Origin of the sequence: Marinobacter sp. CH_CUG1437-1, assembly GCF_037029655.1 — a bacterium.
Taxonomy (GTDB): Bacteria; Pseudomonadota; Gammaproteobacteria; order Pseudomonadales; family Oleiphilaceae; genus Marinobacter; species Marinobacter salsuginis.
This window is the reverse complement of the sequence record NZ_JAYMEW010000003.1, coordinates 397,647-512,989: the sequence shown is the minus strand read 5'-3', so window position 1 is coordinate 512,989 and position 115,343 is coordinate 397,647. Positions and strand designations below refer to the sequence as shown.

Here is a 115,343-nt window from a genome sequence, read left to right as displayed (position 1 = left end):
TTGGATATGGCAATCCTTACGAAGCAGAGGAAACGGAACAAGACTCATGAGCGACGATCAGTCGAGTCGCAGCCAGGGCGGAAAGTCCTGGCTGGAACGTATATCACAGGCCTTCTCCAGCGGGCCTGAGTCCGTTGAGGACGTGCTGGAAATCCTGCGGGACGCCGAGTCCCAGAACATCATCGATGTCGATGCCATGAGCATCATCGAAGGTGCCATGCAGGTGATCGACATGCGAGTGGATGAGATCATGATTCCCCGCTCGCAGATGGTCACCGTCAAGGCATCCCAGGAGCCCAAGGAGTTTCTGGGCGAAATCATGGATTCTGCACACAGCCGTTTTCCGGTTATTGGCGACAGCCAGGACGATGTCATCGGCGTGCTACTGGCCAAAGATCTGCTTCCTCTGGCCCTGAACAACGACCTGAACTGGAATCGTATCCGCGAAATTCTGCGGCCACCCAATTTTGTCCCCGAGAGCAAGCGCCTCAACCAGTTGCTCAAGGAGTTCAAGGAAAACCGCAACCACATGGCCATCGTGGTGGATGAATACGGCGGCACCGCCGGCCTCATCACCATCGAAGACGTTCTCGAGCAGATCGTTGGCGAGATCGAGGACGAACACGACTTCGATGAAGAGACGAACATCAAGGCCCGGGGCGATGGCAGCTACGCCGTAAAAGCAGTAACGCCCATTGATGATTTCAATGAGTTCTTCGAAACCGAAATGGACGAAGAAGAATTCGATACCATTGGTGGCGTGGTTCTCAAGGAATTCGGACACCTGCCCAGACGGGGCGAATCGGTTGAATTCGGCGGCTTGCGCTTTACCATTGCCAACGCCGATAACCGTGTAATCCGTCTGCTGCAGGTAACCCGAAGTGACCAGTGACGCCACAAACACCAGAGCGTTGAACACCCCCTTCTCTTCTAACGCCTGGCTGGGCGCCGCCGCCCTTGTGGTGGCCGGCGCTTTGCAAACCCTGACTTTTTCTCCATTCAACCTCTGGTGGCTGGGCCCGGTCTCGGTCCTGTTGATCCTTCTGGTTACCGTACCCCTGGCCCCGGAAAAGCTTTTCCGGGCCGGATGGCTGACTGGCCTGGGGCTGTTCGGCAGCGGGGCCAGCTGGGTGTACATCAGCATCAGCGAACACGGCAACACAGCGATTCCCATAGCCGTCCTGCTCACTATTCTGTTCGTAGCGGGTCTGGCACTGTTCCACGCCCTCGCTTTCTGGTTCTGGGGTAAGCTTGCCAAGGACAGCCCGGTCCGACGCCTGATCCTCTTCCCCGCGATCTGGATTCTTGGCGACTGGCTCCGTGGCTGGCTGCTTACCGGCTTTCCATGGCTGTATCTGGGCACGGCGCATACAGACGGCCCCCTGGCCGGGCTGGCGCCCTTGACCGGCGTTCATGGCATCACCCTCTGGATTGCTGCTACCGGAGCCGCACTTTACGGCAGCTGGTGGCTCGTGAACCATCTGCGACCAGTTGCTGCTGGGATCACACTCGTTGTTGCCCTGATTCCCTGGTTGGTTGCTCCGGCCATGAATCGCCTCGATTGGACGGATCTGAGCGAGAACCCTACTTCCTTTGCTGCCATGCAGGGCAATATCCCCCAGCAGATAAAATGGGACCCGGAGTTTTTGAAGGACCAGATCGTCACCTATCTGGGAATGACGGAAGACCACTGGGACACAGACCTGATTCTATGGCCGGAAACGGCCATCCCCATCCCTCAGGATCAGGCTGGCAAGATCATTGATCACATCAGTGCAGAATTGGGGGAGAACAGCACCCTGATTACCGGTATACCCTGGTATGGATTCAGTGATCGTATTGAAGACTTTACCTTCCACAACAGCATCATGGCCATCGGCAACGGCGAAGGCATGTACCACAAGCAGAAGCTGGTGCCGTTCGGGGAGTATGTGCCTCTACAAAGTGTGTTGCGGGGTCTGATCGGTTTCTTCGATTTGCCCATGAGCGATTTCAGCCGGGGACCTGAGTGGCAGGATCCGCTCGAGGCCAATGGCATCAACGTGATGCCCTTTATCTGCTATGAGGTCGCCTATCCCGATTTTGTGGCCTTTAACGCCCGGGGCGCAGGCCTTCTGCTCACCATCAGCAACGACGGCTGGTTCGGTGACTCTATCGGCCCGTTGCAGCATTTACAAATCGCCAGAATGCGGGCCTTGGAAACTGGCCGCTACATGCTTCGAGGCACCAACAATGGCGTAACGGCAATCATCAATAACCGTGGTGAACTGACCGAAACCATTCCCCAGTTCGAGCGCGCCACCCTCACCGGCGAGGTGTTCACTGCCACGGGTAGCACGCCCTATATGCAAACCGGCTCCTGGCCAGTGCTGACCCTTGCGGTCATTCTGATCGTTTTTGTCCGGGAGCGGATTATTCCTCCTGTTTCGGCCAGCGGCTCGTGACCCGCTCGTAGTAGTGGGAGCCGCAGGCTTCACAGGGTTCCAGGTGACTGGTGGCAGTCAGACACCTCATATGCCCGCAGTTCAGGCACTGGAACATACCGGCGGTAGCCACTTCCCCTGAGATGTACTGGCCCACTTCCTTATTTTCCAGCTTCTGTTTCAGCTCCAGGAAGTCCACAACCGTTTTGTCAGCGACCGACAGCAGGCTGTCCGCCAACTGGTGTTCCAGCAATGCCATATCAAGCTGCAACCATTCACTCAGGCCTTCTCCAGTTTCCTCCACGAAGTGCAGAAGGTGCTCGAGATCCCTCTGGAGGTATTCGCCAAGCAGGGCCGCTTCATCCCTGGTCATCTCCTCGAGCTCGTACTCAAATTCCACCGCTTTCTGGACCTCTTCTTCGAGGTTCTGGAGCGATGTTTCTTCCAGGTCATGGAGACGCGCTTTTACCCGCTCCAGCATACGGTCGTAAACTTCCAGTGCCTTGCCTGAGAGATGACTTCTTTCTGGTTGTGTCATTTTGACTCCTCGATACCGCGTTCAGGTGCAGGAGCCGCTGCACAGCCTTCTTTTCCGGGACACGCTGTGAATACATCCATGTACGCTTGGCTGCAGCATCCATGCTGCAGACAGTCCCGGAAAAGAAGGCTGTACACCGTCTCCCGAGCTTGGGAAGTGCACCTTGGACTCCACTTCCGATGTAACGGGCGCTGGCGGCGATGACTCCCTGGGACTGTGAGCAGCATGGATGCTGCGATCAAGCCTACACGGACGTATTCACGGCGTGTCCCGGGGAGTCATCGCCGCCAGCGCTTCCCCCATATCTGCAAGTCTGGCACAAGAACAGAAAATTGGCAGACTACCTGTAAAGGCTAGTGTGCGTTAGAATGTCCGGCCCGCTCCGGACGTGATTTTGATACAGGCTTTTATTTTTCCACACAAGGTAATTTCGGTAATGGCAGGAATGGACGAGCAATACAATCCCCGTGACGTAGAACAGAATGCCCGTAATTTCTGGGAAGAGAACAAGACCTTCACGGTGAAGGAAGAACCGGGCAAACCCAAGTACTACTGCCTGTCCATGTTCCCCTACCCCAGTGGCAAGCTGCACATGGGGCACGTCCGCAATTACACCATCGGCGATGTAATTTCCCGCTACCAGCGCATGCAGGGCAAGAACGTGATGCAGCCCATGGGCTGGGATGCATTTGGCCTGCCTGCCGAGAACGCCGCCATTGCCAACAAGACTGCACCGGCCAAGTGGACCTACGCCAACATCGAGTACATGAAGAACCAGCTCAAGCAGCTGGGGTTCGGGTACGACTGGGATCGGGAACTGGCTACCTGCAAGCCGGATTACTATCGCTGGGAACAGTGGTTCTTCGCGCGTTTGTATGAGAAGGGCCTGGTGTACAAGAAGATGTCCACGGTTAACTGGGACCCGGTGGACCAGACGGTTCTGGCCAACGAGCAGGTCGTGGACGGCCGGGGCTGGCGTTCCGGTGCACTGGTGGAACAGAAAAAGATCCCGCAGTGGTTTATCCGCATTACCGATTACGCCGAAGAACTGCTGAACGATCTGGACGAGCTGGAAGACTGGCCCGAGCAGGTCAAGACCATGCAGCGCAACTGGATCGGCAAGTCTGAAGGCACCGAGCTGACCTTCCCGCTTAAAGACCGTGATAGCGGTCTGACCGTTTATACCACCCGCCCCGACACCCTGATGGGCGTGAGCTACATGGCCGTGGCCGCAGAGCATCCCCTGGCCAAAGAGGCGGCAGAGCGCCATCGCGACGTGGCTGAGTTTGTCGAGGAGTGCCGCAACAGCAAGACCGCGGAGGCCGAACTGGCCACCATGGAGAAGCGCGGCATCGATACTGGCTTCAAGGCGGTGCACCCGCTTACACAAGAAGAGATTCCGGTCTGGGTCGCCAACTTTGTGCTGATGGATTACGGCACTGGTGCGCTGATGGCGGTGCCCGGTCACGACGAGCGCGACCATGAGTTTGCCCGCAAGTATAAACTGCCCATCAAACAGGTGATTGCCGCCAGTGACGGCCGGGAGATCGATGTCCAGGAGCAGGCCTTCACCGAGAAGGGCATCCTCGTTTCCTCCGGCAAGTACAGCGGTCTGAGCAGCGACGAAGCCTTCGATGAGATTGCAACATTCCTGGAAGAACACAGCATTGGCAAGCGCACCGTGAATTACCGCCTGCGCGACTGGGGTGTATCCCGCCAGCGTTACTGGGGCGCGCCGATTCCGATGATGACACTGGAAGACGGCACCGAGATGCCGGTGCCCGATGACAAGCTGCCGGTACGCCTGCCCGAAGACGTGGAAATGGACGGTGTCCAGTCTCCCATCAAGGCCGATCCTGAGTGGTGCAAGACCGAGTTCAACGGCCAGCCGGCGACCCTGGAAACCGACACTTTCGACACCTTCATGGAGTCTTCCTGGTACTACGCCCGGTTCTGCAGCCCCAATTACGATCAGGGCATGCTGGACCCGTCTGCCGCCAACTATTGGCTGCCGGTAGATCAGTACATCGGTGGCATTGAGCACGCTATCCTGCACCTGCTGTATGCCCGCTTCTTCCACAAGCTGCTGCGCGACGTGGGCCTGGTGACCAGTTCCGAGCCCTTCAACCGACTGCTTTGCCAGGGCATGGTCCTGGCGGAGACCTATTACCGGGAAGATGGCAAGGGTGGCAAGGTATGGATTTCGCCCGCCGATGTGACCGTCGAGCGAGACGAGAAAGGCCAGCCTGTTCGGGCCGTGCACAAGGAAGATGGCGAGCCGGTGGTATCCGGCGGCGTCACCAAGATGTCCAAGTCCAAGAACAACGGCATTGATCCCCAGGCCATCATCGACGAGCACGGTGCCGATACCGTTCGCCTGTTCATGATGTTTGCGGCACCCCCGGAACAGTCCCTGGAGTGGTCGGACAGTGGTGTTGAGGGTGCACACCGTTTCCTCAAGCGCATCTGGCGCCTGGTGAACGAGCATGCAGCAGGCGGCCCTGCGCCGGCTGTGGACGCGGCCGAACTGAACGATGGCCAGAAAAACCTGCGGCGCAAGACTCACGAGACTATTGCCAAGGTCAGTGACGATATCAGCCGGCGGCTGACGTTCAATACGGCCATTGCCGCCGTGATGGAGCTGCTCAACGATGTTGGCAAACTCCAGGGTGACGAGCCCCAGACACGTGCCGTCCGCCAGGAAGCCCTGGACACCGCGGTGCTCGTGCTGTCGCCGATCGTTCCGCACATCTGCCATACCCTTTGGCAGGCGTTAGGTCACGAAGAGCCCGTTGTCAATGCGTCCTGGCCCAAAGCTGATGAGTCCGCCATGGTTCGCAGCCAGATCCAGGTGGTACTGCAGGTCAATGGCAAGGTTCGGGCCAAGGAAGATGTGCCGGCCGATATCAGCAAGGCCGATCTGGAAAAGCTGGCCCTCGAGAACGAGAACGTTATGCGCTTTACGGAGGGCGCGACGGTACGCAAGGTTATCGTGGTGCCGGGCAAACTGGTGAATGTGGTGGCCAACTGATATGTCATGCCACTCCGCTCTGAAATCTTCAGCACGCCTGATGCCGACCGCTGTAATGGCGGCGCTGATTGCTGGTTGTGGATTCCAGTTGCGGGGTGCGCCTCCGGTTTCTTCGGCCCTTGAACCTCTGGCGGTGGATTGCTCATCCCAGGTACCCGACACCCTGTGCCGTTCCTTGCGCGAACAGCTGAATCTGGGCAATGTCCGTCTGGCGCCAGTGGCGGAGGCCGATTACATTCTACGACTGAGGAATTTCGAGCGGGATCGCCGCGCAAGCGCCATCACAGCCCAGGCCGCGGCCGCCGAATACACGCTCCGTCACTCTGTTGATCTTGAAGTGGTCAGCTCTGATCGGGTTCCCATGGTAGGTACGACCCGCCTGACGACCAGCGAGAGTTACCGCTACGACGAGACCAACGTGCTGGCAAGACAGCGTGAAGAAGAGGCCCTCCGCCAGCAAATGGACGATCGCCTTGCACAGCAGGTGATATTCCGGCTGGCTCCTCTGACCCCACAGCGCATCGACGCCATCCGGGCAGAATACCAGCGCAAACAGGAAGATGACGCCCAAGCCACAGGCCAGCCATGAAGACCAACCCGGGCCAGTTATCCCAGCTTCTGAAAAAGGGCCTCTCGCCTGTCTATCTTGTTTCCGGTGATGAACCCCTGCTGGTTCAGGAATGCTGTGATCAGGTTCGAAAGGCCGCAAAAGACGCCGGCTATCATGACCGCCTGACCTTCCACGCCGATCACCAACTGGACTGGAATGCCGTTGGCGAAGAATTCAGTGCCATGTCCCTGTTTGCCGAGAAACGGCGCATCGAGATTCATTTGCCCACGGGCAAGCTTGGTGACGGTCGCGCGGTACTGGAACGGGTACTGGCAGATCCTCCCGAAGATATCATCCTGCTGCTGATCAGCGCCCGCCTGGACGCCGCGGAGACACGGAGGAAATGGTACAAAGAGCTCCAGGGAAAAGGTGTTCACGTGCCGGTGTGGCCGGTAGATGCCGATAAGTTCCAGGGGTGGCTCCAGCAGAGGGCCAGCAACCGGGGCCTGAGCCTGACCCGGGGCGCCCTGGCCATCATGAGCGAACGCCTGGAAGGTAATCTGCTTGCCGCCAGCCAGGAGCTGGACAGGCTGTCTCTGCTGGCAAACGGCAATACCATCGACGAGGAAACTGTTGAACAGGCAGTGCAGGACAGTTCCCGATTCAATGGCTTCGAACTGGTCACGGAATTGATCAGTGGCCGGGCCCCTCACGCGGGTAAGATGATCACTGTGCTTCAGCAAGAGGGAGAAAACCCGCTGGGCCTGCTGTCGGTTCTCAGCCGCGACCTGAATCTCTTGCTGGAGCTGAAGTCCTCAGCCGGTCAGTCGGAGAATCCCGCAGCCTTCCTGAAAAAGCGAGGGGTGTTCCAGCCCCAGCGGGCCCGGGCGCTCGAGCAGGCCGCACGCAGGCTGAACCGCTCCCAACTGAATGAGGCCATCAGCCTTTGCAGTCAGATCGATCGCGCCGCCAAAGGCTTCGATACCCTCACTCCGTGGCACTATTTGCGGGATATGTCCGCCCTGCTTGCCGGTCGTTCCTGACCTGAATCAAACTCTACCTTTCTTGTTATCGTCTGGCCCAGCCAGCCCCTTGACAGATTTTTACAATCGGGCGCATTGTAAGCACACCAACAATCCAAGGAGGTGCTTGATATGAGTCTTCAAGAAGAGCTCAAGAAGCTGTCGGAAAAGGTAAAACAGTACCGGGATGAGGCGCGCGTTCAGATGCATCTGGCCCGGGAAGACGTAAAGGACGAGTGGGAGGACCTCGAACAGGACTGGGATCGATTCAAAAACAAAATCGACCAGGTTCTGCACGATGCAGAAAACGCGTCCCAGGAAGCCCGCCAAACCGCGCAAAAACTGGGCGAAGATCTGAAAAACGGTTATCAGAACATCCGCAACAAACTGAAGTGAAACTGTTAACCCGTTAACATTACGCCACAAATTTCTACCTCAGAGGCTCTGTGCATTAGAGCCTCTGTGTCATACTTCACAGTATCAGTGAACAAAGCGTCATAGTTTTGACCCACCTGATCATTTTATGATCAGGCCTGATCATCAGGGCCCGAATTGCCAGGACGTTTGGGAACACTGCGAGGTATAAAAGGCGTATGAAACAACTCTTACTGATACCCACAGCGCTCTGCCTGTTGCTCACCACTACCCTCGTTATTGGCCAGAATACCCGGTTCAGTGACCCTAAAACCGTTGTTTCCGATCACTTCTGGGGTGACCTCTACGCCAACGGCGGCAACTCCTTCTTTTGCAACACGGCTTTTACCAGCAAAGGTTTCGTGCTGACAGACGGCTATGTGTATCCATTGGCGGATGTCCGAAGCGCACTTGATTGCGGCACATCCCGTGAATGTGAACAGGACAATCGCTACCGCCAGATCGCGTCTGACATGCACAATATGATACCGGTACGCAGCCGGACCGAGATGGGGCGCCGCAATGCCCGTTACGAAGATCTCGGGGAGTCCGTCAGCGAGGATGAGTGTGGCATTCGCCAAAGCGCCCAGTTCTTCGAGCCACCGGTCCGGGTCAAAGGCGATGTCGCGCGCACCGTTGCCTACATGGTGGATACCTATGACCTGCCGTGGCTGGGCTCCTCCGCGGTCTTCAAGGGATGGAATCGTCTGGACCCGCCGGATGATGGCGAGATCACCCGTCATCGGCGCATCGCTGAAATCCAGGGCAACGACAACCCCTTCGTCACCGATCCGAACCGGATGGAGCGCCTGTAAGCTCTAAAAGGGTCAGGCCAATTGGTCAGCATCCATAAAAAAACAGGCCCGAAGGCCTGTTTTTTTGCGGGTTGCTATTGCTGACGGAATCAGAATTCCTCTGCAGTCAGCGCCATCATGGAATCACTGCCGCTGCGAATACCCTCGGCCAGCGAAACCGTCTTTGGCAACAGACGGTCATAGTAGAATCGCGCCGTCTTCATTTTACCGCTGTAGAAGCCGGAGGTGTCCGCTTCGGCCTGGGGTGCCGCTGCTTTGGCAATCTTCGCCCACATGTAGCCAAGTGCCGTCAGACCAAACAGGTCCAGATAGTCCACGGAAGCCGCGCCAATGGCGTTCGGATTGTCCCCAGCCTGTTTGATCACGTGCTCGGTAACATCATCAAGACGCTCAACCGCCGCCGCTAGCGGCTCAAGGAACGGGCGCAAGTGCTCATCACCGCTATTCTCCTCGAGGAAGTTTGCCACGTCCTGGGCGAACAGCTCATAGAGTTTACCCTGCGTACCAACCACTTTCCGGCCCATCAGATCCAGTGCCTGGATACCGTTGGTGCCTTCGTAGATCTGGGTAATACGGCAGTCACGAACCAGTTGCTCCTGGCCCCACTCGCGGATGAAACCATGGCCACCGAAAACCTGCTGGCCCATGATACAGGCATCCAGGCCACGATCGGTCAGGAATGCCTTGGCTATCGGGGTCAGCAAGGCCACCATGCCCTCGGCATGTTTGCGACGCTCGTCGTCCTCGGCGTACTTGGAGATATCCAGCCACTGGGCAACGTAGGTCGAGAAGGCCCTGCCGCCTTCCACAAAGCCTTTCATGGTCAGCAGCATGCGGCGCACATCCGGATGAACGAGAATCGGATCTGCTGCCTTTTCGGGCTGCTGGGCGCCGGTTGGCGCGCGGCTCTGGATACGGTCAAGGGCGTATTCCCGGGCACTCTGGAGAGAGGCCTCGGCAGCGCCGATTCCCTGGATGCCCACGCCCAGGCGCTCGTAGTTCATCATGGTGAACATGGCCGCCAGGCCTTTGTTCTCTTCACCGACCAACCAGCCTTTGGCGCCATCAAAGTTCATGACACAGGTAGCAGATCCTTTGATGCCCATCTTCTTCTCGATGGAACCGCAACTGAAGCTGTTGCGCTCACCCAGTGAACCGTCGTCATTCACGAGGAACTTGGGCACGAGGAACAGGGAAATGCCCTTGGGACCCTTCGGCGCGTCTGGCAGCTTGGCGAGAACCAGGTGAATGATGTTCTCCGCCATGTCGTGCTCGCCCCAGGTAATGAAGATCTTGGTGCCTGTGACGTTGAAAGAGCCGTCTTCGTTGGGCTCGGCCTTGGTGCGGATAATTCCCAGGTCGGTACCGGCGTGGGGCTCTGTCAGATCCATAGCACCGGACCAGACACCGGAGTACATATTCGGGAGGTATTTTTCTTTAAGCTCATCACTGCCATGGGCATCCAGGGCGAGACAGGCACCTGCCGTCAGCATAGGGGCCAGGCCGAACGCCATGTTGGCACCCTGCATCATTTCCTCGAACTGGGCCACCAGAGTCTTGGGCATGCCCATGCCGCCAAAATCCGGGTTACCGCCGAGGCCGTTCCAACCGCCTTCAACGATGGTCTGGTAGGCTTCCTTGAAACCGTCCGGTGACGTCACCTCGCCGTCGTTCCATTTGCAGCCCTGCTCGTCGCCCTCGCGATTCAGGGGCGCCAGTACACCGCTGCTGATCTTGCCAGCCTCTTCAAGAATCGCGTCCGCCGTTTCCGGGTCCACATGCTCGGCAACCTTGGGCAGCGAGGCCCATAGGGCGGGGGCATCGAAAACCTCATTCAGAACGAAGCGCATGTCACGTAAGGGTGCCTGATAATCAGCCATCTAAAACTCTCCAAAAATTCTGTCAGTCTGTTCAGGTGGCAATAGGGCCTCAGTTCGGGCCGGTCACACCTGCTCGGGCTATGTGTCCGCTGAAGATTATTTTTATGGGCGACTATTATACCCTAAAAGCGGACCGCAACTCATGAAAAAAGCCCGCCTCCGGGGAGTGCGGGCTTCCTTTCCTGTAGAACCGTCCTTCGTTGCCCGCGCCTTAGATGGCGAAGGCTTCCTCCGGCATGTCCATCAGGCTGTCGGCGCCGGCCAGCATGCTTTCTGCGTGGCTCTTTGCCCGGGGCAGCATGCGCTTGAAGTAGAAGCGCGCAGTCTGAACCTTGGCGTTGTAGAACATTTCTTCGGTAGTGCCTTCGACCATCTTGTCCAGCGCAACCTTGGCCATCCGCGCCCACAGGTAGGCGAAGACCGCATAACCGGAGTACATCAGGTAATCCACGGAAGCCGCACCCACTTCTTCGCGGTTCTTCATGGCGGACATACCAATCTTGGTGGTCAGCTCACCCCATTCCTTGTTCATGGCGGCCAGCGGCTCGATGAATTCCTGCAGCTGCTCGTTGTCGGCGTTTTCCTTGCAGAACAGGTGAACCTGCTTGGTGAAGCCTCGCAGGGATTCGCCCTGGGTCATCAGAACCTTGCGGCCCAAAAGATCCAGCGCCTGAATACCAGTAGTGCCCTCGTAGATCATGCCGATTCGGGCGTCACGAACGTTCTGCTCCATACCCCACTCGGAGATAAAGCCGTGGCCACCGAACACCTGCATACCCAGGTTGGCTGCCTCGTAACCAATCTCGGTCAGGAACGCCTTGGCGATTGGTGTCAGGAAGCCCAACGCCTCATCGGCCGCCTTGCGCTCTTCGTCGGTCTTGCCGCTGTGCACGATATCAGCCTGTTGCGCAGTCAGGTAAATCAGGGCGCGAGCGCCTTCTGCGACTGCCTTCTGGGTCAGCAGCATGCGACGTACGTCCGGGTGAACGATGATCGGATCGGCAATGCCTTCCGGATTCTTGGGGCCACTCAGTGAACGCATGGCCAGACGCTCTTTGGCGTACGCCAGTGAACCCTGGAAGCCGAGCTCGGCGGCACCCAGCCCCTGGATGGCGGTACCGATACGAGCAGTGTTCATGAAGGTGAACATGCAGTTCAGGCCCTTGTTCTCAGGCCCGATCAGCCAGCCCTTGGCGCCGTCGAAGTTCATCACACAGGTGGCATTACCGTGGATACCCATCTTGTGCTCGATGGAACCGCAGGATACGGCGTTGCGCTCACCAGCAGAGCCGTCTTCGTTCGGCAGGCACTTGGGCACGATAAACAGGGAGATGCCCTTGGTGCCTTCCGGTGCGCCCGGCAGACGTGCCAGAACGATGTGGACGATATTCTCGGCCATGTCGTGCTCACCGGCAGAGATAAAGATCTTGGTACCGGTAATGGCGTAGGTGCCATCGGCATTCGGCTCTGCCTTGGTGCGCAGGGTGCCGAGATCGGAACCGCAGTGCGGCTCGGTCAGACACATGGTGCCAGTCCACTCACCGCTGATCAGCTTGGTCAGGTAGGTCTGCTTCTGCTCTTCGGTGCCGTGCTCTTCAATGGTGTTGGTGGCACCGTGGCTTAGGCCAGGATACATCCCAAAGGACCAGTTGGCGGTACCTACCATTTCACTCATCACCAGGCCGAGGGAATGCGGAAGCCCCTGGCCGCCGTAGTTGGGATCGGCGGTCATGGAAGGCCAGCCGCCCTCAACGTACTGCTGGTATGCTTCTTTGAAGCCAGTCGGCGTTTTTACACCGTCCTCGCTCCAGGTACAGCCTTCCTTGTCACCCACCTGGTTCAGCGGAGACAGAACCTGCTCACAGAACTTGGCACCTTCCCCGATAATGGCATCGACCATATCCGGAGTAGCGTCTTCAGCACCTTCCAGATTGGCGTAATGCTGCTCGCTGTTCAGCAGCTCGGTCATAACGAATTTGATGTCACGCAGGGGCGCTTTGTAATCAGGCATGGAATCCACCTCAGTTCTCGGTCTCAGCTGAATCGGGTTTAACAGCTTCTGGCCTTGGGTTTGCTCAGACACCGCAACGCAATGCGCTGCAGCCTTAATTAAACACTTGTTTGAAACATACGTTTACAGGCACAGAATTGTCAATAGCCTGATGCAAAATTTGTGTTGCGAACTGTCACCGGATCATGCGCCATGACAGTGCATGCCGGACAGAAGTGACCTTTAACTATGGGATATATTTACAGGAATCAGTGCCTGCAAGGCGGGGGTCAGGCGGACACAGGCTTGAAGGATGACGCGCGGTTTTCGTCGCCTTTTTGTTCACCTTCGCCCATGGCGGAGACTTTGCGATAGGCATCGCTTGCCTCCCTTGGAGAGGATCCGGATTCGGCAGCTAGCTCGGATTGGGCCTGAAGCATAATCTGCATGGCCTGAGCGGCAACGGCCCGATCCTGTCCAGAAGGCTCCGCCGGCGCCATGGCTGCCGCGCGGACGATTCGCATCTTTTCAATGGTTGCCTGGGGATTCCCCTGCACGGGGGAGATATCGATGGAGACTTCGCCACCCACCGCATACTGGGCGCCGTCCGGCCCCCGCTGGTAGGTAAACGACATGGCGCCGGCATACTGGCCGCCAACTGCCTGGTGAGCGGCTTCGTGGGCACGAACTTCACGGTCCCGCGCTTTCAGCTCAGTCAGTTGTTTCAGCTCTTGGTCTGTGAGCCCCTGAGGATTGTCGGCTTCCCCGCTGCGGGGCCCGGGGTCCGGATTTTCCCGCGCGGACTCGGCTTTGCCCGCAGCCTCAACAGATCTGGCTCCAGCGGTCGGCGCCTCCGGCTTTGCCGATACTGGGCCCGTGGCCTGGACTCGCGGAGAAACCGGGCCCTGAAACGAAGCCGCCGGTATAGGCGAAGGAACAGGAGGGAGAGAGGAAAGCACGAACTCTGCGCTCTTTGGTTAATCAGGCCATGATATCCAGAAGCGTTCCCAGCGTTTCGTCTGCTGTTTTAACCACCTGCGCGGACGCTTCAACACTGCGCTCATAAATCTTGAGATCAACAATGGGCTCGACGAGGCTACCCGCACCTTCCGCGGTTCCTTGGGGACCATCAGCACCGGCACGGGCAATCTTACGGGCGGCATTTTCCATGCCGACCATGCCATCCTGAATGCCCTGAATTCCAACTGCGAGAGTGTTATTGATCATGACCAAGCTGCCTGGTGACCATTTATTGACTCAATTAAGCCACACATTTGGTCAATTTTCAAACAATCCATCGATATTCAGATAGCCGGCCAACATTTCCGGCCGCGCCTGCTCCAGCCAAGGAAGGATACCCAGGCAGGGCGCGCCCATGTGGTTCACCAGGTAATTGAGAGTGTCCTGCTCGCAGCTCATTGGCTCGGATTCCGTCCGATTGGCAACCCACCCCGCCAACCGCAGACCATCACTTCTGATGGCTTCCGCCGTCAGCAGAGCATGGTTGATGCAGCCGAGGCGGAGTGAGACCACTAGAATAACCGGCATGGCCAGTTGGCGCGGAAACTCCGAATAGGTTTCCCGATCGTTTAGAGGCACTCGCCAGCCGCCAGCGCCCTCCACCAGCAGCAGGTCTGCCGGACGGATCTGCAAACCACGGCAAAAACCGACAAGCCGATCCGAAGTGATATGACGTCCGGCCTGCTCGGCGGCAACGTGGGGGGCAATCGCCGGTTCCAGCGCCACCGGGTTGATGAGCTCATAAGCCAGCGGCTCTGTAATAGCGTTCTGCAGAATCAGGGCATCTTCGTTGCGGAGTCCTTCGGGCGTCCGATCACAACCAGACGCAATGGGTTTCATCGCCAGGGTGTGTTTGCCCATGGTCCGGGCCGCGTGAAGAATGGCGGCGGAAACCAGGGTTTTCCCAACCCCTGTGTCGGTGCCCGTTACAAAGAAGGAGTGTTTGGCCATTATTGTTTCCCGGTTAACGCTTCCTGTGGTTTCTGCCAGTAAATCCAGGCAGCCTCATAACTTGCCATAATAGTGCCGTCCGGCTCTTTCGGGTAATGCCTGCACATTGCCCGCAACCTCCCGGGCGCCGTGACCACTCGGCGACGACCAGCGCCCCGGAAGCCGGCGCCAAGGTGGCGGAGCTCACCGGCCAGGGCCATCGGCGACTCGTAGGGCAGCCTTATTGTACGGTTCTCGATAACGGCATCCGGCAACTCGGCCCCCACCTTGGCCTGCAAGGCAAGATCGGTCTCAAAGTGATTGACGTGCTGATGATCGGGGTCCACTGCGTGCCAGGCCGCTTTCAGTTCTCGCAGTGTGCCATCCAGGAGCGTCGAGACCATCAGGAATCCACCGGGACGCAGAATACGCTGGCATTCCCGGAGCACTGAACGGGGGTCATCACACCATTGAATCATGAGGTTACTGAAGATCAGGTCCACGCTGTCATCAAGCAAAGGGAGGTGCTCGGCATCGCCCACAATCCAGCCGATTCCCTCAGGCGAGTTCTCACGAGCCTGCGCCAGCATACCCGGTGAGAGATCAAGCCCGGCCAGCACCCCAATGCCCTCAAGCCCAGCGAACTTACGGGTAAACCAACCGGTGCCGCAACCCAGGTCCAGGGTGGTCGAATGAAGTTGCTCGCGCTCGACGGCCTGGAATTTTTGCAGCATGGTGTTGCCCATGAAACGCTGCAGCCGGGAGGCGCTTTCATAGGTGCCACTGGCAATGCCAAAGCCCCGGGCAATATCCGATTTGAGGGTTTCAGAAACACCGGCCGATGCGCCGACCGGCGAGTTCATAACGCCCATGTCAGCGCCTTTTGCGAGGCAAAGAACGACTGAATCGCAGCCCAGCAATCCGAGGCAGAGCATCCACCGGGCCAATGTGCCATGCCAGGGACAACCGCATGGCCACTTGAGGCGGGAAGTGAAAGATCTTGAGCTCTGGATCTGACCACAATATCGTTCTCACCCATCACATGCAGAGCCGGGGTGACGAGTGAACGCCATAGTGCCCGCTGATCCCCGGCTTCCAGCCACGCGAGACTCTTGCTAAGGTGCTCGTGCGAAACCAGGGTGCCTTTTTCGAGCCAGGGCCTGAGACTTTGTCGCTCGTCTTTTTCGTTCGACGCACCGTTGATCATCAACAAAAGAAAATGCAGCCAGTACCGCTGAGGGTCACGGCCAATGCCCAGGGCGAAAGCCCGGAAGTCCGCTGCCGGCATGCCATGGGGCCAGCCGTCATCGGCAACAAACTTCGGAAACCCACCCAGCGTTACGGCGCAGGATACCGAGCCGGTTTGTCGCGCTGCGGCCTCCATCACGACCTGACTACCCAGAGACCACCCCATCCAGACGGACGGCTCCGGGTACAGCGACAAAAGTTCATCCGTGACTTGCGAGAGAGAATCGCAACGGGCGAGTAATTCATCGTCCAGCGACACCGGCACAACTTCCCCGGGCCAGTAGCCGTACAGCTTCGACAGCATCTCTGCGCGGACACCCCACCCGGCAACCACTACCAGGCGCTGACAGACGATGGCGGAACTCATATCGCAACGTCCGTCTTTTGCAGCAGGTTACGGCACTCTGAAAGCCCGCCCAGCAGGCAATCCAGATCCTCCTGAGAATGCGCGGCACTGAACGTAACCCGCAACCGCGCCTCGCCTACCGGAACCGTGGGCGGGCGAATCGCCGAAACCAGCAACCCCCGCTTCTCCAGGGCCCGGCTGAGCGCCAGCGCGCCGTAATTGTCGCCAATCATGATCGGCTGAATCGGCGTGCGCGACGACATCAATTCATACCCCATGGCAGAGGCCTCGCTACGGAACCGGGACACCAGCCCCATTACATGGTCACGACGCCCCTGATCCCGTTCAATAAGATCCAGACTCGAAATCGTTGCCATGGCAATTGCCGGCGGCATCGCCGTCGTATAGATATAGGTTCTGGCCTTCTGAACCAGATAATCCATCAACATCGGCGGACCGGCCACGAATGCGCCACTGGTGCCGACCGCCTTGCCCAGGGTGCCGATCAACACAGGCACGTCTTCCTCCGACAACCCCAACTCCGCAACACTGCCCCGACCCTCGGGCCCCAGAACTCCAATCCCGTGGGCATCATCAACAACCAGTAACGCATCGTGAGCCCGGCAGACCCGGGCCAACTCCGCCAGCGGCGCAACATCACCGTCCATGCTGAATACACCATCGGTAACCACCAGCTTGTGCCCCGACGTCTCCGCCAGCATCGCCTCCAGCGCTGCCGCATCACCATGGGCATAACGCCGAACCCGGGCCCGGCTCAGAATACAGCCATCAATAATGGATGCGTGATTCAGCCGATCCGAAAAAATCGTATCGCCCCGCCCGGCCAGTGCCGAAATAACCCCCATATTGGCCATGTAACCCGTGGAGAAAAACAGTGCTGAACTGCGCCCGGTAAACTTTGCCAGACGAAGCTCCAACCGGTGGTGGGCATCGTGATGACCACAGATCAGATGAGAAGCCGCGCCCCCGAGCCCTGTTTCAGGAAGCGCATTACGAAGGACCTCGATATTGGCGGGGTGATTGGCGAGACCGAGGTAATCATTGCTGCAGAACGACAGCAAAGGTTTGCCGTCCGCAATCAGAGAGGGTCGCTGGGGACCCGTCACATGCCGACGTGTCCGGTACAGACCGGCCTGTTTCCGCTCTTCAAGTTCAAGGGCAAAGTCCCGCACGATAGCACCTGGAGGTTAACTCAACGGCCCGGGCAACGAGTGGGTAAGGCTCCCCGGGATTGTAGAGGGCCAAGGATGGCCCGAAACAAGCGCACATGGATGTGCTCGTAGCGTATCCCGGGGAGCCTTACCCGCTCGTTGCTTCCCCAGTATCAAAGGCTCAGGCAGATTCCCGCGTAGCGTCATAGAACATATGACGCGTCGCCTCATACTCCACGGCTTCGGCAATCGCCTCCTCTTCCTGTTCCTCAGAAGCGCACTGCTCCCGCTGCTCAGGCCGAATACCCAAACGCTTGAACAGCAGCATATCGGCATCCGCCTCCGGATTGGCGGTGGTCAGCAGTTTCTCGCCGTAGAAAATCGAGTTGGCGCCAGCCATGAAACACAGGGCCTGCATCTGCTCGTTCATGTTCTCACGGCCCGCTGACAGACGAACATGAGATGCCGGCATCATGATCCGCGCCACCGCAATAATCCGGACGAACTCGAACGGGTCCAGATCCTCGACGTTCTCCATGGGCGTGCCCTTCACCTTTACCAGCATATTAACCGGCACACTCTCGGGATGATGAGGCAGATTTGCCAACTGGACCAGGAGACCTACCCGGTCATCCTCATCCTCACCCATGCCCATGATGCCACCGCAGCAAACTTTCATGCCGGCCTTGCGAACGTTATCGAGCGTATCCAGGCGGTCCTGATAGGTCCGCGTGGTGATGATGTGGCTATAGTATTTTTCGGACGTGTCCAGGTTGTGGTTGTAGTAATCCAGCCCGGCGTCAGCCAACTCGACCGCCTGCTCTTCTTTCAGCATACCCAGCGTCATACAGGTCTCAAGCCCGAGGGATTTGACCTGCTTCACCATATCCAGCACGTAGGGCATATCTTTTTTGGAGGGACTGCGCCAGGCGGCGCCCATGCAGAACCGGGATGCGCCCTTCTCTTTCGCGGCACGGGCCTCAGCCACCACTTTTTCGATTTCCAGCAGCTTCTCTTTCTCGAGACCGGTGTTGTAATGACCACTCTGGGGACAGTATTTGCAATCCTCCGGGCAGGCGCCGGTCTTGATCGACAGCAGAGTACTGACCTGCACTTCATTCGGGTCAAAATGCTGCCGGTGCACACTCTGGGCGCGAAACAGAAGGTCGTTAAAGGGCAGTTCGAACAGCTCGCGGGCTTCCTGCAGTGTCCAGTCGTGGCGGAGTTCTGTAGCGGTCATGTAAAAGTCCTGTTAACCTTTCCCGGTCTCTGGGTTTACGGATGAATCAGATGATAAAGAGACTGAACTGGCTGTCAACCTTCATGGAGAAAAAGGTTAACAGCATCAGGCACGGTGGGCTCTGTGTCGCGTGCCTCTCCTCCAATGCTTTCAATGGGTTATGCAAACCCTGCCGTGATGAGCTTCCGGTCAACCGCTGGCACTGTCGCTGTTGCGCCCTGCCCCTGGCTTTTCCGTCCTCGGAGCTGCTGTGTGGCGACTGCCTGAAGCACCCGCCACCTTTCGATATGTCTTTTGTTCCCTGGCGCTACCAGTACCCGCTGGACGGCATGATTGGCCACTACAAATACAATGGCCAACGTAAGTTCGGCCGGCCCCTGATGTCCGATTTTGCGGACTCTCTTGAAGAAGCATTACAGGATGGCAGCATGCCGAAGCCGTTGGCGCTGATACCGGCACCCATGGATGCGCGACGACGGCGCCAAAGGGGATTCAATCAGGCCCAGGACATTGCCGAGACCATCGGGAGTCAGTTGAACATTCCTGTAGCTACCGGGCTGGTGCGGCGCGTCCGGCGGGTCCGGGCACAGCGAGAGCTGAACCGGGAGGCGCGGCTGGCGAATCTTCGCGGGGTGTTCGAGGTGACAACGGTGGTGCCTGAGCGGATAGCCATTGTGGATGATGTGGTGACGACGGGGGCGACGGTTCGGGTGTTGGCTTCGGTTCTTCGGGAGGCTGGGGCTCGGGAGATTCAGGTTTGGGCTTTGGCGCGGACACCCGGTTAGTTTAAAAAATCTGCTTTGGAGCATGCGTTGGGCGGCGTAGCCTTCCCGGGATACGCTACGAGCACATCCATGTGCGCTTGTTTCGGGCCATCCTTGGCCCTCTACAATCCCGGGAAGGCTACGCCGCCCAACGCCCACACTTCAGAGTCAGTTGATCAATCCAGCTTTTTCTGAACGAAATCCGCAATCGCCAGACAGGACGTTAGTCCTGGCGACTCGATTCCAAAAAGGTTAACCAACCCCGACAAGCCGTGATCTTCCGGTCCATCGATTCGAAAATCCGCAAAACCGCCATCAGGGCCCGCCAACTTGGGCCGGATGCCAGCATATGAGGGCTGGAGGCGGGTCGGGTCGAGGCCTGGCCACCATTGGCGTATGCCTCTGGCGAAGGTTTCCTGCCGGCTTGTTTTGACGGTGTAGTCTTCGGTTTCGATCCATTCCACGTCCGGACCGAAGCGGGCCTGGCCGGCGAGGTCCAGTGTAAGGTGAACACCGAGGCCGCCGGGTTCGGGGACTGGGTAGATCAGGGTTTTGAAGGGCGTTCTGCCACTGTAACTAAAATAAACACCTCTGGCGAACCATTGCCGTGGCCTGTATTCATCAGGGAGGCCGGCCCAGTTTTTTGCAAGCGGCACCGCGGCGAGTCCGGCGGCGTTGATGACGTTTTTCGCTTTCAGGGTCAGCGGATGGTCGCCTCCCACGTGGAGACGATGCCAGTCGTTATCCGATTCAGCGGCCTCCACCGGTGACCGGAGAACGAGTTGGCCGCCGGCATCCTCAAGCTCGCCGAGCATTGAGAGCATCAGCCCATGACTGTCGATGATACCGGTTTCCGGCGACCAGAGACCGGAGCTGGCGCGGATTTCCGGCATTTCCCGTGTGATCCGGCTTGCGTCATGCAAGGTCAGCTCAACGCCATTGCGGGCTGCGGCCGCCTGAATATCCTTGAGTTTGCCATTCTGCGATTCATCGGCTGCCACGATCCATTTGCCACACTTGCGGTGGTCGACTTTGCGGGTTTGGCAGTACTCGTAAAGCCGCTGTCGGCCTGCAACGCAAAGTTCCGCCTTCAGTGATCCTTCCGGGTAATAGATGCCGGCATGAATGACCTCACTGTTGCGAGAGGATATGCCCTCACCAAACCGGCCAGCGCTTTCCAGCACAATCACGTCATGGCCGGCACTCGCAAGGGCGCGGGCGATAGCAAGGCCAACCACACCGGCACCGATTACCACGGTTTGTGTTTCAAGAATTTCTTTCTGCACCCTCACTCGCCCTCACTCAACTGCCCAGCGAAAGAGCATACCCCATTCTCAGCGCTCTCAGAAAAGTGACTTCATGATGAACCATTACTCGATTGCGGATACCGGTTATACTTGGCTCCAAATTTACGTGGATGTCTTTTTCCGCGAGGCCTTCATGGACTCGGAGCTGGATGAAAACTGGTACCATCTGCAATCCATGAAATCCAAATACGACACAAGGCTCTGAAACATCCCTTTATGACCCATGACTCCTCACTCGCTGCATCCACCCACCCTTACGATTCCCTGACGCCCGATACTATCCTGGATGCCATGGAAGAGGCCGGGTTCGCGGTAAGTGGGCGGCTGTTCGCGCTGAACAGCTACGAAAACCGGGTTTATCAGGTGGGGCTGGACGATAGCGCCCCGGTCATCGCCAAATTTTATCGGCCGGGTCGGTGGAGCGAAAAGGCAATCCAGGAGGAGCATGAGTTCACCCTGGAACTTCTGCAGGCAGACATTCCGGTTGTTGCACCGATGAAGCTGACTTCGGGCGATACGCTCGGCCGCCACGGCGAGTTCCTGTTCGCGGTTTTTCCACAGCGTGGCGGACAGGCGCCCGATACCAGCGTGACAGACACTCTCTACCGCCTGGGCCAGTGGCTGGGTCAGATTCACAACATTGGCGCCAAGAAACCATTTGCCCATCGCCCTGGCATGGATCTGCTTGAGGGCATTGAAGTCAGCAACCGGCTTCTGGTTGAAGGCGACTGGATTCCGGCGGATCTCAGGCCCGCCTGGGACAGTCTGATCCCCGACCTGCAAAGGCTCTGTGCGGCGCGGGTTGATGAAGCCGGCCCGGTAGAAACTCTGCGACTTCATGGAGACTGCCATTCCGGCAACATCCTGTGCCGGGACGAGCAGATGCTGTTCGTAGATCTGGACGACTGCCGCACGGGGCCAGCTATTCAGGACATGTGGCTGCTACTTAACGGCGACGATGTCGAGCGGGGCGCCCAGCTCGGAGAACTCCTCGAAGGTTATGAGATGTTCCGTGATTTCAATCGTCGAGAACGCCACTTGATTGAGCCGCTGCGGTGCTACCGGCAGATCGCGCACTGCGCCTGGCTGGCAAAGCGCTGGGATGATCCTGCGTTTCCGCGCTTCTTTCCGTGGTTTGCCCAGCCACGCTTCTGGTCAGACCAGATTCTCTCGCTGCGGGAGCAACTATCCGCCCTGCAGTCTCCGGCCATCACGGTGCCGGGGCAATACTGAGTAACACTTTAAATTCGTTTGATTCGAGGTAGGCATGAGCCAGAGTGAGGCCCGTTACACCGTCCGCAGCCTGATCGTGACCGCACTGGTTGCGGTAATCGGGACCGTTCTTGCGCTGGAAATGAGCGGCAAGATCAGTCACAGCGACAACAAGGATCACATGCCGGTTGGCGATTTCCAGGCCATACATGTAACCGAGGACGATCCGTTCCGCATGTCACCCAAGGCATCGGAACTGCATGCGGTCTGCGAGAATGGCTATCTGGCAATTGCCGCCGATGTGGACCCCTCGTTCCGGGGCATTCTGGTGGACTACAAGAACCGGGGAGTGCGCTGCTCCCGACCGTCACCGACAGGCCCTGCGGTTCCACCCTCTCCGGAGGCAGCAGACCCCAATGGTTAAGCCCCGCAAGCCTTCGGAGCCACCCGAGCAGGTGACAGACCGATTGTTTGCCACAGAACGCCGACCCGAGGATTTCCGGTTCGACGCGTCGGTGGCAAGGGTTTTCCCGGACATGATTCGCCGGTCCGTGCCGGGCTACACCACTATCATTCCGATGATCGAGGTGATCACCGAACAATACGCCCAGCCAGCCTCCCACTGCTATGACCTGGGCTGCTCCCTGGGCGCCTCGACCCTGGCGATGCGGCACGGCATCTCATATGGGGATTGCACCCTTGTCGGCGTGGATAACTCCAGCGCCATGATCGAACGCTGCGAGCATTACATTGCATTGGACGACAGCGCCCTCCCTGTCACCCTCAGGTGCGAGGATATTCTGGACACCGAACTCAGCAACGCCTCGGTGACCACGCTGAATTTCACCTTGCAGTTTGTGGATCCGGAAAGGCGGTCCAGCCTGCTCAAACGAATTGCGGATGCTACCCTCCCCGGCGGCGTTTTGATTCTGTCAGAAAAAATCCGCTTTGAGTCGGAGGACGAGCAGGCCATTCAGACCCGACTGCACCACGAATTCAAGCGTGCCAACGGCTATTCGGATCTCGAAATCAGCCAGAAGCGAACGGCCATCGAACAGGTCCTGATTCCGGAGACACTGGCGGCCCATAAGGAACGACTTCTGGCAGCGGGCTTCAATGATGTGGTGGTCTGGTACCAGTGCTTCAACTTTGTATCCATGCTCGCCATCAAGGCTGACAAAACCATCGAATGACCATGGCAGATTTTGACTGGAAAGCCCGATTCGGGCCAATCATCAATGAACTTGCACAAGACGGCCTGGAGCATTGGGCCAATTTGCTTCAACAGCAGCTGGTTCACCGTTTCGAGGACCGCCCCCATGGCGATCTGGATCGTTGGCAGGCCGCCCTGAACCGCCTGCCCGACATTGAGCAGGTGGAGGCGCAGCTGAACCGCTCTGCCATTACCCTGAATGCCCCCGAGCCCCTGCCCCAGGCACAGCAGGAACAGCTGGAGCAGGGACTGCGCGGCCTGATGCCCTGGCGCAAGGGCCCCTTCGATTTTTTCGGAACCTACATTGATACCGAGTGGCGCTCCGACTGGAAGTGGGAACGGGTCGCACCCTACCTTTCAGACCTCTCCGGTCGCCGCATACTGGATGTGGGCTGCGGCTCCGGGTACCACTGCTGGCGCATGCTGGGCGAAGGCGCGGGCCGGGTGATCGGCATAGACCCGGGGCTGCTGTTCCTGTTCCAGTTCTTCAGCGTCAAGGACTACCTGGGCGATGTCGCCGTCGATCTGTTGCCGATCCGGATGGAGGATCTGCCAGCCGATCTTGAAACCTTCGACACCACCTTTTCCATGGGCGTCCTTTATCATCGTCGCTCGCCTCTGGATCATCTGCTGGAGCTCAAGGGAACACTGCGCCGGGGTGGCGAGCTGGTTCTGGAAACACTTGTGGTGGAGGGCCCTGAAGGTTTCAGCCTGATGCCCAAGGATCGCTACGGACAGATGCGCAATGTCTGGTTCCTGCCCAGCTGCGAAACACTGCTGCGCTGGCTCGACCGCACCGGCTTCCGCAATGCCCGGGTGGTGGATGTGACCGAGACCACTACCGAGGAACAGCGCAGCACCGACTGGATGCGCTTCAATTCCCTACAGGATTTTCTGGATCCGAACGACCCGTCAAAAACCGTGGAGGGTTACCCGGGACCGCTTCGTGCCACCGTGATTGCCGAGAAGCCCTGAGCACAAAAAAACCGCCGTGCCTTTCGGCAGGGCGGTTTCTTCATCCATCGGCGATTACTCGCCAAATGGATGACGGAGCGTGATGGTTTCAATGCGGTCCGGCCCCGTGGAGATCACGTCGATCGGTGCCTCGATCTGCTCTTCCAGGAACCGAATGTAGGCCTTCGCATTCTCCGGCAACTGATCGACGCTGGTCAGCCCAACGGTACTCTCACTCCAGCCAGGCAGCTCTTCGTAAACCGGCTCAATGTCCTTGTAACTGTCACAGCCGATGGGCGGCCGGAAAATCTCGCCATTCGGAGTCTTGTAACCAACACAGACCTTCACGGTTTCCAGCCCGTCCAGCACGTCGAGCTTGGTCAGGCAGATGCCGGAGACGCTGTTGATCTGGATCGCGTGGCGAATCGCCACCGCATCGAACCAACCGCAGCGACGGGCACGACCGGTTGTGGTGCCCACTTCGTTGCCTTTCACCGCCAGATGTTTGCCCATGTCGTCAAACAGCTCCGTGGGGAACGGGCCGGAACCGACACGGGTGGTATAGGCCTTGGTGATCCCCAGCACATAGTCGAGGAACAGCGGACCGAAACCGGAGCCAGTGGCGGTGCCGCCGGCGGTGGTATTGGACGAGGTCACGTACGGATAGGTACCCAGGTCGATATCAAGCAGCGAGCCCTGGGCCCCCTCGAAGAGGATATTCTCTCCACGCTTGCGGAAATCGTGCAGCATGTCGGTCACGTCCGCCGCCATGGGCAGAATTTCCTCACCCATCTGCTTCAGTTCTTCCAGGGCCGCATCAATATCTTCGGCTTCTTCCTTGAAGTACTCGGTCAGGATGAAGTTGTGGTAAGACATGATCTCGCGCAGCTTCGTTTCGAAGTCGGCGGGATTGCACAGGTCACCCAGGCGCAGGCCGCGGCGGGAGACCTTGTCTTCATAAGCGGGGCCGATACCGCGACCCGTGGTACCGATCTTGTCGACGCCACGAGCCCTTTCCCGGGCCTGATCAATGCGGACATGGGTGCGCAGTATGATCGGGCACGCCAGGCTGATACGCAGGCGATCGCGAACCGCCACATCGTTGGCTTCAAGCTCTCGTACTTCTTTGAGCAGAGCTTCCGGGGAGAGGACAACACCGTTGCCGATAAGACAGTAAACATGCTGCCGCAAAATACCGGAAGGAATCAGGTGAAGCGCTGTTTTCTTGCCGTCTATTACCAGGGTGTGTCCGGCGTTGTGCCCGCCCTGGAAGCGAACAACCGCTGCGACCTTGTCAGTCAGCAGGTCAACAATCTTACCCTTGCCTTCATCACCCCATTGGGTGCCCAGCACAACAACGTTTTTACCCATGATTCTCTCTCAATGCGGCTGCCCCGAAGGACACGCGTTTCGCAAGTTTACCTGTAAATGAATTCACCGAGGCCCCGGGGCCATCAGCCCAGCTTCTGCACGACCCACTGGCCGTTCTGTTTCACCAGCTCCCGATCACAGCCTTTGGTCGTCGGATTAACACCCTCGTCTTCGGGCAGAGCCCGGACAACGGTCTCCGTCATTCTCAGACCGGAAATCACGCCTTCAAGAGCGGGGTCATCGTCCGCCGGCGCCCAGACAGCACCCGCCTTTCGTGCCACCCGCTCTCCGAGGGCGACGAGAGCCCGTATATCGAGACTGAACCCGGTTGCCGGGCGGGCCCGACCAAAATCGCTGCCAATGGCATCGTAGCGACCGCCTTTGGCAACGGAATCACCATGGCCAGGCACATAGGCCGCAAACACCAGCCCTGTGTGGTAGTTGTAGCCACGCAGCTCGCAGAAATCGAATCCGAAGCTGATCTCCGGATAATCCCGACTCAACATATCGGACACTCGCCCGAGCTGATCAAGTGCGGCATCCAGACTGTCGGAGGCGCCCTGCAGGATCCGGCGGGCTTCACTCAACGCCTCTGGGCCGCCACTGACGCGCGCAAGCTCGCGCAGGCGGGCGCCGGCTGAACCTGCGGCACACTGTCCCACCAATTCGTCAAGCTCGGGGACCGATTTGCGGGCCATGGCATCGAAAATGGCGCGCTCGATATCCCTGTCAAAATCCGCTTCGCCGATCAGACTCTCATAAATGGCCACGTGGGCCAGATCCAGGTGAATTCGCGGCAAACCCGCCACCCGGAGGGTCTCCAGCATCAGGCTGATCACTTCCATGTCCGCAGCTTCCGAAGCACTGCCGAATAGCTCGCAACCGGCCTGGATAGGAGTACGACCGGTCAGCATATGCCGGGGACGGGTATGGAGTACGTGCCCGGCATAGCACAGACGGGTGATCCCTTCCTGACCAAGGGTGTGAGCATCAATGCGCGCGGCCTGAGGCGTCATATCGGCGCGAACACCCATCATGCGCCCGGTCAACTGGTCGGTGAGCTTGAACGTCTGAAGCTCCAGGTCGTTTCCGGTTCCGGTAAACAGGGATTCGAGATATTCAATGAGCGGTGGGATTACCAGCTGATAACCCCAGCGCTGGCAGGTATCCATTACATCCCGGCGCAGGGATTCGATCCGTCCGGCCAGTGGGGGCAAAATATCCTCTACCCCGTCTGGCAGTAACCAGCGATCAGATACTGTCATGAGATTCCGTTGTCCGTTATATCCGCTCCGGCGCAGTCGGCGGGGGATCACACAGGATTTAAGGCGGCACTCGTTAAAAAGCCCGACACAAAACCGGCAGAATTTTACACGGTTGGCGGGCACAAAAAAACCGGAATACGGAGGTATTCCGGTTTTTGCTGTCAGGCTCCGGTTTACTGGGCGCCCTGGGGGTCGTTCAGGAACTTCATGAACGCGCTGTTGGAGTCGATCACCATGATGTCATCCTTGCTCATGAAGGTATTGCGATAGGCCTGAAGACTCCGGTAGAAGCTGTAGAAGTCCGCGTTCGAGCCATAGGCATCGGCGTAAATCCTGGCCGCCTCACCGTCGCCTTCACCACGGGTTTCTTCCGACTGGGCAAAGGCCTCCGCCAGAATAACGGTTCTCTGACGATCCGCGTCGGCCCGAATACCCTCGGCCAGCTCGCGACCCCGAGAACGGAATTCCTGGGCCAGCTTTTCGCGTTCGGTCGCCATCCGACGATAGACGTTTTCGCTCACCTGTCCCGGGAATTCGATTGCCTTGACCCGGATGTCCAGGACTTCGATGCCAAATTCGCTCTGCGCGGTCTGGTTTACACGATCCCGGAGGGTATGCATCAGCTCATCGCGCTGGCCGGACACCACTTCCACCATGGTGCGAATACCAAATTCGTCCCGCAGACCATTGTCCACACGGGATGCGAGCAGAGACTGAGCACGGAACTCGTCGCCGCCGGTCGCTCGGTAGAACTGGTCCACATCCCGGATTTTCCAGGCGATGTAGGAATCCACATCCAATGGCTTCTTTTCCACGGTCAGGTACTGCCTGGACGGCAGGTCCATGGTCAAAACCCGGATATCGAATTCACGAACCTGATCGATGACAGGAACCTTGAAATGGATACCTGCCTGAATGTCAGTCTCTACCAGCTCACCGAACCGGAGTAGAACGCCCCGGTGGGTTTCCGGAATAATGTACACACTGGACAAGACCAGCAGGACAACAATAAGGGCGCCTGCAAGGCCCACTACACCTTTAGGTCCCATAATTATCTGCTCCTCCGAACGGTAGTATCCTGCCTGCTTCGCAGTTCCTGCAGAACCTGATCAGTCAGGGTCTGGATATCCACATTGCCTTGATTCCCACCGGAAGAAGATCCACCGGTGCGTGGCAGAGAACCTTGAGTCAGACGATCAATCGGCAGGTACATCATGTTGCCGCTGCTCTCTGTGTCGACCAGGATCTTGCTGCTATTGGCCAACACTTCTTCAACGGTTTGCAGATACAGACGTTCACGAGTCACGGTCGGAGCCATCTCATACACAGCCAGGAGCTCGAGGAAACGGGCGGTTTCACCACGAGCCCGCTCGATCACTTCTTCCTTGTAGGCATTAGCCTCTTCGATCATGCGCTGAGCCTCGCCACGGGCCTCAGGTACGACTCGGTTGCGATAGGTTTCAGCTTCTTCCTTGACCCGCTGCTCGTCTTCCCGGGCGCGCTGAACTTCACGGAACGCATCCTGAACCGGGGCGGGGGGCTGGGTGCTTTCAACGTTCACCCGCACCAACTCCAGACCGGTGCCATATTCTCTCAGAAAGGTCTGAAGCCTTTGCTCTACTCGAACAGCCAATTCGGCACGGCCTTCGGTCAGCACGTCATCCAGGGTGGAGCTGCCCACCTCATGACGGATGGCACTATCGGTCGCGAATGCCAGCGCCTGGTTGGAATCTCGAACGTTCAGGACATAGGCTTCTGCGTCGCCTACGCGATACTGCACCTGCAGATCCACAGTGACCAGGTTTTCGTCCTGAGTGAGCATCTGGCCACTGGACTCGGCAGTTCGAACACTGGTGACACGCACCTTGGTTACACTGTCGATCAATGGAACCTTGAACCTCAGACCAGGGTTAGCGGTCTGATGGTACTCACCGAAACGAAGCACAACCGCCCGTTCCTGTTCGTCCACGGTGTAAAACGACTGGAAAATCACGTAGCCGACTACCAGGATGCCTGCAAGCGCGAGGATGGCCCCGAAGCCGCCGGCACTTCCGCCGCCGCTGCCACCGCTTCCGCCGGACTTGCCACCCTTGCCGCCCAGCATTTTGTTGAGCTTGTCGAGACCTTTTTTCAGCGCCTCATCGAGGTCTGGCGGCCCCTGATCATTGCCGCGTCGACCACCACCGGTACCCCAGGGGTCATTGTCGTTACGGTTTCCACCCGGTTCGTTCCAGGCCATAGTGCTCTCCGTTACTGACTTATAGATAGAATGGCTGCAAATACTAGGGATTTATCTCCGCCCCGGCAATAGCCGGGGCGGTTTCATGCGTGTCCACCGTCCAGTCGGATTGACTTTTCGTTGACGCCGGCCCGGCTCAGCAGTTGTTGCCAGTCCCGATTCTGCAATCGCACCTCAACAACGGTGTCGCCGGAATCACGGTACTCCTCACTCAGCACCGAACCCGCTTCATGCAGGAGTGCGCGCAACTTGCCATCCGCAGGACCAAGCAGGACGAAGTGATGGACCACATCTTCCGCTACCCGCTCAACGATCGCATCGAACAGACCGTCCAGGCCCTCACCGGTTACTGCGGACACCCAGGCCCGGACTGGAATCCCCTCTTCATTTCGCTCGACACGCGGTGTGAAGTTTTCCAGCAGATCAATCTTGTTGAACACCTGCAGCATGGGAATCTCGTCTGCACCAATCTCCGCCAGAACCTCTTCAACCTGCTCAATATTCTCGTCGCGGCGCGGATCGTGGCAGTCGATGATATGTAACAGCAAAGTCGCCTGCGTGGTTTCTTCAAGCGTCGCCCGGAACGCCTCAACCAGCTTGTGCGGCAGATGCCTTATGAAGCCTACGGTGTCCGCCATTACGACCGGCCCGATATCCGGAAGTTCCAGCCGCCGCAACGTCGGATCGAGCGTGGCAAACAGCTGGTCTGCAGCATATACGGACGAAGTGGTAATCCGGTTGAATAGCGTGGATTTGCCGGCGTTGGTATAACCGACCAGAGACACCGTAGGAATGTCAGCCCGCTCACGGGCTCTTCGCCCCTGGTTCCGCTGGCGACGCACCTTTTCCAGACGCTTGTGGATGGACTTGATCCGCTCCCGCAAGAGTCGGCGGTCGGTTTCCAGCTGGGTCTCACCGGGGCCGCGAAGACCAATACCCCCTTTCTGACGCTCAAGGTGGGTCCAGCCCCGAACCAGACGCGTGGACATATGTTCGAGCTGGGCAAGTTCTACCTGGAGCTTGCCCTCGTGTGTCCGCGCCCGCTGGGCAAAGATATCGAGAATCACACCGGTACGGTCCAGCACACGGCACTTGAGCTCATGCTCAATGTTGCGTTCCTGGCGAGGACTCAGGGCATGATTGAACAAGACAACATCAGCCTCATTGGCCGCCACTGCGTCACGAATTTCTTCCAGCTTGCCCTCACCGACGAAAAATCTGGGACTGGGCTGCTTCCGGGACCCCGTGACGGTACAAACAGGCTCAACACCGGCGGAGGTTACAAGCTCCCGAAATTCACCGGGGTCTTCGGTGCCATCGTGGGCAGTAAAATCGATGTGGACGAGTACTGCGCGCTCACCGACATCAGGACGTTCAAACAATTGGCGTCAACTCCGGGCAATCAGACTATGGGTGACATAAAAACAAACACCCGCGGCCACAAGATCCCTTGACTGGCGGGATCTTCTGGAACGCGGGTGACAAGATCGGGAATTGGGCGTATCAGTCTTCAGACTCGCCCTCTCCTCCTGGAGCCTGCTGCGGAATGCGAACATTACGTGCAGGTACCACAGTGGAAATAGCGTGCTTGTAGACCATCTGGCTGACAGTATTTTTCAGCAAAATCACGAACTGGTCGAAAGATTCGATCTGGCCCTGTAGCTTGATACCGTTGACCAGAAAGATGGAAACCGGAATGCGTTCCTTGCGCAGTGCATTAAGGTAAGGGTCTTGTAACGAATGCCCTTTTGACATGTGTTTTCTCCTGTTTTTAGTAAGTGCAGATCGTCATTTATAAAATTTAAATGTGGTGCGAAGTCGGATTTTTTTCAAGGCTGACTCAGCGATAAGTTTGTCGTCGCTATCCAGCCACTCCACATCGGACCACTTGCGCAACCAGGTCAACTGCCTCTTGGCGAGCTGGCGTGTTGCTGCCACTCCCTTGCCGACAAATGTCTCGTAATCGTCTTCTCCGGACAAATAACTCCAGGCCTGACGATATCCGACACAACGCATGGAAGGGAGATCAGGGTGCAAGTCTTCCCTGAGCATCAGTGCCCGCACTTCGTCAAGAAAGCCTGCATCCAGCATTTTCAGGAAACGCAGGCGAATTCGCTCATGAAGCACGCGCCGCTCCGGCGGCATCATGGCAAGCTGAACAACAGTATACGGAAGCAAAGATGTTTCGTCTGCCTGCCAGCGAGTGAAATAGGTGTAATCCTCAATATCACCGCCTTGCGCCGCGGCCGTTGGTTGTTCGCCGGCACCGGTTTCGGCCTTCCAGAATTCGGAAATGGGCTTGCCGGTAAGACGCAGCACCTCCAGGGCCCGCATCAGGCGCTGCCGGTTATTGGGGTGAATGCGCTCAGCTGCGACAGGATCGCTGCGCCGAAGTTCCTCGTGCAAGGCCTCCCAGCCTCGCTCTTCGGCCTCTTGTTCCAGGGCAACTCGAACGGTGGGACTTGCCGATGGCAGGCCCGACATACCGTGGAGAAGCGCCTTGAAATACATCATGGTGCCGCCTACCAGCAGCGGCACCCGTCCCGCTGCTGTAATTTCTGCCATCGCAGCTAGCGCGTCCCGGCGGAAATCTGCAGCTGAGTATGTTTCCGCCGGATCGCAGATATCGATCAGTCTGTGGGGCGCCCGCGCAAGCTCTTCTGCGGTCGGTTTCGCCGTCCCGATATCCATACCCCGATAGATCATCGCAGAGTCCACGCTGATGATTTCACAAGGCAGGTGATCACAAAGCGCCATGGCCAGATCGGTCTTACCCGAGGCCGTGGGGCCCATCAGGAAAATGGCAGGCGGCAGCGACACCTCAGCGGCCCCGGAGAAACAGCTTGTCCAGTTCGGACATGGTCACTAGCGTCCATGTCGGCCGACCGTGATTGCACTGGCCGCTGCGTTCGGTTGCCTCCATATCCCTCAACAGCGAATTCATTTCAGGAATGGTGAGCTGCCGATTGGCACGGACGGACCCATGACACGCCATGGTTCCAAGCAGTTCGTGAGTCACCGCTTCAACCCGGTCACTCTGACCATGCTCGATCAGATCCGCCAGTACATCACGCACCAACTGTTCGGTATCCGCACCACGCAGCAGCGCGGGTACCTGCCTCACCGCCAGAGTCTCCGGGCCAATGCGCTCGATCTGCAAACCAAGCTTCTGCAATTCTTCACCGTGGGTCTCGGTCAGGGCCGCCTCTTTCTGACTGACCGCCAGCGATAGTGGCACCAGCAATGGCTGGCTTTTCAGATCCTGCTCGGCAAGTGCACGTTTCATTCGCTCATAGGTGATTCGCTCGTGAGCGGCGTGCATATCTACCACGATCAGCCCCGCGCGCCCCTGGGCAAGAATGTAGATTCCATGCAACTGTGCAATGGCGTAGCCAAGCGGTGGTTCCTGATCGCTGTCAACAGGCGGTGTGGGCATTGGCGTGGCTACGCTATCACTGGTGGATACAGGCTGCGGCCCTTCGCTGCCCCCGCCGGCATTCAGGGACTGGTAAAAGGCCATCTGATCACTGGCCCGCCACTCCTGCTGCGGCTGAGGCTGCCCGCGAAATCCGGCACCTGAGCCGCCCGGATAACCGTAATTGGGTACCGAGGGCTGGCCGTTCCACCCCCCCTCTACAGGAGCACCGGTTGCCGCAACTCCCTCTTGGGTTTGGGCCGATGCCTCGCGACCAAAGGACTGCGCCACCGCACCGCGAAAATGATCGTCCGGCCGCACATCGGCCAGCGCCTTATGCAGGGTTCTGAAGATGAAATCGTGGACCAGGCGACCATCACGGAACCGGACCTCATGCTTGGTCGGATGGACGTTCACGTCGACAGTGGCGGGATCCACCTCAAGATAGAGCACAAACGCCGGATGCCGGTTATTGTAGAGCACGTCGCGGTAGGCTTGGCGCACGGCATGGGCCACCAGGCGATCGCGGATAACGCGACCGTTAACAAAGAAGTACTGTAGATCGGCCTGACTACGCGAAAAGGTAGGTAGAGCCACCCAACCCCAGAGCCGCAAACCGGTTGCTTCGGCATCAATTACCACGGCATTGTCGATGAATTGCTGGCCGCACAGGGCACCAATACGCCGCTCACGATCCAGAGCCGATTCCGCTGGCCTGAGGCTTTGCACAACCCGCTGATTGTGGCGCAGGGTAAAGCCTGCATCGAAACGGCTCAGCGCCTGGCGGCGCACGCACTCCTCAACGTGGTTGAATTCGGTCTTCTCGGTACGCAGGAATTTTCGACGGGCCGGGGTGTTGAAGAACAGATCCCGCACTTCCACCGTCGTTCCAACGGGATGGGCTGCAGGCGAAATCCTCGCGTCCATTTCCCGGCCTTCGACTTCCACCCGGGAGGCCGCTTCCTGGGACTCGGTTCTTGAAGTCAGGGTAAGCCGAGAGACGGAACTGATACTGGCGAGCGCTTCTCCGCGAAAGCCAAGCGATGCGACTGCCTCCAGATCATCCAGGCTGGCAATCTTACTGGTGGCATGGCGGCTGAGGGCAAGGGGCAGATCATCTTCCTCAATACCGCTGCCGTCATCCCGAACGCGAATCAGCTTGACGCCGCCCTGCTCAACTTCAACGTCGACCCGGTTGGCACCGGCATCCAGGGCATTTTCGACCAGTTCCTTGACGACAGACGCGGGTCGCTCCACCACTTCACCCGCGGCAATCTGGTTCGCGAGCCGTGGTGACAGCAATCGAATGGGGGGCATGTTACGGAAAAACCTCTTGATCAGGACGCGGGAATACGAATGGTTTGCCCTACCATAACACGGTCGTCCCGAAGGTCGTTAAACTGCATCAGCTCGCTGACGGTCGTCTGGTTTTTCCGAGCCACGCCGGAAAGCGTATCGCCGCGCTGTATGCGATAGTGGCTGATGCTGTTCCCGCCCTGGCGATTCTGTTTCTGCCACGCCAGAAGGGTGCCCGGCGGTGGCGTTTTCTGGAAGTAATCATCAATGCCTTTCATGATGGCACCGGCCAGCTTGTTGCGGTACCACTCGGTCGACAGGTTTTTCTCTTCCTGGGGGTTCGAGATGAATCCGGCTTCCACGAGAATGGAGGGGATATCCGGCGATTTCAGCACCGCGAAAGCGGCCTGCTCGACGCCGGGCTTGTGCAATTTCGCTACGCTACCCAATTTGCCAAGAACGGAACTGCCTACGCCAAGACTGGCGTTGATGCTGGCCGTCATCGAGAGGTCCAGCAGAACACCGGCAAGCATGTCGTCCCGACCATCCAGAGACAATCCACCGGCGCCACCGATCAGATCGGAGCGGTTCTCACTGTTAGCCAGCCATCGGGCAGTCTCACTGGTGGCACCACGCTGGGAAAGGGCGAACACAGAGGCTCCCCTTGGCTGAGGCGTTCGGAAAGCATCGGCGTGTACCGATACAAAAAGGTCGGCGTTGTATTTTCTGGCCAGAATCGTGCGATTGCGAAGACCAATATAATAGTCCCCTGTCCTGGTCAGTTTGGCGGTATATCCCGGCCGATCATTGATCAGGCTGGCCAGGGTTTTCGCCATTTTCAGAACCACGTCTTTTTCATGGGTTCCTCTCGGACCAATGGCGCCGGGGTCCTCTCCGCCGTGCCCGGCGTCAATGACCACGATGATGTCACGCTTCCCCGAAGAATCCTGGGTCACGGTCGGCGTAGCTGCCTTTTCCAGCCGGCTGCCACTTTCATCAATCAGATCGACCACCAGCCTGTGGCCATACTGCTGATTCGGTTCCAGCTGAAAGCTCCGCGGCTTGATGTCGGCCTTGAGATCCAGGACTACACGCAAGTCATTCCCGTTCCTTGGCGCGCTCCGGATCCGTTTGATAGGGCTGCCGGAAAGATCCAGGCCGGAGAAGTCGGTTTTCAGATTGGCATTTTTCAGATCGATAACCAGCCGGGCCGGACTGCTGAGGGAGAAGATGTTGTGCTCGACCTGACCGCCGGTATCCAGAACCAGGCGAGTGTGATCGGGCGCGGGCCAGATACGGGCACTCTCGACCTGCGTTGCAGCCGAACCGTGAAACGCCAATGTCGCAAGCAATAGCGCTATTGGCCATATCAGTTGTTTACTCAGCTTTGTACAATTCATACAGCTTACCTGCCAGTCTGTTCCCGGTTTCGGAGTCGCTAATGCGCCGGACCCAACACATCCAATTCGTTCAGCAAATGGCCGCCCAACTCTGAACGGGCCCTGATCACTACAGAACGCCCTTCGCCCCGGGTCTCCAGATGAATCTCCAGATCCGGCTCGGGCAATATACCTTTACCACGCTCCGGCCACTCAATCAGACAAAGATTTTCACCGGAGAAATAATCCCGGATGCCCATATATTCCAGTTCTTCCGCATCGCCCAGGCGATAAAGATCAAAATGGTAAGTTGGTGGCTGCAGGGTTTCATAGGGCTCCACCAGCGTGTAGGTCGGGCTTTTTACAGCCCCCTGGTGGCCAAGCCCGCGCATGACACCCCGGCTGATGGTGGTTTTACCCATACCAAGATCACCATCCAGGTAGATAACCACACCGTGGCCAGATTCAGCGACGGTTCTCGCTAGCTCACGGCCAAGATGCTCGGTTTCCGCCTCACCCTCGAGGAAAAGCCGGCGTTCATTGCCCATTATGCTCATAGATCTCTTGCCCCCGGGTGGGTTTCAGACTCCCGAAAAACCAACGGCAGTGCGTCTATTACATCGTTAGGGATCAAACCCATATACCCATGGGTTTGCGAGGCCCGATCCGCTGCTGCCAGGTGGGCCGATGCTCCGAGCACGGCGGCTTTTTGCCCTTCACCAATCTGGCCCAGAACGGCACCGATAATCCCCGAGAGCACATCCCCCATACCGCCAGTAGCCATGCCGGGGTTGCTGCCACTGACGATGTCAAGGGCGCCGCCTTCAGAAGCGACAACCGTACCTGCGCCTTTCAGGAGAATCGTGCCGCCATACAGTGCCTGCAATTTTCTGGCGGCAGCCATTCTATCCGCTTCTACATCCGGCACCAGACAATTCAGCAGTCTGGCTGCCTCACCCGGGTGCGGCGTCAAAACATGGTTATCCGCCGGTACGGCAACCCGACCGGACAACAGGTTCAGGGCATCTGCGTCAAGCACCCTGGGCTTGCCACTGGCAATGACTTGCTCCAGCATCTGCTGCCCCCATGCGCTTCGCCCGATACCGGGGCCGCAGACGACCACCGAAGCTGCGTCAAGCAGCGACGGAAGCTCAGAACCATGAATCAGTCCATGAACCATCACCGACGGACATCTTGCCAGGGCTGCCGTCACATGCTCAGGGCGCGTTGCCAGCGAGACAAGCCCTGCCCCCGAGCGCGCAGCCGCCTCTGCCGCCAGCAGTCCGGCGCCGCCGAAGCCCCGATCGCCAGCCACCACCAGCACATGCCCAAACCGCCCCTTGTGGGCGTTGGCAGGCCGTGGCGGCAACCAGGACATCACAGAGCCCCAATCACGACGAACAGCCACCGGCTTCTGGCCGCTGCCAGCTACACCATCGGCAGTATCCAGGGATTCAAAGACCACCTCACCGCAGACCGCCGCTCCCTGCCCGGTAAATAGGCCGGCCTTAAGCCCGATAAAGGTGACCGTCATGGCTGCGTTAACAACATCTCCTTCGGCCGCCCCGGTGGTGGCATTCAGCCCGGAGGGCAGATCCACTGCGAGCACAGGCGCGGGCGCCTGGTTACATCGGCCTATCAGCCCTGCAAACGGTTCCCGGGGTGCACCGGAAACGCCAGTACCAAGCATCGCATCGACGATGAGCCCTGCGTCGGAAAACAGATCATCCAGTGAAGAGTCGCTGAGTGCCTCCAGATCGAGCACGTCAACGCCGTCTGCCAGTGCCTTTTGCCAGGCTTTTCGTGCGTCACCGGACAGTTTGCCTGTGGGCGCAACCGCGACACACCGGACATCCAGGCCATGCCTCCTCGTGCTGGCTGCAACCAGGTAGCCGTCACCGCCATTGTTACCCGCACCGCACAGCACCAGAACCGAGCCACACTTGGGCCAGTACCGAACCAGGCAGCGAAAAGCCGCATGGGCGGCAGACTGCATCAGCTCAAAACCATCGACGCCCTGATGATCAATCACATAGCGATCAATCTGCCTCACCGCATCGGCGGAAAACAGTGCGTCTGGTAGACTGTGCCCAACGGACGGCGGCATGAACCTTTGCTCCCGTTACAGAAACCGGTTTAAGAAAATTGGCCAGATACCTGTAAAGCATAGCAAAACAGTGGAAAAGGTCATAACTTAATCAGATTAATTATCCGTACCCCGGTTCGAGAACGAACTCTGGCACCGGCCGTGACTATGAGCGCCACATCATTGAGCACCAGAACATATCCGGAACTCGCTGATCTGCCAGCGCTTATCCGCCAGTGGGCGGCTGAGCTCGGGTTCGCTGATGTGGGTATCACCACCGCGGATACCGGCGAGCACGCAACCCATTTGCAGGACTGGCTGGCAGCGGGTTACCAGGGCGAAATGGACTATATGGCCTATCATGGTGACAAGCGCTATACGCCCACCTCCCTGGTGCCGGGTACTACTCGGGTGATTTCTGTGAGAATGGACTATCTGCCTGCGCCGGACAGCCCGAAAGAAGCGCTTACTAACCGGGAGGGCGCCTATGTTACTCGTTACGCACTGGGGCGCGATTACCACAAACTGATCCGCAAGCGTCTCGCGCAGCTGGCAGCCAGGATTGATGACGCCGTCAGCGGATACGACTACCGGGCGTTCGTGGACAGCGCGCCGGTGCTGGAGCGCGCCCTTGCGCAGAGGGCGGGCCTGGGCTGGATCGGCAAGAACAACATGCTGATCCACCCGAAGGCCGGTTCCTTCTTTTTCCTTGGAGAAATTTTTACCAGCGCGCCCCTACCCGTCGACGAGCCCTTTGAGTCCGATCATTGTGGCAGCTGTTCGGCCTGTCTCGATCTATGCCCGACAGACGCCTTTGTCGGCCCCCACAAGCTCGATGCCCGGCGCTGCATCAGCTATCTGACCATTGAACTCAAGGGGAGCATTCCCGAGGAGCTACGCCCGCTGATGGGTAACCGGGTTTTCGGCTGCGACGATTGCCAGTTGGTCTGCCCCTGGCAGAAGTTCAGCAAGCCAACCGGGGAAAAGGATTTTCAGCCTAGACACGGGTTGGACAACAGTTCTCTGGCAGAGCTGTTTCTCTGGACGGAGGAGCAGTTCCTGAAGCGCACCGAGGGATCGGCGATTCGGCGAACGGGCTACGAGGGCTGGCTGCGTAACCTGGCCGTGGGGCTGGGCAACGCGCCATCCACTATTCCAGTGATTGAAGCCCTGAAAAAGCGCGCGGATCACCCTTCCGAGATGGTCCGCGAGCATGTCCAATGGGCACTGAAACGCCACGGTTTATAGTTTGAAGAACTGTTCCCGGTAATGGCGCAGCTCGTTGATGGAGTCCCGGATGTCATCCAGGGCGAGGTGGCTGCCTTTCTTTTTAACCCCGGCCAGGACATCCGGGCGCCAGCGGCGGGCAAGTTCTTTGACCGTGGATACGTCGAGATTCCGGTAGTGGAAGAAGTCTTCCAGTTCGGGCATGTACTTGACCAGGAATCGACGATCCTGACCAATACTGTTGCCGCACAGGGGCGACTGGCCCTTTTCGACGTGCTTCTTCAGGAATTCGATGGTTTGCCGCTCGGCCTCAGACTCGGAAATATCGCTTTCTTGAACGCGCTTGGTGAGGCCGCTTTCACCGTGGGTTCGGGTGCACCATTCGTCCATGGAGTCCAGCAGGGATTGTGGCTGATGGACGGCGATAACGGGTCCTTCTGCCACAATATTGAGCTCTGAATCGGTGATGATTGTTGCCATTTCGATGATCCGTTCTTTTTCCGGATCCAGGCCTGTCATTTCCAGATCGATCCATACGAGGCGATTGGTTTCTGCCATTTTGTTACTAGCCTTCTAGATTTGAGTTCGCGGACGCGGGGTTGTTGATCCGGGAAACGCTACGAGCACATCCATGTGCGCTTGGCGTCGGCCATCCATGGCCGACGACATTCCCGGATCAACAACCCCACGCCCGCAGCAAAGTTCAGAGATATACAAGAAAAACGTCACTGCAGGTCAATTTTATTGAATTTACACCGGTCTCATTTGTCTTTGTATTGTGGACGATTAACGTATGATGTAACACCTCACGCACACCAAATCTGGCATCAGCTATCTACATGGCAAAACGGCGACTGAACAAACAGCAACAATTCCGCATCAAAAAAGTCCAGGAGGAGCGGGCGGCCCGGGCGGCGCGCAAGGAGAAGAAGGTTCAGGAGCAGGCTGATGCCGGGGAGCTTGGTCCGGAGCAGGAAGGGTTAGTCATTGCTCACTACGGGCAACAGCTGGATGTCGAAGCGCTTGAAGGCGATTTGGCCGGCAACGTGGTGCGGTGTTTTGTTCGGGCCAACATCGATAGTCTGGTGACCGGTGACAAGGTTGTCTGGCGGCCGGGGAAGAACGAGACCGGGGTTATTGTTGCCCGGGGTGAGCGTCGCAATCTGCTGCAGCGGCCGGATAATTTTGGCGCGTTGAAGCCGGTGGCCGCCAATATTGATCACATTATTCTTGTGATCGCTCCGGAGCCGGAACCCCATGATAACCTGATTGACCGGTACCTGGTGGCATCAGAGATCACGGATATTCCGGCCGTGATTCTGTTGAACAAGACTGATCTGATCACCGGCAGTAACCGGGATAGTATCGATGCGCTTTTGGGCCGGTATGAGGCCCTGGGCTATGAGGTGGTGCGAACGTCTGCCGCGGAGTCTGGAGATAAGCCATCGCCGGAGGTTGAGGCGCTGGTGAAGGATCAGACCAGTGTGTTTGTTGGCCAATCCGGCGTGGGCAAGTCCTCGATTATCCAGACCCTGATGCCGGATGAAGCCATTCGCGTTGGGGCTGTATCAGAGAGTACCGGCAAGGGAATCCACACTACGACTACGGCGAAACTGTTCCACCTGCCTCTGGGCGGCGAACTGATTGACTCGCCGGGCATTCGCGAATTCGGGCTCTGGCATATGACGGCGCAGGAGATCGAATATGGTTTCCGGGAAATCCGGGAGGTGATTGGCACCTGCAAGTTCCGCAACTGCCGGCACATGGGTGATCCGGGTTGCGCCATCGACAGGGCCGCAGAGGAAGGGAAAATCAGCCCCGAGCGGCTTAAAAGCTTCCACCGGATTCTTCAGGATATGGCGGAACAACAGGCCCGGGGGCTCAAGCTGGACTGAGGTATCCGGCTTTACCAGTTCAATTCACCCGGTGCAGGCTCTTCCTTCTCCTGCAGCCATTCCCCACTCTCCAGGCGTTCACGGGCAGCCTCCTGCTCTTCTTCAGTTGGCTGGGTGAGATCGATCAGCGGCTCGTCGGACTGGCCGGCGCTGCTCTGGATGTTGTCGACGGTTTTCTTGTTAAGGACGATGATGGAGATGCGGCGATTGACCGGCGCATTCGGATCTTCCTTGTCGAACAGCACGGAATCGCTCAGGCCCACAACGCGGGCAATCTGCTGCTGGCGAACACCGCCGGCCACGAGGGCTCTCCTGGCAGTATTGGCCCGGTCTGCTGACAGCTCCCAGTTGGTGTAGCCTGGCCGGCCATTGAACGGTGTAGAGTCGGTGTGCCCGGTAATGCTGAGCTTGTTGTTCACGGAGCCCAGTGTTTTGGCCAGCTCAAACAGAATATCCTGGGAGTAATACTTCAGCTCTGCCCGGCCGCTGTCGAACATGGGACGCCCCGACCGGTCGACGATCTGGATTCGCAAGCCCTCGTCGGTGATATCGATCAGCAGTTGATCCTTGAACTCCTGCAGGGTTTCGTTCTGTTCGATGCGATCTTTCAATTCCTGAAACAGCTCCTCCATACGCCGCTGCTCGAGGGTTTCGGAGAGCTCATCCACCACCTGGTCTTCGATCTGGATCTGGCTGGACTCGATATCCGGACTTGCCTCGTTGACCACCGATGCACTGCCCTCAAGATCGACGGGGTTCGGCGAGCCCCCTTCTGTGAAACCAACGGGATCCCGGAAATAGCCCTCTACGGCTTTTTTCTGCTCAGGCGATGCTGTAGCCGTTAACCAGAGTACCAGGAAGAACGCCATCATGGCGGTTGCGAAATCAGCAAACGCAACTTTCCAGGAACCACCATGGTGGCCACCGGCAACAACCTTTTTCCGCTTGATGATGATCGGTTGCTCTTCCACGAATCGGCTCCGGGTTCAGATGAGGACGTTTTTACTTGGAGCGAACGTGGTCGTTCAGCTCCTGGAATCCAGGGCGTTTGTCCGTGGGCAATGCCTTCCGGCCAAACTCGATGGCCATCTGGGGTGCCTGTCCGGATACGGTTGCGACAATTGACGATTTTACGCACTCGTAGGCCTTCAGCTCGTATTTTGCCGCGTGTTCCATGGCAATGGACGCAGGACCAACGAAGCCATACCCCATAAAGATGCCCAGGAAGGTACCCACCAGGGCCGCAGCCACACTGAGACCGATTTTTTCCGGCCCCTCGGTGAGGAAGTTCATGGTAATCACGATACCAAGCACAGCGGCGACGATGCCGAGCCCGGGCAGCGCATCGGCAATCTTGTTGACCGCGTGGGCAGGCTCCTCAAGCTCATGCTGGCGACTGTCGATTTCGTTCTCCATCATGCCTTCCAGCTCATGGGTTGCCATGTTGCCGGAGCTGATAATGCGCAGATAATCGGTGATAAAGGCCAGCAATTCCTTGGATTTCATAATGGCCGGGTAGCGACTGAAAATCTGACTGGACTCGGGGTTGTCGATATCTTCCTCGATCGCCATCACACCCTGTTTACGGGACTTATCGAAAATCTCATAAAGCAGGCTCAGGAGGTCCATGTAGAACGCTTTTTTGTAGGGCGAGCCTGTGAGCAGCTGAATACCCCTGCCAAACACCTCTTTCAGGGTGTGCATGGGATTGGCAATAATGAACGACCCCAGAGCCGCCCCGAAAATGATCAACACTTCGGTCGGCTGCCAGAGCACCATCAGATTGCCGCCGTGGAGAACATAGCCAGTCAACACGCTGGCCAGAACAATAATCGAACCGACGATCAGTAACATAGAATCTACGCACGCCCTATTTTCTTGGTTATTGGCCGAAGCCGGAAGCTGTCACGCACAAGTTGACCCGATAATAGCAAGGCCATGCCACAACCGCGAAGCCGTGAAACAATTTCTATACAGGTGGCAGTCTTTGGTAAACTTCGCGCCTTTGAGCGCAAAGGATCACATTTAATGTTCGACAAGCTTTTTGTTCTGAGCCAGTACATCACGCCGCAACTGGGGGTTTCCAACCTTGCCGGTCGTCTGGCCGACAGTGACAGCTCCCCTGCGCTCAAGAACCGGGTCATCAAGTGGTTTATCGGCCGCTACGGCGTTGACATGAGCGAAGCGGCCGAAACGGATCCGGAAGCCTACCCTACCTTCAATGCGTTTTTCACCCGAGCGCTGAAGCCAGGCATCCGCCCTCTGGCGGACGGCGAAAAAACCCTGGTCAGCCCTGTTGACGGTGCCATCAGCCAGTTGGGACAGGTAACCGGAGACCGGGTATTCCAGGCCAAAGGCCAGTCTTTCAGCCTGAGTGAATTGCTGGGCGGCGAAGAAGCAACCACCGCACCGTTTACCAGCGGCGAGTTCTCGACAATCTATCTCTCTCCAAAAGACTATCACCGCATCCATATGCCGATGGCAGGCACACTCAGGCAAATGATCCATGTACCCGGCAAGCTATTCTCGGTGAATCCGGTTACTGCCGAGAACGTTCCGAACCTGTTTGCCCGCAACGAACGGGTTGTCTGTATCTTCGATACCGATTCCGGCCCCATGGCAATGGTACTGGTTGGCGCCATGATCGTCGGCAGCGTGGAAACCCGCTGGGCAGGCGTGGTTGTGCCCGGCAGCAGGCAGGTTACCTCAACGCGGTATGAAGGTGAGCAAGCCATCAGCTTCGAGAAAGGTGAAGAGATGGGCCGGTTCCGCCTTGGTTCAACAGTGATTATGGTTATGCCCAAGGGAGCCGTCACCTGGAACAGCGATCAGGTGGCAGGTAAAACCGTCCGCATGGGTGAGGCCTTTGGAGCCCTGGCCTGATCGGTTCTTTTAGGCTCACGCCCGCTCGAACGGAAAGGCGAGAACCTCACTGATATCCTGAACCCCGAGTTTGAGCATCAACAGGCGATCCAGTCCGAGGGCGACACCAGCGCACTCGGGCAATCCCTGCTCAAGACCGGCAAGAAACGCCTCATCCAGCGCCATTTCGGGCTTTCCGGAGTGCCTTCGTAGCTGATTATCGGCTTCAAATCTCAGCCTCTGTTCCTGCGGATCGGTCAACTCCCAGTAGCCGTTACACAGTTCAAGGCCATCTATGTACAGCTCGAAACGGTGCGCCGTTTCGTAACCCTGCGAAAGTGAGACCCTGGCCAGAGAGGCCTGCGACGCTGGATAGCCGGTTATGAACACGGGTCTGTCCCGGCCAAGATGCGGCTCCACCGCAAAACTCATCAACAGATCCAGGCAGCCATCGCGCCCGAGATCCGCCAACTGTTCCGGCTCCATCCATTGTTCGCAGCGACGCATCAGTTCCCGATCGGTTGCCGCAAAAGGATCAAGGCCCGCCCAGCGCTCCAGTGCGTCCCGATACTGGATAGTGACTGGTCGCTGACATTGCAGCCAGCCGCACACGAGATCCGACACTTCTTCCATAAGCGCCACGTCATCAAAACCCGTCCGATACCATTCCAGCATCGAGAATTCCGGGTTATGGCGACGCCCCTGCTCGCCGTTGCGGAACACCCTGGAGATCTGATAGATCGAACCTGAGCCAGCTGCAAGCAGACGTTTCATGTGGTATTCGGGAGAGGTCTGGAGCCAACCCCCGGTCCTGGAACCGGCGGTGACCTGGGCGTGAATGCCATCGAGGTTGACGTCGGTGACGCCGCACCGCCCCAGAATCGGCGTCTCGACCTCAAGCACCCCTCTTCTCGCAAAAAAGCCGCGCACAAACGCCAGTTGCTGTGCACGGCTTTCGAGGGCAGCCTGCGAGGCAGAAGGCTGCCAGACAGGTTTGCGGGTCATGGCTGGATTAACTGCTCTTCACCCGGCTGACGTATTCGCCGGAGCGGGTATCAACCTTGAGTACTTCACCGATGGTAATGAACAGAGGTACGTTGACCACGGCACCGGTGGAGAGCGTCGCGGGCTTGGAGCCGCCCTGAGCGGTGTCGCCCTTCATGCCCGGATCGGTATCGACCACTTCCAGCTCGACGAAATTGGGGGGCGTTACCGACAGTGGCGAGCCGTTGTAGAGCGTCACGGTGTACACGTCCTGCTCTTTCAGCCACTTCAGGGCATCGCCGACCGCCTTGGCATCAGCCGGGTACTGTTCGAAAGAGCCGTCAGTGAGCATGAAGTGCCAGAACTCACCATCGGTATAGAGGTATTCCATGTCCTGATCAATGACATCTGCGGCTTCCAGAGTTTCGCCGGACTTGAACGTGCGCTCCCAGACCCGGTTGGTCATGAGGTTACGCAGCTTTACGCGGTTGAAGGCCTGCCCCTTACCGGGTTTTACAAACTCGTTCTCGAGAATGATGCAGGGGTCGCCATCCAGCAAAACCTTAAGACCGCCGCGAAATTCATTGGTAGAATATGAAGCCATGAAATGTCCACCTGACAAAATGCTGTTTAGAATTCGAAGGGCGTTATGATACAGCGAACCCCCGCCCGTATAGAAGCCCACCTTTCCGACCACGAACATCGCAGCTGGCAGCAATTGCTGTCGGACTCTGTGACGTCGCCGGAAGAGCTGCTCCGACGACTGGAGTTGCCCGAGGAACCTTGGCTGTCGGCGGCACGGCAAGGCCATCGCCTGTTTTCGGTACGGGTGCCCGAGCCGTTTCTCGCTCGCATGGAAAAGGGCAATCCCGCTGACCCCCTGCTCAGACAGGTGCTTCCTCTTGCTGGAGAAACCGGTCACGCGCCGGGTTTTGTCAGCGACCCACTGGAAGAGTCGGGCGCTATTGCCACCACCGGGCTCATTCGAAAATACCGCAGCCGAGCCCTGTTAATGGTGACCGGACAATGTGCGATCAACTGCCGCTACTGTTTTCGCAGGCACTTTCCCTACGATGAACAGCGACTGAACCCCGATGATAGAAAGCGGGTAATTGACACTCTGGCGGCCAGCCCGGAAATCAATGAAGTCATTTTCAGCGGCGGTGACCCCCTGGCTGTCAACGACCGACTGCTGGCCCAATGGGCGACCGCCATAAGTGGCATCCCGCACATTCGTCGCCTGCGTTTGCATACACGCCTGCCAGTGGTCATCCCGCAAAGGGTCTGTAACGAGCTTTTGAAATGGCTCTCCACAACGCCCCTTCAGATCGTGATCGTGTTGCACGTCAATCATCCGGCGGAGATGGACACCGCCACGCGCCGGGCCCTCTCGTATCTCCGGGCCGCAGGAGCAACACTGCTTAACCAGAGCGTTATCCTGAGGGGCGTGAATGATCAGGCCTCGGTGCTTGAAGAACTGAGCGAGACCCTGTTTGAAGCAGGCGTAATGCCCTATTACCTGCACGCATTTGACCCGGTGGCAGGCGCCCACCATTACGATGTGCCGGATGAAGAAGCGCGACACCTGGTGCGTGAACTGCTGTCGAGATTGCCAGGATTCCTGGTGCCAAAACTGGTAAGAGAGGAGCCAGGCAAGGAAAGCAAGACCCCGATCAACCTGTTCCCGTGACCGGTTTCGCAAAAAAGGGCCTGATTTCACTTGTCAAAGATTGTCAACTCATGATCTTCTCGCTTTTTACGACTGGTTTGCTACTTTAAAGTCCAGTAACGTTGAAGATAAAAACATGTATTTACGGCGTTTTCCTGACAGGCCGGTGGACACTCAATAGCCACCAGTGGCCGGCCAGGGCCAACCCCGGAATACCACCTGTGGTCCAGACATTGGCATGCATTCATGGAAGGTAAGACCCTGAAACCTGATCTCCGCGTTCCCGAACAGAAAACGGCCAGTCTGTCGTTCTGTGACACGACGCCCAAGGCGTTCCGGGTCTGGATCGACCAATTGCCTATGGCCAATATCGGCGAGGTATCACGGCAGCTCTACCATGCCGTTATCGAGCTGAACCACCTGTTTCTGACACCCCAGCAACGCATGCAGTTCCTGGAGCTTATCCGGGAAAAGATTCATTTCGTGTGCAACGAGCTTTCCCGGCACTACCTCGGTCTGGCCGTGGCGCTTCCCGAAAAACAGAGGAAAATCGCCAACCTGTCCCAGGCGCTTCAATTACACCTGGCCGGCGGATACAAGCTGTGCGTCCTGGAGTTCATCGACAACGGAGGCCTGGACAAAAACCGCCGCCAGATTGCCACCGCTGCGCATCGCGCCATTTCCGAGCTTTCCGCAACGATTCTGAGATCCCATCAACTCTATTGCCCCAGCCCTGCCCAGAGCTGGCTTGAGTGTCATCGGCTGTACCGGTTTGCCCATCGCAACAAGCTCTCCGTGGTTCAGGTGGAGGACGACACGCTCCTGCATCGTCGCACCAGCTCAGTAGCCGATGCCTACAAGAGAATTCTCCTTCTTGGCTGTGCTCGTCCCAATCAGCTGCGACAGTCGGAACTTCTGCACGTCTATGAGCTTTGTGAATCATGGACTGACCACACCCGTTGCGGGCCTGATATCGGTGACGACAGTCTCTTCGTAATCAACATGGAGCGGGACAACCCACCGTTTTACCGCAGCCTTCTGGACCAAAAGCCCGGTGATGAGAGCTTTGGCTTCGATACCCGGGATCTCTCGGCGATGCTCTCTGAAACGCTTCACGCCCGGCGTGAGCATAAGGAGACCGATCACGAACTGAGAGTACCGGCAAAGGTCAGCGACACCCTGCTCACCCATCTCAGCCAGGCCCTGGGCATTCTCGCCAAGCGAAATTTCAACCGAATCGCCAGCCAGGGATCTCTCGAAGTGTGCGTGGGTCTGACCGCCGCCCATTACTTCATCGCCGGCGAGAAAACGTTTACCGAATTCGTGAATGGCAATGACAACGGCCATCATGAGGATGAAAACCTGTTCGTACGGTCTTCACGCCAGAAACAGGATGCCTGGTCGGGCGCACACGATGCAGGGCCCAGCGATGAACGACTCCACGCCGCCGATACGCCCATCAATTTCAAAGGTTCCTTCGGCAACTCGCAGGCGCCATCGACGGACAGGAATCGGCCAAGGTCTCACCATTCCCTGTTGATCAATACAAGTCCGGGCGGCTACTGCGTTGCCTGGGAAAGCAATGTGCCACCCTCACTGCAGGCCGGTGAAATTCTGGGAGTTCGAGAGCAAAGCAGCCACCCCTGGAGCGTAGCCGTTGTGCGCTGGATTCGTCAGATCAAGAACCAGGGTACGCAGGTCGGAATTGAGCTCCTGGCCCCCAGCGCCTCACCCTGTGGGGTTCGCCTTGTTCAGAAGGTGGGAAATAGCAGCGAATATCTACGTGGCTTGCTGCTGCCGGAAATCAGCGTGGTCAACCAATCCGCCACACTGATCACACCTCGCCTGCCGTTCCAGTCCGGGAGCCGCATTTCCCTGCTCCACGACGGCCGGGAGGACCAGGGACAACTGTCTCGCAAGGTCTCCTCCACCGGAAGCATCAGCCAGTTCGAACTCAAATTGCAGAATGCCGCAACGTTGAATGCTGGCGCCCCACCAGCATCGTCCGGTGCCAGCGAGGATGAGTTCGACTCGCTCTGGCCATCGCTGTAAGGTCAACAAACTGAGACACCGGCCCCGGCAGAGGGTTGTTATTGAACCACAACCCCTGCATCATTCAGCGTTAGTGAATGAACCGTGTATCACGAGACGCCCTTCGAATGCAGAAAAAGAACGCGACCGTACACCTGCTGATTCTTGATCCATCGCAAAACGATGCCGAATCGCTGGTCAGCCTGCTCCGCAACTCCGGCAAGGCCACCCGAGCCCACAGAATCACCTCGGAAGAAGATCTTGAGGAGACGCTGAAAGCGGGAAACTGGGATCTCCTTCTGGCCCGTGATCTGGACCAGGAATTCTCGGCCGATGATGCCCTTGCCATGATCCGCAGGATGGACAAGGACATTCCGTTTATCCTCCTAACGGAAGAGGAAAGCCGCGAACGCACGGTTGGCATGATGAAGGGAGGCGCCCAGGATACTGTGGCTTTTGAGCATACCGACCTGATTGTTCTGAAGGTAAACCGGGAGCTGGCAGCCCTTGATGAGCGCCGAAGACGTCGTGTTCTGGAATCCCACCTGCGAGAGGCAGAACAGCGCTGTCAGTTGCTCCTCGAGAGCTCCAAGGATGCCATTGCCTACATCAACGACGGCATGCATATCTATGCCAACCAGTCGTACATGGAATTCCTCGGATACGACGATATTGACGACCTTATCTGCGTTCCGGTGCTGGACACCCTTACTCCGGAAAGCCAGGAAAAGTACAAGGAGTTCATGAAGTCGTTTGCCGAAAAGGGCGAAGACGGCATGACCATGAACTGCACGGCACGGCGTAGCGACGATCACGAATTGAACGTCACGATGTCGGTGTCGGCTGCCACCTATGACGGCGAGGCCTGCACACAGATTGTGTTGCAGCCAGAGCACAGCGATGCGGAACTGGAAGAAAAGCTTCGCCAGATCAGCAGTCAGGATCTTTTGACTGGCCTCTACAACCGTCAGTACCTGATGGATGCACTCGCCGAAGCCATTGCCACTGCCGGCAAGAAGAATGAGACAGGTGCGCTGGCTTACATCGCCCTGGACAACTTCATGAGCATGAAGGGGCAGGTAGGCATTTCCGGCGCAGACTTGCTCTTGGGGGATCTGGCCAACCTGCTCAAGGAACAGGCCGGAGAGGAGCTCACCCTGGCACGACTGAGCGACGATGCCTTCAGCCTGCTGTGCCAGCCATGCGACGAAGGCACGATGGTCGAACACGCCGAGCGTATCCGTAAGGCCGTAGAAGACCATCTTTTCGACATCAATGATCGCACGGTACAGCTGACTGTGAGCATAGGTGTTGCGTCAATTACCGAGAACTCTCCGAAGGCCGAGGAGCTCATGGCCCGGGCGCATACGGCGTCTGCGGAAGTGCGCAAGCTTGAGGGTCATGCCGAAGGCAACGGTGTGGTGGTGTACAACCCGGCCGACTTCGAAACACTGGATCAAAGCAATTCGGTGGAAGCGATTCAGAAAGCCCTGGAAGACAACCGATTCCGCCTTCTGTTCCAACCGATCATCAACCTGCGCGGTGAAGGCGAAGAGCATTACGAAGCCTTCGTGCGTATGCTCGACAAGGACGACGAGGAAGTCTCCCCCTATGACTTCCTGCCGCCGACGGGCCCGAGCGACACCGCTATCAAGATCGACCGCTGGGTTATCCTGCAGACCATCAAGCAGCTCTCCAGCCACCGGTCACGGGGTCACGATACCCGCCTGTTCCTCAATGTGACGGCTGAAACCCTGCAGGATAAGACCTTCACTCCATGGCTGAGTGTCGCCCTGAAGGCCGCCCGTCTGCCGGGCGACTCACTGATCTTCCAGATCCGTGAATGCGATGCCAACAACTTCATGAAGCAGGCGAAAGACTTCACCAAGGCAGTTCACGAGCTTCACTGCAAGGTATCCATCGCCCAGTTCGGCTGCGCCCTCAATCCATTCAATACCCTGAAGCACATCGATACCGACTACGTGAAAATCGATGGTTCCTTCACGGAAGAAATCCAAAAGAGCGATGAGGCCAAGGAGCAGGTCAAGGAAATGGTCAAGAGCCTGCAGTCCAGCGGCAAGCTCACCATCATTCCGCTGGTGGAGAACGCCGGCGTTCTCGCCACACTATGGCAGGCCGGCGTGAATTACATTCAGGGCTACTATCTGCAGGCGCCGGTACCGGAAATGAACTACGACTTCGGCGACAACTGAGCCTGATCGGCTCAGAAGTCGGCGTTTTCCAGACTCTGGTTGGTTTCGCTTTCCCGGAAACCAATCAGGTAAAGGATTGCGTCCAGACCCAGCGTGGAAATCGCATGGCGAGCCGACTCCTTGACCAGCGGCTTGGCACGGAACGCCACACCCAGGCCAGCCTGACTGAGCATGGGGAGGTCATTGGCACCATCACCGACGGCAATCACCTGTTCCCGGGAAATATGCTCCTTCTCGGCGATCTCCAGCAGCAACTCTGCCTTCCGCTTGCCGTCCACAATCTGCCCTGACACCCGTCCGGTGACCTTGCCATCCTCGATCTCAAGCTCGTTGGCGTAAATGTAATCGATGCCAAGTTTGCTCTGCAGATGGCGGGCAAAGTAGGTGAATCCACCCGACAGGATGGCCGTGCGATAACCCAGTGCCTTGAGACTCCGAATCAGGTGCTCAGCCCCCTCAGTCATTCGCAGCCGTGAGGCGATGCCCTCAAGCACCGACTCGTCCAGCCCCTTCAAAAGCGCAAGACGCTCGGCGAAACTCTGGCTGAAATCCAGTTCGCCCTGCATGGCCCTCTCGGTAATCTCCGCCACCTGCTCGCCCACCCCGGCTTCCGCCGCGAGTTCGTCGATCACTTCGGCTTCGATCAGTGTGGAGTCCATATCAAAGACCACGAGACGACGATTACGCCGGAAAATGGAATCCTCCTGGAACGCAATATCCACATTCATTTCGCCGGCGATGTGCAGGAAGTCCGCGCGCAACTGCTCGAGATCCGATGGTGTACCCCGAACCGAAAACTCGACACAGGCAATCCGGTTATCGGCGGCGTTCAGCGAAGGCCGGGCAGACAGCCGGGAAATATTGTCGATATTCAGGCCGTGGCGGGCGGTAATGGCCGAAACACGGGCAATCTGCTCGGCTTTGATATCTCGGGCCAGCAGCGTCACGATGTAGCAGGCCCGGTTCCGGGCGGCTGCCCAGGATTGGTATTCCTCCACCGTGATGGGCGCAAACCGCACCTGCAGATCCAGGGCATGGAGCCGGAACAACAGATCCCTGATGACTGGAGAGGATTTGGACTCGTCCGGAATTTCGATCAGGATGCCCCAGGTCAGGTGATCGTGGATGACCGCCTGGCCAATATCCAGAATCCGCACATCGTAACGCCCCATGATGCCGGTGATTTCCGACGTCAGGCCCGGTTTGTCGCGTCCGGAGACATTAATCAGTACCAGTTCACTCACTGTCGACACCCTCACTGTCTGAGCCGGCCTCTTCCTGCGCCCGAGCAGCGGAAGGAATCACGTCGATGCCATCAACCCGTTGCAGTCCCCTGGGCAGCTTGTGGCCGCGCCGGCCCCGCTCTCCGAGGTAGTGTTCAAGGTCACTGAACTGGAGCCCCATCTTGCGCTTGCCCGCCCGGACCTCCAACTGGTCGTCCTCGGCAAATACGGCCACTGCCACCACATATTCCTCGCGGTTCTGGACCCTGGCAGAAGGAATGCTGATGATCTTGTTACCCTTACCCTTGGCGAGTTCCGGCAGCTCGCTCAGCGGGAACACCAGCATACGGCCCTCGTTGGACACCGCTCCAAGGTACAATGTTTTTTCAGTGCTCGGTATTACCACCGGAGCCATGATCCTTGCTCCTTTGGGGACACTCACTACCGCCTTGCCATTGCGGTTTTTGCTGATCATGTCGTTCAGTGATGTCACAAAACCATAGCCGCCATCGGTGACCAGCAGTGCCTTGCGGGACGGATCCCCCATCAACAGCCCTGAAAAGCTTGCCCCGGAAGGAGGGTTGATCCGCCCGGTTAGCGGCTCGCCCTGCCCCCTGGCAGACGGCAGGCTGTGAGCCATCAGCGAATAGGCCCGCCCGGTTGAATCCAGGAAGATCGCCTGCTGGTTATTGCGCCCCCGGGCTGCCAGTGAGAAACGGTCACCGGCTTTATAGCTCAGACCTTCCGGCTCAATGTCGTGCCCTTTGGCGGCGCGAACCCAGCCTTTCTCGGACAACACAACGGTGACAGGATCATTCGAAACCAGATCCACTTCACTGAAGGCCCGGGCCTCTTCACGCTCGACAATAGGTGAGCGACGGTCATCGCCAAAGGTTTCGGCATCTGCCTGCAGCTCGCTCTTGATCAGCTCGCGGAGGCGGTCTTCAGAACCAAGGATGGACTGGAGCTCATCCCGTTCGGCTGAGAGCTCGTCCTGCTCGCCCCGGATTTTCATTTCCTCGAGCTTGGCCAGATGGCGCAGTTTCAGTTCGAGGATGGCTTCGGCCTGATCGGCAGACAACCCGAAACGGGCCATCAGCTCGGCCTTGGGCTTGTCTTCAGTACGGATGATTTCGATCACTTCATCAATATTGAGATAGGCGATCAGCAAACCTTCCAGGATATGCAGGCGAGCAAGAACCTTGTCGAGGCGATGCTGTAGACGACGGATTACAGTAGTGCGACGGAAGGCCAGCCACTCGGTCAGAATCTGCTGCAATCCCTTCACGCCCGGCCGGCCGTCATTACCGATCACATTGATGTTGACCCGATAGGTTTTCTCGAGATCGGTGCTGGCGAACAGGTGCGCCATCAAGCCATCCAGATCGACCCGATTGGAGCGGGGCACAATCACCAGGCGGGTCGGATTTTCGTGATCGGATTCGTCACGAAGGTCGGCCACCATCGGAAGCTTCTTGGTCTGCATCTGGTGGGCAATCTGCTCCAGCACACGGTTACCGGAGACCTGGTGTGGGAGGTCCGTAACCACGATTTCGCCGCTTTCCCGAATCCAGCGGGCGCGCATCCGCAAGGATCCGCGGCCGGTTTCGTACATCTGCCGGATGTCCTTCCGGGGAGTAATGATTTCCGCCTGGGTCGGAAAATCCGGGCCTTTGATGTGTTCACAAAGCTCTTCCACCGTCGCCCCGGGCTGATCCAGCAGGCGTATACAGGCGGCGGTCACTTCCCGCACGTTGTGCGGCGGGATATCGGTGGCCATACCAACCGCAATACCGGTGGTGCCATTCAGAAGTACATGGGGCAACCGGGCAGGCAGTACCGACGGCTCTTCCATGGTGCCATCAAAATTGGGCACCCAGTCCACCGTACCTTGCCCAAGCTCGCCCAGGAGCACTTCCGCGAAAGGCGCCAGGCGGGATTCGGTGTAACGCATGGCAGCAAAAGATTTTGGGTCATCCGGCGAGCCCCAGTTGCCCTGCCCGTCCACCAGCGGGTAACGGTAAGAAAAAGGCTGGGCCATCAGCACCATGGCTTCGTAACAAGCGCTGTCACCATGGGGGTGAAATTTACCCAGCACATCGCCCACGGTGCGCGCGGACTTCTTGTATTTCGAGGTGGATTTCAGTCCCAGCTCGGACATGGCATAGACAATTCGCCTCTGAACCGGTTTCAGGCCATCGCCGACATTGGGAAGTGCCCGGTCAAGAATGACGTACATGGAATAATCGAGATAGGCCTTCTCCGTGTAATCCCGGAGCGAAACCCTCTCGAAGCCTTCATCCGTAGTCTGAAACTCTGGCATGGATGCCTCTTTGATTGCCTGTGTTGCCTGATTTGAAAACCATCGGTGATGCTGTGCCCTGCCCCGTAATAATCACCGGACAGCAGGAGCGCACATTATATGGAGCAAGGCGCCGATACACCAACAACCTGCGGATTTATTGGCCAAAAACGGACCTCTGTTGTACAGACGCCTGATTCCAATAGCGGAATTCCCGCATGGAGAGTCTGTAAGGTGGGCCGTATTCTCGCATTCAGTGAATAGAAGACCGTTTTACTTCTCTGACAAGCAGAACACTATGAAACCCAACATCAAAGCCTGCGGGCAAGCCATGGTGACAGCCATGGTAAATGCAGTTCTGGCGGTAGCACTGATGCTCCTTGTGGAGTTTGCAATCAGTGGTAGCTTCCAGATTCCCGAGACCTATCTCTGGGCAGGATTACTGATCTGGGTGGTCATTTTCGCGGGACAGTTCTGGCGACAGCGACATCTCTGCAGATCCTGCGACACACCATCGGAATCACCCGACCCCTCCCGATAACCCGATCTGCTCCCGGCCAGAATGCTGCCTCCTTGACCGGGAGCAATTACCCAGTTGTTTTTCAAATCATTCTCTTCCCCGATGCTATATTGGCAATAAGCCAAACCGACAGTACGGGAGAGATCTATGGATTTTGGTAAGCGTTTGGGGCTTCGGGTAAAAGTTGCTCTGCCTTTCGCTATTACTGCAGTAGCCCTGATTGTTATCGGATTATTCGCTGTCAGTACCGTCCGGAATCTGGTCTCCGACACCGACAACATTGCCGAAACCTACCTGCCATCCGTCAGCGAAATCCTCAACGGTGACCGGGATCTCTACCAGGCAATGGTGGCCCAGATGGCCTTTGTGGACGCCCAGTTCAACAATGAGGAGGGTGAGAACTACCTCGCCAGTTTCGATGAAAATGCTGGACAGGCTCTCGAACGCTTTAACCAGGCGGTGGCCAGGCTTGAAGGCACTGGTGTATCCGATGTTGCCAGAGGGTTTGATACGGCCTACGAGCGTTGGCTGAGTTCCGCCCAGCGAGTTCTTCAGCTGGCAGAGACGGGAGATGCCGAGCAGGCACGATCGTTGGCAGCCAGTGAGACCAACGAGCTTTTCGATAATCTCCGCAATTACTTTGATGAGGTTGGCGCTCACGCCGATGCGCAAGCCCAGATTCGAGCCGGTGAAGCCTCGTCTGAAGGCCAGAGCAGCTCGGTGACCATCCTTTTGATCACAGTCGTCGCCATACTGATCAGTATTGGGCTCTTCGCTGTATTCCTGAAAATGATTATCGCATCGATTAGTGCCCTCCGGGATCAACTGGACAATATCGCCCAGGGAGAAGGCGATCTGACCCAGCGAATTCCGGTCGAGATGGATGATGATCTGGGCAAACTCGCAAAAAGCTTCAACCTGGTCCTGGAAAACCTGCAATCGATGATTGGCTCCATCCAGCAGTTGACCCGGGAGCTTGGCACTGGTGCTTCAGATCTTGCCCGGGCGGCGAAGGATAACAACGATGGCGTGACGCGACAGACGGACTCCATTTCCATGGTCGCCACTGCCATCAACGAAATGCAGAGTGCCATCGAAGAGGTTGCCGGCAACGCCTCCAGGGCCGCCGAGATTACCCGGGAGGCGGAAGAAAAGGGCAAGAACGGCGCACGAATTATCCGCAGCTCTTCAGAGCAGGTGCACCGGCTGGCCGCCCAGATTTCAAAAGCCGTGGAAGTCATCCGCAAGCTGTCTGACGATTCCGACAACATCACGTCCGTTCTGGACGTAATCAGGGGCATTGCCGAGCAAACCAACCTGCTGGCATTGAACGCCGCTATCGAGGCAGCACGTGCCGGCGAGCAGGGACGGGGCTTTGCCGTTGTTGCCGATGAAGTCAGGACCCTGGCGCAACGGACAGGGCAATCGACGGAAGATATTCAGACGATGATCACCACGCTGCAGACTGGCGTTGCGGACATTGTCTCGGTGATGGAGACGGGCAGCAAGGAGGCAAGCGAAACCGAAAAACTGGCCACCGATGCAGAATCTGAACTCAAAGCCATTCTGGAGGCTATGGCAAACATTGCAGATGTAAACACCAGTGTTGCGTCAGCCACTGAAGAGCAAACTCAGGTAGTGGACGAGATCAACCGCAGCATCACTGAAATCAACGATCTGGCAACAGAGAGCGCAAATCGCTCACGGGATATTGATGGAATCAGTGAATCCCTAGAGGGCTATGCGAGGGAACTGGAAAGTCAGACAGGCAGATTCCGGGTCTAGGCCCGGAATCTGTCAGTGGCAGGGTCAGCCAGGATTACTGCCGGATACCCTCGACAGAAATGATGATCTCAACGGTCTCGGAGGCCTTTCCGAGATCCATCGGGATACCGAAGTCTTTCAGGCGAAGCTCGGTTTCAGCTTCAAAACCCATGCGATAGCCTCCCCAGGGGTCCTCACCATGACCCAGCATTTCGGCATCCAGGGTGACTTCCTTGGTAATACCACGGAGAGTCAGGTCACCGATGATATCGGCCTCGCCTTCTTCATCAAGCACCACGCGCTTGCTCTTGAAAGTTGCCTGCGGAAACTCGTCCACATACAGGAAGTCTTCGCTACGCAGGTGCTTATCACGCTCTGCATGATTGGAATCCACACTGCTGGTATCAATCGTCACGTTCACGGTGCTGTTTTCGGGATTCTCGGCGTCATAAACAAATTCGCCGTCAAAATCGTTAAAACGCCCGTAGAGCCAGCTATAGCCCAGGTGGGAAATCTTGAAGGTGACGAACTGGTGGGCGCCTTTGGTATCAAAGGCATAGGTGCCACTGTGCTCGTCGGCATGAACCGCACCAACAAGCGCCATCGACACGGCAGAAGCAAGCAGAACTTTTTTCATGATTAACTCCCTTATTTCATAGGTGCCCGACTCCCGGGCGTTACACGATGAGAAAAACGGCAGACGGATCACTTCCCGAACATACGCCACAAGGTCCGATCACGATCAAACAGATGGTGTTTCAGAGCCCCGGCCGCATGGACCGCTACAAGGGCAACTATTGCCCATGTTGACCAGTAGTGAACGGTCCCGGCGGTGTCTTCCATTCCCTTGATCTGGCCGGTAACTGATGGCACCTCAAACCAGCCGAAAACGCTGATTGAAGAACCGTCCGCTGTTGAAATCAGGTAACCGCTCACCATGGCAACGAAAATCAGCACATACAGCAGGAGGTGGGCCATGTGAGCGCTTCGGATCTCCCAGCGCTTGTGACCGGGCAACGGCTCCGGCGCCTCGTTCAACATTCGCCAGGCCACCCGAAAAAGCATCACCATCAGCAAAAGAATTCCGATGCTGCGGTGGATGTCGGGTGCTCTGCGATACCAGTCGTCGTAATACGACAGATCCACCATCCAGAAACCGAGCCCGAAAAGTCCAAGAACAACCACAGCGACAAGCCAGTGGATAATGATCGCCACTAAACCGTAGCTGGCCGGAGTGTTTCTGAATTGCATGATGAAAAATGACCCTATTCCCTGGTTAAAGGTGATTCGGCGAGTTTAGAAACTCGGAACGACGAAAAAAATCGAAATCTTTTGCAGCGCTACATCAGAATTTCTGACCATTCCCCCACCTTTTGCCTTTGGTCGCATACGGGTTTTACGGATTGCTCAAAATTATAGCAACGATAGACTTATTGCATATTTGAACGCCCCGTCTGGGGCCTCAGTGACCGAGAGGACAGGACATGGAACTCGAATTCGACGAAAGCGTTGTTGTACCCAGCAACAATTGATTCTCTGGCGGTCCGCCCGGGCCGCTGGGCTCCTCTCCCCATCTCAAGACAGCGAAAGATACAAACCGTTTCCACTTTCCACATGAAACAGTGGTAATAAACGCGTTTTTTTGGCAATCTTCCCTCCAACTATCAGTAACTTCGCAAGTTTTACTGCGTCATCTGTACTGATAAAAGACAGTTCAGACGCCAGACTGGGGCGGCTGATGCGTTCGTTTAATTGACCAGAATCAGCTATGTCGAAACGCCTCCCTGAAAAGCTGACAGATCCCGAAGTGGAACTGTTATCCCCTATGCTGAACAGGGAAGGTGATACATGGACTGCCGATTTTCGCGGACTGACCCTCAGAACAGCACTCCAGCCCATCTACAGCATTTCGCACAAGCGCATCGTCGGTTACGAGGCCTTGATCAGAGCGTTTGATAACGATAACTCCGCCGTCCTGCCGCTCCATCTTTTTCAGCTACCGACTTCAGACGCGGAAAACCTGCTCCTCGACCGCCTGTGCCGATACCTTCACATACGTAATTACAGTGGCATCCGCGATCAACTGAACTGGCTTTTCCTTAACGTCTCTCCGCAAGTGGTCACCAGCGGCAGCCAAGCCGATTCGTTTTTCGGTCAATTGCTCACCAAGACCGGGCTTCCGCCGCACCGTATTGTCATGGAAATCGTCGAGCAGCCAACAGACGATGCAGAAAGGCTGCGGGAAACCGTTGCCTACTACAAAAAACTGGGCTGCCTGACGGCGATTGATGATTTCGGCGCCGGCCACTCCAATTTCGAGCGAATCTGGAACCTGTCCCCGGACATCGTCAAGCTGGACCGGAAGCTGCTGACCCGGGCAACAGACGATCACAAAGCCCGACAGATTCTGAATGGCATCGTGTCACTGCTGCACCAGTCCGGCTGCCTGGTGCTTCTGGAAGGTGTTGAAACCCGCGATCAGGCGATGATCGCCATTGATGCCGGCGTGGACTTCGTGCAAGGCTTCTATTTCCGCAGACCTAGTACCGAACTGGACCAACTGGCCCACGGGCCTGCCGATTTCGACAATCTGTTGCAGGAATACAAGAACCGCAACCAGGTTACACTGGACCCGACACGGCAATTGGTGGACTTCTTCAGTGGCTTTTTTGACCATGCCATCAGCAAGCTCCGCAGCGGTATGAGCATGCAACAATCCTGTCTGGAGCTGCTGAATCACCCCGCCGTCTCACGCTGCTACCTGGTCGACGATAAAGGCGTTCAGATCGATGACACGCTGGTTTCCGACACCGGTACCCGCAGCATGGACCCGCGTTTTAAACCTCTGGAGAGTACCAGCAGTGCCGACTGGTTCCGCCAACAGTACCTCCGCCAGGCTTTGGCCCACCCGGAAAGCCTGCACGTCACCGCACCGTATCTCTGCGTTACCGGTGCTTATATGTGTGTCACTCTGTCATTGGGGTATTTTCAGGACGGAAAACTCCAGGTGCTCTGCTGCGACATTCTCGCCAACCCGACCGAGCAAACCTCATAATCCGGGATTTATGTCGTAAACCAGTGCAATGACCACGACCGTGACCGCACCAATGAACAGATTCATCGGCAACCCCACCCGCACAAAATCACTGAATCGGTAACCGCCCGGCCCGAACACCATCATGTTGGTCTGATACCCCAGTGGCGTGGCAAAGCTGGCCGAGGCGGCCATCATGACGGCGATCACGAAAGGCTCGGCAGCGACTCCCATACTGGCCGTCATCGACAGAACAATGGGAATGACCAGCACAGCGGCAGCGTTGTTAGTAATAACCTCAGTTAGCACCGACACAACAAGATAGACCAGAAGGATGGTTAGAAGGACATTGCCCTGACTGAAGCCAAGAATGCCCTCAGCGACAAAGCCCGCAGCGCCGGTTTGCTCCAGCGCTGCACCCATGGCAAATGACGCCGCTATCGTAAGAATAACCGGCACATCGACCGATTTCTGGGCCTGGCCGACCGAGCAGCAGCCCGACAGAATCATCGCCGCGGCACCTAACAAGGCCGCATTCAGCATGCTCAGCGTGCCGCAGGCAGCTAGGCCCACCAACACCAACAGGATTCCCCAGGACAGCCAGGCGCGGTCGTGCCGGGGAGTCTCGGTTTCCAGGTCATTGATCAGCAGGAAGTCCTTGTTATAGCGCTGCCGGCTGACAAACGCGGGCCGAGCTTCCAGAAGCAGCACATCGCCCGGCTTGAGCCGAATGTTACCGAGGTTGCCGGACACACGCTCACCACCTCTTGCAACAGCCAGGACGACAGCGCCGTATCGGTCACGGAACCGCGCATCGCGAATGGTCGAGCCCAGTACATCAGACTGCGGCGATAAGGCCGCTTCCACGAGACGCCGTTCGGCCCGGTCTTTGCTCAGGCTGGGCTCATCTTCATGAACCGACGGAACGATACCGTTGATGCGCAAGAGGTCTGAAATGGCCTGGGTATCACCGGCGAACACCAGCCGATCGCCACCCCTGAGCCGCTCCTCCGAAGGCACTGCGGTAACCACGCTACCATCCCGCTCAATCTCGACCAGGTATAGACGTTCCAGCTCCCGGAGCCCTGCCTCACCGACGGTCTTCCCGACCAGCGGCCCGTCGAAGGACACCGCCACTTCCAGAGTGAATTCCCTCATGGAACCGAATTTCTGCTGGTCCTTGCGGTCCGGCAGCACTCTGGGCATAACCAGCAACAGTGCCGCGACACCGATGATGGCCACCGGAAGCCCCACCGCTGTGATGGAGAAAATGGAGAATCCCTGCTCGCCGGTCAGTTGCTGATATTGGCCGTTGACCACCAGGTTGGTGCTGGTGCCAATCAGCGTGAGGGTACCCCCCAAAATGGCGGAATAGCTCAGGGGAATCATCAGTTTCGACGGTGAGATACCGATTTTCCGGGACCAGGCGTGCACCGCCGGAATCATGGTGGCGACGACCGGAGTATTATTGAGAAAGCCACTCAGAAGGGAGACCGGGAGCGCGATCCGCGCCTGGGCAGAGCGGACGGTCCGGGGATTGCGAAGCAGATGATGCACCAGCAGATCGACGCCGCCGGAATGATGAATGCCCGCGGCCACCACAAACATGGCCACAACGGTAATCAGGCCGCTGTTGCTGAATCCGGCAAGGGCCTGATCCGCAGAAACAATTCCGCTGGCACTGAGCACCACGAGCACACCCATCATAATCAGATGGGGCGCAAATCGCCCTGCACTCATCAGTATCAGCGCGGTGCCTGCGAGGCCCAGCGCAAACCAGCCCTGCCAGTCCATCAACGGTTCTTCCCGATCAGAAAACTGGCAGGATAACGAGTTTACAGAATGCGGAGAAAGAATAAAGAATGCTTTTTATAGCACCTTACGGCATATCAAACTTCAATGTCGGCCATGTTGCCGTAGGTCTCCAGCCAGGCTCTCCGATCGGATGCACGCTTCTTGCCTAACAGCATGTCCATACGGCTATCAGTGTCGTCACCGTCCTCTATGGTCAGCATAACCAGTCGACGGGTGTCCGGAGCCATGGTTGTTTCCCGCAGCTGGAGCGGGTTCATTTCACCCAGGCCCTTGAAGCGTGTCACCGAAATCTTGCCCTTGCGTTTCTCGGCAGCAATGCGGTCGATGATGCCCTGCTTTTCGTGCTCATCGAGGGCGTAGAAGGTTTCCTTGCCCAAATCTACCCGATACAGCGGCGGCATGGCGACGAACACATGGCCAGCGGCCACCACAGGTCGGAAGTGTTTTACGAACAGCGCGCACAGCAGCGTGGCAATATGAAGACCATCCGAGTCCGCATCGGCGAGAATACAGATCTTGTTGTACCGAAGGCCATCAAGCTGGTCAGAACCCGGATCTACACCAATGGCAACGGCAATATCATGGACCTCCTGGGATGCCAGAATCTCGCCGGAGTCCACCTCCCAGGTGTTGAGGATCTTGCCGCGCAGCGGCATCACTGCCTGGAACTCCCGATCCCGGGCCTGTTTCGCGGAACCACCAGCGGAGTCGCCCTCCACCAGGAACAGCTCCGAACGGGCGGTATCACCGCCGGAACAGTCCGCCAGCTTACCGGGCAGCGCGGGCCCCGAGGTAACTTTCTTCCGGGCCACTTTTTTACTGGCCCGCAGGCGGCGCTGGGCATTGCTGATAAAGAGTTCCGCCAGCGCCTCAGCGACATCGGTATGCTGGTTGAGCCAGAGACTGAAGGCATCCTTGACCACACCGGAGATGAAGGCGGCAGCCTCACGGGAAGAAAGGCGCTCTTTGGTCTGCCCCGAAAACTGTGGCTCCTGCATCTTGAAGGAGAGCACATAGGCTGCCCGCTCCCAGATATCTTCCGGTGAAAGCTTTACGCCACGAGGCAACAGATTACGGAACTCACAGAACTCGCGCATGGCTTCCAGCAGCCCCGTGCGCAATCCGTTTACATGAGTGCCACCCTGGGCCGTGGGGATCAGGTTGACGTAGCTCTCCATGATGGCTTCGCCGCCCTCGGGAAGCCACTGGATGGCCCAGTCCACCGCTTCCTTGTTGCCGGAAAAGCTGCCGGTGAAAGGCTCCAACGGCATCACTTCGATATCCGCCAGTGCAGTGCGCAGATAGTCCCGCAGCCCGTCTTCATAGAACCACTCATCTTTCTCGCCGGTTTTTTCCTGCAGGAAAGTCACCGTGAGGCCGGGACAAAGAACCGCTTTCGCTCTCAGGTTGTGGCGAAGCCGGCTGATCGAAAAGTTGGGGCTGTCGAAGTAAGTTATGTCCGGCGTGAATTTCAGGCGGGTACCTGTGTTGCGCTTGCCGACGGTATCGATCACCTCGAGCTCGGAGGCCTTCTCACCGTTGGCGAATGTCATCCTGTGCAGTTGGCCATCCCGCTTGATGGTCACTTCCAGATGGGTGGACAACGCGTTTACAACGGAAACACCGACACCATGGAGGCCACCGGAAAAGTTGTAGTTGCCCTGGGAAAATTTGCCGCCGGCGTGGAGGCGGGTCAGGATCAGTTCGACGCCAGGCAGGCCCTCTTCCTTGTGAAGGTCCACCGGCATGCCCCGGCCGTCGTCCTCAACGCTCAGAGAGCCATCACTGTACAACACCACATCAATACGTTTTGCGTGCCCTGCCAGCGCCTCATCCACACTGTTATCGATAACTTCCTGCGCCAGGTGATTGGGCCGACTGGTGTCCGTATACATCCCCGGCCGCTTGCGCACCGGATCCAGGCCGCTCAGTACTTCAATAGCATCGGCGTTATATTGTTGCTGGCTCATGGGCAGGAACTGACTCCGCAATTGATATGAAAAGCTGAGCCATAGCTTAGGGATTCGTGACGAAAGATCAACGGTTGTTTTCTGCGCGGATGATCTGGATATCGTCCCAGCCTTCAGCCGTCACCGCGATCACGGCGCATGGGGTGGTCAGGGCTTGAGTGACGATCATGCCGGGGGCGGGTTCGGTCACTCTGACCCTGAGTTCCAGGGTCCCACTCCGAATTTCGGAGGCGTCCAGTGTAACGCTGTAGCCGCCGGTTGGCTTCTGTCCAATAGCCGCCAGAACGATGTGCTCTCGCTCAAACTCAATGTTTTTCAAAGACTCGAGGGAGAGGTTCCGACCGGGCAGGGCTTCCAGGCGCCTAACCTCCTCACGGCTTGTCAGATGAACATGACCCGGAGCGGTCAGACCGCAGTGTGCCGACTGGGTAATCTGGCGTGCCAGCGGCCCGCCCGCTGCAGTTTCAGAACGACTGCTCGCACACCCGGATGCCAGCAGCGTTGCAACCAGTAGAAATCCGGCGCGAAAGTAAATGGACATCAACGATTGGTCTCCAGGTTTCTCATTGGCTCAGCACTGGCGTTTCCATGGTTTTTCAGACGATAGCCCTCGAAACCGATGCGGGGCAATCCCATGGATGCAATGGTCGGGCGACGGAAGCTTGTGCTGAGACTGACTCCAGAAACCCGCCCTTCACCGATAACGATCTTCTCTGGCAGGCCATTTACCGGGTACTCGGCGCAAGCTTCACCACTTTCACAGATAAAGCCGTTGTTATCCGTGTCCGTTCCCGCAACCAGAAAATACTCCCCGGGCTCGATGTCATCGAACGAGAAGCTGTAGCTTCCGTCACGGGCAGTCACTACGCTCTGCTCAATGGTTTCGCGACTTTCATCAGGACTCACCAACAATACGTAATGGCGACCTGCGTCTCGCTCGTCAGCCAATGCCCTGAGGTCTATAGAGACCGGGATCTCAACAGTTCCTGAATCTCCCCCGGCACTGTAATCGATTTCGATGGTGGTGGCATAAGTCTGCCCATCGATAACGTTTCCCTCCACCACAGTGACTGCCACCGACCCCGGCAGAGGGCTCCCAGCTGAAAGTGCGGGTTCGAGACTGATCAGATCGGAATTGAAGGAAACACCGTTTACCAAAACCGATTCGCCGTCGGGATACACTGAAAAGTCGAGATCACGACTGAAACGTGCAATATCAAACTCGAGTGCTGAGGGCGAAGGCAAGACAATGGTACTGACCGAACCTTCAAGGGCGACGTCAACTGACTTGAGTGCATTCATCAGCCCGGCGCCGTATTCAACGCTGCTCCCGACGCTTTCTGTCAGCAGACCGGCTGCGAGCCAGGCGCGAAAGTTAGAGGGGCTGACGGTTTCACTATTCGCAGCTTTCATCAAGGCATATATACCCGCGACGTGGGGAGCCGCCATCGAAGTACCCTGCAATCCCGCGTATGAGCGGATAAATTCGCCGCCATCGTCAACACCCCAGGTGCTAATGACAAGATCGGCATTACCATCCAGATTCGCATCCCTGGTGGCATCCCCGCCAGGGGCAACAAGATCCACGGAACCGCCGAAGTTGGAATAAGATGCTCTCACCTTGCCCGCATCAACTGCGCCGACCCCAATCACTCGTTCAAAGGCTGCCGGGTAGGTCAATTCATCGGTTCCCTGGTTGCCTGCGGCTGCGACGACCAGCTTTCCGTTTGAATCCGCCCGGTTTATGGCAGCCTCCAACACGGTACTTGGACCAACGCCTCCCAGACTCAGATTGATGACATCGATATCCGGATTGGTTGCAGCCCAGTTCATCGCCGCCACCAGATCATCCAGAGTTCCTGCTCCGTCCCGGCCCAGTACCCGGACTGGCCACAGAGTGACATTGGGAGCCACTCCATCTACACCCTCGCCATTTGCCAGTGCCGCAACAATGCCGGCAACGTGAGTTCCGTGGAAGTTACTGCTCTGAGGTTTTCCGTCTCCCGGGTCGGCAGGATTGTTGTCATAGCCCAACTGATCATTGAACTGCGGATCAATATCCACCTCGGCGGACACATAATCCAGTATGCGGTTGGAATTGAACGGAACAACGTTCGCATCCAGATCAAGGTGCCATCCGCCGTAGGTTTGCGGGGTGGACGTAAACAGACCCGTGTCCATGACGGCAACGCCAACATCATTGCCAAGGTCCGGTGCGGCTTGCCAGGCAAGTGGAAGATTGATGAGCGGCAGATTCCATTGCAGAGATGAGAGATCCCGATCCGCCTGAGCGCGATAGATGTAATTCGGCTCAGCAACCTCAACCCCGGGCTGCGTTTTCAGGTCAGCGATCCAGCGAAGCGTCTGATCACGCAAGCCTCCCGGCGTGCTGGATGATTGGGAAGCAACGACACCGGCAGGGTCGCGCCGGATTAACCAGGCGCCCCGCCTCAGTGATTTCGCGGAGGACGCTGACAAAGCGCCGGCAAGGCCCTGCGAACTGAAACGACCCTGCTCTTCTGGCGACATCAACACAATGGCCTCGTCGGGCACAAACTCTGGCTGGCTGTATTGAGCATTCTGGAAACTGGTAACGCCGGTAGTCGAAACAGACAGGACGTATCGAAAAGGACCACCACCTGCCGTTCGGACGCTGATTTCTGCCGGCCCTTCAGCAGGCGCACTTACCATCAGAGGCGTATCGCCTGCTCCCGAATCTGAATCTGAGGCACCGCCCTGCTCAACGGAAAGTGTAATCGTAGGCTCGGCAAAACCTGCATCTTTGAAAACCTGTACGGCAATCGTGCTGCCCGCTGCCAGATCTGTGCGAAATGTATCCTGGCCGTCGATGACATACTCAAATATAAACCCGTCAGGATCCGGGTAGATGCCAGAGGTGGCACTCAGATAGCCCCCCAGAATACCGGTTGAAGGGATTAACTGCGCGGTGCTCGACGAATCATTGGAAACTGCTTCGTTCAGACGGCTGTCATCAGCTGTGTCCGAGTCCACCCGTGTTCCACTTTCGATCGTAATGGTGCCACTCAACCCGGGTTCCTGAGAATCCAGGCTGTTACCACTACCTCCTCCCCCACAACCCACCAGGGAAAGCGCAGCGAGGAAAAGCGGGACTGATTTTGAAAGTGCAGGCGAATTCATAGGTCAGGCCACTGGCAGCAGGTCAAATTTGATTCCCAGGTTATACCAAACACGATTCTCTCAAGTGTTCGGTTTCGTTCAAACTACGTTTCCCCTTGTATTCCAGATGCAAAAAACCGCCTGAAGTTTCCCTCAGGCGGTTCTGTTTATCTCATTGCAACGTTACAGCGCGTAGAACAGCATCGGCACGAACGCCACAAACAGCAGTGTCGGCCCCATCACGGCCAAAGGCAGCAGCAGCCGCTCATAGCGATGCCAGAAGGAACCGGTGCGCTCTGCCGCCAGCACTTCGGTCTCGCCCACCACCTGGCGGGTTAGCAGGTGGTTCAGCGCCACTGGCGGGCTCAGATAGCCGAGCTCGAATGCCACCAGGCACACAATCCAGAAGTGAAGCGGATCAATAGCCAGCTGGATCGCCGGCTGGGCAATGGTGGCTGAGACCAGGATCACCGCACCGAATGGGTCCATGACCATACCAATCACCGTGAGCATCACTACAATCACCAGCATGGCGACCCAGGGACTGGTTAAATCCTCCGGAAAGAGCGAATGAACAATATCCGAGCGCTCGAGGATACCCCCCAGACAAATGGAAAACCCGATCAGCGCAAGCAGTGCTCCAATATGCACCGCTGAATCGCTGGCCGCGGCGGAGCTACGGCTCCAGAATACCTGAGAGAGGGTCTGGCCCTGCTCCTCAGTACGGCGGCCGGAATCCAGCAACACCAAGGCGAGCATGACCAGCGGCAGAATCAACGGTGCGCTGTACTCGTTAAACTTCAATCCGAGAACCACCCAGATAGACACGATGACCAGGGCCGCCACTGCCACATAAGGCAGCAAAGCCCGGCTTTCAGCGAGGGCGGCGCGAAAGGCCCCCGGCGCCGGACGGGGCTTCCAGCTGCCCTGGGTCTTGCAGACAATCAGCGAAAAAAGCGTCGCTGACATGATGAAAACCCAGAAGCCCCAACTGTACATTTCGGTGGTCGTGACTTCTTTATTGAGGGCTGCGACAACGACAATCAGCAGGCATGGATTGAGAACCACCCCGAGACTGCCGGACATGGCGGTCGTTGCCAGAGACAGCTGGCGCCCAGCACCGGCTCGGCGCAGTTCGTCATAGACCACCCCACCCACGGCCAGGATGAATATACCGGATGCGCCGGTAAATGCAGTCGGAAAGGCCGTGGCGAAGATGATGACCGAAGCCAGCAGCGGTGCAGGCAGATTGAAAGGCTTAATAAGATTCAGCAGAAGCTCGGGAATCCGGGTCTGCTTGAGCATCATGCCCACCAGCACGTAAAGGCCAATGTTGATAAACATGGACGACAGGTTGGACATCATTCCGAAATAGATGGCTAGGCCCGAGGCATACCCGTCTACCAGGAAGAAGTAACTCATGGCGATCAGGCCCATGGCGCAATACAGCGGAATTACCAGGCCCGAGGAGGCGGAAAGTCCGCCGGGACGAATCCGTTCCGGGACGTTCAGGAACCGGACCGCATTGATCACCATGAACAGGCCGAAGACCCCGCCCCAGGCGTATTGGAGGCTCATTGTGTCTTCCGATCCGGGCGATGTCGCCAGCTTGCCCAGGTAAGCGTTCAGGGACACCACCATCAGACCGTTAACCACAAACTGCACACCCTGGCTCAACCGCCATTCGGCACGATTGCGGGGCAGGCGCAAGGCTATGTGGTCAGTGTCCAGTGCCGCGATGGCGGCGGCCATCGCGAACATTGCGATGAACAGGTACTTGGTAAGCTCAATGTTGTCCAGAAGGAAATCCGCCAGCCCCTGCTCTACCGCCTTGAAAGCGCCGAGAGCCGGCGTGGCATGGGCAAGGTTCTGCTCGTAGACATCGTATTGCTGCTGGCAGAGTTCCAGATTGCTCTGCAGTGATTTACGAATGGCTTCGGGATTGGGCGGTGAACTGAATAGGTCGTCCGGATCCGGCTTATAGTTGGCTACCCGTCGGGCCACCTCAGCATCAATGTCCATCGCCAACTGACACGATGGCTCCGTGGCATCCGGGTTGAGCAGGTAATAATTCGGCCAGGTCTGCTCACCAACCCAGAGCAGACGGGAATGGAGAGAATTGCCCATGCCCAGCAACAGGGTGAACAGCAGCAGGAGCAGCAGAACGGCCCCGTACATGCGATGTACGGGGTATAGGGTTCGTGCGGCCGGGGCGGTGATGGCTCGCCAGTTCATGATGGTTTTGCCCCGTTATTCGCGGTTAGCCGCGGTGCATTCGGCAGCAGCGGGGTTACTGGCACAACGAATCTTGCTGAGCAGCCCCATCATCTTCGGGTGATACACATCCGGGGCACCGTTCAATCCATCACGCATCTCGATCCGGTTCTCCCGGAACATCTCCTGATAGCCACGGATATCCTTTTCAGGGATGCGCACCCATTTCTCGTCAGGAATCGCCGCTTCCTGGCCTTCGATCAGGCCCATGGCCTGCGGGAACATATTCCAGGCTACTTCCCGGGCTTTCTGGGCGGTTTCATCATCGAGCACGTCATCCCGGGCGACCATCTGAAGCGTCAGCTGGGCCAGCGGATAGTCCACCACACCCCCGCTCTCGCCGATGCCTTTATAAAGTTCCAGGGCCTCGTAAGCGAAGGCCGGCGCATAGGCGGTATCCACAGAACCGTTGTTAAATTTGCCGGCGAAATTGGTGATGTCGGAAGGCACCACCGTGGCCTTGACGAAGTTCACCATGTGAATGGCGTCTTTCTGGTAATCGAGAGTCGCCATCCGCTTGCCCGCCAGCTCGCCGGCGGTATCGATGCTGCGATCGTTCACAAACAGATAACCGGCACCGACCGGAATGATTCCAAGCACTTCGTAGCCATTATCCTTCATCAACGGCGCTGCTTTGGGCTGGGCCAGCGTGGCCAACAGGGTTTTCAGGTTGTCGTAGGTGGGAAGGGCTCCCACGGCACTGATGCTGCCCGTGAACTTGTTGAATGGACGAATCCGGATGTCGGTGGCGGCAACCGCATCGCACTGCCCGGCATTGAAATCGCCTATGGCTACACCCTCGTCGGTGTAAGGTTTCAGCTGGAAATCCACGCCGTGACCTTTCATCTCCAGGGCATAGTCTTTGACAAAGTTGTAGAAGTCTCCATTGGCGCCGATGACATCGAATACACACATGGAGACAGACTGCGCCGATGCCAGAGGAGCGGCAGCGACAAGAGCCATAACAGTCAGGGATTTGCGGATCATAACGACCTCCGGGTCATTCTTGTGTTTGTCAGTTTTCAGAGGATGTCGGCCACCTGCCTTACAGCAGGTCGTCCAGATTCATGGTTTCGACGTTTTCGGTTTGCCGCTCAGGGCTCATCCTGCCGAAGTAGGATTGCGGCGTCCGATAGCCGTAGTTGGCGGTCCAGTGCTTGTCCGAAGAAAAGCGAACCACTCCGGCAGCAACTTCATCCACGAGACGGTAGTCGTCCCAGACCTCAATCGTTGCATCGGCCTCGGCGAAAGTGGCGATGGCTTCTTCAAGTTTTTCGGGCCGGCCAAAGGTTTCGGCGGCAACAGCCTGGAGCGCGTGCGGAACCCGCATGCCTTTTTCGACGCCCAGCTTCCTGCTGTGCTCCAGCACCTGCCAGGGATCCGGCGCCAGTGCCGGCCGGGTATCCGGCAGCAGCAGCCAGACCAGCGCCCGGATGGCATTGGGCATTCCGCCCCACTTTTCATTGTCCAGACAGGCAGCTGCACGCTCGGCCTGAGGCGCAATGTTCCTGGGTACGCCGGCCATAGCGCCGGAATTGGCATCGTTTACGATAGCCTGCATGCCGGTCAGCAGGCCCAGCAGGAAGGTGATTTCGTCCTGCTCGGTGAACAGGAACGGGCATTCAAGGGGTTCGGCGGCGGGATCAAACTCATAGGCTGCCATCGCTCTCTGAAAGGAGGCGTACCTGCGTTTCGCGGTCAGCGCATTCAAGCGCTTGGCCACTTCTCTGGCGTCCTTGGCCGCTGCCACATCACCCTCATAGTCTGCCCTGAGATAGGCGAGCTCAGCCTCCCAGGCTTCATACTCGGCGCAATTGCCTGCCAGGAGCATCAGCAAGGAGCCGGTGCTGTCAGGGGCATCGGTCACCCGTGAAAAGGAATAGAGCAACGGATCAACGCCCTCACCCAACGCACAGGCCATCTGGGCATCGGACATCTGCAATACGTAGGGTGTGGCCTCGCCCTCGGAGTAGTTGGAGAGTACAACGCCAGTGGTGGTGTAGATGGGATTTACCGAGCAACCTGCGAGTGCGGCAACCGCCGCCAGCGAGAGAGTCTTGAGGCGAGCCACGAAAAGGCGCGGTCCGAGCCTTGCCAGAGAGGAGATCATATTTCACCCTGCATCACGTTGTTTTTGTTTGCCCGATCTGAACTCGGTTTTTGTCAACGGGTGCAAGAATGCGGTGAAAACTGTCCTACAAAAATGGCTCGAATGCCGATTTTGTTATGCCGATCGGGCCAATGGCCTCCAGGGAATGGAATTGCTCTGGGTTTTATTGATTTAAAACAAAGACTTTCGAAAATGACACCGATTCAGAGAGACATCATGGCCATGACCTGATCGGTCAAACCATCCAGCGTCAGGCCTCCCCGCTCCGGCTTGTACCAGGTTACGGTCCAGCTGAGAGCACCGGTCAACATCCTTCGGACAACGAAGGGATCCGCCTTCAGAGCGCCTTCGCGTTTCAGCGATTCCAGGACATCGAGCCAGAGCTTCTCGTAGATATCCCGAAGTTCCAGCACTTCCACCTGGGAGGCGGCCGACAGACTCCGCCATTCGAAGACCAATACCGCCATGGCCTCGCCAGTCTGGCCGTTGATTGACTCTAACTCGGCACGGACAAGCCCCTGCAGCTTTTCTCTGTTGGAATCGGCAGCCTCCAGCGCCGCCTGCATTAGTGCGGTGTTCAAACGGATGGTTTCAACCATCACCGCTTTGAGGATCTCTTCCTTGGTCCGGAAGTGATGGAACAGGCTGCCAGACTGAATACCGACGGCGGCGGCCAGATCGCGAACCGTGGTGCGCTCATAGCCTTTTTCCCGGAACAGGCGGGCCGCCTCTGTGAGCAGGCGGCCGCGGGCACCATTGGGATCAGACACGAGGTTCTCGGCGATCAGGGACTGAAGGATCTTGTTCTGGCTCACTGAGGCTTTCCGGTTGGCAAAAGAGGCCTTTAATTCTACCTGAAACCTGCCTATTTACAAACCAAGCGCTTGCTTGGTATTGTCAATTCCATGTTAGACAAAACCGCGATTGCCCCGGGCATCGAATCGGTAACCATAGACAGGGCTTAAACAGGGCACAGGAACATGGCTGAATCTCAAAAAACTGTTCGCATCGGATGCTCCGCCGCTTTCTGGGGCGATACTGAGACCGCCGCCGCGCAACTGGTTCATCAGGGCAACATTGACTACCTGGTGGCCGATTACCTGGCCGAAATCACCATGTCGATCATGGCCGGGCAGAAGATGAAAGATCCGTCCCAGGGCTATGCAAGAGATTTCGTCCAGACCGTCATGGCTCCCCTGCTTGGGGACATCAAGGAAAAAGGCATCCGTGTACTGGCCAACGCTGGCGGCGTGAACCCGGTAGCCTGTCGCGACGCCCTTCAGGCCCTCTGCGAGAAGGCAGGCGTAGACATGAAGATTGCCCTGGTTCTGGGCGACGACCTGTTGACGAAAAAGAAAAAGCTGGCCGATATGGGCATCACGGAAATGACCTCAGGCCAGCCGATGCCACCCATGATGGTCAGCCTGAACGCCTACCTCGGCGCGCCGGGCCTGGTTGCCGCCCTGGAACAGGGCGCCGACATTGTGATTACCGGCCGGGTTGCTGACAGCGCTCTGGCGCTGGCCCCTCTGGTGCACGAATTCGGATGGAGCTGGCAGGACTACGACAAGCTGGCCCAGGGTAGCCTGGCCGGGCATCTGCTGGAATGCGGCGCCCAGGCTACAGGTGGCAACTTTACCGATTGGGAAGAGGTGGCCGGTGGCTACGCCAACATGGGTTTCCCGATTGCCGAAGTGAGTGCCGACGGCAGCTTTTTTATCACCAAGCCCGAGGACACAGGCGGCCTGGTAAGCCGGGGCACCGTGGCCGAACAGTTGGTCTATGAGATTGGCGATCCCAGGGCCTATCTGCTCCCGGACGTTACCTGCGATTTCACGGGCGTTGAATTGGAGGAAACGGGCAAGGACCAGGTTCAGGTTCGAGGCGCCCGGGGCCTTGCGCCCACGGACAGCTACAAGGTGTCGGGCACCTGGCCGGACGGCTTCAAGTGTACTGTCACATTCCTTCTGGCTGGTATGAACGCCAGGGCCAAAGCCCAGACCGTGGCCCAGGCCATCCTCGCCAAGACCTCTCGCATGTTCAGTGAGCGTGGTTTGCCCGATTACAGCGAGACCAGTATCGAGCTTCTGGGCACCGAAACCACTTATGGCGCTCACGGCCGGGGTGAGGATTGCCGGGAAGTCGTGGTCAAGATCAGCACGGCCCATCCCAAGAAAGACGCGCTTGTGCTGTTTTCCCGGGAAATTGCCCAGGCGGCAACGGGCATGGCACCGGGAATTACCGGAATTGTCGGAGGGCGTCCGACCGTGTGGCCGAAAATCCGGCTGTATTCCTGCCTGGTGCCTAAAACAGAAGTCGAGGTATCCGTGGATCTGGGTGGCGAGCGGCAGGCGGTTGAAGTTGAGACCAGCGGCGGCTTCGATAGTGCCGACCTTCCGCCACAGTCGTTCACTCATGACACCAGCGCCACCGATACCACTGTTCCTCTGGTGAAACTTGCCTGGGCCCGCAGTGGCGACAAGGGCGACCACACCAACATTGGCGTGATTGCCCGCAAGCCGGAATTTTTGCCGTTCATTGAAACCGCACTGACGGAAGCGGCCGTTGCGGAATGGATGGCACATACCCTCAATCCGGAAAACGGTCGGGTCACCCGCTGGGCCATGCCCGGTTTGCAGGCCATCAATTTCCTGCTGGAGCACAGTCTTGGTGGCGGGGGAGTCGCCAGCTTACGGATTGATCCCCAGGGGAAGGCGTTTGCGCAGCAGCTATTGGAGTTTCCGGTGCCTGTTCCTTCAAAGATCATCAACTAATAGACCATGGAGCACGCGCTCGGGCCGTCGCCCCCTCCCGGGACACGCTGTGAATACGTCCCTGTACGCTTGATCGCAGCATCCATGCTGCTCACAGTCCCGGGAGGGGCCAACAGCCCGAACGCCCGAACATTTGGAAAGGTTTTCGAGATATGAGCTACCAATCTGTTTTTCATCCCAACTTGTTCAAGGGCCAGGTGTTTATTGTTACCGGCGGCGGTTCTGGTATTGGCCGGTGTACGGCCCATGAACTCGCTGCCCTTGGAGCACGGGTTGCCCTGGTTGGCCGCAAGGCCGAGAAAGTGGAATCGGTAAAAGCAGAGATCACTGAGGACGGCGGCATTGCGTCCGCCCATGTCTGCGATATCCGTGAGGAGGAATCAGTCAAAGCCACGGTGAAAGCGATCATTGCCGAACACGGCGGTCTGAACGGACTGGTAAACAATGCCGGCGGGCAGTTCCAGGCGCCGCTGACCGGGATTAACCAGAAGGGTTGGGAGACGGTCGTTCGCACCAATCTGACCGGCGGTTTTCTGATGGCTCGGGAAGCATACACTCAGGCGCTGTCGAAGACCGGGGGGGCCATCGTCAATATCGTCGCAGATATGTGGGGCGGCATGCCCGGCATGGGACACTCCGGTGCTGCCCGGGCCGGGATGGTGAACTTTACCCAGACAGCGGCCGTTGAATGGGGCGCTTCCGGCGTTCGGGTGAATGCCGTTGCCCCGGGCTGGATCGCTTCCAGTGGCATGGACAACTACCCGGAACACATGAGGCAGTGGATTCGCAGCCTGGGCGATAACGTGCCGATCAAGCGGATGGGTACCGAATCCGAAGTCAGCTCGGCGATCTGTTTCCTTCTCAGCCCTGGCGCAGCGTTTATCAGCGGCGACTGCCTGCGGATCGATGGCGGCGCCTCCCAGGGTGGCCGGGTGTGGCCGTTGCCGAAGGCCAAGAATAACGAGCCCTACAACGGCTTTCACCGGGCCGTTACCCCGAAAGTTCTGAGCGACGACTGAGGAGCCTACCATGCAGGTACTTGAATCCACCGTAAGCTCCCAGTCCGAGGATTTCCGCTCCAATGCCGAGGCCATGGACGCCCATATCACCACGTTCCGGGATGTGGAACAGAAGGTGCTGGATCTGGCGGAAGCGGCCCGGGAGAAGTTCACCAAGCGGGGCAAGCTGCTTCCGAGGGACCGTATCAACCGGTTGCTGGACCGTGGAACACCCTTCCTGGAGCTGTGTTCGCTCGCCGGCTACAAGATGCACGATGACAAGGACGGCAGCATGGCCGGCGGCGGGATCATCGCTGGTATTGGTTGTGTCAGTGGCATTCGCTGCCTCGTCGTTGCCAGCAACAGCGCCATCAAGGGCGGCACCATTACCCCGGCCGGCCTGGACAAGACCCTGCGGCTTCAGCAGATTGCTATGGAGAACAAGCTCCCCGTGGTTTCCCTGTCCGAAAGCGGCGGCGCCAACCTGAACTACGCCACCGATATTTTCGTGCTCGGCGCCCGGGGTTTTGCCAACCAGGCGCGCATGTCCGCCGCCGGCATTCCCCAGGTTACCGTCGTCCATGGCAACGCCACCGCCGGCGGCGCCTATCAGCCGGGGCTGTCCGACTATGTGATCGTGGTGCGTGAGCAGGCCAAGATGTTCCTGGCCGGCCCCCCGCTTCTGAAAGCCGCCACCGGCGAAGTTGCCACTGACGAGGAACTCGGCGGTGCCGAAATGCACGCCACTGTGGCAGGAACCGCCGAATACCTGGCCGAAGACGACGCCGACGGCATCCGCCAGGCCAGAAATATCCTCGAGGCCTTGCCCTGGAACGAGCAACTGCCGCCGAAGCGAGAACTGAAATGGGAGGAACCACTCTACCCGGCCGAGGAACTCCTGGGCGTGATCCCGGCAGATTCTAAAAAACCCTACGACGTTCGCGAGATTCTTGCCCGAATCGCCGACGGCTCGAAGTTCATGGACTTCAAGAACGAGTTCGACGACCAGACCGTCTGCGGCACCATCCGTATCGAAGGCCATTCGGTTGGCATCATCGGCAACAACGGCCCCATCACCCCGGCCGGCTCTGCCAAGGCCGCCCAGTTCATCCAGCTCTGCGACCAGGCCGGAACGCCCCTTTTGTTCCTGCATAACACCACCGGTTTCATGGTGGGCACTCACTCAGAACAGAACGGCATCATCAAACACGGCTCGAAAATGATCCAGGCCGTTGCCAATTGTCGGGTGCCAAAGGTCGCAATTGTCATCGGCGGTTCCTATGGTGCAGGTAACTACGCCATGTGCGGCCGTGGCCTGGATCCAAGGTTCATCTTCGCCTGGCCCAACAGCCGAACCGCGGTTATGGGCCCGGCCCAGGCCGGCAAGGTTATGCGGATTGTGGCCGAAGACAAGCAGCGCCGCGGCGGCATGGAGCCGGACCCGAAGACACTGGATTTTCTGGAGCAGGCGACGGCCAAAAAACTGGAGGAAGGCTCAACGGCGTTGTTCGGAACGGCCAGATTATGGGATGACGGGCTAATCGATCCGCGGGATACGCGGCGCGTTCTGGCCCTGGTTCTGGACGTTTGCCGGGAAGCCGAGGCGAGGCAGTTGCGGCCCAATACCTTTGGTGTGGCCCGCCTGTAGGCTTTTTGGGTTTGGTGGGGCCCGCCTATGGGATTGCTTGTTTTGCGGGATGAACCGGTTGGGGCACCCTGTCCAAAAACCGCTACGAGCACATCCATGTGCGCTTGGCGCCGGCCATCCTTGGCCGTCGACATTTTTGGACAGGGTGCCCCAACCGGTTCTTCGGAATTCAGAGTTAACGCTTAAAACCAGCATGCTTTTCAGCGGCAGCATGCAAAAAACAACGGTAGGTCGGATTACGCCTTTGGTTAAGCCGACCTACAAAAACAAATAGCTGCCAGCGGGCAGCAACCAGTTTGCAGACGTAAGCGGCTGTGTGGGATCGGTTTCAGAAAATGTCGGCGGCCATGGATGGCCGACGCCAAGCGCACATGGATGTGCTCGTAGCGGTTTTCTGAAACCGATCCCAGACAGCCGCCACCCAAGTTAAAGAACGTGCACTAGCAAACAGAAGGCACGAACTAACAATCAGGAGAACAAGAACGTGAAATTCACAGCCGAACACGAAGCCCTCAGAAAAACCGTCCGCGATTTCGTGGAGAAGGAAATCAATCCTCACTGCGACGAATGGGAAGCGGCCGGGGAATTCCCGATTCATGAGCTATTCAAGAAACTCGGCAACCTGGGAATTCTGGGCATTCAAAAGCCGGAAGAATACGGCGGCATGGGGCTGGATTACAGCTACAACCTGGTGGCTGCGGAAGAACTAGGCATGGCCCATTGTGGCGGCGTGCCGCTGGCCATTGGGGTTCAGACTGACATGTGTACCCCGGCCATCTCCCGGTTTGGTTCCGATGAGCTGAAGCGCAGCTTCCTGGCGCCGGCCATTGCCGGTGACATGGTCGGGTGCATCGGTGTCAGTGAAGTGGGCGCAGGTTCGGATGTAGCGGGGATGAAAACCACCGCAAAAAAAGACGGTGACGACTACATCATCAACGGCTCCAAGATGTGGATTACCAACAGCCCCAAATCCGACTTCATCTGTTTGCTCGCCAACACCTCGGACGACAAGCCCCACAAGAACAAGTCCCTGATTGTGGTGCCAACAAAAACTCCGGGCATCTCCTTCAGCCCGCACCTGAATAAGCTGGGTATGCGCTCTTCAGAAACCGCACAGATTTTCTTTGACGACGTGCGCGTGCCCCAGCGCTACCGCATTGGCGCCGAGGGCACCGGTTTCATGATGCAGATGCTGCAGTTCCAGGAAGAGCGCCTTTGGGGTGCCGCCAACGTCATCAAGGCGCTGGAAAATTGCATCAACAAGACCATCGAGTACTGCCGCGAACGCAAAACCTTCGGCCAACCACTTATCGACAACCAGGTAATCCATTTCCGCCTCGCGGAGCTGCAAACCGAAGTTGAGGCCCTGCGTGCCCTCACCTATCAGGCCTGTGAACTGCACGTTGAAGGAAAGGATGTGACCCGCCTGGCGTCCATGGCCAAGCTCAAGGCCGGGCGTCTGGGACGTGAGGTTACGGACAGCTGCCTGCAGTACTGGGGTGGCAATGGTTACATGTGGGATAACCCGATTTCTCGCGCACACCGGGATGTAAGACTGGTGTCCATCGGCGGTGGTGCCGATGAAATCATGCTCGGGATTATCTGCAAGATGATGGGGACGCTTCCGGGCAAAAAGCGCGACTAAGTGCCTTAGGCTTCGGTGGCAGGGCTATCGGGCCGGATCAGGCGTCCCGGACACGCCGTGAATACGTCCATGTAGGCTTGATCGCAGCATCCATGCTGCTCACAGTCCCGGACGCCTGACCCGAGCCGATAGCCCCCAGACAAATTTCGTGGAGTCAGTTATGGATCAGCTACCACATTGCGAAACACTTCTACTGGAAAAACAGGGCCCCACCCTGTTCATCACCATTAACCGCCCGGACGTCCGCAACGCCATGAGTCTGGAAATGGTGGCGGAGCTCTCGGCCGTATTTACGCAAATCGAGAGCGACCTGCACATCCGCGCCGTCGTCATCCGGGGCGCCGGTGGTCATTTCTGCGCCGGCGGTGACATCAAAGACATGGCCGGTGCCCGGGGCCAGAAGGCAGCCGAGGGCGAGGCCGATCCCTTCTACCGCCTGAACCGAGCCTTCGGCCAGATGATCCAGCAGGTGAACGAATCCTCGAAAGTGGTCATCGCGGTCACCGAGGGTGCCGTCATGGGCGGTGGATTCGGCCTGGCCTGCGTCTCCGACGTTGCCATTGCCGGGCCGACTGCGAAATTCGGCATGCCGGAAACCTCCCTCGGCGTCATTCCCGCCCAGATTGCACCCTTTGTGGTTGAACGCATCGGCCTCACACAGGCCCGCCGGCTCGCTTTGCTCGGTTTGAGAATTGATGCAAACGAAGCATGCCGTCTCGGCATCGCACACCAGGCGGCATCTTCCGATGATGAACTTGAAGATATGCTGGGCAGCGCTCTGGATCGAGTTCGCCAATGTGCCCCGGTTGCCACCGCAGAAACCAAGGCGTTGCTGCACCGGGTTGGTCATGAGCCGATGAGCGGCCTGCTTGACAGCGCGGCTGAAAAGTTTGCTGAAGCCATCCGGGGCAGCGAAGGAACAGAGGGCACCATGGCTTTCATGCAAAAGCGGAAGCCAGCGTGGGCAGGCGAATCGGACTGATGCGGAGCGAGGGTGAGTGCCGTCTGGCTTCCAGAAAATGTCGGCGGCCATGGATGGCCGACGCCAAGCGCACATGGATGTGCTCGTAGCGTTTTTCTGGAAGCCAGACGGCACTCAGCCTCGCGGCCTACTCCAAAGGAGAGAATAAGAACATGTTAAAGAAACTATTAGTAGCCAACCGAGGCGAAATCGCAGTCCGGGTCATCCGAACCGCGAAATCACTGGGTTACCGCACCGTGGCCGTCTACTCCGAGGCTGACGCCAAAGCCATGCACGTGGAACTGGCTGACGAAGCCGTTTGCATTGGCCCGGCCCAGGTATCTGCTTCCTACCTGAACAGCGACGCTATCCTCGACGCTGCCCGCAAGACCGGCGCCGACTGCATCCACCCCGGCTACGGCTTCCTCTCCGAGAATTCCACCTTCGCCAACGCCTGCAAAGACGCCGGCCTGGTGTTCGTTGGCCCGCCCGCCTCGGCCATTGAGCTGATGGGCAGCAAACGGCGCTCCAAAATCGCCATGCAGGAAGCCGGCGTACCCGTTGTGCCCGGTTATGAGGGCCCTGTCAAAGGTAACAGTGCCAGCAACGACGAACTGATCGCCGCCGCCAAAGACATCGGCTTCCCGCTGATGATCAAAGCCTCCGCAGGCGGTGGAGGCCGCGGCATGCGCCTGGTTGAAAGCGAATCCGAACTGGCCGACAACATCAAAAGGGCCCGGTCTGAATCCAAGCAGGCCTTCGGCGACGACGAATTGATCCTCGAAAAAGCCGTGATTGAGCCCCGGCACGTGGAAATCCAGGTGTTCGCCGACCGGCACGGCAACGCCGTCTACCTGGGCGAACGAGACTGCTCGGTCCAGCGCCGGCACCAGAAAGTGGTCGAAGAAGCGCCCTCTCCCTTTGTAACTCCCGAACTGCGCCAGGCCATGGGCGAGGCCGCGGTGAAAGCGGCGCTGGCCTGTAACTACGAAGGCGCCGGCACCGTCGAGTTCCTTGTGGACAAACACCGGAACTTCTACTTCCTGGAAATGAACACCCGCCTGCAGGTAGAGCACCCGGTCACCGAGCAGATTACCGGCCAGGACCTGGTTGCTTGGCAGCTCACCGTTGCTGAAGGCCGTGAGCTGCCACTCACCCAGGACGAAATACAGCTCAATGGCCACGCCATTGAAGTGCGGCTCTATGCGGAGGATCCTGCTCACGGATTCACCCCCCAGACCGGACCACTGTATGCCTTTGAACCAGCAGAGGGAGAAGGCCTTCGATACGATACGGGCGTTCGCTCCGGAGACAGCATCACACCCCACTACGACCCCATGCTGGCCAAAGTCATTGCCTGGGGCCAGAACCGGGACGAAGCCCGTCGCCGCCTGATCCGGGCCCTGGAGGACACCACCGTATTCGGCGTGACCACCAACCGACATTTCCTGAGCCGGATTATCGCCGACGACACCTTCGGGGCTGGTGAGGCTACCACCGCCTTTCTGCAGCAGGCGTTCAGCGAGGATCCATCCCTGCAGCCCCAGACTCTGGATATACGCCAACTGGCGCTGGCCGCCTGCGTGCTTGACCATGGCATTGCCGGCCAGAGCGCCTGGAGCAATGCACCAGCCACCATGACACCAATCAAGCTCGAAAGTGGCGACGCCACTGTGGAGTTACTGGTGACCCGCAGCGGTAAACGGTTGACGTTCAACATGGGCGAAACCCGGCACACTCTGGTGCTTGAAAGCCAGCGGGATGGCCTGTTGTGCATTATCGACAATGGTGTTCGTCAGACTTGCCAATATCACCGCCAGGGCGATTCCTTATATTTGCAGGCGTTCGGGCAATCCTGGTCGGTTCGGGATGTTACCCATCAGCCTGCGCAAGGCGCAGGTGGCGCTGGCAGTGGAAGAATCCAGGCAACCATGGATGGCGCCATTATTGATGTGTTGGTAAAGGCTGGTCAGAGCGTTCGCCAGGGCGATACGCTGGTGATACTGGAGGCCATGAAAATGGAGCATCCGGTAAAAGCCGATCGAGACGGCATTGTAGGCGAGGTTCATGCCGGCAAGGGCGACCAGGTCAAACGCAGTCAGTTGTTGGTTGAAATCAGTGCCAGCGAGACAGCCGAACAGGAGAGTAACGCATGAGTACATTGCGTAACCGCACCGTTTTTATCACGGGCGCCAGCCGGGGCATTGGCCGCGCGATTGCCCTGGCCTGTGCCCGCCAGGGCGCCAATTTGGTGATTGCCGCCAAATCGGACACGCCACATCCGAAGCTACCCGGCACCATTCATACCGTGGCCGAGGAAGTACGCGAAGCCGGCGGACAGGCACTGCCGCTGGTTCTGGATGTGCGGGATGAAAAGCAGATTCGCCAGCGCATTGATGAAGCCGGCGAGCATTTCGGCGGCATTGACGCTCTGGTGAACAACGCCGGCGCCATCCGGCTGACTGGCGTGGAGAAGCTCAAGGTCAGCCGGTACGACCTGATGCATCAGGTCAATGCCCGGGCGGTCATGGCCTGCAGCCAGGCCGCCCTGCCCTGGCTCAAGAAGTCGGACCAGGCCCACATCCTGAGCCTATCGCCGCCTCTGAACCTGAATACCCGGTGGTTCGCCCAGTATGGGCCCTACACCACTACGAAATACGCCATGACCATGCTGAGCCTGGGCATGGCCGAGGAATTCAAGCGATATGGCATAGCGGTAAATACCCTGTGGCCGAAAACCCTGATCGCCACGGCGGCCATCGAGTTCGAAGTGGGCGGTCCGCAACTGATGGCCCAGGGCAGAAAGCCGGACATTATGGCCGATGCCGCCGTCAGCATCCTGGGCCGGTCGCCTGACACCATGACCGGCCAGAACCTGATTGATGAAGACCTGCTGAGGCAGGACGGTATGACCGACTTCGAGCACTACCGGTACGAGCCGGGCGAAAAGCCGCTAATGCCGGATCTGTTTCTGGACTGAGGCCGCGACATGCGTTGTTACAGGCTCTCAGTTCGCACAATAAAAGGGACCAACGGAAAAACCATGAGCCAAGACAACGTATCCGCACTGGACATTGCCCGCAGCCTGCCCGGCGTGCTTCGGCGCCTGCCGTCAATCACGCGGGGGCTTTATTACTATTCCCTCAAGAACGAGAAGCGAGAGCTCACTCTGGGCACGCTGATCGAAAACAACGCCCGATCCTTCGGCAATCGACCGGCCATCCTGTTCGAAGATCGAACGATCACCTGGAGCGAGCTGAATTCGTGGGCCAATCGTATCGCACGCTATCTGCAGGAACAGGGACTCACCAAAGGCGATGCCATTGCGGTATTCCTTGAAAACCGGCCGGAGCTGCTGGCCGTGGTGGCCGGCGCCGCCAAACTCGGTGTCGCCTGCGCCATGCTCAATACCTCCCAGAAAGGCAAGGTGCTGGAACACAGCATTAACCTGATTGAGCCGAAGATGACAGTTGTGGGCGAAGAGCTGGTGGAGGCCTTTGACGGTATCAAGGCAGAACTCAAGACCGACCACCCGCAGCCCTTCCAGTTTCTGGCAGACACCAATACCCTGAACGCATTTGGCGATGCCCCGTCCGGTTACGCCAACATGGCCGAGCAGGTCAGCACCTTCAACAGCGATAGTCCGGTGGTGAACACTCCCCCGAAAATGGGGGACAACGCCATTTACCTGTTTACTTCCGGCACCACCGGACTGCCCAAGGCGGCCCCGGGCTCGCACAGGAAGTTTATCAAGGCCTACGGCGGATTCGGCCTGATGTCGCTGGCCATGGAGCCGGAGGACGTTCTCTACTGCACCCTGCCCCTTTACCATGGCACCGCCCTGCTGGTGTGCTGGGGCTCAGTGCTGGCCGGCGGCTCGGCCATTGCCCTGCGCCGCAAATTCTCCGCCAGCGCCTTCTGGGACGATGTGCGCCGTTACCATGCCACCACCTTCGGTTATGTCGGCGAACTCTGCCGCTATCTGTTGAACCAGCCGCCGGGCGAGCAGGACCGCAACCACGGTCTCACCAAGATGGTCGGCAACGGCCTGCGCCCATCCATCTGGAAAGAATTCAAGGAACGCTTCGGCATAGAAACCGTGGCGGAACTCTATGCCTCCAGCGAGGGCAACATCGGCTTCAGCAACTTCTTCAACATGGACAACACCGTCGGTTTCTCCACCGCGCCTTACAAGCTGGTGAAGTTCCACGAAGGCACGCGGGACCCGGTGCGTAACGAAAAAGGCTTGATGCAGGAAGTGGCAAAAGGTGAGCCCGGCCTGTTGATCGGGGAGATCACCAAGAAATGGTCATTCGAAGGCTACACCCAGAAGGAGGCCACGGAAAAATCCATCCTCCGCAACGCATTCAAAAAAGGCGATGCCTGGTTTAACACCGGTGATGTACTGAAGGAAATCGGCTGCGGCCATCTGCAGTTCGTTGACCGCATGGGTGATACCTTCCGTTGGAAAGGCGAAAATGTCTCCACCACGGAAGTCGAGAACATCATAGACGGCTCTGGCATGGCAGAGGAAGCCATTGTCTACGGCGTCGAGATCCCCGGAACCAACGGCAAGGCCGGGATGGTGACGCTCGTGCCCCAGAGCAACGGCCGGGCCTTCGACATAAATCGCTTGTTCCGCTATCTGCAGGACAATTTGCCAGCCTATGCGGTACCGGTGTTCGTGCGCGTCACCCACGCCATAGAGAAAACCGGCACCTTCAAGTACCGCAAAGTGGATATCCAGAAGCTGGGCTATTCCCTCCGGGACGACGAGGAGGTTTATGCCTGGTTGACCGGGAGTGACGAGTATACCTTGCTGACGCCAAAGCTGGTTTCGGAGATTGACTCGGCTTCGGTCCGGTTTTGATGATTGGCCTTTTGTCTGGGCCCTAGCCTTGTGTGTTAGCGGAATGGTGAGCGTGGGTGCCTCCTCCCAAAAACCGCTACAAGCACGTCCGTGTGCGCTTGTTTCGGGCCGTCCTTGGCCCTCTACATTTTTGGGAGGAGGCACCCACCCTCACTAACGGGCTACAGCGATATAGTCTCCACAACCTGAGATATAACTGGTGTCAGAAGTTGCTGGTTGGAGGCACTTCCCAAAAATGTCGGCGGCCATGGATGGCCGACGCCAAGCGCACATGGATGTGCTCGTAGCGGTTTTTGGGAAGTGCCTCCAACCGGCAACCTCCCAAAGCTTTCAGGCTACGATAAAACTCAGGAGCCGACTTTAAGTACAACCTTGCCAGTCGCCTTGCGTTCAGTAAGGGCCCCAATTGCAGAGGCGTAATCCTCGAAGTCGTAGACGGCGCTGATCTTCGGATCGATCTTGCCTTCGGCATAGAGCTTCATCAGCTCCATCATGTTCTGCGCGCTCGCCTCCGGCTCGCGCTGGGTGAAGCTGCCCCAGAACACGCCAACCACGGAGCAGCCTTTCAGGAGCGTCAGATTGGCGGGGATTTTCGGTATATCACCGGCAGCAAAGCCGATGATCAGGTGGCGGCCGTTCCACCCCATGGCGCGAAGGGCCTGTTCGGTAAAGTCACCGCCGACCGGGTCGTAGATCACGTCCACGCCCTTGCTGTGGGTGAGCTTCTTTACCGCATCTTTGAGAGGCTCTTCGGTGTAGTTTATCAGCTCATCGGCGCCGGCCTCTTTGGCCACAGCCAGCTTCTCGGCAGAACTGGCCGCTGCGATGACCTTGGCGCCCATCGCCTTGCCGAGTTCGACCGTGGCGAGGCCAACGCCACCACTGGCGCCAAGAACGAGTAGCGTTTCGCCAGGCTGGAGGTTGCCTCGCTGTTTCAGGGCGTAATAGGAAGTGCCGTAGACCATGGTGAAGGCGGCGGCCTTCTCGTCTGACATGCCATCGGGAACGGGCAGCAGGTTCTGCTCCGGCACGATGACTTCTTCTGCAAAAGCGCCATAACCGGTCAGGCCTGCGACACGGTCCCCTACCTTGAAGCGCGTGACTTTGTCACCAACTTCGATAACCTCACCAGCCATTTCACCACCGGGCGAAAACGGAAGACTTGGCTTCAACTGGTATTTGTTTTCGATAATGAGGGTGTCGGGGAAATTCAGGCCGGCGGCTTTTACGCGGACTTTTACGCCTCGGCCTTTCACCTCAGGACTGGGAACATCTTCGATGACCAGCGTCTCGGCCGGTCCATATTCCTTGCAGAGGATGGCTTTCATGAACTCTCCATTTTTGTTTGATCGGGCTCCAGGCAGTGCACGCCTGTGATTGTTATCCGTCAAGCTAAACAGAGTCTTATCATGAAGCAAATAAAGTTCTTTTATCCAACCGCATAAGCAAGGCTAATTTTTACAGCATTTCCATCACAGCATGGTCCCGCCAATCACCAGAGCCCCCACCAGCACCAGACCAGCCACGATCAGGCCCATTTTCATTCCGGACGACAACACCTGGGGGGCGTCGCCAACGGATTGATTGTCGTCCCGATTGACCAGATTCTGATCCTGGCTGGAATTGCGTATTAGCTCGATCATTTTCTCGCACTGATCCGATGTGAAAGAGGACGGCTCGAAGGATTCCAGACCCTGCTCATCGAGGAAGTTCCGGACATCCCGGGAGAGAGGCACATACTTCATAGACCAGTTGCTAAAGGTCCGGCTTGTGAGCGGCTCTTCGATGAGGGTCACGACATTCTTATGGCGCTCATCCTTCAGAATGCGATCGAAGGTCCTGCGCACCGCATCTTCATCACCTTCAAGATATTGGAAAAAGCGGTCGTTGCCGTAATAAAGACCACCCACCAGTTGGTCTCTGGCGTTGTTTTTTCGGGAGGTCATCAGGATTCGCGCAACGTGAGGCTCTACACCTTTTTCCACCGGCTTGGCTTCGAACGTGGCTTCACTGGCATAGGCCAGACGCATCAAGGACATAGCAACTCCGTACAACAGGATAGACGTAAGATGAATCCAAGATACGTCTGAACGTGTCGTTATGGATCACAGTTCCGGGTGGCCACAAACCTGACAGGCCCGATCCGTAGATGAAAGGAGACGCTTTTTCCGCTATCCTCGGCGCTCAAAACCAGGCCATCAGGCCATTCTCCGCCTCTCCCGGGTTTCGCCATGCTCGACATCATCTACGTACTTGAAATGATAGGAATCGTCGCCTTCGCGATTTCCGGCATGATCGTGGCGCGCTCCAAGAATATGGATCCTGTGGGCGTGTTTACCATCGGATTTATCACGGCGCTAGGTGGCGGTACCCTTCGGGACCTGATCATGGACAACCACCCGCTCTACTGGATCAAGCATGAGGAACAGCCCATGCTGATTCTGGCGATGGCAATTGTCTTCAGTTACTGGAAACGGGCGGAGCGGCTTCGGGAGTCCAGAATCGTCTTTCCGGACGCCATCGGACTGGGAGTTTTTTCCATTCTGGGCGCCCAACTGGCCCTCGACCTTGGGCATTCGTGGTTTGTAGCCTCTCTTCTCGGCGTCATGACCGGTACCTTTGGCGGCGCACTACGAGACACTCTGTGCAATGAAGTGCCCTACATTTTCCGCAAAGACCAGATCTACGCATCCATTTCGTTTGCCGGTTGCTGGCTATATTTCGTCTGCCAGTGGTTCCTGGACAACGAGGCCCTGCCTCTGACAATCGGACTGCTTTTCATCGTGATCGTGCGCATGCTGGCCGTGCGGTTTGATATCCGACTCCAGCGGGATCCACACAACAGCTAGCCCCATCGGCTGCTTGACGAACTGTCAATCATCCCTTGGCCTGAGGCGCACGAGTCGGTAATATTGCCGTTTTTTCACGCAATCCACGAATTCCGCTCAGACCAGATTCCCAAATACTAACTTTCAGCATCCTGTGAGGCAGACACCCGTCATGCTTGAACGACTGTTCCAACTCCAGGCCCACGGCACCACCGTTCGTAAAGAAGTGGTTGCGGGCATTACCACCTTCCTGACCATGGCGTACATCATTGTGGTCAACCCGAGCATCCTGTCGTCTACCGGCATGGATTTCGGGGCTGTCTTCGTCGCTACCTGCCTTGCAGCCGTTATCGGCACGCTGATCATGGGGTTGTGGGCCAACTACCCCATCGCCCTGGCGCCGGGTATGGGACTGAACGCTTTCTTCTCCTTTACGGTCGTTGGCAGCATGGGCTACAGCTGGCAGGTGGCGCTGGGGGCGGTGTTCATATCCGGCTTCCTGTTCTTTCTGCTGAGCATTTTCAAGGTCCGCGAATGGATCATTAACAGCATCCCGATGTCCTTGCGGTTCGGCATTTCTGCCGGCATTGGTTTCTTTCTGGCCCTGATTGCGCTCAAGAACGCCGGCATTGTGGTGGATCATCCTGCAACTCTGGTTGGCCTTGGTGAAGTGAAGGTTGCCGAAAGCCTGCTGTTCTTTGGCGGCTTCGTGCTCATCTGCGCCCTGTCGTTCCGTCAGGTAACCGGCGCTGTCATGATTGGTATCATCGCGGTTACCGGCGTTGCCATGGCGCTGGGGATGGTGGAATACAAAGGCTTTGTTTCCGCGCCGCCCAGCCTGGCTCCCACTTTCATGCAGCTGGATCTGGCGGGCGCCCTGAACGTGGGCATGATCAGCGTTATTTTTGCGTTCCTGTTCGTTGACCTGTTCGACACCTCCGGCACGCTCATAGGCGCTGCCCAGCGTGGCGGACTGCTGGACAAGGACGGCAAGCTGCCGCGCCTGGGCCGGGCCCTGATGTCCGATTCGGTCGCCACCATGTCCGGTGCTGCCCTCGGCACCTCGACCACCACCAGCTACATCGAATCAACGGCGGGTATTTCCGCTGGCGGGCGTACCGGCCTGACCGCTGTGGTTGTTGCCGCACTGTTCCTGGCGTGTTTGCTGCTGTCACCCATTGCCAGCATCATTCCCGCCTACGCAACCGCTCCGGCGCTACTCTACGTTGCGGTTCTGATGGCCAGCGGCCTCAAACTGGTTGACTGGGATGACGTTACCGACGCGGCTCCGGCTGTGGTCACAGCCCTGATGATGCCGCTGACGTTCTCCATCGCAAACGGCATTGCCCTCGGGTTCATTACCTACGCCATCCTGAAGGCTCTGAGCGGCCGCTGGGCGGATTTGAACGCCAGCGTTGTTATTATTGCTGTCGTCTTTGTTCTGAAATTCATTTTCCTGGATGCGGCCTGATCCGCATCCAGAGCATTAACCGGAACGTTTATGGATTATTTTTCTGAGAGCATCAAGAAGGCGATTCGTACGGTGCCGGACTGGCCAAAGCCCGGCGTAGCCTTTCGTGATATCACCACGGTACTGCAGGACAAGACCGCATTCCGGAAGCTGATTGATGCCTTCGTACACCGCTATCACGGCCACAAGATTGATGCGGTGGCAGCGGTGGACGCGCGCGGTTTCATCATCGGCTCAGCACTGGCCTACGAGCTCAACGCGTCCCTGGTACTGGTGCGAAAGAAGGGCAAACTGCCATTCGATACCCTGGTGGAAGACTACGAGCTCGAGTACGGCACCGCCTCCGTCGAGCTGCACAAAGATGCCTTCAAGCCGGGCGATAATGTGGTACTGGTGGACGACCTGATTGCCACCGGTGGCACCATGCTGGCCGCGGCCCGGCTGATCCGCCGGATCGGCGCCGAAATTGTGGAAGTGGCCGCCATGATTGATCTCCCGGATCTCGGCGGCTCCCGCAAGCTTCAGGAAGAGGGTCTTCAGGTTTATACTGTCTGCTCGTTTGAAGGGGATTAACCGAACGTGGACAGGGGGCAGCCATGCCGGATTACCAACATCACTGGAAAGACGGCACTTCGATTCACCTGCCGTTAGGCAAGATCGTCTGTGTTGGCCGCAACTACGCGGAGCATGCAAAGGAACTGAACAACCCGGTGCCCGACGAGCCCCTGCTGTTCATCAAACCCTCCACCTCGGCCGTCCATATCACCCGCCCCCTGAGAATTCCGGCAGACCAGGGGGAGGTCCACTATGAAACCGAACTGGCCGTTCTCATTGGCCGCCCTCTGACCAACGCATCCGCCAGCCAGGCCGAAGCCGCAATACTCGGGTATGGCCTGGCGCTGGACCTGACCCTCCGGGATCTGCAAACCCGGCTCAAAGAGAAAGGGCAGCCATGGGAGCGCGCCAAGGGGTTCGATGGAGCCTGTCCCCTGTCACCGTTCATCTCGGCTGACAAACTCGCCGTGGACAACATTCACTTTACCCTGGATATCGACGGGCGCCGCCAGCAAACCGGTAACACCAGGGATATGCTGAATCCCATTGTGCCGTTAATTGCCCACATGAGCGGCCAGTTCAGCCTGCTTCCCGGCGATGTCGTGCTTACGGGTACACCAAAGGGCGTTGGCCCGTTGGTCTCCGGCCAGACCCTGTCACTTGAACTGGAAGACCTGCTGTTCGTGGAGACCAAAGTGGTTTAACGTGCAGGACCGGCTAAACCCAAATCCGGTCAAAGGCGTAATGGTATTTATGGCAAAGAAACCGGTTACCTCCCGACGTGGTCGCTTCTTCAAGCTCGCTGGCATGACTGCTTCCGTGGCAGGCCAGTATGCGGGCCAGCGTGCTCGCAGGCTTTTTCGCTCGGAGAACGACGAGGGCGCCCAGAGTGAAAGCTATACCCGCATGGCCGGGCAGATAGCCGACACCCTCGGGGAGCTCAAGGGTGCCGTGATGAAGGTCGGTCAGATTGCCTCCCAGACGCAGGATTTTCTGCCCCGGGAATTCTCGGAAGCCCTGGAAAAGCTGCAGAAAGAAGCGCCACCAATGCCGTTCGAGGTGATCGTGGAGCAGATCGAATCCGAGCTCGGGAAGCCGGTCTCCGAATTGTTCGAGTACCTCCAGGAAAAGCCTTACGCGGCCGCATCCATCGGTCAGGTGCACCGTGCCCGCCTGCACGATGGCACCGATGTGATCGTCAAGGTCCAGTATCCCGGCGTAGACGAATCCTGCGACTCGGACCTGAAACAGCTGAGAATGACGCTCAAACTCGGCGGCCTGCTGAAAATGCCAAAGGAATCCGTGGACAAGCTGTTCGCAGAAATCCGGGAACGCCTGAAAGAAGAGCTGGATTACGAAAACGAGGCCCGGAACATCGAGCTGTTCCGCAAGTTCCACGAACAACAGCCCTGGGTCCTGATCCCGGCGGTCATTCCCGGCCATTCCACCCGGCGGGTGCTGACCATGGAACTGGTGGAGGGCGATCACGTCAGCAAGGTCACCCGGGAGCAATACGATCAGGACACCGTCAACCTGATCGGCCATCGCATCTTCACCCTCATGGCGGACCAGCTATTCCGGTTCCAGTGCATCCACGGCGATCCCCACGCCGGCAACTTCGCCTACCGACCGGACGGCTCCATCATCATGTACGACTTCGGCTGCGTGAAAAAACTCAAGCCGGAGATCGTCGAAGCCTACCGCAACGCCCTCGTGGCCGCGCTTGATGAAGACTATGAGGCCCTGGACCGCTACCTGATCGACCTTGGCGCGCGGGTGGGAAGCCAGCCAGCCGTGGATGAAGCGTATTACGCGATGTGGCGGGACATACTCGTGGTGCCTTTTGAGCAGCGCGACCAACCATACGATTTCGCGGAAGCCGACATTCATAAACGCGTCGCCGAAAAAACCAGCACGGTGTTTAAATACCTCGACTATTTCAAACCACCTGTGGAGAGCATTTTCATTGACCGAATGATTGCTGGCCACTACTGGATGCTGAAAAGACTGGGGGTTCAGGCGGCATTTCGGTCAGAGCTCGAGAAATACCTTAAGGCTTCAGAGACCGCTGCGCCAGGATGAGCCTCGAGAAATGGAGAATTACTTCAGGCCATCAACCCACTCGGCCACACCCTCGGCAGCCCCCTTGCGAATGACCCGGGCACGGGACACTGAAGCGGGCTCTCCCGGGTCGACGACCGTGATGGGCACATCCATGTCCACCTCATACACCAGCCCCGCCGCCGGATAGACCTGGAGCGACGTCCCGACGATCAGCAGATGATCGGCGGTGCGCACAATGTCGGCGGCCTTTTCCAACATGGGAACTTCCTCACCGAACCAGACGATATGGGGGCGAAGCTGGGCGCCGCGGTCGCAGGTGTCGCCCGGATTGATATCACGATAACCAATGTCGTAAACCAGCTCCGGATACCTTGAACTGCGAGCCTTGGTGAGCTCGCCGTGAAGATGAATGACGTTGCTGGCGCCACCCCGTTCGTGGAGATCGTCCACGTTCTGGGTGATCACCGTTACCCGGTACCGCTTTTCCAACTCTGCCAGCAGGCGATGGGCCCGGTTGGGCTGGGCGGATTCCAGCTGGCGCCGGCGGTCGTTGTAGAACCTCAGCACCAGCTCCTGATTCCGGGCAAACGCCTCGGGCGTGGCCACATCGTACACACTGTGCTGCTCCCACAGCCCGCCGTTGTCACGGAATGTGGAGAGGCCGCTCTCGGCGCTGATACCTGCGCCTGTCAGTACAACGATGTGGTCCTGCATCAGTCGAAAATCTTGCCTGGGTTCATGATGCCGTTGGGATCGAATACCTTTTTAATACCTCTCAGGTAAGCGATCTCCGCCTCACTGCGTGTATATTGAAGATAGGGCTTCTTGGTCATACCCACACCGTGCTCGGCTGACACACTGCCCTGGTAGCGCTCGACAATCTCGAACACCCATTTGTTAACCTGCTGGCACTTTTCGAAAAAGTCCTCGTTGGCCATATCTTCCGGCTTGAGGATATTGAGATGCAGGTTGCCATCGCCGATGTGCCCGAACCAGATAATCTCGAAATCCGGATAGTGCTCGGTAACCACGGCGTCGATTTCCTGCAGGAAACCCGGCACCTTGGAGACCACCACGGAGATGTCATTCTTGTAGGGCGTGCGGGGCGCGATGGATTCGGAGATGCGCTCGCGCAACTGCCACAGGTTCTGGGCCTGGGTTTCGCTCTGGCTGATCACACCATCGAGCACCCAGCCGTTCTCCACACATTGCTCGAACAGCGTCATGGCGTCGTCCATCACCTGGTCGGAGACAGACTCGAACTCCAGCAAAGCGTAGTAAGGCGCTTCGGTTTCAAACGGCGCCTGCACCTGGCCATGGGCCAGCACGTGCCCCATGGCCTGATGAGAGAAAAACTCATAGGCGGTGAGGTCGATCTTTTTCTGGAAAGTCTGCAGCACGTCCATGGTGTTGGTCAGGTCGTTCAACCCCAACACCAGTACGGTCAGGTTATCCGGCTTGCGGGACAGCTTCATGGTCGCTTCCGTGATAAAGCCCAGTGTCCCCTCAGCACCAATAAACAGATGACGCAAATCGTAGCCGGTATTGTTCTTTTCCAGGTCCTTGTTCAGATCCAAGATATCGCCCTTGCCAGTGACTACCTTGAGCCCGGCCACCCAGTCCCGGCTCATGCCATAACGGATCACTTTGATACCGCCGGCGTTGGTGGAGAGGTTGCCCCCCAGTTGGCTGGAACCGGCGGAGGCAAAATCTACCGGGTAATACAGATCATTTTCTTCAGCAAAATTCTGGAGCTGCTCGGTCACAACGCCCGCCTGACAGCGAACCACTCGATCACTGGCGTTGAAATCCAGGATCTGGTTCATGTTGTCGAACGCCACAACCACTTCACCATTGGCGGCCACGGCACCGGCACTCAGACCTGTCCGGCCGCCGGAAGGCACCAGCGCCACCTGATTCTCATTGGCGAACTTCACCAGCGCCTGCACCTGCTCAGTGGTTTTGGGCAAGGCAATCGCCAAAGGTTTGGGTGGGTAGATCTTGGTCCAGTCCTTGCCATAGGTATCCAGATCTGCCGGGTCGGTCAGCACCTTGCCGGGTGCATCGCCAGTAGCCATCAGGTCTTTGAGGGAAGCAATGATCTGTTCAGAATTCATGGGCTATTCGGTCTCGTCAGGTTTCGGCCGGAGCATCCTGCAACAGGAGTCACAGACAGTTGATTCAGGCAAACCGGCGCGCTGTGAAAATCTGCGTTTATGGTATCATACCGGCCCTGTTCTGTGAGCCAGCCCCGACGATCACTGGCCACAGGTCATTTCACGTGACGAAAGGTTCGGAAGCAAGCCCATGTCAAATACGTCTCTTGAGAAGAGCAAAATCCGTATCCTGCTGCTGGAAGGCGTCCATCAATCTGCCATTGATACCCTGAACGCTGCGGGCTATACCAACATCGAGTACCTGTCTCACTCGCTGGCCGAGGAAGAGCTGATTGAGAAAATTGCCGATGCGCACTTCATCGGTATCCGCTCGCGCACCCAGCTGACAGAGAAAGTATTTGAAGCCGCCAACAAGCTGGTGGCCGTGGGTTGTTTCTGTATCGGTACCAACCAGGTGGATCTCCAGGCAGCCACCCGGCGCGGCATTGCCGTATTCAACGCGCCCTTCTCCAACACCCGGAGCGTTGCCGAACTGGTTCTGGCCCAGGCCATCCTGCTCCTGCGTGGTGTTCCAGAGAAAAACGCCAAAGCCCATCGCGGCGAATGGCTGAAGTCCGCCAAGGACAGCTACGAAATCCGCGGCAAGAAGCTGGGCATCATCGGCTACGGCAACATCGGCACCCAGTTCAGTGTCCTGGCCGAGGGCCTGGGCATGGATGTGTATTTCTACGATGTAGTGTCAAAGCTGTCGATCGGTAACGCCACTCAGGTGGGCACGCTCCAGGAGCTGCTCAACATTGCCGACGTGGTCAGCCTGCACGTGCCGGAAACACCGGCCACCAAGTACATGTTCAAGGCCGAGCAGTTTGCCCAGATGAAGCCCGGCAGCATTCTGATGAATGCCTCCCGTGGCACGGTTGTCGACATTGATGCCCTGGCCGACGCTCTGCGCAGTGGCAAACTGCTGGGCGCCGCCATCGATGTATTCCCGGTGGAACCCAAATCCAACGATGAGGAGTTTGTGTCTCCGCTACGGGAATTCGATAACGTGATCCTGACCCCGCACGTGGGCGGCTCCACCATCGAAGCCCAGGAGAACATCGGTCGGGAAGTGGCGGAAAAACTGGCCATGTACAGCGACAACGGCACGTCTGTTTCGTCCGTGAACTTCCCGGAAGTGGCCCTGCCGTCACACCCCAACCAGCACCGCCTGCTGCACATCCACGAGAACGTGCCGGGCGTGATGTCCGAAATCAACCAGGTATTCTCGGAGAACGGCATCAACGTCTGCGGTCAGTACCTGCAAACCAAGGAAGACATTGGTTACGTGGTTGTGGATGTGAACAAAGAATACGGCGAGCTGGCGCTGGAAAAGCTGCTCAAAGTGAAGGGAACGATTCGCTGCCGCGTCCTGTTCTGATTCATGGCCTGAGACAAAAACCGGAGCATTTGCTCCGGTTTTTTATGGCCTTAGAACAGCGACTTACTGCATGGGCACGAGCGTCAGCTCAACGCGACGGTTCTGCTCACGACCGGCCGGGGTATCGTTGGAGGCCACAGGGTAGCGCTCACCATACCCCACAGCACGGGTACGCTTGGGCTCAATGCCCTGATTCAGCAGGAAGTCACGTACTGAGGATGCGCGACGCTCACTGAGCAGCTGGTTGTAGCTGTCCGAACCAGAGCTGTCGGTATGGCCTTCAATCTGAATAATCGTTTTGTCGAATTCCTTCAGCACCAGGGCAACTGACTCGAGAGTGCCGCTGAATGAAGGCTTGATCGTCGATTCATTCAGATCAAAGGTGATGTTGCCCGGCATGATCAGTTCGATCTCGTCGCCGTTACGCACGACGCGAACACCGGAACCCTCCAGCTTGCGACGCAGCTCGGCTTCCTGCTTATCCATGTAGTAACCAACGCCACCGCCGATAGCAGCACCACTGGCCGCGCCAATCAGGGCGCCTTTTCCCCGATCACTCTTACTGGAAGTTGCGGCACCGATTGCCGCACCGCCAATCGCGCCAATAATGCTTCCTTTGGTCGCATTCGACGTTTTCTCTTCGCCGGTGTACGGGTCATAGGTCATACAACCACCAAGACCAAACGTTGCCACTGCAAATGCAAAAATCATCTTCTTCACAGCTTTCTCCTGTGCCTGGTTTCTTCAGCAAACCCGATTCAACGGGTCCTCTTTGCCGAATTCGTGAATGTATCAATGATGGTATTGAATACGGTTGCCTGTAAATCCTGAGCTTCGTTCACAAGATGATGACGTCCGTCAGGGATTTTCAGTTCCTCCACCGCCGAAAATTTATTCCGGATAATGCGCAAATTATGTTGCCAATCGACTGTCAGGTCCTTTTCACCTTGCACGACGGTCACTGGAAAGTCGACAGGCCGGGCCGATTCGATATGGGGCACCCACTTTCGCAACGCACTCACCCAATCTACGTGTACCGCCCTGGCCTGGAGCGGATCGTGTTCACGCAGAAACCTCAGAAAACGGCTATTACCGCTGTTCTCCGCAAACACCCGGCGCCAGCGGGAAATGAACGGTTTGGCGATGCTATGGAGTACCTTGGCTCCTAACCAGCCCGCCGGCCTTACCAGTGGCGCCAGCAGCACTACTTTCCGAAAATCCGAGGTCTGCTGATTGTGCTGATTGGACAACAGATAGTCGATCAGGATCGCGCCACCGGTGCTCTGGCCCACCGCAAACCAGGGCTGGCGTACCTTGTCTCTGACCTTGGCCATCACATCTGTCAAGACACCCTGGTATTCGAGAAAACTTCCAATCGCCGCCGGCGTGCCGCTGGAAAGACCATGTCCCGGTTGATCATAAGCCAGCACATCAAAGCCGGCGCCCAGACAGCGGTCAATCAACTGGCTGTAAAGCCCAACATGATCGAAGTAACCATGCATAATAAACACTGTGCCGCGTTCACCTGCCTGCTCCGGCAACCGGAAATAATGCACCATGACCTCGTGATCACACGCGTTGACGTACCCCTGATGGTAAGCAACGTCCGGGTGCTCCACCCAGAGATCCAGACCGTAAAAGCGGCAGTAGGCGACCATTTCGTCGCTGAGATCCCGCGCGCAGGCCGGATCGAAGGGTTCGAGCCTGTCCAGAAGCGAGTGCCTGTCCCAATCCGGTATTTCTATGGTATCTGTTTTCCAGTACACGTAGAGTTAAACGCCTGTCATGAATAGATTATAAATTTTGGCCTCCAATCCTAACCCATAGCAGGGGAAAGACACAGATGTTGCAACACCTTCTGGAGAGTGCGTTGCGCCAGACCATGAACCGGCTGGTAAGACCGGTTCTCAACCCGACGGTGCCGGTTCCGCTTCAGCGACGCATTGTGCGCCAGGCTTACAGGAGTTCGATACCGCCCAAGGGTGCAAAATTCGAAGCCACCACGGTTGGCGGTATTCCCGTTACCCGAACCAGTTTCAGCATCAAGCCGCACGGCGCTGTTCTCTATCTGCACGGCGGTGGCTATATCATTGGTTCTTCGAGTACCCACCGCGGCATAACCGGGCACCTGGCAAAAACCAGCAATTGCAGCATTGTTACGCCTGATTACCGGCTGGCACCCGAGTTCCCCTTTCCCGCAGCTCTGGACGATGCGGAAGCTTGCTGGAACGGCCTGCTGGAGCAGGGCCTCAAGCCGGAGCAGATCGCTGTCGCAGGGGATTCCGCCGGCGGCGGCCTCGCCGTTGCCCTGGCCATGCGGCTACGCGACAAGCAGCAGTCCCTTCCGGCATCGCTAACAGTATTTTCACCCTGGGTAGACCTCACTCAGGATCAACTCTATGAACCCGAATGTGAGCCGGTACTCCAGCCAAGCTGGACCAGTAAGGTAGCAAAGCTCTATGCCGGAAAGGAGTCCCTGAGCAATCCGCTTATCTCACCGGTATTCGGCGACCTGAGCGGCCTTCCGCCCCTGCTGATCCAGGTGGGTAGCCAGGAGATTCTGTTGAATGATGCCGAGCGGCTGGCCGAAGCGGCAAACCGTCAGGATGTGGAAGCCCGCCTGGAGATATACAACAGCCTCTGGCACGTTTTTCAGGTGCACAGCGGTCAGCTCGACAGGGCCACAAAGGCGATGGAAACCGCTGGCGAACACATCAAACGTCATCTGGCAGGCTGAGTTCACCCCGGACAAGGGCCTCTTTCCTTAGCCGGGGCCACTGCTTGATGTGCCACTCCAGACGGGCAGCCTGGCTTCTGTCGCCAGCGGCGGCGCTGAAGACCAGTTCCAGTGGCCCCTTTCCCCTCAGACTACGGGCGCCCCTGGGCGCGCCCGCCTGGTGTTCGCGGAAACGTCGTTCAACGTCGGTCGTTATTCCGGTGTAGAGCGCTCCACTGGCGGTTCGAACCATGTAGACAAACCAGCTAGCCAAGATTTAATGCCTCTTCCCTGTCTTTGACTTTTTTCTGCTGGATCCAGAGCCCCATCATGATAAGAACCAGGCCAATGTAGGTGGAGGGCAGAATATGCTCCCCCAGAATGAAATAGATGAACACCAGTGACAGGAAAGGAGAGATGAAAATCAGATTGCTGACTTTCGACGTGTTCTCTGCCTTCTTCATGGCGTAGGACCAGAGCACAAAGGCAATGCCCATCTCGAAAACGCCAACGTAAACCGCAGCGGCAAGCGACGTTCCCGAAGCGAAATTCAGGCCCTCTGTCCACCAACAGATCAGCAGAATCACCGGGAGCCCACACAGAAAATTCAGGAACAGGCCAACCACCGGATCGCGGGTATCCCGGGTGGCAATAATCCAGTAGGACGCCCAGACCACGGTGCTACCAAGGGCGAGAGAAACACCCAGAGGGTCCTCGAAACTCAGCGAAGTCACCGCTCCACGGGTGGCAATGACCACTACGCCGGCATAACAGATCAGGCCTGCCACAATATCCAGCTTGCGCAGCCGGTGCCCAAGAAAAGGCACCGACATGTAGGCCAATACCAGCGCCCAGGTGTAATTCAGCGGTTGCGCTTCCTGGGCCGGCAACCTGTCAAACGCCCCGAACAACAAAAAATAGTACAGGCAGGGATTGATCAGCCCCATGCCGAACGACTGGGCGTACTGTTTGCGACTGAGAGAAAACACCAGATGCCAGCGCCCCTGCAGCATCAGAATGACGGCCATGACGACCACAGACGCACTGCAGGCAATCAACAGCATCTGAACGGGCGCCAGCTCCCTGAGCGACAGCTTGAAAGCGGTTGCCACTGTTGACCACAATAGCACCGTGCCCAGGCCATAAAGCATCGCCTGCTTCTGGTTTTTCATTCACGGCCTCCTGCCAGCCACTGGAACTCCATCGATTTTCTCCTCTACCCGCGGGATCGTTTGGCCGACAGTGTAATGCAATCGAACCCTGTTACCCACGGCAGGGCGCATTCTTGTGTTACCTTGTCTACCAATGTCGAAAAGGATTGAGAAAACTGGAGCCCCGTTATGCCCGCTGCCCGTATCAGGTTCTGGCCATTAAGCATCGCCTTGGTCATTGCGCTGGCCGGCTGCTCAGACAGCCAAACCGACCATGGGCCCGAGGCCGCCAAGGCACCGGAAGCGCCCGAATACCCCGTCACCTGGCGCTTCGCCCTGGAGGAAATCGAGGGTAGCGTTCAACACGCCTATGCCGAAGCCCTGAAAGAACGCATAGAAGAGCGTTCTGAAGGCAAGATTGAAGTCGATATCTTTCCCTACGGCTCTCTCGGCACCTCGGCGCAGCTCACCGAACTCGTCAAGAACGGTTCGGTCAGTCTTGCCTTCGCCTCTCCCGGGCACCTGGCCAACACCATCCCGGAAGTGGGCCTTTTCACTCTGCACTATGTTCTGCCGGACGACGCTGAGGTGACCCGACAGCTTCTGGCGAGTCCGGAACTCCTTAATCTGTTTGAACAGCCCTATGCCGACCAGAACATGAAATTGCTTGGCTTCGTGCCAGAGGGCTGGATGGCCTGGACGGCCAACAAAGCGCTGCGCACACCGGACGATTTCAATGGCCAGCGGATACGCACCATGACATCCGACATGGCCGAGGAAGCCTTTCGAGCCTATGGCGCCGAACCGAGTCAGATCCCCTATTCACAGGTCTACAGCGACCTTCAGCTACGTAAGATCGATGGCCAGAGCAATCCCGTTTTTGCCATCGAGGAAATGGATTTCTATGAAGTGCAGAGCACCATGACGCTTGCCCGGCCGGCACAGTTCGTTGCCTCCGTGGTCTCAAATCTTGATTGGTACAACGCGTTGCCGGAAAACCAGCAACAATGGCTTGATAACGGTCTCAATGATGTTGCGCAGATTGCCTGGGAGACCCAGGAGGAACTGAATCAGACCCGGCTGGAAAAAATGTTGGAAGAAGGACACCTGAAAGTTGTCCGCCTGACAGATGCAGAGCGGGAGGCATTTCGGCAAGCCAGCATGCCTGTGCGTGACCTCTATCTGGAACGCACCGGCGAGAGCGGACAGCGTATTTTCGAGCGTTTGCAACAACTGATCGAAGAGCTGGACGCCAATAAGCCGGAGTAGACTGCCGGACTATTCCGGCACCAGCCATCCAATATCATGAGTCAGATTCAGAACATCTGGCCCGGCTACATCACTCATCATCGCCGATAAACGGGAATCAAAGCCCCAGGGCGGATTCACCACCAGCATGCCCGATCCGACCATGCCCCGCTCCGGCGGCTTTCTGAGATGCACTTCGCTACACAGCACCTTGCGCACGCCGGTGCGCCCGACAGCCTCTTTCAGTTGCTGCTGCAATCCGCTCGTGAGTATCGGATACCAGACCAGATAAACCCCGTGACGGCACTTTTGCCAAGCCTTTGCCAGGGTTTCAGCGACCTCAACGTAGTCAGATTTAATTTCATAGGAAGGATCAATGAGCGTCAGCAACCGTGGCTGTTTCGGTGGCAGCTGCTTCAGAAGGCCGGCCAGGCCATCCTGTTTGAGCACGCGGACGGGGGCTTCGGCGGCCCATCCCGCCAGCTGTTCGCTCTCGGATGGATGGAGTTCGAACAACGTCAGCGCATCCGCGGGCCGTAGAAAATGCCGGAACCACACCGGAGACCCCGGGTAAACAGAGAGCTCTCCGTCACCGGCATTGAATCCTGCCAGCACGTCCAGAAACGGCTTCCAATCCCCGGACCTTAGCCTATCTCTTCCGCTCCATACCTTTTGAACGCCGTAATCAGCCTCTCCTGTCTTTCGGGCTCGCTCACTGCGCAAATCGTATATGGCGCTGCCGGCGTGGGTGTCGAAACAGGCAATGCCGGATGTTTTCGACTGCATCATCGCAAGGGCAAGCGCCAGTGAACTGTGTTTCTGGACATCGGCAAAATTGCCGGCGTGGAAGGCGTGTAGATAGCTCAACATACAAAAATAGCTCCCTGGTAACGGAGCCATTAAGCCCGATCACAGTTGCCAAGAGCAAGAGACCAGACACGCATCATGGTCACACCCCCTATTCCCGCTTGCCTTTTCATCAGTCGGCAACCATAATCGTGAACGCTAATTTTTCTCATTTTCACCACGATTACCAAAACTGGAGAAAGGAATGAAATCCATGTTTCGTCCGGCCCCACTGGCGCTAACAGTGGCCGCCATGCTAACTGCGGGATGCGCTTATACTCCCTGGGCCTCAGAGAAGCCAGAACCCGCTACCAAGGCTTCCGTAGTTGAACACTATGCCGACCTTGCTCACGCCAACTATGAAGATGCCCTGATTACCGCCCGCGCGCTGGACGACGCTACCGATCGGCTGATTGCCAACCCGACCGAAGAGAACCTTGCAGCCGCAAAAGAAGCCTGGCTCGCCGCGCGAATCCCCTACCAGCAAACTGAAGTATTCCGGTTTGGCAACGCTATTGTCGATGACTGGGAAGGACAACTGAACGCCTGGCCGCTGGATGAGGGCCTGATCGATTACGTTAAGGCTGACGGCTACCAGCACGAGTTGGGCAACTCCGGGGCCACCGCCAATATCATCGCGAGCAAAAGCATCAATGTGGGCGGTGAAACATTGAATGTGGCCTCTCTCTCCCCTGCACTGCTGGCCGATCTGAACGAAGTAGGCGGATCTGAAGCCAACGTGGCTACCGGCTACCATGCAGTTGAATTTTTGCTCTGGGGCCAGGATCTGCACGGTTTCGAAAGCGGCGCCGGTGAGCGCCCGGTTACGGATTACGCCGAGGGCGCTGATTGCACCAATGGCAATTGTGAACGTCGCGGGGAATACCTGGACGCGGTAACCGACCTTCTGGTCTCTGATCTGGAGTGGATGGTGGCCCAGTGGGCACCCGGTGCCAGCGACAATTATCGCGCCCAGCTGACTGCAGCCGACGCCAATGAAGGTGTTCAGAAAATGCTGTTCGGAATGGGCTCCCTGTCCCTGGGTGAACTGGCCGGTGAACGGATGAAGGTTGCCCTGGAGGCCAACTCCTACGAAGATGAGCACGACTGCTTCAGCGACAATACCCACAATTCCCACTACTACAACGGCCAGGGCATCCAGAATGTCTATACCGGCACCTACCGTCGTGTCGACGGCAGCCTGGTGACTGGACCCTCTCTGTCTGACCTTGTTCAGCAGAGCAACCCTGAACTGGATGCGCGCCTGAACAATCAGTTGGATGCGTCCATGGAAGCCCTCGCCCTGATGAAGGCTCGTGCAGAGAGCAGCGAGAACCCCATGGCATTCGATACCATGATCGCACCGGGGAACGCCGAAGGTACCCGGATCGTCAACGGCGCTATCATGGCGCTGGTCGCCCAGACCGGATCCATTGAGCAGGCTGCGCGGGACCTTGGCATCAAAGCCCTGTCTCCGGATGACGCCGGTCACGCGTTCTGAGCATGATGATACCGTTCGCCTTGATCGGTGCGCTGGCAATTGCCAGCGCACCCGTCTCCGCCCAAACCCACGCTGGTTACCCTATTCAGACCACTCCCGCCACCGGTGGCGAGGGGACGGTTCAGCAGTCAGATACCAACGCCTATTCGCTGCCCCAGGGCAATCTGTCCATGACCAAGCGTCTGGATTTCAGCGTGGGCAACAGCTTCTTCCGGAACCCCTGGGTCGAGGCACCGGCGAGCACCGATGCCCGTGATGGCCTTGGTCCGCTGTTCAACACCAACTCCTGCCAGGGATGCCACATCAAGGATGGTCGCGGACATCCCCCCGGTGTTGATGAACCGCCAGTTTCCCTGTTTCTGAGGCTGGCAGTGCCTGCTGATCCGGTACGGGACGCCGAAATTCTGCGCAAGCACGGTTTTAAACCGGCACTGGTCTACGGCAGCCAGTTGCAGACCGCTGCACTTCCCGCGGCAAAGCCCGAGGCCGATCTCGTCATTGAATGGACGCCGGTGAAAAAGACCCTGGCGGACGGCACTGTTGTGGAATTGCGCAAACCTGTGTATCGCATCGAAAACCCAAACTACGGTCCGTTGCCCGACGACCTGCTGGTTTCACCCCGGGTAGCACCGCAGATGATCGGAATGGGCCTGCTGGAAGCCATCCCCATCGAAAAGCTGCAAGCCCTTCATGACCCTGACGATGCCGACGGCAATGGCATTTCCGGAAAACTCAACCAGGTCTGGGATCTGGCAACGGAACAGACGCGGCCCGGCCGATTTGGCTGGAAGGCAGCGGAGCCGGATGTCCATCAGCAAAGCATGGGTGCCTTCGCCGGAGATATGGGCCTGACCTCGACCCTGAAACCCACAACCGACTGCATGCCCGAGCAGAACTGTGAGCGGTTTGCCCATGGCGGCGAACCGGAAGTAAGCGATAAGGTTGCCAACTTTGTAACCTTCTATGCCAAGAGCCTCGCCGTTCCGGCCCGCCGCAATCTTGACTCCGGTTCGGTTCAACAAGGAGCAAAACTGTTCAACGAAATTGGCTGCGCTGGTTGTCATACTCCCCGACACCAGACGGGTGAGGTAGCCGAACGCCCGGACCTCAGCAATCAGACTATCTGGCCCTACACAGACCTGCTGCTTCATGACATGGGCCCAGCTCTGGCGGATGGACGTGATGAATTCCTGGCCAATGGCAGCGAATGGCGAACACCCCCGCTGTGGGGCATTGGACTGGCGCAAGTAGTGAATCCTCAGGCCGGGTTCCTGCACGACGGTCGTGCCCGCACACTGGAAGAAGCCGTGCTCTGGCATGGTGGTGAGGCAACGACCGCCGCCGAACACTACCGCAAGATGTCGTCCGGGGATCGTTCGGCCCTGATTGATTTCCTGAATTCACTCTGAGGATCAGCCATGCAACCGATCACCAGACTGCTGTGCACATTTATCCTCGCAGCAACATCGCCCCTGGTGTGGGCAAGCGATGCCACCAGCCAGGCCCGCCAGCAATGGTATGAGGGCATTGCGACTGGCTATCAGTCGCTGAAAAAAGAAACGGGCGCTTTGGCTGAACGCGCCCGGGACTACTGCCGGAATCCTGCCCCGCAAAGCCGGGAACAACTGGAAGCCGCCTGGCTGGATGCCTTCCTGGCCTGGCAGCGGGTGCGCTTTGTCGATTTCGGACCGGTCGAAAACAACAATCTTTCCTGGCAGTTCCAGTTCTGGCCCGACCCGAAGAATCTGGTCGCGCGGAAAGCAGCTTACCTGACCGGCGACGAGGAACCGATCACTCCGCAGGTGATCAGCCAATCCGGCGTGGCCGTTCAGGGCTTCCCGATGATTGAATACCTGCTGTTCGATCAGACATTTAATACCGGGGATAACAAACTGCCCGCCCCCCGGACCTGCGAACTGCTGACCGGCGTGGCTGCCCACGTAGAGAGCAACGGCGACGAATTAATGACCCGATGGCAGGGCTTCAGGCCTCACTACTTGAAGAGCGAACAGTACTTCGACACTACCGTCCGCGCTGGGATGGCCGCACTGGAGATCCTCGAGGAGCGCCGACTGGCCCAACCAATGGGTCTGCGCGGGAATGGAAAGCGCAATCCCTACATCACGGACGCCTGGCGCAGCGGCGAAACACTGAAGACCATAGAGGCCACAGTCGATGGCCTGGACCAGTTCTTTTTGCCAGGGCTCACGACAGCGCTTGAAGGCAACGAAGAGAAGCACCTTGCTGAGCGCATTCGTAATCAGTTCAACGAAGTTCAGCAAAACTTTCCTGGTGCCTATCTTCCCATGGCAACGGCGCTCGACGAAGAAGACCAATTCCGGGTCCTTCAGGGCCTCTACGTGGACGTTTCGCAGTTGACCATTTTGGTGAATGACCAGGCCGCGGTTGCTCTCAACGTCGTAAGAGGCTTCAACTCGAGCGATGGCGACTGAGGAGGCGGCTGTTCCTATGCGTTTGCACCGGCGGACCCTTCTCAAAGCATCCGTTGGCGGTGGTATTGCACTCGCCCTGACCGGCTGTTCAATGCTTCCGCGAAAAGCCTCGGGCGAACCAGACCACTATGCCGGCGCCATCGGCTTACCGGATGGCAGCTTTGGCGTCAGCGCGTTCGATCGCACCGGTAACGTCCTCTGGCAAACGCCGGTTCAAACACGCTGCCACAGCGGGTGCAACCGGCCTGCCAGGGGCGAAACCCTTTTCTTTGATCGTCGCCCCGGATGGTCGTTTTATGTGTTCGATACAACGACCGGAGCTTTCAAACACCGCATAGACGCGGCAGCCGGCGAGCACTTCGTCGGCCACGGTGTTTTTTCCCTGGATGGCCGCTGGCTATACGTAACCGCCAGCCGGTACGAACAGGGCGAAGGCATTATTGCGGTATACGACGCGGAAAAGGAGTACCAGCGAACCGATACCTTCGATCTTAACGGCATTGGTCCCCACGAGCTGACCATGCACCCGGACGGCGAAACCCTGGTGATCGGACTCGGGGGTATCCTGACCCACCCGGACTACGACCGTATAAAGCTGAATCTGGATACCATGGATCCTGCCCTGCTTCTGATGAATCGTCATTCCGGCAAAATCGTTGGCCGTTTCAAGCCGCCCCATCATCAGCAAAGTGCCCGCCATGTAAGCGTCAGCGGGAGTGGCCGAGTGTACGTGGCCTTTCAATATCAGGGACCGCAGTACGAAACGCCGCCCCTATTGGCGCGCCTTGAACAGGGAACACTGCGGGAATACCGATTCGATGCGGACACCCAGAAAGCTATGGCCAACTACATAGCCAGTGTCGTTGCCCATCCAGAGAACGAACTTGTTGCTGCTGCCTCACCTGTTGGTGGCACAGCCATTATCTTCAGGGGCAGTACCGGTGAACTGGTGAACCGCGCCTCCATCGCCGATTGCGCCGGTGTCCAGGCCCTTGCCGGGGGCGACTTCCTGATCTCCTCCGGCCAGGGCAAGCTGGTTCGGATGGGCGCTACCACACCGGCCAGGGAACTGGCAGATCTTCCTGTTTACTGGGATCACCATCTGGTCTGATTAGTGGCAACCACCGTACTCCGGACTTAAGGATGCCGGTCCACACTGGTATCCTTCTGACTCATTTTCCGGAGGACAGCGGTTTGCCCGAGAGCAGAAAGGACACCATCGACCAGCTTTACAGCCTGATTGCCAACGAAGAAGACGCACGGGTCTGCAAAGACATTCCGGAGGAAGCCTGTCGCGAGGTGCCCCGAAATTTCTTCCTGATTCTCGCCAGCAACGTACTGACCAAGCTGGGCGATCTCCTCATCAGCCCCAAAACCGTCCTGGCCTGGCTGATGAGTGCCATAGGTGCTCCTGCGCTGGTGGCATGGCTGGTTCCGATCCGCGAATCCGGCTCTCTCGTTCCACAAATGGTCATCGCAGCCTGGGTGCGCCGCAAACCCGTTCGCAAGTGGTTTTGGACCCTCGGAAGTTTCGGCCAGGCCGCCAGTGTGGTGGCCATGGCGGCGAGCATCTGGTTTTTCGAGGGCTATGTCGCAGGTTCCGGGATCATAGCCGCCCTCATTGTGTTTTCCCTGGCCCGAGGATTCTGCTCGGTATCCATGAAAGATGTTCAGGGCAAATGCATTCCGAAAACCCGCCGGGGGAGACTTGGCGGACTGGCCTCTACCATTGGCGGCACGGCCACCGTTGTGCTGACCGCCCTCCTGTTCTGGGAACGCGGCGACCCGACCATTGCCTTCTATACCGTGCTACTACTTCTGGCCGGTGTTCTCTGGGTCATTGCCGGGTTCCTGTTTGCCGGAGTGGAAGAGTATGAAGGTGAAACCGGAGGTGGCGGTAACGCCATCACCGAAGCGTTCCAAAGCCTTTCCCTGCTCCGCGATGATGCACCGTTCAGACACTTCGTGATCACCCGGGCGCTTTTACTGTGCTCGGCCCTGGCGTCGCCCTACTTCGTGGTGCTTGCACAGAAGGAGTCCGACATTGGCTGGATGCTGGGCATCTTCCTGTTGGCCAGCAGTCTGGCCAGTTCCCTCAGTGCCAGCTTCTGGGGCTGGGCCGCGGACACCTCAAGCCGTAGAGTCATGATACTTGGTGCTGCCATGGCCAGCGGAGTGTGTCTGCTCGTCGGCTTTACCGCGCTGTTTATCGGGACGGAAATCGGCAGTGTATGGTTCTACCCGGTCGCCTTTTTCGTTCTGAGCATAGCCCACGCCGGCGTCAGGCTGGGGCGCAAAACCTATCTGGTGGATATGGCAGGCGGCAACAAACGCACCGATTACACGGCGGTGAGCAACACGGTCATTGGTGTTCTTCTGCTGGTTACCGGCGGCCTGACCGCCCTCGTATCGATGATCTCAGAGGTAGCAGTGATTATTGTTCTGGGTCTGATGGGGCTGGCAGGGATGTTCAGCGCAATCCGCCTGAAGGAAGTCACCGAAGACTGATCAAGGGCGCCCTCCTCAGGAGGGTGCCTTGCCATCGTTCAGAGCCAGAGCGCCTTTGACGATCCGGTAGATGATCCAGATAGAAATACCAAGGAGAATGAACCAGCCGATAATAATCGGCGTGGTCACAATGCCAATCACCGTCCAGAGCAGGCCAATCCAGAAGGTGCGGATCTGCCAGCGGAAGTGCTGCTCCACCCAGGTATTGCGAACGTCGTCCAGCTTCACGTAATTGATAATTACACCCACCAGACCGGTAATGCCTCCCACGAAGAAAGACAGTGCCTGAAGGATGTAGACCACCACCGCCAGGTTACGCGCCGGGTCACTGCGGCGGGAAGCGGGATCCGTGTCGGCAGGTATAAACTCCGGTTCAGCCAAGACAACTCTCCTATTGATTGGACAATTGGAGTCTAGCACAGCCTCTAGAGTCGATAATCCCGACCCGGTCAGTGATTATCCGGACGGTAGCCCAGGCGGAAACCGCCCCAATGCTTGCCATTCACATAGATCGGCACCGAGAGATCATGCATGATTTCGCCAGTATCCCGTCGATAGGTCTGCAACAGCATGTTCTCGGTGTGCTGACCACAGCGGATACCCGTGCGATCGTTGAACAGCCGCTTGCTTCGGCTTTTAACCAGATCCACCTTCGGATCTCCGGTTGGTGCGTGTGCGAAATCCCGGTTGTGGGTCGGTACATACCCGTCTGGCGCAGCCGCTATGGCAAAGACAATGGCCTCATGGGCGTTCTTCACCTGTTCCTGAATGGCCGGCAGGTACTGATCAGTAAACTTGTCAAAGCTGCTGGAGTATTTCGGCGGATGCGTGTTCGGGATGGGAGTCCGCGTCTTGTCGAACAGAGCGCTTTCCGAAAGCTTGCCATCCCGTATGGCCTGCTCGAACATCTGGCCAATCTGGTCAGCGCCGGCTTTTGCCTGATCGAAAAAGGGCCGGTGATAACTTGCTTCGCTGTTCAAGGCGAATGAAGCATTGGCTTTTTCTGCCAGTTCCATCAGCGTCGCAGCCTGCTCTGCCAGTGAAGAAACGCTGGTATCACTCTCCGAGATCTGGTCACGCACCGTTTCAATGGCGGAGAACACCTGGGCCAGACTCTGCTCGTTGTTCTGGTCGATCTCGGCAATTCGGGCTACTTGCTGCTGAACCCGGTCCGACTGGGAACTGATCTGGTCCAATCGCTCGCCCACGCTCTCAACCGAGGCGAGTCCTTCCTCGATGCTGCGGGCAAGGTCTTCAATGCGAGACACGATCAACGTGGTATCGGACCGTATTTCTTCCAGCGTTTCAGCCACTTCCCCCGTCGCCTGGGCTGTTCGGCCCGCCAGTTGGCGCACTTCGTCGGCAACCACCGCGAAACCGCGCCCCTGATCACCTGCCCTGGCGGCCTCGATGGCCGCATTGAGAGCAAGCAGGTTGGTCTGTTCAGCGATCCCCTGGATTGTGGTGGTTACGCCCTGGATCTTGTTGGATTTCTCGTTCAGCTCCTGGATCAGGCGCAGATTTTCCCCGGACTGCTGATGCACTGCCCTGACGCTGTCGATGGCGGAGACAAGGGCCTCACGCCCCTCGGTGCTGACCTGTTTGTTCTGCAAAGCCATAGTGGCCGCATCCGTGGCCTGTTCTGAGGACTCCCGGACCGTCTCGGTAATCTGGCCTGCGTAATCGGCCATTTGAGCGGTTTCTTCTACCTGACGATCGAGCCGGAGCTTCAGTTGATCAGCGGCAAAAGAAACCTGGGCCGCCGATATTGCGTTCCTATCGGCGCTTCCAGACAGGGTTTCCACCAACGCGCGTCCGGCCCTGGCATCGGCAAGCAGTTGGTGACACTGCGCATGCAGCGGATGATTGTCAGACAGGGTACCGTCATTGAGAGCCTTGAGGCCCCGTTCAGTTGGCTCCAACACCCGGACAATGAGGAAACCGCCAGCGGCCGCAAGGCCGACGACGAGCCCGATCAAAGTGGACGCAGGTTCCAGACCTAACAAAGGCGCCACCACTGCACAGACGACCGCAAGAACAACGGCAACCGCCAACCCCCATAGAATTGAAGCCCGATCCAGTAAGCCCATAGAAACCTCTTCTTTTTCGTTGCTTCTGCAAACATTTTGTTATTAAAGGCCATTGTGGAGACTAAAGAATTGACATGAGTTTATAACTCATACTTTAGTGTATTTAATATACATATCGGCGGGGAATAGCATTTCTGAAACAAAAAACCGCAAACCCGACTTACTCTGTTACCGAGCAGCCGGGTTTGCGGTGTTCAGATTATTACTTCAATGTTGGCTCAGGCGCCAATCACGCCTCCATCGTCCTTGGTGACGATGACGGTTGCGTCACGGGGGCGCGGATCACTGGAATCTGGCCAGTTGCCATCGGGGTGCTGGATGTTGACGAACATGGTCTTCACATCAGGAGTGGAGACAACGCCGGTAACCTCACAACCTACGGGACCGACGAAGAAGCGCTTGATTTCGCGGGTCTCGGGGTTGGCAGCCAGCATCATGTTGTTCTGGTAGGGCGCTGCATCGGAGCCATCGGTCTGGATCCAGAGGCGACCGTTGTAGTCGAACCACAGGCCATCCGGGCTGTTGAAGATGTTGTCGTCAGTCAGGGATACGATCACCTCGTCATCCACCACGGTTTCCGTACCCTGCTCACCCGCAAAGACGAAGATGTCCCAATCGAAGCTGGTGGCAGTATGGTCATTGCCTTCTTCACTCCAGCGGATGATATGACCGGTGCGGTTGTTGGCGTTCGGGTTAGCCGCGTTAACCTGCTCTTCCGTCCGGCGGGAGTTGTTGGTCAGCGTGAAATATACCTGGCCCGAATTCGGGTCGACAGCCCCCCACTCCGGGCGGTCCATCGGGGTTGCACCGGCGATATCGGCGGCCAGACGGGTGTTCAGAAGAACGTCTGCCTGGTTTTCGAAACCGTCAAACTGGACATCACCCACCTGAGTGCCCTCGGCTGCAGCAACCTTGGCTACAAAGTCCGCGTCGTCGAGATCCAGTGACAACCAGTCGCCGGAGCCGTCGTCATTGAACCGGGCTACGTACAGAGTACCTTCATCCAACAGATATCCACCGGCGGTGGCGGCGTAGTAGGGCTTCGACGATACGAACTTGTAGATGTACTCAAAACGGGAGTCATCGCCGGAATAGCAAACCACCGGCTCGCCTTCCTTGGCCGGTGCGAAGATGACGCCCTCGTGACCGAAACGGCCCAACGCAGTGCGTTTTTGCGGCTTGCTTTCAGGAGTAAACGGATCGATCTCGACCATATAGCCGTAGGTGTTGGCCTCGTTGCGATAGTCATCCGCAGCGGTTGCGCCGATCGTGCTCACGTTGAATCGAACGTACTGGTCCGCGGCGCTATCCGCCAGTTCCCAATCATATCGGCTGGAACTGCCTACACCATGGCGGGTCTGCTCACGTGGCTGCGTGGCATCGCCATTGGCGAAGTAGCCGTGCCAGTTTTCTTCTGCAGCGAGGTAAGTTCCCCAGGGCGTCGGACCCATCGCACAGTTGTTGAGAGTGCCGCGGGTCTCGGTGGCATCCGGGCTGTACTTGGTGATCAGCTTGCTGTAGCCACGAACCGGGCCACGGATATCCATTTCGGTGTTACCGGTAATACGACGGTTGAACGGGCTGCCAAACACGATGTCCCACTTGCCATTGGTGTCGCGTTTAATGTGAACGACAGAAACACCGTGTGCTGCGATTTCCTTGCGCACTTCGTCCGCAGGGCGCATATCGTTTACATAGGTTGCGCCGTTGGCATGCAGAGCGCCCTGGTTGATGTACTCGTGGTTCATCACGAGCAGACCTTCACTGGAGCTGTTGCCGCCCGCTTTCAGATCGATGGGGAAGAAATGCACACCGTCATGGTGCATACCCATCTGCTGTTCCTGCTCGGCGCCGGTATTGGTGCCATCCGGCTTGTAGGCAGGGTAAGACCCTGTGATGGGCGTGCCCCAAGGCAGGAACGCTTCGGAAGAGTAGCCCTCAGGAACCACCACTTCGTTAGCCGTTGAGGTAGGTACCGCCCTGAAGCCGATATCGGTGCTGGAAACATTGCTGCTGGTGGTGCCGTCGTTGCTGTCGCTGCCACAACCTGCCAGGCCCAGGCCCATCACACTGGCAAGGGCAGCTCCAACGCTGCCTTTCATCAGGGTGCGGCGCTGCATGCGCGCGGCCAGGACCTGGTGGAAGGGGGTGTTTTCAGTGTGGTTGACTACCGGCTCGTAGTTGGGATCCAGGTAATTGGGATCAAGGTCGTGCTTAGCCATGTTATTGCCTCTCTCAAAGAACAGCGGGTCAATGTTGTTGAGAGGCCAGTTTCGGCGGGAAATATGACAGTAAGCGGAAGTTAAAAAGACAAATTCGTTAACATTAGTTTACAAGCGCTCGAACCGGGGGACCGACCGCTCCGTGCAATCTGTTGCGGCGGAGCGGTCAGTCTGTTCAGTTACTGCTGGGTAGCTTCTTCATAGCCTTCTTCCATAGCGTCGCCAGCTTCTTCGGCTGCGTCGCCCATGGCTTCGCCGGCTTCCTCTGCACCTTCCTGCAACTCGCCCATGGCACTTTCATCCTGGCCGGTGGCTTCTTCCAGGGTTTCCTCGGTGGAATCCGCCGCATCTTCCATCATTTCTCCGGCGTTATCTGCTGCCTGCTCGACATCCACGCCTTCGTTGTCTTCCGAGCTGCAGGCAGCCAGGCCAAGTGTCAGCACCATCAAAAGCGCACTCAGTGTGAGCTTGTTCATACCATATCCCTCTGTTGGTAAGTATTTACAACGGAGCACAGGGTACGGCGTGAACTCTGACAAACACAATTACCGGCCGATTACCCTTTCGTTAACCGGCGCTGTCGGAGAGCACCTGGCCATTAATGGTAATCACATGATCAAACGGAAGCATGGTTCCCCGCCCGAGCAGAAGAAAATCCTGCCCGGCACGACTGAAAAGATCGCGAATGACATCGTGGACAAGACATACCTGGCCGGCGCTGTCGCGGTAGACCACCTCGGTAAGCCTGCCGGTAGACAGGTATTCGCGAAGCATCCCCTGGACAGAGTATGAAGCAGTGGCAGACGAAGAGTTTGGCATGGCTGATTCTTCCTTGTGATCCAGCTCTTGTTGTCTATGTCAGTCTGGCCCAGAAACGGGGTTTGTGCCAAAGAAAAGCCATTTGTCATTTCGAGCCAAGGTTTGGTCTGAATCTGGACGCCCGTTGCATTGTTAGATTGTCCGACATAAATTTCAGGTACGCGCACCGAACGGGAGAAAACAATGAACGCCAAAACCCCAGACAATCTGCAATCACATCAGGTCTCATCGCCTGTCGAAAAGGAAGCCACTGGCAACTGGAAAGACCCGAAACGCTACATGTGGCTGCTCGGCCCTGCCCTGCCGGGAATCGGACTGGCCGCCCTGACCGGCTATGCCCTGGCTCCGAAGAAGCTGAAAGCCCTTGCCTGGACTGGCCCGGCGCTGGTGCACGGAATCATTCCCGCCCTGGACCGCGCTATTGGTGAAGATCAGAGCAACCCTCCGGAATCAGCGGTGAAGACACTGGAGCAGGACAAGTACTACGACCGGATTGTGAAGGCGTTTATTCCCACCCAGTACGCCATGACCTTTATGGGCGCCTGGCTTGCCAGCCGCAAAAGCACGCCGCTGGACGACAAGATAGGGCTGACGCTGACGGTCGGTGCCATCAATGGCGTGGGCATCAACACGGCCCATGAACTTGGCCACAAATCCAACAAACTGAACAAGTTGCTGGCGATGGCAGCCCTGGCCCCCACAGGCTACACCCACTTTGTTGTTGAGCATAACTTCGGCCACCACAAACGTGTGGCAACGCCCGAAGATCCGGCCAGCAGCCGTATGGGTGAGAGTTTCTGGAAGTTCCTGCCGCGTACGGTGCTGGGAGGTATCAAGTCTTCCATCAAGATCGAAAAGGCGAGGCTTGCCCGCAAAGGCAAGGGTTTCTGGAGCCTGGACAACGAACTGCTTCAGGGCTGGGTCATGAGTGCCGGGTTCTTTGGCGCGACAACGTTGGTTTGTGGCCCGAGAGCGGTTCCGTTCCTCGCAGCGCAAGCGGTATACGGTGCCAGCCTGCTGGAAAGCGTGAACTATATTGAGCACTATGGCCTGCTGCGCCAGAAGGACAAGAACGGCAAATATGAGCGCACCCAACCGGAGCACAGCTGGAACAGCAATCACATCGTGACCAACCTGTTCCTGTATCAGTTGCAGCGGCATTCAGACCATCACGCCCACCCCCAGCGCAGCTTCCAGGCCCTGCGGCATTTCGAGAAGGCACCCCAGCTACCCGGCGGTTACGCCTCGATGCTGCTTCCGGCGTACCTGCCGCAGTGGTGGTATGAAACCATGGATAAGCGGGTGATTGATCACTACGAGGGGGATCTGAGCAAAATCAACTGGGACCCGGATCGGAAAGAGGAGTTGATAGCCAAGTATACGGAATACGCTGCGGAAGTGGCGGCAGAAGCTAAGGCCCGTCGCGAATCCAGGAAATCCGAGGCCGCCTGAATTCTTCTTGCGCTTTAGGCCAGGCCCCAGCCTTCGGGGTCTGGTGCATGCAGCCAACCGGGGGATTCCTTCCGGGAGACGCCGTGAACCCATCCATGGGGGCTTGATCGCAGCATCCCTGCTGCTCACACTCCCGGAAGGAATCCCCCGGTTCGCTGCCCACAGTTCTGATGACTTCGCGAGCTTTTTTATAGCTTCCTAAAGCCCGTGTTTCTCGAGGAAATTTAGAAGTCACTTGCCTTTAAAAACAGCTTCGCGCCGTTCCAGGAAAGACTGGATTCCCTCTTTGACATCTTCACTGGCCATTACCGGCTGCAGATCCGGGAACAAACGCTGCTTCGCAGCCTCCTGCCCTTCGCAGACGGCAATTTTTGACGATTTCAGACTGCCCTGGACACCGAGGGGGGCGGCCTTGGCAATCTTTTCAGCGATTTCCAACGCGACGTTGAACTGTTCGCCCGGTTCCACCAATTCCTGGATCAACCCCCATTGATAGGCCTGATCGGCAGTCCACTCATCGCCGGTCAGCAGGTATCGCTGGGCATTACCCCAACCGATTTCCCGTTGCAGGCGGATGGTGGCGCCGCCGCAGGCAAAGATGCCGCGCTTTACTTCCAGCTGGGCAAAGCGGGTGCCTTTAGCGGCGACGCGCACGTCCGTGTTTAACATCATCTCAACGCCGCAAGTAAAGCAAATACCCTGGGCAGCAAAGACGACAGGTTTGCTGAGTGCCTCACCGGTGATGTGGAACGGATCAAGTTCACCTTCGCCCGGCTCAATACCTTTGCCGTTGGCAAAGACACCGGCCCAGTCGTCCAGTTGCAGCCCGCTGGTGAAGTGGTCGCCCTCGGCGTACATTAAGCCGACCCGAAGCTCCGGGTCATTTTCCAGCTGGTAATAGGCGGCCGCGATCTGGTGGTACATCTCGCGGTTCATGGCGTTCATTTTTTCAGGGCGGTTAAGACCAATCAGGAGTATGTGGTTTTTCTTTTCAACGTTTACCAAAGCCATCAGAACCACTCCGACTTCATGTTCAGGCACGTATCGTCCTGATTGCGCAGCAGTACCAGATCCTGGGCCACGGTGGGCAGTTCCCAGTGGAAGAAATACTGGGCCGCCTGCAGCTTGCCCTGGTAGAAGTTGCGCTCGTCATCTGTGTTCGCGGAGCCCAGGGCGTGGGCTGCTGCGTTGGCCTGACGTAGCCACATCCAGGCAACAATAATGTGCCCGAACAGGTGCAGGTAGCAGGACGCGTTGGCCAGGGTTTTATCGGGGTCGCCTTCCATCAGTGACTTACCCAGGCTTTGGGTAACCTTCACCGCCTGCTGCAGGGTTTCACTCAGAGACAAGGCCCACTGCTGGCACCGATCGGTGGTAGCCGCCTGCAGGTCCACCTGCATTTCCTGCATCAGTAATTGCAGACCATGGCTCTGATCCTGCCAGATCTTCCGGCCCAGCAGGTCGAGGGCCTGGATGCCGTTGGTGCCCTCATGAATCGGGTTCAGTCGGTTATCGCGCCAGCATTGCTCCACCGGATATTCGCGGGTATAGCCCGCACCACCGTAGACCTGGATGGCCAGGTCGTTGGCCTTGGGGCCGTATTCAGACGGCCAGGCTTTGATCACCGGGGTGAGCAGGTCCAGAAGTTTGCCGGCTTCCTGGCGTTTCTGTTCGTCCGGGTGGGTGTGCTGGTCATCCATCAACCGGGCGCCATAGAGACACAGGGCCAGACCACCCTCACTGTAGGCTTTCTGGGCAAGCAGCATGCGCCTTACATCGGCGTGATCAATGATCGGAACCTGCGGGCTTTCCGGATTCTTCTCAATGGCCTTGCGGCCCTGAAGTCGATCTTTGGCGTATTCGAGGCTGTGCATGTAACCGCGATAACCGATTACGGCAGCACCAAAACCAACACCAACCCGCGCTTCGTTCATCATCTGGAACATGTATTTCAAACCCTGATGGGGTTCGCCAACCAGGTAACCGTGGCACGGGGCATCGTCACCGAAGCTCAGTGCCGTTGAGGTGGTACCGCGGTAGCCCAGTTTGTGGATCAAACCGGCCAGGCTTACACCGTTGCGCTCGGTGGGGTTACCTTCGTCATCCACCAGGAACTTGGGCACGATGAACAGGGAGATGCCCTTCACGCCCGCAGGCGCACCTTTGATTTTGGCCAGCACCATGTGAACGATGTTGTCGGTGATGGACTGCTCTCCCCCTGAGATGTAGATCTTGGCACCCTTGATCAGATAGTGCCCTTCGTCGGTGGGCGACGCGGATGTCCGGATATCTGCCAGGGAAGAGCCGGCGTGGGGCTCGGTCAGGGCCATGGTTCCGCTGAACCGGCCACTGAGCATGTTCGGCAGGAAGGTATTTTTCTGCTTTTCGTTGCCGAAGACACGGATGAGGTTGGCGGCAGCCGTGGTAAGGAAGGGGTAGCCGGCGGTGCCCGGGTTGGCGGCGGTGAAGAAGCCGTTGCAGGCGGCCATGACGGATTCCGGCAACTGCATGCCGCCCAGTTCATAGTCGTAACGTCCGGCGATGAAGCCAGCCTGGGCGTAGGCGTCGAAGGCTTCTTTTACCTGCGGAAGCATCTCGACCTGGCCGTTGACGAATTTCGGCTCGTCTTTGTCGGCGGCGCTGTTGTGGGTGGCGAATTTCTCCCGGGCCATTTTGTCGGCGGTTTCGATGACGGCATCGAAGGTGTCGCGGTTGTGTTCGCTGAAGCGCTCGCGGGTGGTGAGGTTCTCGGTATCGAGAACTTCGTACAGCTGGAACGCCAGGTCGCGGCGGTCGATCAGGGTGTCGGTCATGCTTGGTCTCCTGTTTGTTGTC

At 57.7% G+C, this 115,343-nt stretch carries 100 protein-coding genes (1 of these 100 only partly in view); 45 read left to right on the top strand and 55 right to left on the bottom strand.

Annotated features, from left to right (window positions below; genetic code table 11):
• The 3 genes in view from ybeY to lnt are tightly spaced (each overlapping or abutting the next) and all read left to right on the top strand, a layout consistent with a single transcriptional unit that may run on beyond the window.
• On the top strand, nucleotides 1-50 hold the end of the coding sequence (gene ybeY / locus WA411_RS11165; protein ID WP_222464969.1) for an rRNA maturation RNase YbeY. It extends 424 nt beyond the left edge of the window; 50 of the gene's 474 nt are visible here — the last part of the coding sequence; its start codon lies beyond the left edge, outside the window; its stop codon occupies nucleotides 48-50.
• Entirely contained in the window at nucleotides 47-892 is an 846-nt protein-coding gene (locus WA411_RS11160) for an HlyC/CorC family transporter (RefSeq protein ID WP_069183050.1), read from the top strand. The genes ybeY and WA411_RS11160 overlap by 4 nt, the downstream gene beginning before the upstream one ends.
• Nucleotides 882-2,444, top strand: a complete 1,563-nt coding sequence (gene lnt, locus WA411_RS11155; protein ID WP_291905989.1) for an apolipoprotein N-acyltransferase — start codon at nucleotides 882-884, stop codon at nucleotides 2,442-2,444. Before WA411_RS11160 ends, lnt begins: the two co-directional genes overlap by 11 nt.
• Here the strand turns inward: lnt and WA411_RS11150 are convergent.
• Nucleotides 2,413-2,961 carry a zinc ribbon-containing protein gene (locus tag WA411_RS11150; RefSeq protein WP_291905990.1) on the bottom strand — a complete coding sequence of 183 codons (549 nt, stop codon included), beginning with the start codon at nucleotides 2,959-2,961 and terminating at the stop codon, nucleotides 2,413-2,415. The genes lnt and WA411_RS11150 overlap by 32 nt on opposite strands.
• 445 nt (nucleotides 2,962-3,406) lie before the next feature.
• Between WA411_RS11150 and leuS the strand changes: the two genes are divergently transcribed.
• From leuS to WA411_RS11125, 5 genes are all read left to right on the top strand, one after another.
• Nucleotides 3,407-5,992 carry a leucine--tRNA ligase gene (gene leuS, locus WA411_RS11145; protein WP_291911235.1) on the top strand — a complete coding sequence of 862 codons (2,586 nt, stop codon included), beginning with the start codon at nucleotides 3,407-3,409 and terminating at the stop codon, nucleotides 5,990-5,992.
• Nucleotides 5,993-6,032: 40 nt separating this feature from the next.
• Complete coding sequence (locus WA411_RS11140; RefSeq protein WP_291905991.1) at nucleotides 6,033-6,581, top strand: LPS-assembly lipoprotein LptE; 549 nt, start codon at nucleotides 6,033-6,035, stop codon at nucleotides 6,579-6,581.
• A complete protein-coding gene (holA, locus tag WA411_RS11135; RefSeq protein WP_291905992.1) occupies nucleotides 6,578-7,585 on the top strand; it encodes a DNA polymerase III subunit delta in 1,008 nt (335 codons plus the stop codon). The genes WA411_RS11140 and holA overlap by 4 nt, the downstream gene beginning before the upstream one ends.
• 111 nt (nucleotides 7,586-7,696) lie before the next feature.
• On the top strand, nucleotides 7,697-7,960 hold the full coding sequence (locus tag WA411_RS11130) for a hypothetical protein (protein ID WP_069183045.1): 264 nt from the start codon (nucleotides 7,697-7,699) through the stop codon (nucleotides 7,958-7,960).
• Nucleotides 7,961-8,157: 197 nt separating this feature from the next.
• Complete coding sequence (locus WA411_RS11125; RefSeq protein ID WP_291905993.1) at nucleotides 8,158-8,793, top strand: endonuclease; 636 nt, start codon at nucleotides 8,158-8,160, stop codon at nucleotides 8,791-8,793.
• A gap of 89 nt (nucleotides 8,794-8,882) precedes the next feature.
• Here the strand turns inward: WA411_RS11125 and WA411_RS11120 are convergent, their stop codons facing one another.
• The 9 genes from WA411_RS11120 to bioB all read right to left on the bottom strand — a co-directional run bounded on the left by WA411_RS11120 (nucleotide 8,883) and on the right by bioB (nucleotide 18,619).
• On the bottom strand, nucleotides 8,883-10,673 hold the full coding sequence (locus WA411_RS11120; RefSeq protein WP_291905994.1) for an acyl-CoA dehydrogenase C-terminal domain-containing protein: 1,791 nt from the start codon (nucleotides 10,671-10,673) through the stop codon (nucleotides 8,883-8,885).
• A gap of 211 nt (nucleotides 10,674-10,884) precedes the next feature.
• Nucleotides 10,885-12,684: an acyl-CoA dehydrogenase C-terminal domain-containing protein gene (locus WA411_RS11115; RefSeq protein ID WP_069183042.1), complete on the bottom strand. Its 1,800-nt coding sequence runs from the start codon at nucleotides 12,682-12,684 to the stop codon at nucleotides 10,885-10,887.
• Between the two features lie 269 nt (nucleotides 12,685-12,953).
• Complete coding sequence (locus tag WA411_RS11110; protein WP_291905995.1) at nucleotides 12,954-13,622, bottom strand: putative metalloprotease CJM1_0395 family protein; 669 nt, start codon at nucleotides 13,620-13,622, stop codon at nucleotides 12,954-12,956.
• Between the two features lie 22 nt (nucleotides 13,623-13,644).
• Nucleotides 13,645-13,890: a flagellar basal body rod C-terminal domain-containing protein gene (locus WA411_RS11105; protein ID WP_136631502.1), complete on the bottom strand. Its 246-nt coding sequence runs from the start codon at nucleotides 13,888-13,890 to the stop codon at nucleotides 13,645-13,647.
• 51 nt (nucleotides 13,891-13,941) lie between these two features.
• Entirely contained in the window at nucleotides 13,942-14,634 is a 693-nt protein-coding gene (bioD, locus tag WA411_RS11100) for a dethiobiotin synthase (RefSeq protein ID WP_069183039.1), read from the bottom strand.
• On the bottom strand, nucleotides 14,634-15,485 hold the full coding sequence (bioC, locus tag WA411_RS11095) for a malonyl-ACP O-methyltransferase BioC (RefSeq protein WP_291905996.1): 852 nt from the start codon (nucleotides 15,483-15,485) through the stop codon (nucleotides 14,634-14,636). The genes bioD and bioC overlap by 1 nt, the downstream gene beginning before the upstream one ends.
• Nucleotides 15,473-16,228, bottom strand: a complete 756-nt coding sequence (locus tag WA411_RS11090) for an alpha/beta fold hydrolase (RefSeq protein ID WP_291905997.1) — start codon at nucleotides 16,226-16,228, stop codon at nucleotides 15,473-15,475. The genes bioC and WA411_RS11090 overlap by 13 nt, the downstream gene beginning before the upstream one ends.
• Nucleotides 16,225-17,400, bottom strand: coding sequence for an 8-amino-7-oxononanoate synthase (gene bioF, locus WA411_RS11085; protein WP_291905998.1), 1,176 nt, complete (start codon nucleotides 17,398-17,400; stop codon nucleotides 16,225-16,227). Before bioF ends, WA411_RS11090 begins: the two co-directional genes overlap by 4 nt.
• 160 nt (nucleotides 17,401-17,560) lie before the next feature.
• Nucleotides 17,561-18,619 carry a biotin synthase BioB gene (gene bioB / locus WA411_RS11080; protein WP_069183036.1) on the bottom strand — a complete coding sequence of 353 codons (1,059 nt, stop codon included), beginning with the start codon at nucleotides 18,617-18,619 and terminating at the stop codon, nucleotides 17,561-17,563.
• Between the two features lie 50 nt (nucleotides 18,620-18,669).
• Between bioB and WA411_RS11075 the strand changes: the two genes are divergently transcribed.
• A complete protein-coding gene (locus WA411_RS11075; RefSeq protein ID WP_291905999.1) occupies nucleotides 18,670-19,404 on the top strand; it encodes a ComF family protein in 735 nt (244 codons plus the stop codon).
• Between the two features lie 155 nt (nucleotides 19,405-19,559).
• Here WA411_RS11075 and WA411_RS11070 read toward each other — a convergent pair whose 3' ends face one another.
• Nucleotides 19,560-20,657, bottom strand: a complete 1,098-nt coding sequence (locus tag WA411_RS11070; RefSeq protein WP_418766809.1) for an NAD(P)/FAD-dependent oxidoreductase — start codon at nucleotides 20,655-20,657, stop codon at nucleotides 19,560-19,562.
• Between the two features lie 85 nt (nucleotides 20,658-20,742).
• On the opposite strand from WA411_RS11070, the gene WA411_RS11065 reads away from it, so the two are divergent.
• Genes WA411_RS11065 through cmoB form a run of 5 tightly spaced genes read left to right on the top strand, consistent with a single transcriptional unit; the run spans nucleotide 20,743 to nucleotide 24,090 of the window.
• On the top strand, nucleotides 20,743-20,895 hold the full coding sequence (locus tag WA411_RS11065; RefSeq protein WP_153633714.1) for a hypothetical protein: 153 nt from the start codon (nucleotides 20,743-20,745) through the stop codon (nucleotides 20,893-20,895).
• An 11-nt stretch (nucleotides 20,896-20,906) separates the two neighbouring features.
• On the top strand, nucleotides 20,907-21,923 hold the full coding sequence (locus tag WA411_RS11060; RefSeq protein ID WP_291906001.1) for a serine/threonine protein kinase: 1,017 nt from the start codon (nucleotides 20,907-20,909) through the stop codon (nucleotides 21,921-21,923).
• A gap of 34 nt (nucleotides 21,924-21,957) precedes the next feature.
• Nucleotides 21,958-22,326, top strand: a complete 369-nt coding sequence (locus tag WA411_RS11055; protein WP_136631509.1) for a kinase — start codon at nucleotides 21,958-21,960, stop codon at nucleotides 22,324-22,326.
• A complete protein-coding gene (cmoA, locus tag WA411_RS11050) occupies nucleotides 22,319-23,095 on the top strand; it encodes a carboxy-S-adenosyl-L-methionine synthase CmoA (protein ID WP_136631510.1) in 777 nt (258 codons plus the stop codon). The genes WA411_RS11055 and cmoA overlap by 8 nt, the downstream gene beginning before the upstream one ends.
• A 2-nt stretch (nucleotides 23,096-23,097) precedes the next feature.
• Entirely contained in the window at nucleotides 23,098-24,090 is a 993-nt protein-coding gene (gene cmoB / locus WA411_RS11045; protein ID WP_291906002.1) for a tRNA 5-methoxyuridine(34)/uridine 5-oxyacetic acid(34) synthase CmoB, read from the top strand.
• A gap of 54 nt (nucleotides 24,091-24,144) precedes the next feature.
• Here the strand turns inward: cmoB and WA411_RS11040 are convergent, their stop codons facing one another.
• The 11 genes from WA411_RS11040 to WA411_RS10990 form a co-directional block, all read right to left on the bottom strand.
• The gene (locus WA411_RS11040; protein WP_069183031.1) at nucleotides 24,145-25,440 is read right to left on the bottom strand and encodes an adenylosuccinate synthase; all 1,296 of its coding nucleotides are present in this window, start codon (nucleotides 25,438-25,440) and stop codon (nucleotides 24,145-24,147) included.
• Between the two features lie 83 nt (nucleotides 25,441-25,523).
• Entirely contained in the window at nucleotides 25,524-26,705 is a 1,182-nt protein-coding gene (locus WA411_RS11035) for an ATP phosphoribosyltransferase regulatory subunit (RefSeq protein WP_291906003.1), read from the bottom strand.
• A 173-nt stretch (nucleotides 26,706-26,878) separates the two neighbouring features.
• On the bottom strand, nucleotides 26,879-27,754 hold the full coding sequence (gene hflC / locus WA411_RS11030; protein WP_153633718.1) for a protease modulator HflC: 876 nt from the start codon (nucleotides 27,752-27,754) through the stop codon (nucleotides 26,879-26,881).
• A gap of 2 nt (nucleotides 27,755-27,756) precedes the next feature.
• Nucleotides 27,757-28,944: an FtsH protease activity modulator HflK gene (hflK, locus tag WA411_RS11025; RefSeq protein WP_291906004.1), complete on the bottom strand. Its 1,188-nt coding sequence runs from the start codon at nucleotides 28,942-28,944 to the stop codon at nucleotides 27,757-27,759.
• 83 nt (nucleotides 28,945-29,027) lie between these two features.
• Nucleotides 29,028-30,326: a ribosome rescue GTPase HflX gene (gene hflX / locus WA411_RS11020; RefSeq protein ID WP_209396657.1), complete on the bottom strand. Its 1,299-nt coding sequence runs from the start codon at nucleotides 30,324-30,326 to the stop codon at nucleotides 29,028-29,030.
• A 121-nt stretch (nucleotides 30,327-30,447) separates the two neighbouring features.
• Entirely contained in the window at nucleotides 30,448-30,699 is a 252-nt protein-coding gene (gene hfq, locus WA411_RS11015; protein ID WP_008170056.1) for an RNA chaperone Hfq, read from the bottom strand.
• Between the two features lie 33 nt (nucleotides 30,700-30,732).
• Nucleotides 30,733-31,737 carry a tRNA (adenosine(37)-N6)-dimethylallyltransferase MiaA gene (gene miaA, locus WA411_RS11010; RefSeq protein ID WP_228290118.1) on the bottom strand — a complete coding sequence of 335 codons (1,005 nt, stop codon included), beginning with the start codon at nucleotides 31,735-31,737 and terminating at the stop codon, nucleotides 30,733-30,735.
• A 28-nt stretch (nucleotides 31,738-31,765) separates the two neighbouring features.
• Complete coding sequence (gene mutL, locus WA411_RS11005) at nucleotides 31,766-33,676, bottom strand: DNA mismatch repair endonuclease MutL (RefSeq protein WP_291906005.1); 1,911 nt, start codon at nucleotides 33,674-33,676, stop codon at nucleotides 31,766-31,768.
• 20 nt (nucleotides 33,677-33,696) lie between these two features.
• The gene (locus WA411_RS11000) at nucleotides 33,697-35,055 is read right to left on the bottom strand and encodes an N-acetylmuramoyl-L-alanine amidase (RefSeq protein ID WP_291906006.1); all 1,359 of its coding nucleotides are present in this window, start codon (nucleotides 35,053-35,055) and stop codon (nucleotides 33,697-33,699) included.
• A gap of 38 nt (nucleotides 35,056-35,093) precedes the next feature.
• On the bottom strand, nucleotides 35,094-35,591 hold the full coding sequence (tsaE, locus tag WA411_RS10995) for a tRNA (adenosine(37)-N6)-threonylcarbamoyltransferase complex ATPase subunit type 1 TsaE (RefSeq protein WP_222464989.1): 498 nt from the start codon (nucleotides 35,589-35,591) through the stop codon (nucleotides 35,094-35,096).
• Nucleotides 35,588-37,141 (bottom strand): NAD(P)H-hydrate dehydratase, encoded by a 1,554-nt coding sequence (locus tag WA411_RS10990; RefSeq protein WP_291906007.1) that lies wholly within the window; start codon nucleotides 37,139-37,141, stop codon nucleotides 35,588-35,590. Before WA411_RS10990 ends, tsaE begins: the two co-directional genes overlap by 4 nt.
• A 147-nt stretch (nucleotides 37,142-37,288) precedes the next feature.
• Here WA411_RS10990 and queG point away from each other — a divergent pair, with 147 nt between their 5' ends.
• On the top strand, nucleotides 37,289-38,368 hold the full coding sequence (gene queG / locus WA411_RS10985) for a tRNA epoxyqueuosine(34) reductase QueG (RefSeq protein WP_209396650.1): 1,080 nt from the start codon (nucleotides 37,289-37,291) through the stop codon (nucleotides 38,366-38,368).
• On the opposite strand, the gene orn is transcribed toward queG, so the two are convergent.
• Nucleotides 38,363-38,905: an oligoribonuclease gene (gene orn / locus WA411_RS10980; RefSeq protein ID WP_291906008.1), complete on the bottom strand. Its 543-nt coding sequence runs from the start codon at nucleotides 38,903-38,905 to the stop codon at nucleotides 38,363-38,365. The genes queG and orn overlap by 6 nt on opposite strands.
• A gap of 281 nt (nucleotides 38,906-39,186) precedes the next feature.
• On the opposite strand from orn, the gene rsgA reads away from it, so the two are divergent.
• Entirely contained in the window at nucleotides 39,187-40,242 is a 1,056-nt protein-coding gene (gene rsgA, locus WA411_RS10975) for a small ribosomal subunit biogenesis GTPase RsgA (protein ID WP_136631651.1), read from the top strand.
• An 11-nt stretch (nucleotides 40,243-40,253) separates the two neighbouring features.
• On the opposite strand, the gene motB is transcribed toward rsgA, so the two are convergent.
• Nucleotides 40,254-41,213: a flagellar motor protein MotB gene (gene motB, locus WA411_RS10970; RefSeq protein WP_136631652.1), complete on the bottom strand. Its 960-nt coding sequence runs from the start codon at nucleotides 41,211-41,213 to the stop codon at nucleotides 40,254-40,256.
• A gap of 31 nt (nucleotides 41,214-41,244) precedes the next feature.
• Nucleotides 41,245-42,096, bottom strand: coding sequence for a flagellar motor stator protein MotA (motA, locus tag WA411_RS10965; RefSeq protein WP_069183018.1), 852 nt, complete (start codon nucleotides 42,094-42,096; stop codon nucleotides 41,245-41,247).
• Nucleotides 42,097-42,270: 174 nt separating this feature from the next.
• Here motA and asd point away from each other — a divergent pair, with 174 nt between their 5' ends.
• Entirely contained in the window at nucleotides 42,271-43,125 is an 855-nt protein-coding gene (asd, locus tag WA411_RS10960) for an archaetidylserine decarboxylase (protein ID WP_069183017.1), read from the top strand.
• A 15-nt stretch (nucleotides 43,126-43,140) separates the two neighbouring features.
• Here asd and epmA read toward each other — a convergent pair whose 3' ends face one another.
• Both epmA and efp read right to left on the bottom strand, forming a co-directional pair.
• Complete coding sequence (gene epmA, locus WA411_RS10955) at nucleotides 43,141-44,109, bottom strand: EF-P lysine aminoacylase EpmA (protein ID WP_153633727.1); 969 nt, start codon at nucleotides 44,107-44,109, stop codon at nucleotides 43,141-43,143.
• A 7-nt stretch (nucleotides 44,110-44,116) separates the two neighbouring features.
• Nucleotides 44,117-44,692: an elongation factor P gene (gene efp / locus WA411_RS10950; RefSeq protein ID WP_069183015.1), complete on the bottom strand. Its 576-nt coding sequence runs from the start codon at nucleotides 44,690-44,692 to the stop codon at nucleotides 44,117-44,119.
• Between the two features lie 45 nt (nucleotides 44,693-44,737).
• Here efp and epmB point away from each other — a divergent pair, with 45 nt between their 5' ends.
• The 3 genes from epmB (at nucleotide 44,738) to WA411_RS10935 (ending at nucleotide 50,001) form a co-directional block, all read left to right on the top strand.
• Nucleotides 44,738-45,778, top strand: a complete 1,041-nt coding sequence (epmB, locus tag WA411_RS10945) for an EF-P beta-lysylation protein EpmB (RefSeq protein WP_209400830.1) — start codon at nucleotides 44,738-44,740, stop codon at nucleotides 45,776-45,778.
• A 225-nt stretch (nucleotides 45,779-46,003) separates the two neighbouring features.
• Complete coding sequence (locus tag WA411_RS10940) at nucleotides 46,004-47,809, top strand: GTPase (RefSeq protein WP_291906009.1); 1,806 nt, start codon at nucleotides 46,004-46,006, stop codon at nucleotides 47,807-47,809.
• Nucleotides 47,810-47,916: 107 nt separating this feature from the next.
• The gene (locus WA411_RS10935) at nucleotides 47,917-50,001 is read left to right on the top strand and encodes an EAL domain-containing response regulator (RefSeq protein ID WP_291906010.1); all 2,085 of its coding nucleotides are present in this window, start codon (nucleotides 47,917-47,919) and stop codon (nucleotides 49,999-50,001) included.
• 11 nt (nucleotides 50,002-50,012) lie between these two features.
• On the opposite strand, the gene serB is transcribed toward WA411_RS10935, so the two are convergent.
• Nucleotides 50,013-51,245, bottom strand: a complete 1,233-nt coding sequence (serB, locus tag WA411_RS10930) for a phosphoserine phosphatase SerB (RefSeq protein WP_291906011.1) — start codon at nucleotides 51,243-51,245, stop codon at nucleotides 50,013-50,015.
• Nucleotides 51,238-53,547 carry a DNA topoisomerase IV subunit A gene (gene parC / locus WA411_RS10925; protein WP_136631658.1) on the bottom strand — a complete coding sequence of 770 codons (2,310 nt, stop codon included), beginning with the start codon at nucleotides 53,545-53,547 and terminating at the stop codon, nucleotides 51,238-51,240. Before parC ends, serB begins: the two co-directional genes overlap by 8 nt.
• Nucleotides 53,548-53,824: 277 nt before the next feature.
• On the opposite strand from parC, the gene WA411_RS10920 reads away from it, so the two are divergent.
• Nucleotides 53,825-54,067, top strand: a complete 243-nt coding sequence (locus WA411_RS10920; RefSeq protein ID WP_069183009.1) for a hypothetical protein — start codon at nucleotides 53,825-53,827, stop codon at nucleotides 54,065-54,067.
• A gap of 126 nt (nucleotides 54,068-54,193) precedes the next feature.
• Nucleotides 54,194-55,831, top strand: coding sequence for a methyl-accepting chemotaxis protein (locus tag WA411_RS10915; RefSeq protein ID WP_069183008.1), 1,638 nt, complete (start codon nucleotides 54,194-54,196; stop codon nucleotides 55,829-55,831).
• A gap of 34 nt (nucleotides 55,832-55,865) precedes the next feature.
• Here WA411_RS10915 and WA411_RS10910 read toward each other — a convergent pair whose 3' ends face one another.
• Complete coding sequence (locus WA411_RS10910; RefSeq protein WP_291906012.1) at nucleotides 55,866-56,447, bottom strand: YceI family protein; 582 nt, start codon at nucleotides 56,445-56,447, stop codon at nucleotides 55,866-55,868.
• A 68-nt stretch (nucleotides 56,448-56,515) separates the two neighbouring features.
• The gene (locus tag WA411_RS10905) at nucleotides 56,516-57,061 is read right to left on the bottom strand and encodes a cytochrome b (protein WP_153633731.1); all 546 of its coding nucleotides are present in this window, start codon (nucleotides 57,059-57,061) and stop codon (nucleotides 56,516-56,518) included.
• 517 nt (nucleotides 57,062-57,578) lie between these two features.
• On the opposite strand from WA411_RS10905, the gene WA411_RS10900 reads away from it, so the two are divergent.
• A complete protein-coding gene (locus WA411_RS10900; RefSeq protein ID WP_069183005.1) occupies nucleotides 57,579-58,865 on the top strand; it encodes an EAL domain-containing protein in 1,287 nt (428 codons plus the stop codon).
• Here the strand turns inward: WA411_RS10900 and WA411_RS10895 are convergent.
• The 8 genes from WA411_RS10895 to WA411_RS10860 form a co-directional block, all read right to left on the bottom strand.
• Nucleotides 58,860-60,638, bottom strand: coding sequence for an SLC13 family permease (locus WA411_RS10895; protein ID WP_291906016.1), 1,779 nt, complete (start codon nucleotides 60,636-60,638; stop codon nucleotides 58,860-58,862). The genes WA411_RS10900 and WA411_RS10895 overlap by 6 nt on opposite strands.
• Before the next feature lie 95 nt (nucleotides 60,639-60,733).
• Entirely contained in the window at nucleotides 60,734-62,629 is a 1,896-nt protein-coding gene (gene parE, locus WA411_RS10890; protein ID WP_291906018.1) for a DNA topoisomerase IV subunit B, read from the bottom strand.
• A 67-nt stretch (nucleotides 62,630-62,696) separates the two neighbouring features.
• Nucleotides 62,697-63,170, bottom strand: a complete 474-nt coding sequence (locus WA411_RS10885; RefSeq protein WP_291906020.1) for a protease complex subunit PrcB family protein — start codon at nucleotides 63,168-63,170, stop codon at nucleotides 62,697-62,699.
• Complete coding sequence (locus WA411_RS10880; RefSeq protein WP_291906021.1) at nucleotides 63,170-65,677, bottom strand: S8 family serine peptidase; 2,508 nt, start codon at nucleotides 65,675-65,677, stop codon at nucleotides 63,170-63,172. The genes WA411_RS10885 and WA411_RS10880 overlap by 1 nt, the downstream gene beginning before the upstream one ends.
• 273 nt (nucleotides 65,678-65,950) lie before the next feature.
• The gene (locus WA411_RS10875) at nucleotides 65,951-68,002 is read right to left on the bottom strand and encodes a TRAP transporter large permease subunit (RefSeq protein WP_291906023.1); all 2,052 of its coding nucleotides are present in this window, start codon (nucleotides 68,000-68,002) and stop codon (nucleotides 65,951-65,953) included.
• Nucleotides 68,003-68,017: 15 nt separating this feature from the next.
• Entirely contained in the window at nucleotides 68,018-69,028 is a 1,011-nt protein-coding gene (locus WA411_RS10870; RefSeq protein ID WP_291906025.1) for a putative solute-binding protein, read from the bottom strand.
• Nucleotides 69,029-69,086: 58 nt separating this feature from the next.
• Nucleotides 69,087-70,151 carry a hypothetical protein gene (locus tag WA411_RS10865; protein WP_291906027.1) on the bottom strand — a complete coding sequence of 355 codons (1,065 nt, stop codon included), beginning with the start codon at nucleotides 70,149-70,151 and terminating at the stop codon, nucleotides 69,087-69,089.
• Nucleotides 70,152-70,354: 203 nt separating this feature from the next.
• Entirely contained in the window at nucleotides 70,355-70,966 is a 612-nt protein-coding gene (locus WA411_RS10860) for a TetR/AcrR family transcriptional regulator (protein WP_291906029.1), read from the bottom strand.
• Nucleotides 70,967-71,131: 165 nt separating this feature from the next.
• Here WA411_RS10860 and WA411_RS10855 point away from each other — a divergent pair, with 165 nt between their 5' ends.
• From WA411_RS10855 to WA411_RS10820, 8 genes are all read left to right on the top strand, one after another.
• On the top strand, nucleotides 71,132-72,925 hold the full coding sequence (locus WA411_RS10855; RefSeq protein ID WP_291906031.1) for an acyclic terpene utilization AtuA family protein: 1,794 nt from the start codon (nucleotides 71,132-71,134) through the stop codon (nucleotides 72,923-72,925).
• Nucleotides 72,926-73,077: 152 nt separating this feature from the next.
• Nucleotides 73,078-73,944 carry an SDR family oxidoreductase gene (locus WA411_RS10850; RefSeq protein ID WP_291906033.1) on the top strand — a complete coding sequence of 289 codons (867 nt, stop codon included), beginning with the start codon at nucleotides 73,078-73,080 and terminating at the stop codon, nucleotides 73,942-73,944.
• A gap of 10 nt (nucleotides 73,945-73,954) precedes the next feature.
• Nucleotides 73,955-75,571: an acyl-CoA carboxylase subunit beta gene (locus WA411_RS10845; protein ID WP_291906034.1), complete on the top strand. Its 1,617-nt coding sequence runs from the start codon at nucleotides 73,955-73,957 to the stop codon at nucleotides 75,569-75,571.
• A gap of 484 nt (nucleotides 75,572-76,055) precedes the next feature.
• Complete coding sequence (gene atuD / locus WA411_RS10840) at nucleotides 76,056-77,216, top strand: citronellyl-CoA dehydrogenase (protein WP_209400803.1); 1,161 nt, start codon at nucleotides 76,056-76,058, stop codon at nucleotides 77,214-77,216.
• Between the two features lie 160 nt (nucleotides 77,217-77,376).
• A complete protein-coding gene (locus tag WA411_RS10835; protein WP_222465009.1) occupies nucleotides 77,377-78,198 on the top strand; it encodes an enoyl-CoA hydratase/isomerase family protein in 822 nt (273 codons plus the stop codon).
• A gap of 152 nt (nucleotides 78,199-78,350) precedes the next feature.
• Nucleotides 78,351-80,333, top strand: coding sequence for an acetyl-CoA carboxylase biotin carboxylase subunit (locus WA411_RS10830; RefSeq protein ID WP_291906038.1), 1,983 nt, complete (start codon nucleotides 78,351-78,353; stop codon nucleotides 80,331-80,333).
• Nucleotides 80,330-81,157, top strand: coding sequence for an SDR family oxidoreductase (locus tag WA411_RS10825; RefSeq protein WP_291906039.1), 828 nt, complete (start codon nucleotides 80,330-80,332; stop codon nucleotides 81,155-81,157). Before WA411_RS10830 ends, WA411_RS10825 begins: the two co-directional genes overlap by 4 nt.
• Nucleotides 81,158-81,220: 63 nt before the next feature.
• A complete protein-coding gene (locus tag WA411_RS10820; RefSeq protein ID WP_291906041.1) occupies nucleotides 81,221-83,047 on the top strand; it encodes a long-chain-acyl-CoA synthetase in 1,827 nt (608 codons plus the stop codon).
• Nucleotides 83,048-83,394: 347 nt separating this feature from the next.
• On the opposite strand, the gene WA411_RS10815 is transcribed toward WA411_RS10820, so the two are convergent.
• Both WA411_RS10815 and WA411_RS10810 read right to left on the bottom strand, forming a co-directional pair.
• Complete coding sequence (locus tag WA411_RS10815; RefSeq protein ID WP_291906043.1) at nucleotides 83,395-84,375, bottom strand: NADPH:quinone oxidoreductase family protein; 981 nt, start codon at nucleotides 84,373-84,375, stop codon at nucleotides 83,395-83,397.
• A gap of 144 nt (nucleotides 84,376-84,519) precedes the next feature.
• The gene (locus tag WA411_RS10810; protein ID WP_291906045.1) at nucleotides 84,520-85,086 is read right to left on the bottom strand and encodes a BLUF domain-containing protein; all 567 of its coding nucleotides are present in this window, start codon (nucleotides 85,084-85,086) and stop codon (nucleotides 84,520-84,522) included.
• Between the two features lie 192 nt (nucleotides 85,087-85,278).
• Here WA411_RS10810 and WA411_RS10805 point away from each other — a divergent pair, with 192 nt between their 5' ends.
• The 5 genes from WA411_RS10805 (at nucleotide 85,279) to WA411_RS10785 (ending at nucleotide 89,983) form a co-directional block, all read left to right on the top strand.
• The gene (locus WA411_RS10805; RefSeq protein WP_069182986.1) at nucleotides 85,279-85,896 is read left to right on the top strand and encodes a trimeric intracellular cation channel family protein; all 618 of its coding nucleotides are present in this window, start codon (nucleotides 85,279-85,281) and stop codon (nucleotides 85,894-85,896) included.
• 151 nt (nucleotides 85,897-86,047) lie between these two features.
• Complete coding sequence (locus WA411_RS10800; RefSeq protein WP_069182985.1) at nucleotides 86,048-87,346, top strand: NCS2 family permease; 1,299 nt, start codon at nucleotides 86,048-86,050, stop codon at nucleotides 87,344-87,346.
• 30 nt (nucleotides 87,347-87,376) lie between these two features.
• A complete protein-coding gene (locus tag WA411_RS10795; RefSeq protein ID WP_069182984.1) occupies nucleotides 87,377-87,919 on the top strand; it encodes an adenine phosphoribosyltransferase in 543 nt (180 codons plus the stop codon).
• Between the two features lie 23 nt (nucleotides 87,920-87,942).
• Nucleotides 87,943-88,605: a fumarylacetoacetate hydrolase family protein gene (locus tag WA411_RS10790; protein ID WP_291906048.1), complete on the top strand. Its 663-nt coding sequence runs from the start codon at nucleotides 87,943-87,945 to the stop codon at nucleotides 88,603-88,605.
• Between the two features lie 49 nt (nucleotides 88,606-88,654).
• Entirely contained in the window at nucleotides 88,655-89,983 is a 1,329-nt protein-coding gene (locus WA411_RS10785) for an ABC1 kinase family protein (RefSeq protein ID WP_291906049.1), read from the top strand.
• Between the two features lie 18 nt (nucleotides 89,984-90,001).
• Here the strand turns inward: WA411_RS10785 and WA411_RS10780 are convergent, their stop codons facing one another.
• Entirely contained in the window at nucleotides 90,002-90,679 is a 678-nt protein-coding gene (locus tag WA411_RS10780) for an SIR2 family NAD-dependent protein deacylase (RefSeq protein WP_291906051.1), read from the bottom strand.
• Entirely contained in the window at nucleotides 90,679-92,082 is a 1,404-nt protein-coding gene (locus WA411_RS10775) for an FAD-binding oxidoreductase (RefSeq protein WP_069182981.1), read from the bottom strand. The genes WA411_RS10780 and WA411_RS10775 overlap by 1 nt, the downstream gene beginning before the upstream one ends.
• 190 nt (nucleotides 92,083-92,272) lie before the next feature.
• Here WA411_RS10775 and serA point away from each other — a divergent pair, with 190 nt between their 5' ends.
• Complete coding sequence (gene serA, locus WA411_RS10770; protein WP_069182980.1) at nucleotides 92,273-93,502, top strand: phosphoglycerate dehydrogenase; 1,230 nt, start codon at nucleotides 92,273-92,275, stop codon at nucleotides 93,500-93,502.
• A gap of 63 nt (nucleotides 93,503-93,565) precedes the next feature.
• Here the strand turns inward: serA and WA411_RS10765 are convergent, their stop codons facing one another.
• A complete protein-coding gene (locus tag WA411_RS10765; RefSeq protein ID WP_227549357.1) occupies nucleotides 93,566-94,213 on the bottom strand; it encodes an OmpA family protein in 648 nt (215 codons plus the stop codon).
• 47 nt (nucleotides 94,214-94,260) lie between these two features.
• Entirely contained in the window at nucleotides 94,261-95,268 is a 1,008-nt protein-coding gene (locus WA411_RS10760; RefSeq protein ID WP_291906055.1) for an alpha/beta hydrolase, read from the bottom strand.
• Nucleotides 95,269-95,345: 77 nt separating this feature from the next.
• Here WA411_RS10760 and WA411_RS10755 point away from each other — a divergent pair, with 77 nt between their 5' ends.
• Nucleotides 95,346-96,239: an alpha/beta hydrolase gene (locus tag WA411_RS10755; RefSeq protein WP_291906057.1), complete on the top strand. Its 894-nt coding sequence runs from the start codon at nucleotides 95,346-95,348 to the stop codon at nucleotides 96,237-96,239.
• On the opposite strand, the gene WA411_RS10750 is transcribed toward WA411_RS10755, so the two are convergent.
• Together WA411_RS10750 and WA411_RS10745 are read right to left on the bottom strand one after the other, a co-directional pair.
• Entirely contained in the window at nucleotides 96,217-96,471 is a 255-nt protein-coding gene (locus WA411_RS10750) for a GIY-YIG nuclease family protein (protein ID WP_291906670.1), read from the bottom strand. The two genes, WA411_RS10755 and WA411_RS10750, sit on opposite strands and share 23 nt — an antisense overlap.
• 13 nt (nucleotides 96,472-96,484) lie before the next feature.
• A complete protein-coding gene (locus tag WA411_RS10745) occupies nucleotides 96,485-97,390 on the bottom strand; it encodes a DMT family transporter (RefSeq protein WP_222465021.1) in 906 nt (301 codons plus the stop codon).
• Nucleotides 97,391-97,558: 168 nt separating this feature from the next.
• On the opposite strand from WA411_RS10745, the gene WA411_RS10740 reads away from it, so the two are divergent.
• Nucleotides 97,559-98,638 carry a TRAP transporter substrate-binding protein gene (locus WA411_RS10740; RefSeq protein ID WP_136631600.1) on the top strand — a complete coding sequence of 360 codons (1,080 nt, stop codon included), beginning with the start codon at nucleotides 97,559-97,561 and terminating at the stop codon, nucleotides 98,636-98,638.
• A 9-nt stretch (nucleotides 98,639-98,647) separates the two neighbouring features.
• Here the strand turns inward: WA411_RS10740 and WA411_RS10735 are convergent, their stop codons facing one another.
• Nucleotides 98,648-99,487, bottom strand: a complete 840-nt coding sequence (locus tag WA411_RS10735) for a 23S rRNA (adenine(2030)-N(6))-methyltransferase RlmJ (protein ID WP_069182973.1) — start codon at nucleotides 99,485-99,487, stop codon at nucleotides 98,648-98,650.
• 181 nt (nucleotides 99,488-99,668) lie between these two features.
• On the opposite strand from WA411_RS10735, the gene WA411_RS10730 reads away from it, so the two are divergent.
• The 5 genes from WA411_RS10730 to WA411_RS10710 all read left to right on the top strand — a co-directional run bounded on the left by WA411_RS10730 (nucleotide 99,669) and on the right by WA411_RS10710 (nucleotide 105,925).
• Nucleotides 99,669-100,964, top strand: a complete 1,296-nt coding sequence (locus WA411_RS10730; RefSeq protein WP_291906061.1) for an imelysin family protein — start codon at nucleotides 99,669-99,671, stop codon at nucleotides 100,962-100,964.
• 2 nt (nucleotides 100,965-100,966) lie between these two features.
• Complete coding sequence (locus tag WA411_RS10725; RefSeq protein WP_291906064.1) at nucleotides 100,967-102,373, top strand: di-heme oxidoreductase family protein; 1,407 nt, start codon at nucleotides 100,967-100,969, stop codon at nucleotides 102,371-102,373.
• 9 nt (nucleotides 102,374-102,382) lie between these two features.
• Entirely contained in the window at nucleotides 102,383-103,417 is a 1,035-nt protein-coding gene (locus tag WA411_RS10720) for an imelysin family protein (RefSeq protein ID WP_291906066.1), read from the top strand.
• Nucleotides 103,418-103,433: 16 nt separating this feature from the next.
• Complete coding sequence (locus tag WA411_RS10715) at nucleotides 103,434-104,528, top strand: DUF1513 domain-containing protein (protein ID WP_291906068.1); 1,095 nt, start codon at nucleotides 103,434-103,436, stop codon at nucleotides 104,526-104,528.
• A gap of 83 nt (nucleotides 104,529-104,611) precedes the next feature.
• Nucleotides 104,612-105,925 (top strand): MFS transporter, encoded by a 1,314-nt coding sequence (locus WA411_RS10710; protein ID WP_291906672.1) that lies wholly within the window; start codon nucleotides 104,612-104,614, stop codon nucleotides 105,923-105,925.
• Nucleotides 105,926-105,940: 15 nt separating this feature from the next.
• Here the strand turns inward: WA411_RS10710 and WA411_RS10705 are convergent, their stop codons facing one another.
• From WA411_RS10705 to WA411_RS10685, 5 genes are all read right to left on the bottom strand, one after another.
• A complete protein-coding gene (locus WA411_RS10705; protein ID WP_069182968.1) occupies nucleotides 105,941-106,306 on the bottom strand; it encodes a DUF4870 family protein in 366 nt (121 codons plus the stop codon).
• A 68-nt stretch (nucleotides 106,307-106,374) separates the two neighbouring features.
• On the bottom strand, nucleotides 106,375-108,015 hold the full coding sequence (locus tag WA411_RS10700) for a methyl-accepting chemotaxis protein (RefSeq protein ID WP_069182967.1): 1,641 nt from the start codon (nucleotides 108,013-108,015) through the stop codon (nucleotides 106,375-106,377).
• 218 nt (nucleotides 108,016-108,233) lie between these two features.
• The gene (locus WA411_RS10695) at nucleotides 108,234-110,237 is read right to left on the bottom strand and encodes a PhoX family protein (RefSeq protein WP_291906070.1); all 2,004 of its coding nucleotides are present in this window, start codon (nucleotides 110,235-110,237) and stop codon (nucleotides 108,234-108,236) included.
• Between the two features lie 179 nt (nucleotides 110,238-110,416).
• Entirely contained in the window at nucleotides 110,417-110,713 is a 297-nt protein-coding gene (locus tag WA411_RS10690) for a hypothetical protein (RefSeq protein ID WP_291906072.1), read from the bottom strand.
• Between the two features lie 91 nt (nucleotides 110,714-110,804).
• Nucleotides 110,805-111,056 (bottom strand): hypothetical protein, encoded by a 252-nt coding sequence (locus tag WA411_RS10685; RefSeq protein WP_069182964.1) that lies wholly within the window; start codon nucleotides 111,054-111,056, stop codon nucleotides 110,805-110,807.
• Nucleotides 111,057-111,239: 183 nt separating this feature from the next.
• Here WA411_RS10685 and WA411_RS10680 point away from each other — a divergent pair, with 183 nt between their 5' ends.
• Nucleotides 111,240-112,508: an alkane 1-monooxygenase gene (locus tag WA411_RS10680; protein ID WP_291906074.1), complete on the top strand. Its 1,269-nt coding sequence runs from the start codon at nucleotides 111,240-111,242 to the stop codon at nucleotides 112,506-112,508.
• Nucleotides 112,509-112,739: 231 nt separating this feature from the next.
• Here WA411_RS10680 and WA411_RS10675 read toward each other — a convergent pair whose 3' ends face one another.
• A complete protein-coding gene (locus WA411_RS10675) occupies nucleotides 112,740-113,519 on the bottom strand; it encodes a crotonase/enoyl-CoA hydratase family protein (protein WP_291911242.1) in 780 nt (259 codons plus the stop codon).
• A complete protein-coding gene (locus WA411_RS10670; protein WP_291906078.1) occupies nucleotides 113,519-115,321 on the bottom strand; it encodes an acyl-CoA dehydrogenase in 1,803 nt (600 codons plus the stop codon). The genes WA411_RS10675 and WA411_RS10670 overlap by 1 nt, the downstream gene beginning before the upstream one ends.
• Nucleotides 115,322-115,343: the final 22 nt, after the last annotated feature.

Excerpts from the sequence above, each read along its gene's own strand:
- WA411_RS11160 (WP_069183050.1), top strand. The coding sequence starts at position 47 with ATGAGCGACGATCAGTCGAGTCGCAGCCAGGGCGGAAAGTCCTGGCTG.
- WA411_RS11150 (WP_291905990.1), bottom strand. The coding sequence starts at position 2,961 with ATGACACAACCAGAAAGAAGTCATCTCTCAGGCAAGGCACTGGAAGTT.
- leuS (WP_291911235.1), top strand. The coding sequence starts at position 3,407 with ATGGACGAGCAATACAATCCCCGTGACGTAGAACAGAATGCCCGTAAT.
- WA411_RS11140 (WP_291905991.1), top strand. The coding sequence starts at position 6,033 with ATGCCGACCGCTGTAATGGCGGCGCTGATTGCTGGTTGTGGATTCCAG.
- holA (WP_291905992.1), top strand. The coding sequence starts at position 6,578 with ATGAAGACCAACCCGGGCCAGTTATCCCAGCTTCTGAAAAAGGGCCTC.
- WA411_RS11130 (WP_069183045.1), top strand. The coding sequence starts at position 7,697 with ATGAGTCTTCAAGAAGAGCTCAAGAAGCTGTCGGAAAAGGTAAAACAG.
- WA411_RS11125 (WP_291905993.1), top strand. The coding sequence starts at position 8,158 with ATGAAACAACTCTTACTGATACCCACAGCGCTCTGCCTGTTGCTCACC.
- WA411_RS11120 (WP_291905994.1), bottom strand. The coding sequence starts at position 10,673 with ATGGCTGATTATCAGGCACCCTTACGTGACATGCGCTTCGTTCTGAAT.
- WA411_RS11115 (WP_069183042.1), bottom strand. The coding sequence starts at position 12,684 with ATGCCTGATTACAAAGCGCCCCTGCGTGACATCAAATTCGTTATGACC.
- WA411_RS11105 (WP_136631502.1), bottom strand. The coding sequence starts at position 13,890 with ATGATCAATAACACTCTCGCAGTTGGAATTCAGGGCATTCAGGATGGC.
- bioD (WP_069183039.1), bottom strand. The coding sequence starts at position 14,634 with ATGGCCAAACACTCCTTCTTTGTAACGGGCACCGACACAGGGGTTGGG.
- bioC (WP_291905996.1), bottom strand. The coding sequence starts at position 15,485 with ATGGGCGTTATGAACTCGCCGGTCGGCGCATCGGCCGGTGTTTCTGAA.
- WA411_RS11090 (WP_291905997.1), bottom strand. The coding sequence starts at position 16,228 with ATGAGTTCCGCCATCGTCTGTCAGCGCCTGGTAGTGGTTGCCGGGTGG.
- bioB (WP_069183036.1), bottom strand. The coding sequence starts at position 18,619 with ATGACCGCTACAGAACTCCGCCACGACTGGACACTGCAGGAAGCCCGC.
- WA411_RS11075 (WP_291905999.1), top strand. The coding sequence starts at position 18,670 with ATGATAAAGAGACTGAACTGGCTGTCAACCTTCATGGAGAAAAAGGTT.
- WA411_RS11065 (WP_153633714.1), top strand. The coding sequence starts at position 20,743 with ATGATGAACCATTACTCGATTGCGGATACCGGTTATACTTGGCTCCAA.
- WA411_RS11060 (WP_291906001.1), top strand. The coding sequence starts at position 20,907 with ATGACCCATGACTCCTCACTCGCTGCATCCACCCACCCTTACGATTCC.
- WA411_RS11055 (WP_136631509.1), top strand. The coding sequence starts at position 21,958 with ATGAGCCAGAGTGAGGCCCGTTACACCGTCCGCAGCCTGATCGTGACC.
- cmoA (WP_136631510.1), top strand. The coding sequence starts at position 22,319 with ATGGTTAAGCCCCGCAAGCCTTCGGAGCCACCCGAGCAGGTGACAGAC.
- cmoB (WP_291906002.1), top strand. The coding sequence starts at position 23,098 with ATGGCAGATTTTGACTGGAAAGCCCGATTCGGGCCAATCATCAATGAA.
- WA411_RS11040 (WP_069183031.1), bottom strand. The coding sequence starts at position 25,440 with ATGGGTAAAAACGTTGTTGTGCTGGGCACCCAATGGGGTGATGAAGGC.
- WA411_RS11035 (WP_291906003.1), bottom strand. The coding sequence starts at position 26,705 with ATGACAGTATCTGATCGCTGGTTACTGCCAGACGGGGTAGAGGATATT.
- hflC (WP_153633718.1), bottom strand. The coding sequence starts at position 27,754 with ATGGGACCTAAAGGTGTAGTGGGCCTTGCAGGCGCCCTTATTGTTGTC.
- hflK (WP_291906004.1), bottom strand. The coding sequence starts at position 28,944 with ATGGCCTGGAACGAACCGGGTGGAAACCGTAACGACAATGACCCCTGG.
- hfq (WP_008170056.1), bottom strand. The coding sequence starts at position 30,699 with ATGTCAAAAGGGCATTCGTTACAAGACCCTTACCTTAATGCACTGCGC.
- miaA (WP_228290118.1), bottom strand. The coding sequence starts at position 31,737 with ATGGGCCCCACGGCCTCGGGTAAGACCGATCTGGCCATGGCGCTTTGT.
- mutL (WP_291906005.1), bottom strand. The coding sequence starts at position 33,676 with ATGCCCCCCATTCGATTGCTGTCACCACGGCTCGCGAACCAGATTGCC.
- WA411_RS11000 (WP_291906006.1), bottom strand. The coding sequence starts at position 35,055 with ATGAATTGTACAAAGCTGAGTAAACAACTGATATGGCCAATAGCGCTA.
- tsaE (WP_222464989.1), bottom strand. The coding sequence starts at position 35,591 with ATGAGCATAATGGGCAATGAACGCCGGCTTTTCCTCGAGGGTGAGGCG.
- WA411_RS10990 (WP_291906007.1), bottom strand. The coding sequence starts at position 37,141 with ATGCCGCCGTCCGTTGGGCACAGTCTACCAGACGCACTGTTTTCCGCC.
- queG (WP_209396650.1), top strand. The coding sequence starts at position 37,289 with ATGAGCGCCACATCATTGAGCACCAGAACATATCCGGAACTCGCTGAT.
- orn (WP_291906008.1), bottom strand. The coding sequence starts at position 38,905 with ATGGCAGAAACCAATCGCCTCGTATGGATCGATCTGGAAATGACAGGC.
- rsgA (WP_136631651.1), top strand. The coding sequence starts at position 39,187 with ATGGCAAAACGGCGACTGAACAAACAGCAACAATTCCGCATCAAAAAA.
- motA (WP_069183018.1), bottom strand. The coding sequence starts at position 42,096 with ATGTTACTGATCGTCGGTTCGATTATTGTTCTGGCCAGCGTGTTGACT.
- asd (WP_069183017.1), top strand. The coding sequence starts at position 42,271 with ATGTTCGACAAGCTTTTTGTTCTGAGCCAGTACATCACGCCGCAACTG.
- epmA (WP_153633727.1), bottom strand. The coding sequence starts at position 44,109 with ATGACCCGCAAACCTGTCTGGCAGCCTTCTGCCTCGCAGGCTGCCCTC.
- efp (WP_069183015.1), bottom strand. The coding sequence starts at position 44,692 with ATGGCTTCATATTCTACCAATGAATTTCGCGGCGGTCTTAAGGTTTTG.
- epmB (WP_209400830.1), top strand. The coding sequence starts at position 44,738 with ATGATACAGCGAACCCCCGCCCGTATAGAAGCCCACCTTTCCGACCAC.
- WA411_RS10940 (WP_291906009.1), top strand. The coding sequence starts at position 46,004 with ATGGAAGGTAAGACCCTGAAACCTGATCTCCGCGTTCCCGAACAGAAA.
- WA411_RS10935 (WP_291906010.1), top strand. The coding sequence starts at position 47,917 with ATGCAGAAAAAGAACGCGACCGTACACCTGCTGATTCTTGATCCATCG.
- parC (WP_136631658.1), bottom strand. The coding sequence starts at position 53,547 with ATGCCAGAGTTTCAGACTACGGATGAAGGCTTCGAGAGGGTTTCGCTC.
- WA411_RS10920 (WP_069183009.1), top strand. The coding sequence starts at position 53,825 with ATGAAACCCAACATCAAAGCCTGCGGGCAAGCCATGGTGACAGCCATG.
- WA411_RS10915 (WP_069183008.1), top strand. The coding sequence starts at position 54,194 with ATGGATTTTGGTAAGCGTTTGGGGCTTCGGGTAAAAGTTGCTCTGCCT.
- WA411_RS10910 (WP_291906012.1), bottom strand. The coding sequence starts at position 56,447 with ATGAAAAAAGTTCTGCTTGCTTCTGCCGTGTCGATGGCGCTTGTTGGT.
- WA411_RS10905 (WP_153633731.1), bottom strand. The coding sequence starts at position 57,061 with ATGCAATTCAGAAACACTCCGGCCAGCTACGGTTTAGTGGCGATCATT.
- WA411_RS10900 (WP_069183005.1), top strand. The coding sequence starts at position 57,579 with ATGTCGAAACGCCTCCCTGAAAAGCTGACAGATCCCGAAGTGGAACTG.
- WA411_RS10895 (WP_291906016.1), bottom strand. The coding sequence starts at position 60,638 with ATGGACTGGCAGGGCTGGTTTGCGCTGGGCCTCGCAGGCACCGCGCTG.
- parE (WP_291906018.1), bottom strand. The coding sequence starts at position 62,629 with ATGAGCCAGCAACAATATAACGCCGATGCTATTGAAGTACTGAGCGGC.
- WA411_RS10885 (WP_291906020.1), bottom strand. The coding sequence starts at position 63,170 with ATGTCCATTTACTTTCGCGCCGGATTTCTACTGGTTGCAACGCTGCTG.
- WA411_RS10875 (WP_291906023.1), bottom strand. The coding sequence starts at position 68,002 with ATGAACTGGCGAGCCATCACCGCCCCGGCCGCACGAACCCTATACCCC.
- WA411_RS10870 (WP_291906025.1), bottom strand. The coding sequence starts at position 69,028 with ATGATCCGCAAATCCCTGACTGTTATGGCTCTTGTCGCTGCCGCTCCT.
- WA411_RS10865 (WP_291906027.1), bottom strand. The coding sequence starts at position 70,151 with ATGATCTCCTCTCTGGCAAGGCTCGGACCGCGCCTTTTCGTGGCTCGC.
- WA411_RS10855 (WP_291906031.1), top strand. The coding sequence starts at position 71,132 with ATGGCTGAATCTCAAAAAACTGTTCGCATCGGATGCTCCGCCGCTTTC.
- WA411_RS10850 (WP_291906033.1), top strand. The coding sequence starts at position 73,078 with ATGAGCTACCAATCTGTTTTTCATCCCAACTTGTTCAAGGGCCAGGTG.
- WA411_RS10845 (WP_291906034.1), top strand. The coding sequence starts at position 73,955 with ATGCAGGTACTTGAATCCACCGTAAGCTCCCAGTCCGAGGATTTCCGC.
- WA411_RS10835 (WP_222465009.1), top strand. The coding sequence starts at position 77,377 with ATGGATCAGCTACCACATTGCGAAACACTTCTACTGGAAAAACAGGGC.
- WA411_RS10830 (WP_291906038.1), top strand. The coding sequence starts at position 78,351 with ATGTTAAAGAAACTATTAGTAGCCAACCGAGGCGAAATCGCAGTCCGG.
- WA411_RS10825 (WP_291906039.1), top strand. The coding sequence starts at position 80,330 with ATGAGTACATTGCGTAACCGCACCGTTTTTATCACGGGCGCCAGCCGG.
- WA411_RS10820 (WP_291906041.1), top strand. The coding sequence starts at position 81,221 with ATGAGCCAAGACAACGTATCCGCACTGGACATTGCCCGCAGCCTGCCC.
- WA411_RS10815 (WP_291906043.1), bottom strand. The coding sequence starts at position 84,375 with ATGAAAGCCATCCTCTGCAAGGAATATGGACCGGCCGAGACGCTGGTC.
- WA411_RS10810 (WP_291906045.1), bottom strand. The coding sequence starts at position 85,086 with ATGTCCTTGATGCGTCTGGCCTATGCCAGTGAAGCCACGTTCGAAGCC.
- WA411_RS10805 (WP_069182986.1), top strand. The coding sequence starts at position 85,279 with ATGCTCGACATCATCTACGTACTTGAAATGATAGGAATCGTCGCCTTC.
- WA411_RS10800 (WP_069182985.1), top strand. The coding sequence starts at position 86,048 with ATGCTTGAACGACTGTTCCAACTCCAGGCCCACGGCACCACCGTTCGT.
- WA411_RS10795 (WP_069182984.1), top strand. The coding sequence starts at position 87,377 with ATGGATTATTTTTCTGAGAGCATCAAGAAGGCGATTCGTACGGTGCCG.
- WA411_RS10790 (WP_291906048.1), top strand. The coding sequence starts at position 87,943 with ATGCCGGATTACCAACATCACTGGAAAGACGGCACTTCGATTCACCTG.
- WA411_RS10785 (WP_291906049.1), top strand. The coding sequence starts at position 88,655 with ATGGCAAAGAAACCGGTTACCTCCCGACGTGGTCGCTTCTTCAAGCTC.
- WA411_RS10780 (WP_291906051.1), bottom strand. The coding sequence starts at position 90,679 with ATGCAGGACCACATCGTTGTACTGACAGGCGCAGGTATCAGCGCCGAG.
- WA411_RS10775 (WP_069182981.1), bottom strand. The coding sequence starts at position 92,082 with ATGAATTCTGAACAGATCATTGCTTCCCTCAAAGACCTGATGGCTACT.
- serA (WP_069182980.1), top strand. The coding sequence starts at position 92,273 with ATGTCAAATACGTCTCTTGAGAAGAGCAAAATCCGTATCCTGCTGCTG.
- WA411_RS10765 (WP_227549357.1), bottom strand. The coding sequence starts at position 94,213 with ATGATTTTTGCATTTGCAGTGGCAACGTTTGGTCTTGGTGGTTGTATG.
- WA411_RS10755 (WP_291906057.1), top strand. The coding sequence starts at position 95,346 with ATGTTGCAACACCTTCTGGAGAGTGCGTTGCGCCAGACCATGAACCGG.
- WA411_RS10750 (WP_291906670.1), bottom strand. The coding sequence starts at position 96,471 with ATGGTTCGAACCGCCAGTGGAGCGCTCTACACCGGAATAACGACCGAC.
- WA411_RS10745 (WP_222465021.1), bottom strand. The coding sequence starts at position 97,390 with ATGAAAAACCAGAAGCAGGCGATGCTTTATGGCCTGGGCACGGTGCTA.
- WA411_RS10740 (WP_136631600.1), top strand. The coding sequence starts at position 97,559 with ATGCCCGCTGCCCGTATCAGGTTCTGGCCATTAAGCATCGCCTTGGTC.
- WA411_RS10735 (WP_069182973.1), bottom strand. The coding sequence starts at position 99,487 with ATGTTGAGCTATCTACACGCCTTCCACGCCGGCAATTTTGCCGATGTC.
- WA411_RS10730 (WP_291906061.1), top strand. The coding sequence starts at position 99,669 with ATGAAATCCATGTTTCGTCCGGCCCCACTGGCGCTAACAGTGGCCGCC.
- WA411_RS10725 (WP_291906064.1), top strand. The coding sequence starts at position 100,967 with ATGATGATACCGTTCGCCTTGATCGGTGCGCTGGCAATTGCCAGCGCA.
- WA411_RS10720 (WP_291906066.1), top strand. The coding sequence starts at position 102,383 with ATGCAACCGATCACCAGACTGCTGTGCACATTTATCCTCGCAGCAACA.
- WA411_RS10715 (WP_291906068.1), top strand. The coding sequence starts at position 103,434 with ATGCGTTTGCACCGGCGGACCCTTCTCAAAGCATCCGTTGGCGGTGGT.
- WA411_RS10700 (WP_069182967.1), bottom strand. The coding sequence starts at position 108,015 with ATGGGCTTACTGGATCGGGCTTCAATTCTATGGGGGTTGGCGGTTGCC.
- WA411_RS10695 (WP_291906070.1), bottom strand. The coding sequence starts at position 110,237 with ATGGCTAAGCACGACCTTGATCCCAATTACCTGGATCCCAACTACGAG.
- WA411_RS10690 (WP_291906072.1), bottom strand. The coding sequence starts at position 110,713 with ATGAACAAGCTCACACTGAGTGCGCTTTTGATGGTGCTGACACTTGGC.
- WA411_RS10685 (WP_069182964.1), bottom strand. The coding sequence starts at position 111,056 with ATGCCAAACTCTTCGTCTGCCACTGCTTCATACTCTGTCCAGGGGATG.
- WA411_RS10680 (WP_291906074.1), top strand. The coding sequence starts at position 111,240 with ATGAACGCCAAAACCCCAGACAATCTGCAATCACATCAGGTCTCATCG.
- WA411_RS10675 (WP_291911242.1), bottom strand. The coding sequence starts at position 113,519 with ATGGCTTTGGTAAACGTTGAAAAGAAAAACCACATACTCCTGATTGGT.
- WA411_RS10670 (WP_291906078.1), bottom strand. The coding sequence starts at position 115,321 with ATGACCGACACCCTGATCGACCGCCGCGACCTGGCGTTCCAGCTGTAC.